This window comes from Streptomyces sp. CB02923 (genome assembly GCF_001905005.1).
Lineage (GTDB): Bacteria > Actinomycetota > Actinomycetes > Streptomycetales > Streptomycetaceae > Streptomyces.
Genome location: NZ_LWKZ01000023.1, coordinates 55,013 through 170,355, shown reverse-complemented (window position 1 = coordinate 170,355; position 115,343 = coordinate 55,013). Strand labels below are relative to the sequence as shown.

The 115,343-nt window shown below is 72.5% G+C and carries 80 protein-coding genes, 4 pseudogenes and 2 riboswitches (1 of these 86 cut by a window edge); of the genes and pseudogenes, 40 read left to right on the top strand and 44 right to left on the bottom strand.

Annotated features, from left to right (window positions below; genetic code table 11):
* Nucleotides 1–90: 90 nt before the first annotated feature.
* From A6A06_RS19340 to proP, 10 genes are all read left to right on the top strand, one after another.
* Nucleotides 91–1,434: a hemolysin family protein gene (locus A6A06_RS19340; protein ID WP_073762548.1), complete on the top strand. Its 1,344-nt coding sequence runs from the start codon at nucleotides 91–93 to the stop codon at nucleotides 1,432–1,434.
* Nucleotides 1,431–2,483: a hemolysin family protein gene (locus A6A06_RS19335; protein ID WP_073762547.1), complete on the top strand. Its 1,053-nt coding sequence runs from the start codon at nucleotides 1,431–1,433 to the stop codon at nucleotides 2,481–2,483. Before A6A06_RS19340 ends, A6A06_RS19335 begins: the two co-directional genes overlap by 4 nt.
* Before the next feature lie 13 nt (nucleotides 2,484–2,496).
* Nucleotides 2,497–3,267: an SGNH/GDSL hydrolase family protein gene (locus tag A6A06_RS19330; protein WP_073762546.1), complete on the top strand. Its 771-nt coding sequence runs from the start codon at nucleotides 2,497–2,499 to the stop codon at nucleotides 3,265–3,267.
* A gap of 2 nt (nucleotides 3,268–3,269) precedes the next feature.
* Nucleotides 3,270–3,575, top strand: coding sequence for a hypothetical protein (locus A6A06_RS19325; RefSeq protein WP_073762545.1), 306 nt, complete (start codon nucleotides 3,270–3,272; stop codon nucleotides 3,573–3,575).
* A gap of 453 nt (nucleotides 3,576–4,028) precedes the next feature.
* Complete coding sequence (locus A6A06_RS19320; protein ID WP_073762544.1) at nucleotides 4,029–5,492, top strand: family 2B encapsulin nanocompartment shell protein; 1,464 nt, start codon at nucleotides 4,029–4,031, stop codon at nucleotides 5,490–5,492.
* Between the two features lie 17 nt (nucleotides 5,493–5,509).
* On the top strand, nucleotides 5,510–6,574 hold the full coding sequence (locus tag A6A06_RS19315) for a family 2 encapsulin nanocompartment cargo protein terpene cyclase (protein WP_073762543.1): 1,065 nt from the start codon (nucleotides 5,510–5,512) through the stop codon (nucleotides 6,572–6,574).
* 69 nt (nucleotides 6,575–6,643) lie between these two features.
* A complete protein-coding gene (locus A6A06_RS19310) occupies nucleotides 6,644–7,483 on the top strand; it encodes a geranyl diphosphate 2-C-methyltransferase (RefSeq protein WP_073763227.1) in 840 nt (279 codons plus the stop codon).
* A gap of 201 nt (nucleotides 7,484–7,684) precedes the next feature.
* Entirely contained in the window at nucleotides 7,685–9,118 is a 1,434-nt protein-coding gene (purB, locus tag A6A06_RS19305) for an adenylosuccinate lyase (RefSeq protein ID WP_073762542.1), read from the top strand.
* Between the two features lie 12 nt (nucleotides 9,119–9,130).
* A complete protein-coding gene (gene mug / locus A6A06_RS19300) occupies nucleotides 9,131–9,706 on the top strand; it encodes a G/U mismatch-specific DNA glycosylase (protein ID WP_073762541.1) in 576 nt (191 codons plus the stop codon).
* Between the two features lie 321 nt (nucleotides 9,707–10,027).
* Nucleotides 10,028–11,560: a glycine betaine/L-proline transporter ProP gene (gene proP, locus A6A06_RS19295; RefSeq protein ID WP_199931086.1), complete on the top strand. Its 1,533-nt coding sequence runs from the start codon at nucleotides 10,028–10,030 to the stop codon at nucleotides 11,558–11,560.
* Nucleotides 11,561–11,721: 161 nt separating this feature from the next.
* Here proP and A6A06_RS19290 read toward each other — a convergent pair whose 3' ends face one another.
* Nucleotides 11,722–12,174, bottom strand: coding sequence for a hypothetical protein (locus A6A06_RS19290; RefSeq protein WP_073762539.1), 453 nt, complete (start codon nucleotides 12,172–12,174; stop codon nucleotides 11,722–11,724).
* 206 nt (nucleotides 12,175–12,380) lie between these two features.
* Between A6A06_RS19290 and A6A06_RS19285 the strand changes: the two genes are divergently transcribed.
* The 4 genes from A6A06_RS19285 to A6A06_RS19270 all read left to right on the top strand — a co-directional run bounded on the left by A6A06_RS19285 (nucleotide 12,381) and on the right by A6A06_RS19270 (nucleotide 16,709).
* Nucleotides 12,381–13,538, top strand: coding sequence for an ROK family transcriptional regulator (locus tag A6A06_RS19285; protein ID WP_073762538.1), 1,158 nt, complete (start codon nucleotides 12,381–12,383; stop codon nucleotides 13,536–13,538).
* Nucleotides 13,539–13,775: 237 nt separating this feature from the next.
* A complete protein-coding gene (locus tag A6A06_RS19280) occupies nucleotides 13,776–15,026 on the top strand; it encodes a sensor histidine kinase (RefSeq protein ID WP_073762537.1) in 1,251 nt (416 codons plus the stop codon).
* Nucleotides 15,011–15,658 (top strand): response regulator transcription factor, encoded by a 648-nt coding sequence (locus A6A06_RS19275; protein ID WP_073762536.1) that lies wholly within the window; start codon nucleotides 15,011–15,013, stop codon nucleotides 15,656–15,658. The genes A6A06_RS19280 and A6A06_RS19275 overlap by 16 nt, the downstream gene beginning before the upstream one ends.
* A 190-nt stretch (nucleotides 15,659–15,848) precedes the next feature.
* The gene (locus A6A06_RS19270) at nucleotides 15,849–16,709 is read left to right on the top strand and encodes an alpha/beta fold hydrolase (RefSeq protein WP_073762535.1); all 861 of its coding nucleotides are present in this window, start codon (nucleotides 15,849–15,851) and stop codon (nucleotides 16,707–16,709) included.
* Between the two features lie 266 nt (nucleotides 16,710–16,975).
* Here the strand turns inward: A6A06_RS19270 and A6A06_RS19265 are convergent, their stop codons facing one another.
* From A6A06_RS19265 to A6A06_RS19255, 3 genes are all read right to left on the bottom strand, one after another.
* Complete coding sequence (locus tag A6A06_RS19265) at nucleotides 16,976–17,344, bottom strand: VOC family protein (RefSeq protein WP_073762534.1); 369 nt, start codon at nucleotides 17,342–17,344, stop codon at nucleotides 16,976–16,978.
* Nucleotides 17,345–17,381: 37 nt separating this feature from the next.
* A complete protein-coding gene (locus A6A06_RS19260) occupies nucleotides 17,382–18,137 on the bottom strand; it encodes a GntR family transcriptional regulator (RefSeq protein WP_073763226.1) in 756 nt (251 codons plus the stop codon).
* 418 nt (nucleotides 18,138–18,555) lie between these two features.
* On the bottom strand, nucleotides 18,556–19,449 hold the full coding sequence (locus A6A06_RS19255; RefSeq protein ID WP_073762533.1) for an RNA polymerase sigma-70 factor: 894 nt from the start codon (nucleotides 19,447–19,449) through the stop codon (nucleotides 18,556–18,558).
* 249 nt (nucleotides 19,450–19,698) lie between these two features.
* Here A6A06_RS19255 and A6A06_RS19250 point away from each other — a divergent pair, with 249 nt between their 5' ends.
* From A6A06_RS19250 to A6A06_RS19230, 5 genes are all read left to right on the top strand, one after another.
* Nucleotides 19,699–20,529 (top strand): alpha/beta fold hydrolase, encoded by an 831-nt coding sequence (locus A6A06_RS19250; RefSeq protein ID WP_073762532.1) that lies wholly within the window; start codon nucleotides 19,699–19,701, stop codon nucleotides 20,527–20,529.
* Nucleotides 20,530–20,706: 177 nt separating this feature from the next.
* On the top strand, nucleotides 20,707–22,338 hold the full coding sequence (locus A6A06_RS19245; RefSeq protein ID WP_073762531.1) for an alkaline phosphatase D family protein: 1,632 nt from the start codon (nucleotides 20,707–20,709) through the stop codon (nucleotides 22,336–22,338).
* Between the two features lie 292 nt (nucleotides 22,339–22,630).
* A complete protein-coding gene (locus A6A06_RS19240; protein WP_073762530.1) occupies nucleotides 22,631–23,914 on the top strand; it encodes a KAP family P-loop NTPase fold protein in 1,284 nt (427 codons plus the stop codon).
* On the top strand, nucleotides 23,911–25,692 hold the full coding sequence (locus tag A6A06_RS19235; RefSeq protein ID WP_073762529.1) for an Hsp70 family protein: 1,782 nt from the start codon (nucleotides 23,911–23,913) through the stop codon (nucleotides 25,690–25,692). The genes A6A06_RS19240 and A6A06_RS19235 overlap by 4 nt, the downstream gene beginning before the upstream one ends.
* Before the next feature lie 108 nt (nucleotides 25,693–25,800).
* The gene (locus A6A06_RS19230) at nucleotides 25,801–27,207 is read left to right on the top strand and encodes a GNAT family N-acetyltransferase (protein WP_073762528.1); all 1,407 of its coding nucleotides are present in this window, start codon (nucleotides 25,801–25,803) and stop codon (nucleotides 27,205–27,207) included.
* A gap of 233 nt (nucleotides 27,208–27,440) precedes the next feature.
* Here A6A06_RS19230 and A6A06_RS19225 read toward each other — a convergent pair whose 3' ends face one another.
* Nucleotides 27,441–28,823 (bottom strand): carbohydrate-binding protein, encoded by a 1,383-nt coding sequence (locus A6A06_RS19225; protein ID WP_073762527.1) that lies wholly within the window; start codon nucleotides 28,821–28,823, stop codon nucleotides 27,441–27,443.
* A 119-nt stretch (nucleotides 28,824–28,942) separates the two neighbouring features.
* Entirely contained in the window at nucleotides 28,943–29,947 is a 1,005-nt protein-coding gene (locus A6A06_RS19220) for a LysR family transcriptional regulator (RefSeq protein ID WP_073762526.1), read from the bottom strand.
* 196 nt (nucleotides 29,948–30,143) lie between these two features.
* Between A6A06_RS19220 and A6A06_RS19215 the strand changes: the two genes are divergently transcribed.
* Together A6A06_RS19215 and A6A06_RS43735 are read left to right on the top strand one after the other, a co-directional pair.
* Complete coding sequence (locus A6A06_RS19215; RefSeq protein WP_073762525.1) at nucleotides 30,144–31,838, top strand: DUF885 domain-containing protein; 1,695 nt, start codon at nucleotides 30,144–30,146, stop codon at nucleotides 31,836–31,838.
* Between the two features lie 12 nt (nucleotides 31,839–31,850).
* Nucleotides 31,851–33,026: a GNAT family N-acetyltransferase gene (locus tag A6A06_RS43735; RefSeq protein WP_079194144.1), complete on the top strand. Its 1,176-nt coding sequence runs from the start codon at nucleotides 31,851–31,853 to the stop codon at nucleotides 33,024–33,026.
* Between the two features lie 74 nt (nucleotides 33,027–33,100).
* Here A6A06_RS43735 and A6A06_RS19205 read toward each other — a convergent pair whose 3' ends face one another.
* The gene (locus A6A06_RS19205; protein ID WP_073763224.1) at nucleotides 33,101–33,967 is read right to left on the bottom strand and encodes a class I SAM-dependent methyltransferase; all 867 of its coding nucleotides are present in this window, start codon (nucleotides 33,965–33,967) and stop codon (nucleotides 33,101–33,103) included.
* A gap of 275 nt (nucleotides 33,968–34,242) precedes the next feature.
* Here A6A06_RS19205 and A6A06_RS19200 point away from each other — a divergent pair, with 275 nt between their 5' ends.
* Nucleotides 34,243–34,692: an Lrp/AsnC family transcriptional regulator gene (locus A6A06_RS19200; protein WP_073762524.1), complete on the top strand. Its 450-nt coding sequence runs from the start codon at nucleotides 34,243–34,245 to the stop codon at nucleotides 34,690–34,692.
* Nucleotides 34,693–34,725: 33 nt separating this feature from the next.
* Here the strand turns inward: A6A06_RS19200 and A6A06_RS19195 are convergent, their stop codons facing one another.
* The 5 genes from A6A06_RS19195 to A6A06_RS19175 all read right to left on the bottom strand — a co-directional run bounded on the left by A6A06_RS19195 (nucleotide 34,726) and on the right by A6A06_RS19175 (nucleotide 43,997).
* Nucleotides 34,726–37,950 (bottom strand): AAA family ATPase, encoded by a 3,225-nt coding sequence (locus A6A06_RS19195; protein WP_073762523.1) that lies wholly within the window; start codon nucleotides 37,948–37,950, stop codon nucleotides 34,726–34,728.
* Nucleotides 37,947–39,113, bottom strand: a complete 1,167-nt coding sequence (locus tag A6A06_RS19190) for an exonuclease SbcCD subunit D (protein WP_073762522.1) — start codon at nucleotides 39,111–39,113, stop codon at nucleotides 37,947–37,949. Before A6A06_RS19190 ends, A6A06_RS19195 begins: the two co-directional genes overlap by 4 nt.
* 297 nt (nucleotides 39,114–39,410) lie before the next feature.
* Nucleotides 39,411–40,490: an alpha/beta hydrolase family protein gene (locus A6A06_RS19185; RefSeq protein ID WP_073763223.1), complete on the bottom strand. Its 1,080-nt coding sequence runs from the start codon at nucleotides 40,488–40,490 to the stop codon at nucleotides 39,411–39,413.
* A gap of 363 nt (nucleotides 40,491–40,853) precedes the next feature.
* On the bottom strand, nucleotides 40,854–41,750 hold the full coding sequence (locus A6A06_RS19180) for an LppX_LprAFG lipoprotein (RefSeq protein ID WP_199930996.1): 897 nt from the start codon (nucleotides 41,748–41,750) through the stop codon (nucleotides 40,854–40,856).
* Between the two features lie 252 nt (nucleotides 41,751–42,002).
* Nucleotides 42,003–43,997 carry an ABC transporter ATP-binding protein gene (locus A6A06_RS19175; protein WP_073762520.1) on the bottom strand — a complete coding sequence of 665 codons (1,995 nt, stop codon included), beginning with the start codon at nucleotides 43,995–43,997 and terminating at the stop codon, nucleotides 42,003–42,005.
* A gap of 368 nt (nucleotides 43,998–44,365) precedes the next feature.
* On the opposite strand from A6A06_RS19175, the gene A6A06_RS19170 reads away from it, so the two are divergent.
* From A6A06_RS19170 to A6A06_RS19150, 5 genes and pseudogenes are all read left to right on the top strand, one after another.
* Complete coding sequence (locus tag A6A06_RS19170) at nucleotides 44,366–45,754, top strand: DUF5685 family protein (RefSeq protein WP_199930995.1); 1,389 nt, start codon at nucleotides 44,366–44,368, stop codon at nucleotides 45,752–45,754.
* Between the two features lie 380 nt (nucleotides 45,755–46,134).
* Nucleotides 46,135–47,561: pseudogene (locus tag A6A06_RS19165) on the top strand (amino acid permease).
* A 70-nt stretch (nucleotides 47,562–47,631) separates the two neighbouring features.
* Nucleotides 47,632–48,651, top strand: coding sequence for an SMP-30/gluconolactonase/LRE family protein (locus A6A06_RS19160; protein ID WP_242440826.1), 1,020 nt, complete (start codon nucleotides 47,632–47,634; stop codon nucleotides 48,649–48,651).
* A gap of 254 nt (nucleotides 48,652–48,905) precedes the next feature.
* Nucleotides 48,906–49,154, top strand: a complete 249-nt coding sequence (locus tag A6A06_RS19155) for a WhiB family transcriptional regulator (protein WP_073762518.1) — start codon at nucleotides 48,906–48,908, stop codon at nucleotides 49,152–49,154.
* A gap of 181 nt (nucleotides 49,155–49,335) precedes the next feature.
* Nucleotides 49,336–50,154, top strand: coding sequence for a hypothetical protein (locus A6A06_RS19150; RefSeq protein WP_079194142.1), 819 nt, complete (start codon nucleotides 49,336–49,338; stop codon nucleotides 50,152–50,154).
* Nucleotides 50,155–50,250: 96 nt separating this feature from the next.
* Here the strand turns inward: A6A06_RS19150 and A6A06_RS19145 are convergent, their stop codons facing one another.
* Nucleotides 50,251–51,252: a phospholipase gene (locus A6A06_RS19145; RefSeq protein WP_242440825.1), complete on the bottom strand. Its 1,002-nt coding sequence runs from the start codon at nucleotides 51,250–51,252 to the stop codon at nucleotides 50,251–50,253.
* 200 nt (nucleotides 51,253–51,452) lie between these two features.
* On the bottom strand, nucleotides 51,453–52,358 hold the full coding sequence (sigJ, locus tag A6A06_RS19140; RefSeq protein ID WP_073762516.1) for an RNA polymerase sigma factor SigJ: 906 nt from the start codon (nucleotides 52,356–52,358) through the stop codon (nucleotides 51,453–51,455).
* Between the two features lie 101 nt (nucleotides 52,359–52,459).
* On the opposite strand from sigJ, the gene A6A06_RS42835 reads away from it, so the two are divergent.
* Nucleotides 52,460–52,834 (top strand): hypothetical protein, encoded by a 375-nt coding sequence (locus A6A06_RS42835; protein WP_073762515.1) that lies wholly within the window; start codon nucleotides 52,460–52,462, stop codon nucleotides 52,832–52,834.
* 24 nt (nucleotides 52,835–52,858) lie between these two features.
* Here the strand turns inward: A6A06_RS42835 and A6A06_RS19130 are convergent.
* Nucleotides 52,859–53,440, bottom strand: a pseudogene (locus tag A6A06_RS19130) (helix-turn-helix domain-containing protein); the annotation flags it as partial.
* An 87-nt stretch (nucleotides 53,441–53,527) separates the two neighbouring features.
* On the opposite strand from A6A06_RS19130, the gene A6A06_RS19125 reads away from it, so the two are divergent.
* Nucleotides 53,528–54,154 (top strand): class I SAM-dependent methyltransferase, encoded by a 627-nt coding sequence (locus A6A06_RS19125; RefSeq protein ID WP_073762514.1) that lies wholly within the window; start codon nucleotides 53,528–53,530, stop codon nucleotides 54,152–54,154.
* Nucleotides 54,155–54,279: 125 nt separating this feature from the next.
* Here the strand turns inward: A6A06_RS19125 and A6A06_RS19120 are convergent, their stop codons facing one another.
* Complete coding sequence (locus tag A6A06_RS19120; RefSeq protein WP_073762513.1) at nucleotides 54,280–54,840, bottom strand: cysteine hydrolase family protein; 561 nt, start codon at nucleotides 54,838–54,840, stop codon at nucleotides 54,280–54,282.
* A gap of 157 nt (nucleotides 54,841–54,997) precedes the next feature.
* A complete protein-coding gene (locus A6A06_RS41815) occupies nucleotides 54,998–55,231 on the bottom strand; it encodes a hypothetical protein (protein ID WP_199930994.1) in 234 nt (77 codons plus the stop codon).
* Between the two features lie 337 nt (nucleotides 55,232–55,568).
* Here A6A06_RS41815 and A6A06_RS19110 point away from each other — a divergent pair, with 337 nt between their 5' ends.
* Nucleotides 55,569–55,838: a DUF5132 domain-containing protein gene (locus tag A6A06_RS19110; protein ID WP_073762511.1), complete on the top strand. Its 270-nt coding sequence runs from the start codon at nucleotides 55,569–55,571 to the stop codon at nucleotides 55,836–55,838.
* 295 nt (nucleotides 55,839–56,133) lie between these two features.
* Nucleotides 56,134–58,383 carry an ABC transporter ATP-binding protein gene (locus A6A06_RS19105; RefSeq protein ID WP_242440824.1) on the top strand — a complete coding sequence of 750 codons (2,250 nt, stop codon included), beginning with the start codon at nucleotides 56,134–56,136 and terminating at the stop codon, nucleotides 58,381–58,383.
* A 99-nt stretch (nucleotides 58,384–58,482) separates the two neighbouring features.
* On the opposite strand, the gene A6A06_RS19100 is transcribed toward A6A06_RS19105, so the two are convergent.
* From A6A06_RS19100 to A6A06_RS19080, 5 genes are all read right to left on the bottom strand, one after another.
* Nucleotides 58,483–60,957 carry a lantibiotic dehydratase gene (locus A6A06_RS19100; protein ID WP_079194139.1) on the bottom strand — a complete coding sequence of 825 codons (2,475 nt, stop codon included), beginning with the start codon at nucleotides 60,955–60,957 and terminating at the stop codon, nucleotides 58,483–58,485.
* The gene (locus A6A06_RS19095) at nucleotides 60,954–62,846 is read right to left on the bottom strand and encodes a non-ribosomal peptide synthetase (RefSeq protein ID WP_073762508.1); all 1,893 of its coding nucleotides are present in this window, start codon (nucleotides 62,844–62,846) and stop codon (nucleotides 60,954–60,956) included. Before A6A06_RS19095 ends, A6A06_RS19100 begins: the two co-directional genes overlap by 4 nt.
* A gap of 191 nt (nucleotides 62,847–63,037) precedes the next feature.
* On the bottom strand, nucleotides 63,038–64,288 hold the full coding sequence (locus A6A06_RS19090) for an acyl-CoA dehydrogenase family protein (RefSeq protein WP_073762507.1): 1,251 nt from the start codon (nucleotides 64,286–64,288) through the stop codon (nucleotides 63,038–63,040).
* 121 nt (nucleotides 64,289–64,409) lie between these two features.
* Nucleotides 64,410–67,697: a non-ribosomal peptide synthetase gene (locus tag A6A06_RS19085; RefSeq protein ID WP_242440823.1), complete on the bottom strand. Its 3,288-nt coding sequence runs from the start codon at nucleotides 67,695–67,697 to the stop codon at nucleotides 64,410–64,412.
* 159 nt (nucleotides 67,698–67,856) lie between these two features.
* Nucleotides 67,857–69,137 (bottom strand): cytochrome P450, encoded by a 1,281-nt coding sequence (locus A6A06_RS19080; RefSeq protein ID WP_079194137.1) that lies wholly within the window; start codon nucleotides 69,135–69,137, stop codon nucleotides 67,857–67,859.
* Between the two features lie 370 nt (nucleotides 69,138–69,507).
* On the opposite strand from A6A06_RS19080, the gene A6A06_RS19075 reads away from it, so the two are divergent.
* Nucleotides 69,508–69,975 carry a hypothetical protein gene (locus A6A06_RS19075; RefSeq protein WP_073762506.1) on the top strand — a complete coding sequence of 156 codons (468 nt, stop codon included), beginning with the start codon at nucleotides 69,508–69,510 and terminating at the stop codon, nucleotides 69,973–69,975.
* Between the two features lie 965 nt (nucleotides 69,976–70,940).
* On the opposite strand, the gene A6A06_RS19070 is transcribed toward A6A06_RS19075, so the two are convergent.
* From A6A06_RS19070 to A6A06_RS18990, 17 genes are all read right to left on the bottom strand, one after another.
* Nucleotides 70,941–71,903 carry a GNAT family N-acetyltransferase gene (locus A6A06_RS19070; protein WP_073762505.1) on the bottom strand — a complete coding sequence of 321 codons (963 nt, stop codon included), beginning with the start codon at nucleotides 71,901–71,903 and terminating at the stop codon, nucleotides 70,941–70,943.
* Nucleotides 71,904–71,987: 84 nt separating this feature from the next.
* Nucleotides 71,988–73,943: a CocE/NonD family hydrolase gene (locus tag A6A06_RS19065; RefSeq protein WP_073762504.1), complete on the bottom strand. Its 1,956-nt coding sequence runs from the start codon at nucleotides 73,941–73,943 to the stop codon at nucleotides 71,988–71,990.
* Nucleotides 73,940–75,136 carry a lactate 2-monooxygenase gene (locus A6A06_RS19060; protein ID WP_073762503.1) on the bottom strand — a complete coding sequence of 399 codons (1,197 nt, stop codon included), beginning with the start codon at nucleotides 75,134–75,136 and terminating at the stop codon, nucleotides 73,940–73,942. Before A6A06_RS19060 ends, A6A06_RS19065 begins: the two co-directional genes overlap by 4 nt.
* On the bottom strand, nucleotides 75,133–75,537 hold the full coding sequence (locus tag A6A06_RS19055; protein WP_242440822.1) for a hypothetical protein: 405 nt from the start codon (nucleotides 75,535–75,537) through the stop codon (nucleotides 75,133–75,135). The genes A6A06_RS19060 and A6A06_RS19055 overlap by 4 nt, the downstream gene beginning before the upstream one ends.
* Nucleotides 75,534–78,782 (bottom strand): non-ribosomal peptide synthetase, encoded by a 3,249-nt coding sequence (locus A6A06_RS19050; RefSeq protein WP_073762502.1) that lies wholly within the window; start codon nucleotides 78,780–78,782, stop codon nucleotides 75,534–75,536. The genes A6A06_RS19055 and A6A06_RS19050 overlap by 4 nt, the downstream gene beginning before the upstream one ends.
* The gene (locus A6A06_RS19045) at nucleotides 78,779–80,173 is read right to left on the bottom strand and encodes an MFS transporter (protein WP_073762501.1); all 1,395 of its coding nucleotides are present in this window, start codon (nucleotides 80,171–80,173) and stop codon (nucleotides 78,779–78,781) included. Before A6A06_RS19045 ends, A6A06_RS19050 begins: the two co-directional genes overlap by 4 nt.
* Nucleotides 80,170–80,430 carry an acyl carrier protein gene (locus A6A06_RS19040; RefSeq protein ID WP_073762500.1) on the bottom strand — a complete coding sequence of 87 codons (261 nt, stop codon included), beginning with the start codon at nucleotides 80,428–80,430 and terminating at the stop codon, nucleotides 80,170–80,172. Before A6A06_RS19040 ends, A6A06_RS19045 begins: the two co-directional genes overlap by 4 nt.
* 5 nt (nucleotides 80,431–80,435) lie before the next feature.
* Nucleotides 80,436–81,359 (bottom strand): hypothetical protein, encoded by a 924-nt coding sequence (locus A6A06_RS19035; RefSeq protein ID WP_079194136.1) that lies wholly within the window; start codon nucleotides 81,357–81,359, stop codon nucleotides 80,436–80,438.
* Nucleotides 81,356–82,342 (bottom strand): acyl carrier protein, encoded by a 987-nt coding sequence (locus tag A6A06_RS19030; protein ID WP_073762499.1) that lies wholly within the window; start codon nucleotides 82,340–82,342, stop codon nucleotides 81,356–81,358. Before A6A06_RS19030 ends, A6A06_RS19035 begins: the two co-directional genes overlap by 4 nt.
* A complete protein-coding gene (locus A6A06_RS19025) occupies nucleotides 82,339–83,700 on the bottom strand; it encodes a condensation domain-containing protein (RefSeq protein WP_073762498.1) in 1,362 nt (453 codons plus the stop codon). Before A6A06_RS19025 ends, A6A06_RS19030 begins: the two co-directional genes overlap by 4 nt.
* Nucleotides 83,697–84,728 (bottom strand): MupA/Atu3671 family FMN-dependent luciferase-like monooxygenase, encoded by a 1,032-nt coding sequence (locus A6A06_RS19020; RefSeq protein ID WP_073762497.1) that lies wholly within the window; start codon nucleotides 84,726–84,728, stop codon nucleotides 83,697–83,699. Before A6A06_RS19020 ends, A6A06_RS19025 begins: the two co-directional genes overlap by 4 nt.
* 2 nt (nucleotides 84,729–84,730) lie before the next feature.
* Nucleotides 84,731–89,530 carry a type I polyketide synthase gene (locus A6A06_RS19015; RefSeq protein ID WP_073762496.1) on the bottom strand — a complete coding sequence of 1,600 codons (4,800 nt, stop codon included), beginning with the start codon at nucleotides 89,528–89,530 and terminating at the stop codon, nucleotides 84,731–84,733.
* Nucleotides 89,523–91,448, bottom strand: coding sequence for a non-ribosomal peptide synthetase (locus A6A06_RS19010; protein WP_073762495.1), 1,926 nt, complete (start codon nucleotides 91,446–91,448; stop codon nucleotides 89,523–89,525). The genes A6A06_RS19015 and A6A06_RS19010 overlap by 8 nt, the downstream gene beginning before the upstream one ends.
* Nucleotides 91,445–92,653, bottom strand: coding sequence for a 3-hydroxyacyl-CoA dehydrogenase NAD-binding domain-containing protein (locus tag A6A06_RS19005; RefSeq protein ID WP_199930993.1), 1,209 nt, complete (start codon nucleotides 92,651–92,653; stop codon nucleotides 91,445–91,447). The genes A6A06_RS19010 and A6A06_RS19005 overlap by 4 nt, the downstream gene beginning before the upstream one ends.
* Complete coding sequence (locus tag A6A06_RS19000; protein ID WP_073762493.1) at nucleotides 92,650–93,912, bottom strand: Coenzyme F420 hydrogenase/dehydrogenase, beta subunit C-terminal domain; 1,263 nt, start codon at nucleotides 93,910–93,912, stop codon at nucleotides 92,650–92,652. Before A6A06_RS19000 ends, A6A06_RS19005 begins: the two co-directional genes overlap by 4 nt.
* On the bottom strand, nucleotides 93,909–95,237 hold the full coding sequence (locus A6A06_RS18995; RefSeq protein ID WP_242440821.1) for an aspartate aminotransferase family protein: 1,329 nt from the start codon (nucleotides 95,235–95,237) through the stop codon (nucleotides 93,909–93,911). Before A6A06_RS18995 ends, A6A06_RS19000 begins: the two co-directional genes overlap by 4 nt.
* A 2-nt stretch (nucleotides 95,238–95,239) precedes the next feature.
* The gene (locus tag A6A06_RS18990; protein WP_073762492.1) at nucleotides 95,240–96,685 is read right to left on the bottom strand and encodes a 3-phosphoshikimate 1-carboxyvinyltransferase; all 1,446 of its coding nucleotides are present in this window, start codon (nucleotides 96,683–96,685) and stop codon (nucleotides 95,240–95,242) included.
* A gap of 803 nt (nucleotides 96,686–97,488) precedes the next feature.
* On the opposite strand from A6A06_RS18990, the pseudogene A6A06_RS43950 reads away from it, so the two are divergent.
* Nucleotides 97,489–97,812 (top strand): annotated as a pseudogene (locus A6A06_RS43950) (DUF6973 domain-containing protein); the annotation flags it as partial.
* A gap of 74 nt (nucleotides 97,813–97,886) precedes the next feature.
* Here A6A06_RS43950 and A6A06_RS42830 read toward each other — a convergent pair.
* Nucleotides 97,887–98,069 (bottom strand): annotated as a pseudogene (locus A6A06_RS42830) (cupin domain-containing protein); the annotation flags it as partial.
* A gap of 125 nt (nucleotides 98,070–98,194) precedes the next feature.
* On the opposite strand from A6A06_RS42830, the gene thiI reads away from it, so the two are divergent.
* The 6 genes from thiI (at nucleotide 98,195) to aceB (ending at nucleotide 108,432) form a co-directional block, all read left to right on the top strand.
* On the top strand, nucleotides 98,195–99,520 hold the full coding sequence (gene thiI / locus A6A06_RS18980) for a tRNA uracil 4-sulfurtransferase ThiI (protein WP_079194134.1): 1,326 nt from the start codon (nucleotides 98,195–98,197) through the stop codon (nucleotides 99,518–99,520).
* A gap of 32 nt (nucleotides 99,521–99,552) precedes the next feature.
* A riboswitch (cobalamin riboswitch) is annotated at nucleotides 99,553–99,781 on the top strand.
* Between the two features lie 164 nt (nucleotides 99,782–99,945).
* Entirely contained in the window at nucleotides 99,946–102,264 is a 2,319-nt protein-coding gene (gene metE, locus A6A06_RS18975) for a 5-methyltetrahydropteroyltriglutamate--homocysteine S-methyltransferase (RefSeq protein WP_073762491.1), read from the top strand.
* A gap of 172 nt (nucleotides 102,265–102,436) precedes the next feature.
* A riboswitch (cobalamin riboswitch) is annotated at nucleotides 102,437–102,663 on the top strand.
* Nucleotides 102,664–102,834: 171 nt separating this feature from the next.
* The gene (gene nrdI / locus A6A06_RS18970) at nucleotides 102,835–103,251 is read left to right on the top strand and encodes a class Ib ribonucleoside-diphosphate reductase assembly flavoprotein NrdI (protein WP_073762490.1); all 417 of its coding nucleotides are present in this window, start codon (nucleotides 102,835–102,837) and stop codon (nucleotides 103,249–103,251) included.
* Nucleotides 103,248–105,446, top strand: a complete 2,199-nt coding sequence (gene nrdE / locus A6A06_RS18965) for a class 1b ribonucleoside-diphosphate reductase subunit alpha (RefSeq protein ID WP_443333760.1) — start codon at nucleotides 103,248–103,250, stop codon at nucleotides 105,444–105,446. Before nrdI ends, nrdE begins: the two co-directional genes overlap by 4 nt.
* 59 nt (nucleotides 105,447–105,505) lie before the next feature.
* Nucleotides 105,506–106,531 (top strand): class 1b ribonucleoside-diphosphate reductase subunit beta, encoded by a 1,026-nt coding sequence (gene nrdF / locus A6A06_RS18960; RefSeq protein ID WP_073763216.1) that lies wholly within the window; start codon nucleotides 105,506–105,508, stop codon nucleotides 106,529–106,531.
* A 290-nt stretch (nucleotides 106,532–106,821) separates the two neighbouring features.
* The gene (gene aceB, locus A6A06_RS18955) at nucleotides 106,822–108,432 is read left to right on the top strand and encodes a malate synthase A (RefSeq protein ID WP_073762489.1); all 1,611 of its coding nucleotides are present in this window, start codon (nucleotides 106,822–106,824) and stop codon (nucleotides 108,430–108,432) included.
* 108 nt (nucleotides 108,433–108,540) lie between these two features.
* On the opposite strand, the gene A6A06_RS18950 is transcribed toward aceB, so the two are convergent.
* From A6A06_RS18950 to fdh, 4 genes are read right to left on the bottom strand one after another with little or no spacing between them, the layout of a single operon-like run.
* The gene (locus A6A06_RS18950; protein ID WP_073762488.1) at nucleotides 108,541–108,927 is read right to left on the bottom strand and encodes a hypothetical protein; all 387 of its coding nucleotides are present in this window, start codon (nucleotides 108,925–108,927) and stop codon (nucleotides 108,541–108,543) included.
* Entirely contained in the window at nucleotides 108,924–109,940 is a 1,017-nt protein-coding gene (gene nrfD, locus A6A06_RS18945; RefSeq protein WP_079194131.1) for an NrfD/PsrC family molybdoenzyme membrane anchor subunit, read from the bottom strand. Before nrfD ends, A6A06_RS18950 begins: the two co-directional genes overlap by 4 nt.
* Nucleotides 109,937–110,860, bottom strand: a complete 924-nt coding sequence (locus A6A06_RS18940) for a 4Fe-4S dicluster domain-containing protein (protein ID WP_073762487.1) — start codon at nucleotides 110,858–110,860, stop codon at nucleotides 109,937–109,939. Before A6A06_RS18940 ends, nrfD begins: the two co-directional genes overlap by 4 nt.
* Nucleotides 110,857–114,105, bottom strand: a complete 3,249-nt coding sequence (gene fdh / locus A6A06_RS18935) for a formate dehydrogenase (RefSeq protein WP_073762486.1) — start codon at nucleotides 114,103–114,105, stop codon at nucleotides 110,857–110,859. Before fdh ends, A6A06_RS18940 begins: the two co-directional genes overlap by 4 nt.
* Nucleotides 114,106–114,371: 266 nt before the next feature.
* Here fdh and A6A06_RS18930 point away from each other — a divergent pair, with 266 nt between their 5' ends.
* Nucleotides 114,372–115,343: the 5' portion of an aminotransferase class I/II-fold pyridoxal phosphate-dependent enzyme gene (locus A6A06_RS18930; RefSeq protein ID WP_073762485.1), read on the top strand. Its footprint extends 507 nt past the window's final position; only the first 972 of its 1,479 coding nucleotides appear in the window; the start codon lies at nucleotides 114,372–114,374; its stop codon lies off the right edge, out of view.

Below are 115,343 nucleotides of genomic sequence, written 5' to 3'. Positions count from 1 at the left end.
AGCCATGGGCGAGCCTCCCAGTTGTCATCCCGTCCGCGCCCGGAGCGCGAACCTCCCGGTCCTGTTCGATCATGGGACGGAGGTGACCCGATGACCGAGCTGCTCCTCCTGGCCGTGGCCCTGCTCCTGACCCTGGCCTGCGGTGTCTTCGTCGCGGCCGAGTTCTCGCTGACGACCGTCGAGCGCAGCGACCTGGAACGGGCCGTGGAGCACGGCGAGCGCGGCGCGGACAGCGCGCTCGCAGCCGTCCGCAGCCTGACGTTCCAGCTGTCCGGCGCGCAGCTCGGCATCACGGTGACCGGCCTGGTCATCGGCATGCTCGCCAAACCGTCGATCGCCGCCCTGCTGACGGGGCCGCTCGACGCCCTCGGCCTGCCGCCCTCCGCGGGGAACTCCGTGGCCCTGGTCCTCGGCACCGCGCTCTCCACGGTCGTCCTGATGGTGATCGGCGAGCTGGTCCCCAAGAACTGGGCCATCTCCAGCCCGCTGCCCGTCGCCCGCCGGGTCGCCACCGCGCAGCGCGGTTTCAGCGCCGCCTTCAGGCCGCTCATCGGGCACCTGAACAACACCGCGAACCGGATGATCCGCCGGATGGGCATGGAGCCCGCCGAGGAACTGGCCTCCGCCCGCGGCCCGCAGGAACTGGTCGCGCTGGCCCGGCACTCCGCCAAGGAAGGCGCCCTGGAAGCGGACACCGCCGAGCTGTTCGTCCGTACCCTCGCCCTCGCCGACCTGACCGCGGAGAACGTGATGACCCCGCGGGTCCAGGTCACCGCCCTGGACGTGCAGTCCACCGCGGAGGACGTGGCCGCCGCGACGCGCGCCACCGGCCTGTCCCGCTTCCCCGTCTACCGCGGGAGCCTGGACACCGTGGTGGGCGTCGCCCACATCAAGGACGTCCTGGCCGTCCCCGCCGAGCGCCGCTTCCGCCACCCGGTCTCCGAGCTGCTGCGCGAGCCGCTGCTCGTACCGGAGACGCTGACCGTCGACAAGCTGCTGGACCGGCTGTCCGGCAGGCAGACGATGGCGGTGGTCATCGACGAGTACGGCGGTACGGCCGGCGTCGCGACCCTGGAGGACATCGTCGAGGAGGTCGTCGGCGAGGTACGCGACGAGCACGACCCGATGGAGACCCCGGACCTGGCCCCGGCGGGCGAGGACGCGGACGGCCGGGCCCGCTACGAGGCGGACGGCGCCGTACGCACCGACCAGCTGGAGCAGATCGGCCTGAAGCTGCCGGAGGGCCCGTACGAGACCCTGGCGGGCCTGATCGCCACCGAGCTGGGCCGGATTCCGGCCGCCGGTGACCGCCTTGAGGCCGTCGGCTGGCGGATGGACGTCCTGGACGCCTCCGGTCACCGCGCGGCGCGGGTGCTGCTGCACACTCCGCTGCCGGGCAGCGGCGACGACGAGACCGGGGAGGAGACCCGATGACCGCGCTCCAGTTGTTCATCGGCCTGCTCACGCTGGTCGTCAACGCGTTCTTCGTGGGCGCCGAGTTCGCGATGATCTCGGTGCGCCGCAGCCAGATCGAACCGCACGCCGAGGACGGCGACCGCCGGGCGGACCGGGTCCTGTGGGGGCTCCAGCACGTCTCCGCCGTGATGGCGGCCGCGCAGCTGGGCATCACCCTGTGCACCCTGGTGCTCGGCGCCGTCGCCGAACCCGCCATCGCCCACCTCGTGGAACCGCTCTTCGACGCGGCCGGTATGCCGGACGCCCTGGTCCACCCCGTCTCCTTCGTCCTCGCGCTGGCGGTGGCGACGTATCTGCACATGCTCTTCGGCGAGATGGTGCCGAAGAACGTGGCACTGGCCGAGCCGGTGCGTACGGCCCTGCTGCTGGGGCCGCCGCTGGTCGCGCTGACCCGCGCGCTGCGGCCGGTGATCTTCGCGATCAACGCGTTCGCCAACATGCTGCTGCGGCTGCTGCGCGTGGAGGCCAAGGACGAGGTGGCCGCGACGTTCTCGGACGACCAGCTCGCGAAGATGGTCGAGGACTCGCAGGCCGCCGGGCTGCTGGACGACCGGGCGAAGGAGCGCCTGCGGGACGCCCTGGAGCTGGGCCGCCGTCCGGTCGCCGATGTGGTGGTGCCGGTGGAGAAGGTCGTCACGGCCCGGCTGGGCAGCACGCCGGAAGGCGTGGAGGAGCTGGCCGCCACCTCCGGGTTCTCGCGCTTCCCGGTCGTCGACGGCACCCAGCGCATCCTGGGGTACCTGCACGTCAAGGACGCTCTGGACGCCTCGCCGCGGAATCTGCCGTTCCCGCTGTCCGCGCTGCGGCCGATCGCCCGCGTACGGGCCGAGACGCCGCTCGACGACGTCCTGTCGGCGATGCGTGCCTCCCGCACGCACCTGGCGGCGGTCATCGGCAAGGACGGCCGTCTGGCGGGCCTGGTCACGATGGAGGACGTACTGCGGGAGCTGGTGCTGCAGCAGCAGCCCCGGAAGGCCGCTCCGGCGGGGGGCGCGGTCCGGCGGTAGGATTCCTCCCGCCATGGAGATCAATGCCACCTACACCAGTTTCGTCGCGGTGGGCGACAGCTTCACCGAAGGCATGTCCGACGCCCTGCCGGACGGCTCGTACCGGGGCTGGGCGGACCTGCTGGCCGCCCGGCTGGCGGCCCGCACCCCCGGCTTCCGCTACGCCAACCTCGCGGTGCGCGGCAAGCTGATCGCGCAGATCGTCGACGAGCAGTCCGGCCCGGCGTCCGCGATGGGCGCCGACCTGGTCACGCTGGTGGGCGGGCTGAACGACGTACTGCGCCCCAAGTGCGACGTCAACCGGGTCTGCGCCCTCCTGGAGGAGGCCGCGGGACGGCTGGCCAAGGACTGCGGACAGCTCGTCCTGATGCGCAGCCCCGGGCGACAGGGGCCGGTCCTGGAGCGGTTCCGGCCCCGCATGGAACAGCTCTTCGCGCACATCGACGCGCTGGCCGCACAGCACGACGCCATCGTCGTGGACCTCTTCTCGTCCCGCGCGCTGGCCGATCCCCGGATGTGGGCGGAAGACCGGCTCCACCTGAACAGGGCGGGACACGAGCGGGTGGCCGAGGCCGTCTGGCAGGCGCTCGGCTTCCCCGCCGAGTCCGACTGGGACGCGCCGCTGCCCACCTTCGTGCCCCCTGGGTGGGCCGCCCGGCGCACCTCGGACGTGCGCTTCGCGCGACAGCACCTAGCGCCGTGGATCGGCCGACGCCTGACCGGCCGCTCCAGCGGGGACGGCCGCGCGCCGAAGCGGCCTGACCTGCTGCCGTACGAGGGCTAGGGGTGTTTGTTCCGGGGGACGCGGCTGGCTGGTGTGTCGAGGCCCCGGAGGCCGCCGCCGACGCCATCGGCGCCGACCGCGTCGGCATCCGGCTCTTCCCCGGCGGCACCGTCCGGGACATGGCCGAGGAGGACGTTCCGGGACTGTACGGCGCCCTGTTCGACGCCCTGGCTCCGCTCGGCCTCGCTTACGTGCCCGTACTGGCCACGGCGGAGGAAGAGCTGCTCGTCTCCCTGCGCAAGGCGTGGCCGAACGCCTTCATCCTCAACCCGGGCGGGCGGATCGCACCGCGACCGGGAGCTCGGTGAGCGCCGGCTCGGTCTCGGAGCGGACCTCATCAGCCACGGACGCTCCTGCATCGCCAACCCCGACCTGGTCGAACGTCTCCGAGCCGGACTGCCGCTGCGCGACACCGGCCCGGCGACGGGGCACACGGGCGGCGCCACCGGATACCTCGACTTCCCGAGTCACCAGTACTGACCCGCTGCCGGAACAACCGGCGTGCGCGGCACCGGACTTCGATTCCGGGGCCGCTGATCAGTGCGACGCCCGGTAGCCGCCCTCAGCCCTCCGGGGGGCGCACGCCAGCGCCTCTGCGCCCCTTTTGCCAACCATCAGATGTTTATGCCTCCCGAACGCAAAGGCGCCCCCTTTCACGCCGTACCGGCGGCGCACTTCCACCTGTTTCGCTTATTGCCGCACACGGCCCTCTTGTTCACCAACGGCCGTTCGCCTCACTCCTGTTCACCTCCGGAGGAAATGTGCCCGTACCGGACCGCGTCCCCGACCGTGTCCCCGGTTCCGCAGTCGAAGAGAGCGCCCTCGATCCGTCCGATCCGTCCGCGGGGGGCGTGCTCACCAGTCTCAGCACCCAGGCCGCGCGCCAACTGGCGACCACCACCAAGACCCCACCCCAGATGCAGGCCATCACTTCCCGATGGCTGCTGAAGATGCTGCCGTGGGTGGACGTCAGAGGCGGCACCTACCGGGTCAACCGGCGCCTGCAACTCCGTACCGGCCGTGGCCGCGTCCAGTTCGAGCACAATGGCGCGGACGACATCAAGGTGATCCCGCAGACCCTCACCGAGCTGCCCGCCCTGCGCGGCTACTCCGACGCCGAGGTGCTCACGGATCTCGCCGGACGCTTCCGGGTCCGGGAGGTCCGGCCCGGCCAGGTCCTCTTCGAGGCGGGGCAGCCCGCCACCGAGGCGTACCTCGTCGTCCACGGGCGGTTCGCCCGCTACGCGCCCGGCAAGTACGGCGAGGAGGAGATCGTCGGTGTCGTCACGGACGGCGACCAGATCGGGGACGAGGCGATCGGCCGCCCCGACCCGCGGTGGCCGACGTCGGTACGGGCCGAGACCGCGGGCGTCCTGCTGGCGCTTCCCTGGGACACGATCCGGGAGTTCACCGACCGCGCGCCCTCCCTGGCCGCGCACCTGGCCGCGTACGCGGAACGGCAGCGGCTGCCGATGAACCGCCGGGGCGAGGCGGACGTACCGGTGCAGGCGGGACACGTCGGCGAACCGGCACTGCTCGGCGGATTCGCCGACTACGACCTCACCCCTCGGGAGTACGCACTCTCGCTGACCCAGAGCGTGCTGCGCGTGCACTCCCGGGTCGCCGATCTCTACAACGAGCCGATGGACCAGACGCAGCAGCAACTCCGGCTCACCGTCGAGGAGATCCGCGAGCGCCAGGAGTGGGAGCTGGTGAACAACCGGGAGTTCGGGCTGCTGCACAACGCCGACTACGGGCAGCGCATCAGTACCCACACCGGCCCGCCCACCCCCGACGACATGGACGAGCTGCTGTCCATGCGCCGTAAGACCCGGTTGTTCCTGGCCCATCCGAAGGCGATTGCCGCCTTCTTCCGGCAGTGCAACAAGCGCGGCCTCGTACCGGGCTCGGCGGACGTCAACGGGCATCAGGTCCCGGCCTGGCGCGGGGTCCCGATCTTCCCGTGCGGCAAGATCCCCGTCAGCGAGACGCACACCAGCAGCATCATCGCGCTGCGGACCGGCGAGGACGACCAGGGCGTCGTCGGCCTGTACCGGACGGGGCTCCCCGAGGAGCACCAGCCCGGCCTGAACGTCCGCTTCATGGGCATCGACCAGGCCGCCGTCATCAACTACCTCGTCACCGCCTACTACTCGCTGGCCATCCTCGTGCCGGACGCGGCCGGTGTCCTGGAGAACGTCCAGCTCGGCCGGACCGCCGACTGACCTGTGGAGTACGGACCATGAGCACATCCAGTACGACCACCACCACCTCCGCGTTCAGGATGCCCGGCCCGCCGAGCCTCGCCCCTGCCCGGCCGACCCGGCGCGGCGGCGCCGTCCCCGGGCTGCGGTACCGGCCGGCCGCCCCGGCCGACCCGGAGAAGGCCGCGGAGATCGACCGCAGGCTGGAGGACTGGGCCCGCGGGCTGGACCTGTTCCCCGCGCAGTGGTCCGGTGAGTTCACCGGCTTCCGGTTCGGCCGGGCCGTCGTCCTGCAGCATCCCGAAGCGGCCGACCTCGAACGCCTCACCGCCGCGGGCAAACTGCTGCTGGCCGAGAACATCGTCGACAACTGCTATTGCGAGGAGGACGAGGGCAAGGGCGGCGCGCGCCGCGGACTGGGCGGCCGGCTGATCATCGCCCAGTCGGCCCTGGACCCGTTCCACGGCACCCCGGAGACGGATGAGGAGTGGCGCCAGGGCGTGCAGGCCGACGGGCCCCTGCGCTCGTACTACTGGGCTGTGAAGGACTACGCGGCCCTGGCGACCCCCAGCCAGACCGCCCGGTTCCTCCACGACATGGCCCGGCTGCACCTCGGCTATCTCGCCGAAGCGTCCTGGGCGGAGGCACGGCACATGCCGCGTGTCTGGGAGTACCTGGTCATGCGGCAGTTCAACAACTTCCGCCCCTGCCTGTCGATCGTCGACGCCGTGGACGGCTACGAGCTGCCCGAGGCCGTGTACGCCCGCCCGGAGATCCAGCGGATCACCGCCCTGGCCTGCAACGCCACCACCATCGTCAACGACCTCTACTCCTTCACCAAGGAGCTGGCGAGCGACCCGGACCATCTCAACCTGCCCCAGGTGGTGGCCGCCAACGACCGGCGCGGCCTGAAGGCCGCCTACCTGAAGAGTGTCGACATCCACAACCAGATCATGGAGGCGTACGAGACGGAGGCGGCCGAGCTGGCCGGGACCTCCCCGCTCGTGGAGCGCTACACCCGGAGCCTGTCCGACTGGGTGGCCGGCAACCACGAATGGCACGCCACCAACAGCGACCGCTACCACCTGCCCAACTACTGGTAGACCGATCCAGCGCACCACGGCAAGGAGTCACCGTTGACCACTGCGCACGTCCCCGCCGCACGCCCGCTCATGCCGGCCTGCTCCACGTACCAGGCCCGCGTCGCGGACTACTGGAACACCGAGGAGAACCCGGTCAACCTGGAGCTCGGCAAGATCGACGACCTGTACCACCACCACTACGGCATCGGGGAGGCCGACCGGTCCGTACTGGACGAGCCGGACCCCGTCCGGCGCCGCGAACGCCTCACCGGCGAACTGCACCGCCTCGAACACGCCCAGGCCGAGCTGCTCGCCTCCCACCTCGGTGCGCTGACACCCGGCGACCGCGTCTTCGACGCCGGGTGCGGACGCGGCGGCGGCAGCGTGGTCGCGCACCTGCGCCACGGCTGCCACAGCGACGGGGCCACCATCTCCGCCAAGCAGGCCGACTTCGCCAATGAGCAGGCCCGCAAGCGCGGTATCGCCGACAAGGTGCGCTACCACCACCGCAACATGCTCGACACCGGCTTCGCCACCGGCGCGTACGCCGCGTCCTGGAACAACGAGTCGACCATGTACGTCGAGCTGGACCTGCTGTTCGCCGAGCACGCGCGGCTGCTGCGGCGCGGCGGGCGCTATGTGACGATCACCGGCTGTTACAACGACGCCTACGGGCGCGCCTCCCGCGAGGTGTCCCTCATCAACGCCCACTACATCTGCGACATCCATCCGCGGTCGGCGTACTTCCGCGCGATGGCCCGCCACCGGCTGGTCCCCGTACACGTCCAGGACCTCACCGAGGTCACGCTGCCGTACTGGGAACTGCGCAGCCAGGCCGATCACCTGGTCACGGGCATTGAGGAAACCTTTCTGACCGCGTACCGCAACGGCAGCTTCCAGTACCTGCTGATCGCCGCCGACCGGATCTGAGGAGCGTCCCGGCGGCCCCGCCGGCCCGGCCACGAGCCGCCCGGCGGGGCCGCCGCGCTTCCCGGGGCCGGGCCGCGGGGGGCCTCTGGCGGCTGCCTCCGCTTCCCGCCCACCAGCCCAGTCAATCCAGAAAATGAACAGTTCTCCCAGGTCAGAGGGCTGGCATTCGGGGCTGTCGGGTGACCAGTAGAATCTCGTCACGTGACTGCCAAGCCCCGCATTCCGAATGTCCTGGCCGGCCGCTACGCCTCTGCGGAGCTCGCCGTCCTGTGGTCCCCCGAGTACAAGGTCAAGCTGGAGCGCAAGCTGTGGCTCGCGGTGCTCCGCGCGCAGAAGGACCTCGGAGTGGAGGTGCCCGAGGGGGCCCTCGCCGACTACGAGCGGGTGCTGGAGAACGTCGACCTGGCGTCGATCGCCGAGCGGGAGAAGGTCACCCGGCACGACGTCAAGGCCCGTATCGAGGAGTTCAACGCGCTCGCCGGGCACGAGCAGGTCCACAAGGGCATGACCTCGCGCGACCTGACCGAGAACGTCGAGCAGCTGCAGATCCGGCTGTCGCTGGAGCTGATGCGCGACCGTACGGTCGCCGTCCTGGCGCGGCTGGGCCGGCTCGCCGGTGAGCACGCCGAGCTGGTCATGGCGGGGCGTTCGCACAACGTCGCGGCCCAGGCGACCACGCTGGGCAAGCGCTTCGCGAGCGCCGCCGACGAGCTGCTGGTGGCGCACGGGCGCCTCACCGACCTGCTGACCCGCTACCCGCTGCGCGGCATCAAGGGCCCGGTCGGCACGGCGCAGGACATGCTGGACCTGCTGGGCGGCGACGCCGCGAAGCTGGCCGACCTGGAGCAGCGGATCGCCGGCCACCTCGGCTTCGGCCAGGCGTTCACCTCCGTCGGCCAGGTCTATCCGCGCTCGCTGGACTACGACGTGGTCACCGCGCTGGTGCAGCTGGCCGCGGCGCCGTCCTCGCTCGCCAAGACCATCCGCCTGATGGCCGGCCACGAGCTGGTGACCGAGGGCTTCAAGCCCGGCCAGGTGGGCTCGTCCGCGATGCCGCACAAGATGAACACCCGCTCCTGCGAGCGCGTCAACGGCCTGATGGTCATCCTGCGCGGCTATGCCTCGATGGCCGGCGAGCTGTCCGGCGACCAGTGGAACGAGGGCGACGTGTCCTGCTCGGTGGTGCGCCGGGTCGCGCTGCCGGACTCCTTCTTCGCCCTGGACGGGCTGCTGGAGACGTTCCTGACCGTGCTGGACGAGTTCGGCGCCTTCCCCGCCGTCGTCGCGCGGGAGCTGGACCGCTATCTGCCGTTCCTCGCCACGACCAAGGTGCTCATGGGCGCCGTACGGGCCGGGGTGGGCCGCGAGGTGGCGCACGAGGCGATCAAGGAGAACGCGGTCGCCGCGGCGCTCGCCATGCGCGAACAGGGCGCGGAGCGCAACGAGCTGCTGGACAAGCTGGCGGCGGACGAGCGGATCCCGCTGGACAAGGCGCAGTTGGACGCGCTGATGGCCGACAAGCTGTCCTTCACGGGCGCCGCCGCCGACCAGGTGGCCGCCGTCGTGTCCCGCGTCGAGGAGATCACCAAGCAGTACCCGGAAGCCGCGGCGTACACGCCGGGCTCCATCCTGTGAGGCTCCGCTGAGATGGGATTCACTCCCGAGGAACTGCAGGCCGCGCGCGGCCGCCTCGTCCCCGACGTGGCGGCGCCCGGCCTGCGGGTGCTTTTCTGCGGTATCAACCCCGGGCTGATGTCGGCCGCCGCTGGCCATCACTTCGCCCGGCCCGGCAACCGCTTCTGGCCGGTCCTGCACGCGTCCGGGTTCACGCCGCGGGTGCTGCGGCCCGCCGAGCAGGAGGAGATGCTCGCGTACGGCATCGGCATCACCAATGTCGTGGAGCGGGCGAGCGCCAGGGCCGACGAGCTGACCGCCGAGGAGTTCCGCGAGGGCGGGCGGCAGCTGGCCGAGAAGGTGCGGCGGCTGCGGCCGGAGTGGCTCGCGGTGGCCGGGGTGACGGCCTACCGGGTGGCTTTCGACGACAAGCACGCCCGGGTCGGGCCGCAGGACCGCACGATCGGTGGTACCCGCATCTGGGTGCTGCCCAATCCGAGCGGGCTCAATGCCCACTGGTCGCCGGCCGCCCTGGCGGAGGAGTACGGGCGGCTGCGCGCGGCGGCTTTCGCCGAAGAGGCCGAGGAAGGTGACACGCGGGACGTGTGAGTCGCGCGTTACGGGTAAGGCGTGCGTTGTGTGTAGGACGCACAGAGTAGTGGGGCGGTGCGGAGCGTTTAGGCCGTTCGGGAGTGTTACGCCGGACGGATACGGCCAGTGAGCCGATAAGCCGCCAGGCGTTCCGTTGGCCCCATTCGTGTCGTTCCTATGCTGGTTATGCCGATTTCGACCATTGCGTTGATACTCGGAGGTACCCATGTGCCGCTCAGCCCCTAGCGACAGGACGAGATGACTACCGGTCAGCCTCAGCCGCCGCGCGTCCGGCGGAACAAGCGGTCGGACGGAGGAAGAAACTCCGACACCGACCGGCTGCTGCGCACCCTGCTGCGCCGACGCAAAAACCAGCTCAGTGTCGAGGAAGTCACCGTCACCCCCGGACCGCAGGTTCGCCGCGCGGTCACGGCGGCCGCCCTCGGCAACACGATGGAGTGGTTCGACTTCGGGGTCTACGCCTATCTGGCGGCCACGATGGGCAAGGTCTTCTTCCCGTCCAGCTCCCCCGGCGCCCAGCTCGTCTCCACCTTCGCCACCTTCGCCGCCGCCTTCCTTGTGCGGCCGCTCGGCGGTCTGGTCTTCGGACCGCTGGGCGACCGCATCGGACGGCAGCGGGTCCTGGCCGCCACCATGATCATGATGGCGATCAGCACCTTCGCGGTCGGCTTCCTGCCCGGCTACGACTCCATCGGCTTCGCGGCGCCCCTGCTGCTGCTCCTGTGCCGACTGGTGCAGGGCTTCTCCACCGGTGGTGAGTACGCCGGTGCCACGACCTATATCGCCGAGTACGCCCCGGACAAGCGCCGCGGCTTCCTCGGCAGCTGGCTCGACTTCGGCACCTTCGTCGGCTACGCCCTCGGCTCGGGCCTGGTCACCGTGCTCACCGCCGTACTGGGTACGGACGGCCTGGAGAGCTGGGGATGGCGCATCCCCTTCATGGTGGCCGGGCCGCTCGGCCTGATCGGCCTCTACATGCGCATGAAGCTGGAGGAGACCCCGGCCTTCAAGCAGGAGGCGGAGGCCGCGCGGCAGGAGGCCGAGAACGCGGCCGCCGGCGACACCCCCATCGAGGAGGCCCGGCAGTCGGGCAAGGGCCGGCTGAAGGAGATCTTCACCGGGCACTGGGAAGCCGTGCTGATCTGCATGGGGTTGGTGCTGCTGTACAACGTCACCAACTACATGGTGACGTCCTACCTTCCCACCTTCATGACCGAGACGCTCGGCGAGGACGCCACGACGGCGCAGCTGATGGTCCTGGGGACCATGGTCGTCGTCGCACTGTCGATCACGACCGTGGGCCGCACCTCGGACCGGTGGGGCCGCCGGCCGGTGTTCATGGTGTCCAGCGTCGCGCTCGTGGTGCTGGCCTACCCGGCGTTCCTGCTGATCCGCGAAGGCGGGATCCTGCTGCCCTCCCTCGGGTGCCTCGTCCTGGGCCTGCTGCTGGTGTGCTTCGCGGGCACCTCCGCCTCGACGCTGCCGGCGCTCTTCCCCACCCATCTGCGCTACGGGGCGCTGTCCATCGCGTTCAACATCTCCGTCTCGCTCTTCGGCGGTACCACTCCGCTGGTGGCCTCCGCGCTGGTGGCGTCCACGGGCAGTCATATGATCCCCGCGTACTACCTGATGGTGGCGGGCGTCATCGGCTTCATCGCCGCCTTCTTCCTGCACGAGACGGCGGGCAAGCCGCTGCGGGGGTCCGGCCCGATGGTCGAGACCCCGGAGCAGGCCCGCGAGCTGGTGGCCCACAGCCGGACCGAGGCGGGGCGCCAGGCCCGGGACATCTGGATCCGCCTGCGCCACCCCTGGGCGCACCAACGCGACAAGCAGGGCGAGCAGGACAAGTAGACCGAGCCGGACGAACCGTCCGCACGGAGACACGGGGGCGGCCGCGCCGGTACGGTCCGCGCGCGGCCCCCGCAGCCCACGGGCCCAGGACGGGTGGCGTCGGCGGTGCCACCGGTCCGCGACGGGCCGACGGCACCCCTGCCGCCACCCGTTTCCCGTGCTCAGCCCGCGGTGTCCGCGCGGCCCACCGCCGCCAGCAGCTGGAAGACCGGCATCCCGGGCCCGCCCTCCCCCAGGCCGACCGCGATCCAGCGCCCTTCGGCACGCCAGGCGTGCACGCGCGGGACCTGGCCGCACAGGACACCGAGCGGCGGCCGGACGGGCATCCCCATGGCGACCCGCTCCAGATGGTCCGCCAGGTCGAGCACCTCGGGCTCGCCCCAGCGTAAGCAGAGAGCCGATATGAGTCCCTCCAGCTCGGCCCGGTACTCCTGCGCGGTCTCCTGGACGTCGGCGGGGTCGGCGTCCCAGAGCTGCTCGTCACCGCGCAGCTGGGCGACGTGGAATCCCGGGCCGCTCTCGACCATGGCGGAGCGGACCGGCTCGTCGGGGAAGTCGCGGCCGCGGAGGAGGTCGATGGCGGTGAGGTGCTGTGCCGTGGTCGTGTTCGTCATGCCGTCAGTAAACAGCCAGGGTCTGACAATTGGCCGCGCGTCAGGCTCCCGGCGGCCGCCGCCGGACCCCGGCCACCGGCACGAAGGGCACCGCCCCGCGCTTCCCGCACGGTCCGCCGGCTGTGCCCCGTGCGCCGCCCGGGACTCGCCGCACACCGGCTGACCGGCTACGATCCGCCACACACGCAAAGCGAGGGAGACGGACGGTGGGGCGGCTAACCGGCGGGGACCCCTCTCTGCTGCGACGGATCAACTCCGCGGTGGTGCTGCACGCGCTGCGCGCCGCCGACTCCCCGACCCTGACCCACCTCGTGGAAGTGACCGGCCTGTCGCGGCCCACCGTCGAGGGCGTGGTCGAGGGCCTGATCGAGTCCGGCCTGGTGGTCGAGGTGCCCGCCGACGAGGGCGCCGCCCGCCGTCAGGGCCGCCCGGCCCGCCGCTTCCGCTTCCGTACCGAGGCCGGGCACCTGCTCGGCATCGAGATCGGTCCGCACCGGGTGGCGGCCCTGCTGTCGGACCTCGGCGGGCGGGTGCTCGGCTCCGCCCAGCGCGCGGTCGGGGAGTCGGCGCCCGCGGACGAACGGCTGGAGAAGGTGCGGGCCGCGGTGGCCGAGCTGCTGCGGCGGGCGGGGGTCGCCCGCAGTTCGCTGCGGGCGGTCGGGGTGGGCAGCCCCGGCATCGTGGAGGCGGACGGCACCGTACGGCTGGGCACGGCGCTCCCGGGCTGGACCGGGCTGCCGCTCGGCGAACGGCTGCGCCGCTCCTTCCGGTGCCCCGTCCTGGTCGAGAACGACGCGAACGCCGCCGCCGTGGCCGAGCACTGGAAAGGCGCGGCCACCGGCTCGGACGACATCGTGTTCGTCCTCGCGGGGCTGAGCCCGGGGGCCGGCGCGCTGATCGGCGGGCGGCTGCACCGCGGCTTCGGCGGCGCCGCCGGGGAGATCGGCGCGCTGCACCTGCTGGGGCGCGAGGCCACTCCGGAGAAGCTGCTGTCCACGACCGGGCAGCCGCTGCACCCGCTGGACGAGGCGCAGGTGGCGCGGGTGTTCGCCCTCGCGCGCGACGGTGACACGCGGGCCCGGGACGCGATGGACCGTTTCCTCCAGCGCCTGGTGCACGACGTCGCGGCCCTGGTGCTCGCCCTCGACCCGGAACTGGTGATCGTCGGTGGCTGGGCCGCCGGCCTGGACGACGTACTGGAGCCGCTCCGCGCCGAACTGGCCCGCTACTGCCTGCGGCCGCCCCAGGTGGCCCTGTCCGTGCTCGGCGAAGCGGCGGTGGCCACGGGCGCCCTGCGGCTCGCACTGGACCACGTCGAGGGCGAACTGTTCGCGGTGGACGCGACGGTCACGGCACGGCGCTGAGCACGCCGCAGGCCGGTGCGGGCTTTCGTACGGGGCGGACGGTACGGGGCGGGCGGTACGGGGCCTGGCCCTACAGGTGGGTGGGTCCAGACCCACTCCGGTGCCGATCCGGGACTGCGCGGGCTCCGTGCGGTGCACAGTGGGGTCACCGAGCCGCTCCGGCCAGGTCGGCGCGCGCTGCGGAACCGCGGGTGCCACGGCCGGGGCGCCGCAGCAGAAGAAAGGATTGTGCGACCGATGGTGTCGTGGGTGGGCAGTGCTTGCGTGGGATTCGTGCGGGCGTGTGCCGTGGTGGCCGTCGTCATGCTGGCCCCGGCGGTCTGGGCCGCCGCCGTGGCCCTGGGGATCTGGTGGGGAGCGGGAAACCCGTGGTCGTGGGCAGCGCCGTCCGTCCTGGTGTGCGTGGGGACGCTCGCCCTGTCCCGCCCGGTCTGCCGGATGGTCCGCTTCCTCGTCGCCAAGTGGACGGCCACCGTCGTGCCCGCCGACTACCAGCAGGCGGTGCCGGTGGTGCGCCTGTCCACCGGCTACTGGTGGAACGGCTTCTCCTACGAGCGCACGCGCCGTGACGCCCTCCTCGACCAGCGGTGGCGGCTCCGGTGGAAGGACCCCGCCACGTGGCGGGACCTGCGCTTCACCGTGATCGCACCGGTCGTCGCCGGTGCGCTCCCGGCCGTCCCGCCGGCCGCCGTCGCCGTGGCGGTCCTCGGCTTCAGCCGGGCGGAACTCCCCGCGCTCCTCGTCGGCGTGCTCGCCGCGGTCGTGGCCATCTCCGGCGCCCCGTACGCCTGGCGGTCCGTGGAGCCGGTGGCCGTCCGGTTCCTGCGCCCTTCGCGAGCGATGGTCCTGGCGGACCGGGTGGACGAACTGACGGCCCAGCGGGCGGACACGACCGTCGCGCAGGCCGCCGAGATCCGCCGGATCGAACAGGATCTGCACGACGGGGCGCAGGCCCGCCTGGTCGGGCTCGGGCTGTCCCTGGCGACCGCGGAGAGACTGCTGGCGTCCGACCCCGACCAGGCCAGGGCGCTGATGCGGGAAGCGCGGATCAGCGCGACCGCGTCGCTGACCGAACTCCGCGAACTGGTCAGGGGCATCAACCCGCCGGTGCTGAACGAGCGGGGACTCGTCGACGCCGTACGGGCCTTCGCCCTGGACAGCCCGCTCGAAGCGGCTGTCAGCGCCGACGTCCGGCTCTGTCTGGACCCGCCGGTCGAGTCCGCGGTGTACTTCGGTGTCGCCGAGCTGATGACCAACGCGGTCAAGCACGCCCACGCGACCCGGGCGCGGATCTCCCTCACCCGGGACGCCACCGGCCTCGTCGTCGACGTCGAGGACGACGGCTACGGCGGAGCCTTCGAGGGGGTCGGAGGTGGACTCGCGGGGCTGCGCCGCCGCCTCGCGGTCTTCGACGGCGCCCTGGAGATCACCAGTCCGGCAGGCGGTCCGACCCGGGTGAGGATGATGGTGCCATGCGCATCGTTGTAGCCGAAGACCTCTACCTCCTGCGTGACGGGATGGTCCGCCTCATCGAGGCGTGCGGGCATCAGGTGGTGGCGACGGCGGCCACCGGGCCCGAAACACTCGACGCCCTGCTGACGTGGCGGCCGGACGTCGCCGTCGTCGACGTCCGTATGCCACCGACCCAGTCGGACGAGGGCCTGCGCGCGGCCCTCGCCGCCCGCCGGGAAGCGCCCGGACTGCCGGTCCTCGTCCTGTCCCAGCACGTGGAGCAGCTCTACGCCCGCGAACTCCTGGCCGACGGCACCGGTGGCATCGGCTACTTCCTCAAGGAGAGCGTGTTCGACGCCGACCAGTTCATGGACGCACTGGAACGTGTCGCCGGGGGCGGGACCGCCATGGACCCGGCCGTCATCGCCAAACTGCTGTCCAGCGGCTCCTCGAACCGACGGCTCACCGACCTCACCGAACGCGAGCACTCCGTCCTCGGCCTGATGGCCGAAGGACTGTCCAACCAGGCCATCGGACGGCGGCTCTTCCTCAGCGACAGCACCATCAGCAAGTACACCACCTCCATGTTCGGCAAACTCGGCATCACCGACGACGACAGCAACAACCGCCGCGTCCTCGCCGTCCTCACGTACCTGAACAATCCCTGACCGCGGCTTCGGCGTGAGCGGCCTCCGTGGCACGGCAACCACTGGAAAGCCGCGGTGGGGCCCGGTTCCCGGCGTGACGCGGGGGCGTTGTCAGACCCCCCGGCTAATGTGCTGAGCAGTGGCCCCGCGGCCTGGCCGAGCAGGCATCACGGGGACGGTCAGCTGCGGTTACCGAGCCGGGGAGAGCGCGATGAGCGAGGAACAGCGATCCGCCACATATCCGTCGTCCGCCGGGTATGCGCGGGTCAACGGCCTGAATCTGTACTACGAGATCCACGGCACGGGACAGCCCCTGGTCCTGCTGCACGGCGGGCTGCACACCATCGACCTGAGCTTCGGCGGCATACTGCCCGCGCTCGCCACGACGCGGCAGGTCGTCGCCGTCGAGCTGCAAGGGCACGGGCGCACCGGCGACATCGACCGGGACCCCACGCTGCCGTACCTGGCCGACGACGTGGTGGGGCTGCTGGACCACCTCGGGATCGGCCGGGCGGACTTCTTCGGGTTCAGCCTCGGCGGCCTGACCGCTCTTCAGCTGACGCTCACCCGGCCCGCGCGCGTCAACCGGCTGGTGCTCGCGTCCACGCACTACCGTCCCGACGGCTTCCATCAGGAAATCCTCGACCCGCAGGCCCAGCCGGGCTCCCCGCGGATGCCCACCGAAAGCGACTTCCAGGAGATGTACGAGGCGTATACGAAGGTCGCCCCCGACCCGGGCCGCTTCGAGGCGTTCGCCGAGAAACTGCAACCGACGGTGCACGCGTTCGAGGGCTGGCCCGACCGGGCCCTGGCCGGAATGGAAGCGCCGGTCCTCCTGCTGGTCGGGGACACCGACTTCGTCCGGCTGGAGCACGCCGTCGAGATGCACGAGCTGATCCCCGGCTCCCGGCTCGGCGTGCTCCCGGGGACGACCCACAGCAACCTGCCGCGGCGGGCGGACCTCGTCGTGCCGATGGTGCGGGCGTTCCTGACTCCGTCGGCCGACGCACCGGCGACGGACCCACGGGCCGTCGACGCACCACCGGCCGACGGCATACCGTCCGCCGGGTGACGGGTGAGCGGTGGCCGGTGAGCGGTGACGGGTGAGCGGTGGCCGGTGAGCGGTGACGGGTGAGCGGTGGCCGGTGAGCGGTGGCCGGTGAGCGGTGGCCGGTGAGCGGTGGCCGGTGAGCGGTGGCCGGTGAGCGGTGGCCGGTGAGCGGTGGCCGGTGAGCGGTGGCCGGTGAGCGGTGGCCGGTGAGCGGTGGCCGGTGAGCGGTGGCGGGTGAGCGGTGGCGGGTGAGCGGTGGCGGGTGAGCGGTGGCGAGTGAGCGGTGCTCAGCCGCGGCTGGTGTCGATGACGCAGAAGCGGTTGCCCTCGGGGTCGGCCAGTACGACGAAGTCGGCGTCGTCAGGGTAGAGGTCCCACTCGACCCGCCGGGCGCCCAGGGACACCAGCCGCTCGACCTCGGCGGCCTGGTCGGCGGCGTCACCGGCGTACAGATCCAGGTGGACCCGGGGATGTTCCTGAACGGGTGTCCCGCTCAGGCCGATCGCCACCTGGGCCCCGTCCCCGTCCGCGGGCCTCAGCACCACCCAGTCGTCTGCCATCTCGTCACGCGGTACGTACCCCAGAGCGTCCGCCCAGAAGGCGGCCGCACGCCGCACGTCCGAAGCACCCAGCACGATCGACCCGATCTTCAGCATGGTCCGATTATCACGCAGCGGCGCTCCGGCGGCGTTCCTAGCCCGCGAGGACGGTGACGCCCGCGTCGGCCTCGTTGTCGCCGAAGGTGAGCCGGCAGGTGTCGGCGCGGTACGTGGACAGGGCCACGGCCGCGGTCCGGCCGTCGGCGAAGTAACGGGTGGTGACGACGAGGACGGGAGCGCCGGGCAGCCGGTCCAGTTCCTTGGCGTCGTCCGCGCGGGCCGAGCCGAGTTCCACGGCGCGGTCCTGGCCTTCCAGTTCGAGCTGCTGGAGCTCGCGCAGGACGGTGCGGGCGCGGGCCGGCGCGTCCACGGCGGTGCGGGTGGCGGCTTCCGGTACGGAACGGGCGGGGACGTACAGCTGCTCGGCGGCGACCGGCTGGCCGTGCGTGACCCGGCTGCGGTGCACGACGTGCACCTCCTCGCCGGGCGCCAGCTCCAGTAGGCGCGACACCGCCAGGGGCACGTTCTGCGACTCGACGGCGCCCACCGGCTCCCAGTCGTCCCCGGGCGCGCCCGGCCAGGTGTGGTGCGCCGGGTCGACGGCCACGCCCACGCGGGGCGGCGCGACGGTCGTACCCACTCCGCGGCGGCGTTGCAGACGGCCTTCCAGTTCCAGCTGCTCCAGCGCCTGTCGCAGGGTGGCGCGCGCGACGCCGAACCGCGCCGCCAGCTCACGCTCGTTGGGCAGGATCTCGCCGACCGAGAACTCCGAGTCGAGAGCCTCGCTGAGCACGGTCTTGAGGTGCCAGTACTTCGGCTCCGGCGCCGTTTCGAGCTGCGTGGTCCCCACCCTGTCCTCCGCCATGGCCGTCTTCCCGACGGGGGTGGTCCCCGCCGGAATGCGGGCCCGTCCCTGAGCCCACTCGTGCGCCCGGATATGAGCGCTTCTTTATTAAAGGTTGTTGCAGTATCCCTGTGACGATATGGCTGCCCCCACCCTTGGTCAAGACCAATGGGCCGATCCGTTCACGGCCGGTGACCGGGAGCCTCGGCCGGATACCCCGCTGCGCGACGAGGACGCGCCGGGTACGGCCCTCCGGAGGCGATCCTGAGGCGGCGGGGGCGGCCATCGCGGCAGGGCCGCGTGTCACCGTGCTCGCCACGGTGGGGAGCACCCTGCGGCCGACCACGGAACTGCTCGCCGAGGAGGCCGCCCACGCTCCTCAGCAGACCCGGAGTACCCGGACAAATCGGAAGCCCCGGAAGGCTCAGGAGGCGGCGAGCGACGCCAGCTTGTCCGGGTTGCGGATGATGTAGACGGTCTGGATGCGGCCGTCCACCACATCGATCTGGAAGACCGCGTCCAGCGTGCCCGCGAACCGGACCAGGAGCGCCACGCCGCCGTTGACCTCGCGGTAGGCGAATTCGGCCGCCGCGAGACCGCCCCGGGTGGCACCGATCAGGAAGCGGCCGACCTTGTCGGCGGACTCGATGATCCGCAGCGGCGCCTTGGCCTTGCCGCCGCTGTCGCCGACCAGCCGCACGTCCTCGGCCAGCAGGCTCAGCAGCCCCTTCAGGTCCTCGCCCGCGGCCGCCGCGAGAAAGCGCTCGGTCAGGTCGCGCTGCTGGGCCGGGTCGACGTCGAAGCGCGGGCGGCGCTCCTCGACGTGGCGCCGGGCGCGGCCCGCGAGTTGGCGCACCGCGGCCTCGCCGCGCTCCAGGACGGCGGCGATCTCCGCGTACGGGTAGCCGAACGCCTCGCGCAGCACGAACACCGCGCGCTCCAGCGGCGACAGCGACTCCATCACCACCAGGACGGCGAGGGTGACGGACTCGGCGAGGACGGCGCGCTCGGCGGTGTCGGCGGATTCGGTGGTCACGTCGCCGAAGTCGGTGGCCAGCGGCTCGGGCAGCCACGGCCCCACGTACGCCTCCCGGCGCGCCTGGACCTGCCGCAGCCGGTCGATGGCCAGCCGGGTGGTGACACGCACCAGATAGGCACGCGGTTCGCGGACCTGCTCCCGGCCGGCGGACGACCAGCGCAGCCACGCCTCCTGCACCACGTCTTCGGCGTCGGCCACCCGGCCGAGCATCCGGTAGGCCACGCCCAGCAGCACCGGGCGGTGCTCCTGGAAGACATCGGTCGCGGGGTCGGTCTGCACGCCTTCATCCCAGCGGGCCGACCGGAGGTTGTCCAGCGGAAACGTTCGGAAAGCGGCTTCTGCGGACGTGGTGTGCGGCACAGCCGGAGGGACGCGGCGTACGCAGGGCGTTCGGAGGCGCGGCCCGGCGCCCGCACCTCACTGCCCCAACGCCCTTGCCATCGAAGGCCGGAGCCTACCGCCAGGTAGCCATCGCTGACATGGTGTCTCTGCGCATCTGCCCGCATCCCCGTCCTCTCAGGAGCCACCATGGCCGCACCGGTCTCCTTCGTCCACGTCACCCCGCCCGGCCGCCCGGCCATCCGCGTCGCCTACCAGCGCAAGGGCTCGGGCACGCCGATCGTCCTGTTGCACGGCATCGGCCATCACCTCCAGGCGTGGGAGCCGGTCACCGACATCCTCGCCGCCTCCCACGAGGTCGTCGCCCTGGACCTGCCCGGCTTCGGCGCCTCCCCGGCGCTGCCGCCCGGGGTGCCCTACGACGTCGACTCGGTCGCCTCGCTGCTGGCCGCGACGTTCACCACGCTGGGCCTCGACCGGCCGCACACCGCCGGGAACTCGCTCGGTGGCCTGCTGGCCCTGCACCTGGGCATCGGCAAGCACGTACGGTCGGTGACCGCGCTCTCTCCCGGCGGTTTCTGGACGCCTGCGGAGCGGCGGTACGCCTTCGCGATCCTGCGCGGTATGCGGGCGGGCGCGAAGCTGCTGCCGCGGCCGGCGGTGGGGCTGCTGGCCCGTTCGGCGGCGGGGCGGGCTTCCCTCACGAGCACCATCTACGCCCATCCGGGCCGCCGTTCGGCGTCGGCGGTGGTGGCCGAGACGGAGGCGCTGCGCGGGGCGACCGGTTTCGAACCCACGCTGGCGGCGGGCCGCGCCGTACTGTTCACCGATGACGTACCGGACATTCCCGTGACCATCGCCTGGGGCAGCCGGGACCGGCTGCTGCTGCGCCGTCAGGGCGTACGCGCCAAGTACGCGATACCGGGCGCCCGGCTCGTGCGGCTGCCGGACTGCGGCCATGTGCCGATGAACGACGATCCGGCGCTGGTCGCCCGGGTCATCCTCGACACGGCGCGCTGAGGCGGAAGCCGAACCGAAAGCCGAAACGGAAGCGGAACCCGAAGCGGAAACCAGGGGGCGGGCCGGAACCGGCCCCGGCCGGCCCCCCGGAGTTCACCGTCCGTTCGACGGCGGGGCACCGGGCGACGGTACGAACGGGAGCGTCACCACGATCGGTCGTAGCACGGGAGGTTTCACATGGCGCAGGGATCCGGCAGAGCCGTCAACCGGAGGTCGGTGCTGCACGGGGCGGCGCTCGGTACCGCGGCGCTCACCCTCCCCGCCGTCGCGCACGCCGCGGGAGCGGGCGGCACCGGAGCAGGTGCCGCGCCCCGCGCAGGAGGGGCGCCCGCCCAGGCGCGCGCCGGGCGGCCGAGCGCCCCGTGGGGCGTGCAGACCGGGGACGTGACGACCTCGTCCGGGCTGGTGTGGGTGCGGGCCGACCGGCCGGCCCGGATGCTCGTACAGACGGCGGCGACCGAATCGTTCCGCAACGCCCGCACCTGGCACGGGCCGGTCCTCGGCCCCGGTACGGACTTCACCGGCACCACCGCGCTGCACGGCCTGCCGTCCGGCGAGCAGATCCACTACCGGGTGCTGCTCGCCGACCCGCACGACTACCGGCGTACGGGCGAGCCGGTCACCGGCACGTTCCGTACCGCCTCGGACCGGCGCCGGGACGGCGTGCGCTTCACCTGGTCGGGCGACCTCGCCGGGCAGGGCTGGGGCATCAACCCGGACCACGGCGGCTACCGGATCTACGACGAGATGCGCCGTCGCGACCCGGACTTCTTCCTGTGCAGCGGCGACAACATCTACGCGGACAGCCCGATCGAGGCCAGCGTGCGACTGCCCGACGGCAGGATCTGGCGCAATGTGACCACCGAGGAGAAGTCGAAGGTCGCCGAGACGCTGGCGGAGTACCGCGGCGCGTTCCGCTACAACCTGCTGGACACCAACCTCCGCACGTTCAACGCGCAGGTCCCCACGATCATCCAGTGGGACGACCACGAGGTGCGCAACAACTGGTACCCGGGCCAGATCCTCGACGACGACCGGTACACGGAGAAGGACGTGGACGTGCTCGCGGCGCGTTCGCTGCGCGCGTTCCGGGAGTACTTCCCCATCCGTACGCTCCGGTCCGACCGGGGCGGGCGGGTCTACCGGGTGATCAACCACGGGCCGCTGCTGGACGTGTTCGTGCTGGACATGCGTACGTACCGGAACGCCAACTCCCCGAACCGGCAGACCGACGACCGGCAGGGCATCCTGGGGGCCGAGCAGCTGGCGTGGCTCAAGCGGTCGCTGTCGCGGTCCCGTGCCGTGTGGAAGGTGATCGCCTCCGACCTGCCGCTGGGGCTCGTGGTCGCGGACGGCAAGACGAACTTCGAGGCGGTGGCGCAGGGCGATCCGGGCGCGCCGCTGGGCCGGGAGCTGCAGATCGCGGAACTGCTGCGGCACATCAAGCACCATCGCGTCACCGGCACGGTCTGGCTGACGACCGACGTGCACTACACCTCCGCCCAGCACTACGACCCGTCGCGCGCCGCCTTCAAGGACTTCGCGCCGTTCTGGGAGTTCGTCTCGGGCCCGCTGAACGCGGGCGGCTTCCCGGCCGTGCCGCTGGACGGCACGTTCGGCCCGGCGCAGCCGTTCGTCAAGGCGCCGCAGCGGGCGAACGTCTCCCCCGCCGAGAGCCCGCAGTACTTCGGCGAGGTGGACATCGACGGGGGCAGCGGTGAACTGACGGTACGGCTGCGGCAGGACAGTGGTCAGGTGCTGTTCAGCCAGGTGCTGCAGCCGGGACGGGTGGGGCAGCCGGGCCGGTAGAGGCCCTTGCTCCCGGACGCCCGGCCGCCGAACCTCCCCGGGCGTCCGGCCCACCGCCCTCCGACCACCGATCCGGGCGTCCGGCCCACCGCCCCAGGCGTCCGCCCCACCTCCCCAGCCCCCCCAGTCCTCCATCCCACCGCCCCGCATCCGGACGGCTTCCCTAGCACACCCCCGGTCCGGCCGCGCATCTTCGCTGAAGGTCGGTCTGCCGCACCAGGACGGCGAGAATGCTGGTTCCTTGCGTCCATCCCGGTGACCGTGGTCACCGCGGCGGAAGACTGGGGGGATCATGCTGCTGACCGATATCGCGATTGCGGGAGTGGAGGAAGACCATTTCGGTTTCACTCCACACGCGGAGGTGCTCTGCGAGGCGATCCGGACGACCGAGCATTTGCCGCTGACCATCGGGATCTTCGGCCCGTGGGGCATGGGCAAGTCGAGTTTCATGAACATCTGCCGCGATCTGCTCGTCCGGCGCGGAGTTCCGGCGATCTCGTTCAACCCGTGGAAATACGACCAGAAGGACGAGATCTGGCACGCGCTCATCCAGACGGTGCTCACCGAGATCTCCGTCCGGCTTGCGGAGCGCCGGGCTTCCGGGGAAGAGCGCCAGAAGGCACGTCTGGCACAGGCCGCGAGCACGGCGAAACGGCTGAGCCAGGCAGCCGCCTGGCTGCTGGCCCGCCGGGCGGCCGGGCCGCTCACCGCGGGCGTCCTGACCCCCGAGGACGTCGACCGGGTCCAGACGGCCCTCACCGAGCCGGACGTCGGGACGTATCTGCACATCAACCGTTTCGAGGAGGACTTCAAGGAAGTCGTCCGCGGCTACACCGACGGCGGGCGCCTCGTCCTTTTCGTCGACGACCTCGACCGCTGCTCGCAGGACGCCGCGATCACGGTCCTGGACTCCCTCAAACTCTTCCTGGGAGAGGCTTCCTGCGTCTTCGTGCTCGCCATGGACCAGCAGGTGATCGCCGAAGCCGCGGCCCGCAAGCTGCGCAGCGACTCCCCGGATCCGGTGCGGGGCCGGCAGTATCTCGAAAAGCTCATCCACTTTCCGTACCGGCTCCCCGTGGTGCCTTTCGAAAAACTCTACGGTCATCTGCGGGACAAGGTCTCCGCGCCGGAATTGTCGGACTCACGGGAACTGTGGGAGATGATTCAGGTCGCGTTCGGCTCCAATCCGCGCCGGGTGCGCCGCTTCATCAACGGCCTGAATCTGACGGCGCTCACCCTCGCACGGCATCACCCGCCGTCCAGAGAGCGCCTGCTGCACGCCGGATCGCTGCTCGTCCTGCAGATGAAGCACCCGGACTTCTTCGCGACCCTGGAAACCGATCCGGGAGTCTGGGCGCGGTTCGACGAGGCCGAATTCAAGAAGGTCGAGCTGATGGGCGGTGACGCGCTGGTGGAGAGGGCCAATCCCGGCGTGCGGCGGTTCCTTTCGGCCGTTGCCTCCCGGCGTGAGGCATTCACCTTCCCGCCGCCTCCCACACCGAACGAGATCAGGGTGCTCACCGAAATCCTGGCGATCACCGGCGGCGTGTCCCCGGAAACCGAGGCCCCCTCATGAAGCGCGACCCGGAGCCCGACGTACGGTACGCGGTGGGCCTGGACATCGGCGACGGGGAGAGTGCCCTGTGCTGGCTGCGGACGAACGACCGGGAGACCGCTGACGTCTTCGTGCGGGCGCCGGACGGGCGGAGCGTCGTCACCGCGACGGCGCTCGAACGTGGCACCGGTCCCGGCGGGGCGAACCGGCGCGTCATCGGTGAGGCGGCCGTGCTGGTCAAGGACGGTGTCCAGTTCAGCGTGAACTTCAAGTCGCCGCCCGATCCGCTGGGCCTCGACACGCCGGAAGCCGTGCTGTTCGCCCAGGTCCTGCTGACCGAATTCTTCGCGGCGCACCCGGAGGTCAGGGACGACTGCACGGTCTACGTCGGTCACCCCACCGGCTGGGAGCCGGAGGTCGTCGCCCCCTACGGGGAGCATCTGGCGTCACTCCGCGTTCCCGTACGCCTCATGCCCGAATCGCAGTCGGCCCTGGTGCACGTCCGCGACCGCCGCGCCGAGCGGCGCGGCGGCCAGGGGCTCAGCCAGGTCCTGGTCGTCGATGTGGGCTCTTCCACGACCGATGTCACCTTCGTGGACGACCTGCGGCCGCGGAACCTCGCGGTCGGCAGTGCACTGGGCTGCCGCGAGATCGAGGAGACGCTCGTCGGACGGGCACTGGAAGAGCTGAAGAACGACGGGGCGTTCTGCCGGGCGGTCGCGGAGAGCGGCGGCACGGACATACTGCGCCTCCTGTGCCGCCGTATGAAGGAAGCCCAGTTCACGGGGGAGCCGGAAAAGTTCCTGAACGTGTTCTCCAGCTGCGATCCCCAGTACACGGCGATCGTCAGCACAGGGCTGCCCTGGCTGCGGGGAGTGGAGATTCCCCGGCAGGTGGTCGAGGCGCCCGGCGGCTGGGCCGACCGTTTCCGCGCCCTGCTGGAGGAAGTGCGGGAACACCTCGCCGCGCAGCGGCCGGAGCTGGTCGTACTGACCGGAGGCGGCTCACGGATGCCTGTCGTCCGTGACATCTCCCGCAGCGTGTTTCCGGAAGCCGTCGTGGAGAACGACAACGACCCGGCTCTCACCGTGGCCCGAGGGCTCGCCAGCGTAGGACGGCACCGGGTCGCCATGGACCGGTTCCGGGAGGACATCGCCGCCCTCCAGGACCTCCCCGCGTTCAAGAAGGCGATCCATGGCGCACTGCTGTCGGCCTTCTCCCGCGTCCGGAGCAACCTGCGCGACCGGCTCGTGAAGCAGGATGGCGGGGCAGCGGAGAGCGACCAGGAGATCGATGACCTCATCCACGAGATCGCGCGGATGGACAAGGTGCTCGACGATCTGCACGTCTCCATCGTCGCCGCGCTGACCCCCTTGGTCCTCGGCATCTGCAGCTCGTACGGGATCAGGGACGACCAGTTCCCGATGGTGTTCGAGGTGCCGGACCTCGTCGGCACGTCGATGCAGGACCGGATCCGCGGCATCTGGCAGCAGATCTCCGCTGCCCAAGCCGTGCACAGCACGGTGACGTCCCTGGCGGGCACCGCGGTTCTCGCGGCCAGGGGGCTGCTCCGCAACAGCAGCCACCCGGTCCAGTTCGTCGCCGGTACCGCGGCGGTGGTGGCGGCGGTCGGCGGGGCCAAGGGCGCTCAGCTCCTGGCCCGCCGGCGCCTGGAGAAGACCTTGGAGACCGCGGAACTGGATCACGACGAGACCGTACGTCTGGTCGGTCAGGTGGCCCAGGCGGTGACGGTGCAGATGGACGCCAGAGCGCTTGAGGTGGAGCGCTATCTGTTCTGAACCGCCGCCACCTGTTCCGACCCGCGGTCTTTGCCTCGATTGTGTCCTTTACTTATCGGTCACAGAGCGTTCGCGATCAGGCAACACCCGTCGGTGAGGCTGGTCTGCATGACTGACGCGACATCTGCCAAGAGCTCCCGCCGCCACCACTGGCGGCGGGACCTGGTCGAACTGGCGGCCCTGTTCACTGCCGTGTCCGTGGCGGACGCCATCGCCAACGCCATCGCGCACGGCCCGTCGGGGCCGGTGCTGCTGTGCTGCTCGGCGGTCGTCCTGATCGCCACGGCGGCGTTCCACACCTGGTGGTCACGCCGCCACGAGCACGCACCGCCGCCGACCGATACCGGCGCCGCAGCGCCCGCCGCTCCGGTCGCTCCCGCGGAGGAGCGGAAGGAGACGGCGCTGTGGCGGATGCGCACGACCGTACGGGACGAGCCGGGCAGCCTCGCCGCACTGTGCACCGCGCTGGCCGGACAGCGGGTGGACATCCTGAGCCTGCAGACGCATCCGCTGTCGGACGGGACGGTGGACGAGTTCCTGCTGCGCGCCCCCGCGGCACTGTCCGCCACCGGGCTGACCCGGGCGGTCGCCTCGGCGGGCGGCTCCCGCACCTGGCTGGAGCGCGCGGACGCCCACGACCTGGTGGACGCCCCTACCCGGATGCTGGGGCTGGCCACCCGTACCGCCCTGGACTCCGCCGAACTCCCGCTCGCACTACGCCAGTTGCTGGGCCGCTGCACCATCCGTTCGGTACCCGCGAAGGCCCTGAACGGGCAGCCGCCGGCCGAACGGGTGCCGGACGAGGGCATCCTCGAAGAGCACACCATGAAGTTCCGTGGCCCGTCCGGGGGATCCGTCACCATCGAACGCCCGCACCTTCCCTTCACGCCCACCGAGTTCGCCCGGGTACGGGCGCTCGTCGAGCTGGACGCGCGGCTCGGCCAGCGGGTGCCGCCGCGCCGCGACGTGCTCACCCTGCCCGAGGGCAACGCCATCACCGTCCGCCGCACCGACACCTCGGACCTGGCGGCGGCCCTGGAGATGCACGGCCGCTGCTCGGCCGGGACGCTGGCGAAGCGCTACCACGGCCCGGTCGCCGACGCCGAACGCTATCTGGACCACCTGCTCAGCCCCCGTTTCGGCCGCACCCTCGCGGTGGAGACCGCGTCCGGGCGGCTGGTGGCACTCGGCCACCTGCTGTGGGACGGCGAGGAGACCGAGGTGGCGCTGCTGGTCGAGGACGCGTGGCAGTGGCGCGGTATCGGCTCGGAGCTGCTGCGCCGGCTGGTCGGCATGGCCGCCGAGGCGGGCTGCGCGAGCGTGTACGCGATCACCCAGGCGTCGAACACGGGCATGGTGGCGGCGATGCGCGGTCTGGGGCTGCCGCTGGACTACCAGATCGAGGAAGGGACGCTGGTGATCAGCGCCCGCCCGGAGGGGGCACCCGTCCGGCGGGAGCCCGTACGGCCGGAAGCGGCCCGCAGCGTGCCGGGGGCCGGGCCGCAGGCGACGTGAGGGGCCGAGCGCTCCGGCACGGCCGCACGCGAAAACGGGGCCGGCCGGTACGCGAGCGCTCGTACCAGCCGGCCCCCGGGCGGTACGGAGACCGGTGCGGATCGGTGCCGTACCTCAGTGGTCCTCGGCGGTTGTGCCGGAACTCGTGCCGTTCAGCTGTTCCCGAGGGCCTCAGTGGTTCTCAGTGGCCCTCAGATGGTCCTCAGGGGTTTTTCGAGGCCCCGGAGTGCTGCTCAGACCTGCTCCCACAGGGACGGCGTGTTCGCGGGCTCCCAGCCCTCCTGCGCCTGGTGGCCCTGGAGGCAGCGGTACGTGGTGCCGCCGTACGTGACCTGGGCACCCGCCTCGTATACCGTGCCCGCCGACCAGGTGCCGCCCGGCTCGCTGGGGCCGGGGTCCTCGGAGCCGCTCGTGTTGGTCTTCAGTGTGAGGCCGTAGCCCTGGAGCAGCGGGTTGATCGGCTGGTAGAAGGTCGTGCCGCCGGAGCTGCAGTTGCCGGACCCGCCGGAGGTGACGCCCTGCGCCTGGCTGCCGGAGATGAAGGAGCCGCCGGAGTCGCCCGGCTCGGCGCACACCGAGGTCCTGGTGACGCCGCTGACGGTGCCCTGCGGGTAGGTGACGCTGGTGTTGTGCTGCTGGATGGTGCCGCAGTGCCAGCCGGTGGTGGAGCCGGAGCGGCAGATCGAGGCGCCGACCGCCGCCTGGGTGGAGCCGGCGACCCGTACGTTCTGGCCGCCCTGTCCCTTGACGTAGGGGGTCGAGGTCCAGCTGCTGTTGGCGGCGACCCAGGCCGTGTCCCGGCCGGGGAAGGTGGAGGCCTGGAAGCTGCCCTGAGCGGCCTGGTTGTAGCCGGTGGTGGAGGTGCCGGCGCGGCCGCAGTGGCCGGCGGTGGCGAAGCCCTGCTGGGTGCCGCGGGTGATCGCGAAGCCGACGGAGCAGCGTCCGCCGCCCATGTAGTACGCGTCGCCGCCGCGGATGTCGTAGAGCGGGCGCGGGCGTTCGGCGGTGGCTCCGACGCTGACGAGGCCGCGGTCGGCTCCGCTGGCGGCGACGAACGACCGGGCCGCTGCCGGGTCGGCGGCGCGCAGCTGCACCGTGTTCGTGCGGACGTCGACGGCCCACGAGGACGCTTGGGGGGCGGCCCGGCGCGCCGACGCGCGGTCCAGCTTGTCCTTGGCGGCGTCGAGTTGGGCGAGCGTGTGCGGTACGTGCACGGCGCGCGCGCCCGCCGCCCGTACGGCCGCGAGGCGCGTGGTGTCGGTGGTGGCCACGGTGAGGGTGGTGGATTCGGTGCCGCTGACCCAGGCACCGGCGAAGGAGCCGCCCAGCGCGTGGTGCAGGCGTCCGGCGACGGCGCCCGCTTCGGCCTCGTTGGCCAGCCGGCGTTCGGCCTGTGCCCGGTTGAGGCCGAGGTCACGCTGCATCGCCTGGAACACGGCGTCGGACGTGGCGCCGACGGCCAGTGTCTCGGCGGCCGTCCGGTGGGAGGTCTGCGGGTTCGTCGAGTCCGCCCGTACGGACTGGGCCGCCGCGGAGCCGGGCAGCGCGGTCAGGACGAGTGCGCCGACGGCGGCGAGGACGGCACACGCGCTGGTTCGGGCGTGTCTGTGGCGCATGGGGGTGGTCTCCTCGGTCTCGGGGGGGGTGGAGGTGCCGCACAACGTAGGTGTGATGCGCCGGTCGGCAGAAGATGTCAGTTGTCCTTCTGCCAGGTGGTATGGATGACGGGCGGGGCTCACGGGTATTCGGGGTCCGCCGTCCGGCCGCCGGTGCCTCCCGGCGGGCCGGGGTCGGCCGCGTCGCGGTGGTCGGCCAGCCACTGCGTATAGCTCTCGCTGCGCGCCGCGGCGTCGGCGTGGGCGGCACGTGCCTGGGCGACGACCTCGGGGGCGGAGCCCGCCGCGGGGGTGCCCGGGTGCCAGCCCAGCAGGTGGCGCCAGGTCAGCGGCGTACCGGCGAGCGGTCTGGTCACCACTCCGGGGGTGGGGGGCAGGGTCGCGCGGCACAGTCCCGCGGCGCGGCCGACCTGGACGAGGTGGATGCAGGAGGCGGTGTCGGTCTCGTAGACGCGGGTGGGGGTGAAGCCGGCGCGGGCGCAGGCGAGGGTGAAACAGTCCGCGAAGCAGCCGTCGCCCGGTACGTCCGCCCAGGCCTCCGCCGCCAGTTCCGCGAGTCCGATCTCCCGCTGCGCGGCCAGGGGGTGGCTGTCGGCGAGCATGACGAAGACCGGGTCCACCGCGATCTCCCGCCAGCTGAGCCGTTCGGATTCGGGCGCCGGGCTCTCCCCGCAGGCCCCGATGAGGGCGAAGTCCAGGCGTCCCGCGGTGACGGACGCGGCGATCTCGCGTTCGGACCAGGTGGTGAACGTGGTCACCGGCACGCCCGGACGGACGGTCGCGAGCCGGTCCACCAGGCCGCCGAGCAGCGGGCCGTGGGTGCCGCCGAGCCGGAAGCCCGCCACCGTGCCGCCCGCGCTGTGGAACCGTACGGCTTCCTGCTGGAGCTCGCTGATCGCGGGCAGCACGACGCGGGCGCGGTCGAGCACGAACTCGCCCAGTGCGGTGGGCCGCACGCCGAAGCGCCCGCGGTCGAAGAGCCTGCCGCCCAGCGTCCGTTCTATCCGTTTGAGCTGGGCGCTCAGGGCGGGCTGGGCGAGGCCCAGCTGGGCGGCGGCCTTGGTCAGGCTGCCCGCGTCGGCAATAGTCCGGATCGTCTTCAAATGCCGCAATTCCAGGTCCATTCTGTGAGCTTGGTGCTCCGCTCCGGGCGGGAGCAATAGTCCGGTCCGGACCAATGACGGACGCGGTCACCGGGCCGGGCGGCCGGCACCGCGCGGCTCCGGCACCGTTCGCCCTCCGCGGACGCGGCGTTCCCGGCGGGATCGCGCGGCGCGCTGCTGATGACGCGGCGGGGGCTTCCGTACGAGGATGGGGCGCATGTCCCACACCACTGCTTCCGACAACGCGCCCCTCCCCCGCCAGGTCGCCGACGCCTACGTCGACGCCCTGGTCGACCTGGACCCCATCACCGGTACCTTCCTCGGCGTCCCGGAGAGTTCGAGCCGACTGCCCGACTTCTCGCCCACCGGCCAGGAAGCGGTGGCCCAGCTGGCCCGTACGACGCTGGACCGGCTCGCCGAGGCCGAGCAGCGGCCGGGCGGGGACAGCGAGGGCGAGCGGCGCTGTGCCCGGCTGCTGCGCGAGCGGCTGACCGCGGAACTGGCGGTGCACGAGGCGGGCGAAGGGCTGCGCACGGTGAGCAACCTGCACTCGCCGCTGCACGCGGTGCGCGAGGTTCTGACGATCACGCCGGTCGAGACGGACGACGACTGGGCGGCGCTCACCCGGCGGCTGCGGGCGGTGCCCGCCGCGCTGGAGGGCTACCGCGCCTCGCTGGAGGCGGGCCTGAAGCAGAACCTGCCCGCCGGGCCGCGGCAAGTCGCGACGGTCACCGGCCAGTTGAGCACCTGGATCGGTACGGACCGCAGCTGGTTCGCCGAGCTGACCGAGCCGGGCCCCGAGGCGCTGCGTGCCGAGCTGGACGCGGCGGCGTCGGTGGCGACCGGCGCGCTGGTGGAGCTGCGCGACTGGTTCCGCGACCGTTACGCGCCGGCGGTCGAGGGCGCGCCGGACGTGGTGGGCCGCGAGCGCTACGCCCTCCTCGCCCGCTACTTCAACGGCACCGACCTGGACCTGAACGAGGCGTACACGTACGGCTGGTCGGAGTTCCACCGGCTGCACGCCGAGATGGTCACGGAGGCGGAGAAGGTCCTGCCCGGGGCGCGGACCCCGTGGGAGGCGCTGTCCTGGCTGAACGAGAACGGCGAGGCCGTGGTGGGTGTAGAGGAGACCCGCCAGTGGCTCCAGGCACTGATGGACCAGGCCATCGAGGCCCTGGACGGCACGCACTTCGACCTGGCGGAGCGGGTCAAGCACGTGGAGTCGCGGATCGCGCCGCCCGGCGGCGCCGCCGCTCCGTACTACACGAGCCCCTCACTGGACTTCTCCCGCCCCGGCCGCACCTGGCTGCCGACGATGGGCCAGACCCGCTTCCCCACGTACGACCTGGTCTCGACCTGGTACCACGAGGGCGTGCCGGGCCACCACCTCCAGCTGGCGCAGTGGGCGCACGTCGCCGAGGACCTCTCGCGCTACCAGACGACGGTGGGCATGGTCAGCGCCAACGCCGAGGGCTGGGCGCTGTACGCCGAGCGGCTCATGGACGAGCTGGGCTTTCTGACCAGCGCCGAACGTCGGCTCGGTTACCTGGACGCGCAGATGATGCGGGCGGTCCGCGTGATCATCGACATCGGTATGCACCTGGAGCTGGCCATTCCGGCGGACTCGCCGTTCCACCCGGGCGAGCGCTGGACGCCGGAGCTGGCGCAGGAGTTCTTCGGCCGCCACTCCAGCCGTCCGGCGGACTTCGTCGAGAGCGAGATCATCCGCTATCAGGGGATGCCGGGTCAGGCCATCGGCTACAAGCTGGGCGAGCGCACCTGGCTCGACGGCCGTGCGGCGGCGCGGCAGCGGCACGGCGCGGACTTCGACCTCAAGGCCTGGCACATGGCGGCGCTGTCGCAGGGCTCGCTGGGCCTGGACGACCTGCTGGCCGAGCTGTCGCGGCTCTGAGGCAGCGGCGGCGTGTTCGTCTTCTCCGGCGATCCGCTCCGGCCCGGCCACGTCGGTCCGGAGTTCGCCGGGGAGCCCGGCGCGGTACGGACCGCCGGGGCGGGCCACGCGGTCGTCGACCATGCGGCACTGCTCGCCGGGGACGCGGCGGGCGCGGTGGCGCGGGTGCCGCGCGGGTCCGGGGCGGCGTGGTACCGCGGCCGGGCGCTGCCGTCCGAGCGGTACGCCGCGCTCGCCGCGGCCCTCGGCGAGCGCGGCGTACCGCTGCTGACCTCACCGGAGAGCTATCGCGCGGCCCATGAGAGCCCCGGCCGGTACGGCACGTTCGCCGGCCTCCGCCTGGACCGCCGCCGGGCCTCGCGCGCGCCCGGCGCGGTGGCACCGGCGGGGGTGCGGGTGTGGTGGGTGGACGGCGAGCCGGTGCTCGTCGGCGCCCGCCCGGACGCGCCGGGGCGGTGCCCGCAGCCGGACCTGTCGGCGGTCGCCCCCGTCGTACGGAAGGCGCTGCGCACGCTGGGCTGCCGGTTCGTCACCACGGACCTGGCGCTGCGCACGGACGGGATGTGGCGGGTGGTCGAGGTGGGTGACGGGCAGGTCGGCGGCCTGCCCGCGGGGGCGGGCACCGGCGAGCTGATCGAAATGCTGGCCACGGTGGCCGCGGGTTTCCCGCCGGTCCTGAGGGCGGGCCGGGTCGTCCTGCGGCCGGTCGTGCCGACGGCGGCGGCGCGGCTCGCGGACGGCACGGGTGACGGCGGCGCCCGCCCCGGCGAAGCGGTGTGGGCGGGCGGCGGTCCGCCGGAGTCCGCCGCCACCTGCGCCGGGGCCGTCGCGCAGGCCGCCGCGTCGGGGCTCTACCGGCCGGGCTGGGGCCTGTTCACGATCGTCCGGGCCGACGACGGTACGGCCGTGGGGTCCATCTGCTTCCACGGGCCGCCGGACGACGAGGGCACGGTGGAGATCGGGTACGCGCTCTGCCCGCCGGCGCGGGGCGCGGGCTGGGCCACGGAGGCCACGCGCCTGCTGGCCGACTGGGCGGCCGGGCGGCCCGAGGTCCGTACGGTGCTGGCGCTCACCGAACCGGCGAACGTGCCGTCCCGGCGGGTGCTGGAGCGGGCCGGGTTCGTGCCGTCCGGCGACCGGTACGGGCTGCGGGCGCACGTCTTCGCGGGGACCGGGTCCTTTCTCTGAACGCCCGTCCGTGGCGCCGCGGCCTCACGCCGGTGTCCGCCGCCTTTCTCACGGGTGCTTTCCGCTCTCCCGGATCATTTGTCGGCGGTATGGATCTCGTACCGCCAGAATGCGCGGTGCCGCCAGAATTCGACGGCCGACATGGTGTTCACGAACTGCCGCTGCAGTCCCGCCGCCCGGAATCCCGCGTAGGGCAGCGCTCCGATCACGGCGAAACACCGGAGCATCGGCCACATGCTGCGGGATACGTCCTCGACGTGCCGCACACGGAATCCGGTTTCGGCGGTCAGGCGTTCCAGCGTGCCGTAGGTGAAACGCTGGAACGACGGCATCGCGGCCCAGTCGTTCAGCTGCCGGAAGGCCTCGGCCGCCGGAGTGGGCATCCGCGCCGCGGTCTCCCGGCCGTACTCGAACATGACGAGCCGGCCGCCCGGCTTGAGTACCCGGTGGAACTGCCGGAGCACCGCCTCGGCATCCGCCGCGTGCACCAGGGTTTCCATGGTGTAGACGGCGTCGAAGCTCTCGTCGGGGAAGTCGAGGGCCGCGTAGTCGCTGTGCGAGAAGGTGAGCAGGTGGTCGAGGCCGCGGCGGCGGGCCCGCCGCCGGGCCTGTGCGACATGGGCTTCGAGCAGGTCCACCCCGTCGATCCGCAGGCCGAACCGGCCCGCCAGCCGGCCGGCCACGTCGCCCACACCGCACCCGGCGTCGAGAACACGCGCGCCGGGCGGCTGCGCGAGCGTCTCCCCCATTCTGTCTTCCATGCGGCGCAGCGCTTTCGACCAGGCCCACGGGGAGTCTTTCTCGTGATAGAAGCCGAAATGCTTGGTGCCGTTCAGAAAAAGGCGGTATCCCAGCCGAGAACCCGGCTGACGGTAATATCGGATGACTTCGCGTACGTTGCTCACGTCCGCACCTTGCCAGCCCGGACGGTACCGGCACATCGCTTCGGCGCCGGAACCCCTCTTCCGGGTCGACGACTTCACCCGTCATCCATTCCGCCCCGTTCGTCACGAGCCGGGGGCACGAGCCGGGAACGGATCGTGCGGGCCGTCCGCCCGGCCCGGTGACCTGAAACCATGCGGCTTCCGAAGGCCGGGCAACAGGGTGATGTGAGAGGTCATGTCGGTGCATGCGGGGATTGCGGCCCGGAATCACACAGTGCCGATCACCGGCGAAACCCTTGATACGCCGGGGATTCCACTGCTAGACACCTCCCATGACCGGCTATTCCCCCGACGCCACCGACTGGCGCATCCTCGACGTCCTGCAGCGCAACGGCCGCGCGGGGTACGCCGAACTGGCCCGCGCCGTGAACATGTCCGCGAGCGCGGTGACCGAACGGGTACGGCGCCTGGAGGAGGCCGGGGTGATATCCGGGTACGCCGCGGTGGTCGAGCCGGCGGGCGTCGGGCTGTCGGTGCTGGCCTTCGTCCGGTTGCGCTATCCGGACGGCGGCAACTACGGGCCGCTCCACGACCTGCTGGACACCACGCCCGAGATCCTGGAGGCGCACCACGTCACGGGCGACGACTGCTTCCTCCTGAAGATCGCCGCCCGCTCGATGAAGCATCTGGAGGAGGTGTCGGGCCGGGTGGGGGCGCTGGGCCCCGTGACGACCAGCATCGTGTACTCCTCACCGCTGCCCCGGCGTCCGATCGGTTCCTGAGCCGCCCGGCGCCGCGGCGGTCCCGCTGCCGCGTCAGTCCGGCAGCCGGTGGCGTACGGACGACCCCGCGCGGTCCTTGACGACCTCCAGCTGGGCCGGGATGCGCTGCCGGAGGTCCGCGACGTGGCTGACGATGCCGACGCTGCGGTCCCGTTCGCGCAGCGAGTCCAGGACGTCCAGCACCTCGTCCAGCGTCTGTTCGTCCAGGCTGCCGAAGCCCTCGTCGATGAAGAGCGTGTCCAGGCGGGTGCCGCCCGCCTCGTCGGTGACGACGTCGGCGAGTCCGAGGGCCAGCGCCAGCGACGCGAAGAACGTCTCGCCGCCGGAGAGGCTGGCGGTGTCCCGTTCGTGGCCGGTCCAGGCGTCGATGACGTGCAGGCCGAGGCCGGAGCGGCGCGCGCCGCCGGCCCGTTCGTCGGAGTGCACGAGGGTGTAGCGGCCGGAGGACATGCGGTGCAGGCGCGCGCTGGCGGCGGCCGCGACCTGTTCGAGCCGGGCGGCGAGGACGTAGGACTCCAGGCGCATCCGCCGCTCGTTCTCCGCCGAGGTCCCGGCGGCGAGTGCGGCGAGGCGGGCGATGCGCTCGTACTCGGTGCGCAGCGGTGCCAGGTGGCGGGCGTCGGAGTGGGCCCGCGCGCCGAGCCGGTCCAGTTCGGCGCAGCGTTCCGCGGCGGCTGCGTACGCCGTGCCGGTGGTGCGCAGTCTGCGGGCCGCGCGCTCCAGTGCGGCGCGCGCCTGTTCCGGGTCGGCGGGCGGCAGGTCCGCCGCGGCGGCCGCCTCCGGGTCGGCCAGCTCTGCTTCCACGGCGGCCGATTCCGCCTGGTGGCGGTCCAGGCGCTGTTGCAGCGCGCGCCAGTCGGCGTCGTCCAGGAGCGCGGCCGACGCGTCCTGCGGGGTGTCGAATCCGGCGCGGTAGGTGGCGTCGGACAGGTGGGCGTCGGCCTCCTTTAGCCGTTCGGCGCACACCTCCGCCGTACGGGCGGCGGCCGCCGCCTCGGCCAGCAGCGCGACCTGCCGCTCCAGGCGCCGGGAACGCTCATCGACACTCGCGAAGCCACCGCGCGCTTCCGCCAGGTCGGCTTCCAGCGCGGCGAGTTCCCGGTCGAGGGCCTCGCGGTGGGAGGTGCGTGCGGCAGCGCGGCGCTCGGCGTCCTGCTGCTCGGTGCGGCGTCGCTCGTACTCGCGCTCGGCGCGGGAGGACGCTTCCCTGGCGGCGTGGAGGCCGCCGCCCGCGGCCCGCTCGCGCGCGTAGGTGCCGCGCAACTCTTCTTCGGCGCGCGCGAGTTCGGCGACGGAGGTGTCACCGGCGGTCGCGGAGGCGGCGGCCAGTTCCTCCTTCAGGGCCTGCTGGGCACGCTCGGCGTCCTGACGCACGGACTCGGTCTGCCGGTAGGCGTCCAGCGCCGCTTCCTCGGCCGTACGGTCCACGTGTCCAGAGCCGGTACGGGCCGGGGCGGGGTGCTCGGTGGCGCCGCACACCGCGCACGCGGCACCGTCCTCCAGCCCGGCGGCGAGTTCGGCGGCGATGCCGCGCAGGCGGCGGTCCTTCAGGTCGAGCCAGTGCTCATGGGCCGCCGCCGAACGCTCCCGGGCGCGCAGCGCGTCCTCGTCCGCGGCCCGCAGGCCGTCCGCGAGCCGGTCGCGCCGCCGTGCGGCTTCCAGCCGCTGCCGGGCCGGGTCGAGCTGTGCGTGGAGCTGTTCGGCGCGGGCCGCGGCTTCCTGGGCGGCCTCGATGCGCCGCTGGTGCTCCTGGTGGGCGGGCTCCCAGTCCGCGAGCCAGGCGGCGGCGTCCACCAGCGTCTGTTCGTCGGCGCGGGCGTCCCGCTCGATCCCCGCGCGCTCCTCGGCGATCCGGGCGGCGCGGCTCTCGGCCCGGCGGGCCGCCGTCAGCGATCCGAGGTCCTGCCGCCGCTCGTGTTCCAGCGCGGCGAGCCGCTCGCCGTCCGCCCCGGCGAGTTCGGGCGGCAGCTGGGACCGTCCGTGCCGCTCGGCGGCCTGCGCCGTCCCGTGTTCGCGCCAGGCCGCGTCCCGCAGCGCCAGCGCCGGGGCGACCTCGGAGGCCGCGCGGGCCCGCGCCAGCCGGTCCCTGGCCCGGTCCCGCTCGCCGGACTGCGCCGCCAGTCCGGCCGCCCGCCGCCGCGCTTCGGCGTACCGGCGCTGGAGGCGGTCCCGCTCGCGCTCCTCGTCCGCCCGGACGCGGGCCGCGGCCTCGGCCGCCTCGGCGGAGCGTACGGCGAGCCGGGCGATCTCGTGGCGTTCGCGCGCGTCGGCCCGCGCCACGGCGGCCCGTACCAGGACGGCTTCGGCGAAGCCCGGCTCACCGGGGCTCGGCGTCTCGCCCCCCTGTACGGCGGCGGCCGTGCCGGGTTCCGGTCCGTACTGCCCCGGTACGAGTGCGGTGGCGGTCGCCGTGCCCCCGGGAGCGCCCGTAGCGGCGGACCGCGCCGCCCGGCCCGTACCGCCGCGGCGGCCCGGTGCCGCAGCCCGCGCTTCGGGTGCGCGGCCCGGCGCGGGGACCGAGGGATCGGCCAGACCGGCCGACTCCCCCGCCGCCTGGTCCATTCGGTGGGCCAGCGCCAGCAGCCGGTCGTCACCGGCGGACACCCGGTCGGCCGCGGCCTTGCGGCGGGTGGCGAGCCGCTCTTCGAGCGCCGCGAAGCGGCGGGTGTCGAAGAGCCGTCCCAGCAGCCGGGCGCGGGCCTCGGCGTCGGCGCGCAGGAAGCGCGCGAATTCCCCCTGGGGCAGCAGGACGACCTGGCAGAACTGCTCCTTGCTCATGCCGAGCAGCTGGCCGATCTCCTCGCCGATCTCCTGGTGGGACCGGCTCAGCGCCTTCCAGCGCCCGCGCCCTCCGGCGCCGTCGTGCGGTGCGTCGTCCGGCCCGCCGTCACCGGTCACGTACTCGCGCATCCGGCTCTGTGCCTTCTCGCGGGTCGTGCCGGTCCCGCGCTTCTTGGGGCGGTGCTGTTCCGGCAGCCGGGTGATCTCCAGTCGGCGTCCGCCCACGGTCAGTTCGAGGACGACCTCGGTGGGCGTCAGCGGGTCGGCGAGGTCGCTGCGCAGCGCCTGGCCGCTCTGCCGCGTCCCCGGCACGGTCCCGTACAGGGCGAAGCAGACGGCGTCCAGGATGGAGGTCTTGCCCGCGCCGGTCGGCCCGTGGAGGAGGAAGAGACCGGCCTGCGACAGCCGGTCGAAGTCGATGGTCTGGGTCCGCCCGAACGGCCCGAAGGCCGTCACCGACAGCCGGTGCAGCCTCACCGCGCCACCTCCCGCAGCGTGTCGTCGGTCCGCACCTCGTCGAGGGCGGAGCGCAGCACGGCCCGCTCCTCGTCGTCCACGGTGCGCCCGGTCCGTACGTGGGCGACGAAGTCCTCGGCGATCTCCTGGTCACTGCGGCCGCGCAGCCGCTGCGCGTACGAGGCGAGGGTGCGGGCGGCGGCTTCCTCCGGCTCGAAGGCGAGGCTGAGGATGTGCGGGAAGCGTCCGGCGAGCCGGGCCATCGGTTCGTGCGGGCGGGCGGTGTCGGTCAGGGTCGCCTCCACCCACGCCCCCTCGTGGGCGGCCAGCGCCGGGTCCGCCAGCAGGTTCTCCAGCTTGCCGCGGACCCGGGCCAGCGGCCGGGGCACCGGGCAGTCCAGGCGCTCCGCGCTCACCGTGCCCGCGGCGTCCAGGTCGACGAGCCACAGGGACTTGCGGTGCCGCTCCTCGGAGAAGGAGTAGGCGAGGGGCGAGCCGGAGTAGCGGACCCGGTCGGTGATCGTCTGGCAGCCGTGCAGATGCCCGAGGGCGGCGTAATCGACTCCGTCGAAGACCGACGCGGGGACCGACTCCACGCCGCCGACCGTGATGTCGCGCTCGCTGTCGCTGGGCGCGCCGCCGGTGACGAAGGCGTGCGCGAGCACCACCGACCGGGTGCCGGCGGGCCGTCCGGCGAGATCGTCGCGCACCCGGTCCATGGCGGCGCCCAGTACGTGCGCGTGGTCGGCCCGCTCGGCGCCGAACTCCTCCTTGACCAGGGCCGGTTCCAGGTACGGGAGGCCGTACAGGGCGACCTCGCCGTGCTCGTCGCGCAGCACGACCGGGGTGGCGCAGGCCGCCGGGTCGGTCCGCAGGTGGATACCGGCCTGCCGCATCAGGCCGGAGCCGACGCCGAGCCGCCGGGCGGAGTCGTGGTTCCCGGAGATCATGACGGTGGGCACGCCCAGGGCGGCGAGGCGGTGCAGGGCGTCGTCGAAGAGCTCCACGGCGGCCAGCGGCGGTACGGCACGGTCGTAGACGTCCCCCGCGACGAGGACCGCGTCGACCCGCTGCGCACGGACCGTCTCGACGAGGTGGTCGAGGAAGGTGCGCTGCGCGGCGAGCAGGTTCACCCGGTGAAACGAGCGGCCGAGGTGCCAGTCGGAGGTGTGCAGAAATCTCACGAGACCGCCTCGACCTGCACTTTTACCGCTCCTCGCTCCCGTCGCCCGCAGCGGGCCCGTACGGCCGCCCTTGAGGGTCGCTCCGGGCGCCGGCCACGTCGGTGCCGCCTGGCACCGTGTTTCCCACCGGCCTCAGTCTGCCATCCGCGCCCGGCCGGCTCCGGAGCCCGTCACGAACCGGCCGGATCATGTGACGCGCCTCACGTCACACCTCGCGTCACACCCCACTTCGCGCTTCGCTCCGTGCCTCGCTCCGCGACAAGGGGACTCGGTCCGGTCGGCCGGGGGCGTTTCCCCCTACGGCCGGTGGAATTCCACCTCCGGGTAGCGGGCCGAGGGGCCGTCCAGCAAGGCGCTTTCCTTCCCCCGCAGATGCTTGTCGACGAAGGCGGTGACATAAGCGCGCGTGATGGCGTCGCAGCGGTCACCGTCGAGGGCCTGGAGGGGAATGCCGAGTTCTTTGGCCAGGGCCGCCAGGTCGGTGAAGGAGAGGTGTTCGGTTCCTCCGACGCTCAGCCAGCGTTTCCATCCGGTCAGCTCTTTCCAGGTCTCGTCCCACGTTCCGTCGGGGCCGCCGGGTACGTGGCTGGGTTTGCCGAGCATCAGCACCGGCCGGTTCAGCGGGACGTCGTTCGGGTACCGGAAATTCCCGTCCATGTTGATGCCCGCCTTGATGCGCGGGTCCCGCAGCATGGCGGGAATGACGCTGAAACCGCCGGCCGAATGTCCGGCCATGGCGATACGGCCGGCGTCGACGAGTTTCCCGCCCCTCCAGGCCGGGCTGTTCCCGGTCAGCGCGTCCAGGTTTCCGGTCAGCGCGTCCAGTACGAAGGAGACGTCCCGGGCCCGGACGGCGCCGACCCGGGGGTGGTCCGGGTCCTTGCACGCCACGCAGGGCGTCGTGTGCCCGTCGGGGAAGGTGGTGCCGTTGGCCTCGTAGTTGTGCCCGACGGCGGCCACGGCGTAGCCACGCCCGGCCAGCTCCTCCGCGAGCCCGGTCAGGGTGGCGCGCGGCATCCCGAAGCCCGGCGACAGCACGACCAGCGGGAGCCCGCCGCGCCGCCCGGCCGGTTCGGCGTCCACGGTCGCGTGGGTACGCACGGTGCTCAGAATGCGCGGCGGCACGTCGGTACCGCTGTTCTTCAGATACTCCTCGGATTCCGCCGCGGTCATGTACGGAGCGGGAGTTCCCGAAGGCCGTACGGCCGGATACCAGACGGAGACCATCAGTTCCCGATGCTCACCGGGCACCCACGGGTCGGGCCGCCCGCTGTCCTTCAGGTGCAGGGTGGTCAGGCCGATCGGGTGCTTTCCCGAGGGCGCGGGAAGCGTCGGTCCGGATTCAGCCGCTCGTACGGACGGTAAGCCCTGCCGCACGGAAGGTATGTCCGGCCGTACGGACGGTAAGTCCGGCCCTACGGAAGGTACGCCCGCCCGGCTGACCGGTGTGTTTCCGGCGTGGGCGGTGGCGGCGGGAGCACAGACGGCGGCGGCCAGAACCATGACGGCTGCGGCGCGGGGCAGAGATCTGTGGCGCATCGGCTTCTTCCTGTCGATTTCCGGTCGATGTCGTGATTGTCGATGCCGTGAATGACGTGTCGACGGAAATCTACGGACCGGGCGCCGTGGTCGCCATCACTCCCGGGGACGATCTCCGGTAGCTCCGCGGAGCGATTCCGGACGCGCTGAAGGCGCCGGTCCGCCCCACCCGGCGCCTTCGCGGAACGGCAGCGGATCACGTCACGACTTCGACGTCCGCTGTCCCTGTTGCGCGGCCTTGGCCGTGATGTCGACCGTGTCCTCGGCCGGGGGCGCGGTCACGTTCACGTCCGTACCGAAGTCGCTGAACTTCAGCGTCGTGCTGACGGCGGTCCGCGCACCGCTGCTGCCCTGCTTGCCCCCCTTGGGCGCGACCTCGACCTTCTCCTGGCGGACCCGGCCCTGCCCGTCCAGCCAGATGTCGAGCGGCAGCCGGTCGCCGAGCTGCGCCCTGAGCTGCTTCGCCTGCTGTTCGTTGCCCTTGGCCAGCTCCGCCACGTCGACGGACACCTTGTAGTGCGTGGTGGCCGTGCCGTCGACGGTCTCGCTGCCGACCTTGGTGACGTCCTTGTCGCTGATGCCCTTGGTGTAGTTGAACGAGGCCGTCGGGTCCTCATACTGCGCGCTGCTGCCGGACTGTGCCAGGAGCTTCTTCAGGTCCACCTTCAGCCACGATTTGCCCTGCGGCAGCTGCTGCCGCTGCTCCGCGAACGGCTGCTGGTACAGCATGCCGTCCACCAGGCGCTGGCGGACCTGCTGGTTGCCGGTCCGCAGCGTCAGGTCGCTGCTGCCGCTGCCCAGGTCCACGACGCCCGCCCCGCGGGCCTCCGCGCTGTCGCCACCGCTCCTGGCCCGGGTGAGGAGCGTCATCTTGGCGGTCTTGGCGGCGGTGGTCCGGTGGTGTGCGGCCCGCACCGCCTGCGGACCGTCCGCCGCGCCGCCCTGTGAGGCCGACGCGCTGCCCTGCGGGCCGGGGTCCTTGCCCGACGTCGTGCCGTCCGTGCCGTCCGTGCCGTCCGTACCACCGCAGCCGGTGACGGCGGCCAGGGACAGCGTCCCGGCGGCGGCCACGGCTAAGAGACGCGGACGAGTTCGCACTGTTGTCACTGTGACCTCCTGGTCAAAAACCCGTACGGACCGGCGGCACCGTGTATGCCACCGCCGGCTTCGGTACGCGTACGTCACCGGTGCGGCCGGTGGCGGAGCGGGGAACGCCGGTGAGCCTGTCTGTCCTGTCGCGGGCGTTCCGCCGCGCGCCACGGCGTTCCGAGTGCCCCGCGGTGCGGGGATGAATCAACGGTTCCTGCCGAAGGGCACGAGGGCCGGCAGATCACTGCACGCGGGGGCCCGTCATGGGCGCTCTCCCTGTGCGTCGGCCGACGCCTTCGCGCACCGGCCCGCGGAGCATCCGCCGGGTGCGGCGGCCGTGTACTGGGCGGCCTGGATCTCGTACAGGGAGCGGTAGTGGCCGTCGTCGAGGGCCATGAGCTGCGCGTGGGTGCCCTGTTCGATCAGGCGGCCCTCGTCGAGGACGTAGATGAGGTCGGCGGTCGCGGTGGCGGCGAGCCGGTGGGTGATCAGCAGGACGGTGGTGCCCTCGTCGGTGAGGGAACGCAGCGCCTGGAACGCCTCGACCTCGGCCCTGGGGTCGAGCGCGGACGTCGGCTCGTCCACGACCAGCAGCGGGGCCTCGCGGTAGTGGGCGCGGGCGGCGCCGAGGCGCTGCCACTGTCCGCCGGAGAGCTGGGTGCCGCGTTCGAAGCCCTTGACGACCAGGCTGTCCCAGCTGTGCGGCAAGGAGGTGATGACGTCGGTGGCGTCCGCGCCGTCGGCGGCCCGCTCGACGCGCCACTGGTCGAGCCGCTGGTCGCTGCGCCCGATGTGGATGTTGGCGCGGGCGGTCATCGGCCAGTGCGGGAAGTCCTGTGCCAGCAGCGCCACTTGCCCGAAGACGGCCGCGCGGTCGGCGTCGCGGGTGTCGGTGCCGTTCCACAGGAGGCGACCGTCGCTGGGCAGGTACAGGCCCGCGACGAGTTTGGCGAGGGTGGACTTGCCGGAACCGTTCGCCCCGACCAGCGCGACGACCGTGCCGCGGGGAACGCACAGGTCCACCTTGTCCAGGGCGGGCGAGGTGGCGCCCGGGTAGGTGAAGGACACGCTTTCCAGGCACACCTCCTCCAGCGGCCCGGTCAGCTGGGCCCCGCCGCCGGGAATGGCGTGCCGCTTGGCGGTGGCGCAGGCGTCCTCCCAGTCCTTGAGGTACATGGCCTCCTCGTAGAGCCGGTTGAACTGCATGACCAGGGACATCAGGCCGGCGCTGGACGACCGTACGGCGATCACCGCGGTCCCGGCCACGGCCAGCGGCATCCCGCCGCTGGTCAGCAGCAGCCACAGCACGCCGTAGGCGCCCAGCGACGCCAGTCCCGATCCTGCCGAGGCGACGGTCTGGGTGACGGCCTCGGCGCGGGACAGCCGCTGTTGCTCGCGCTCCATCGTCTTGGACATGTCCGCGTACGCGTCCACCAGCAGGCGCCCGGCGCCGTGCACACGGATCTCCGCTGCGCACCCCTGGTCGGTGAGTTTCTGGGTGATGACGGAGATGGCGCGGCGGTGCTCGATCCAGGTGTGCCGGGACTCGTACTGGCGGCGGGCCGAGAGCACCGCCCCCCACCCGTTGGGGGCGGCGACCAGGAACAGCATCAGGACGAGCAGCGGGTGCAGCATGAGCAGCACCCCGGCGGCCGCGATCAGGCCGATCAGCGCGTTGAGGACCAGGATGGAGGAGCTGAGCATCATCCGGATCGAGTCGGTTCCGAACCGGCCGGCGTCCAGGGTGCGGTGGACCTGCTGGTCCTCCAGGGCGGCGAGTTCGACGTGGATCACGCCGTGGTAGAAGCGGGCCGTGCAGACGCGTTCGATCTTGGGTTCCAGTTGCCCGGACGCCGCGGTGGACACGGCCGACAAGAGGGCCGAGAGCACCGCGACGACCGCCACCGCCACCAGGGCGGGCAGCGCCTGGCGCAGCCGCGCGGGCGTGGGCCCGGCCGCGAACAGGGCCATGAGCACCTGGTTGGTGGCCACCAGGGTGAAGGCCCGCATGACGCCCTGGCCGACCTCGGCGCCGAGCAGCGCCGTCAGCGCGATCCGGTCCTCACGCCAGGCCGCCTTGGCGACGGCCCCCATCATGGCGGGGAACTGCCGGGCCATCGACCACAGCCCCATCCGCAGGATCGGCATCTCGTGCCGCGTGAAGGACAGGTCGTAGCGCAGGGCCCCGCCGAACAGCACTCGCTCGCTCTCGGAGACGGGCAGTTCGGTCCGGGGCCTGACGCCGCGGCTCCTCATCGTGCCTCCGGCCATGAGGCGTGCGCGGTGCGGCCGCGGGGCACGCGAGCGGTACGGGCACGGGTACGCGGACGGGTGCGCGCCCGCACGGGGCGGGACGGTGCTGCGGCCGGAACCGGGGCTGCAACTCGACCGGTCGGCACCGTCACGGTGTCCCTCATGGCTTCTCCTCCGTCTTGAGTCGTCGTGCCTCGTGCTATGCCCCGTCCTGCCCGCCCCGGCACACCCGGCGCCCGATCCGGTGGAACCCCGCGGCCCCCGCGGCCACCCCCGTCGCCCGGACCTCCGGTACCTCCTCCGCCACTTCGGGTCATACGATTTCCAGCCACGACTGCTGTCCATCGATGTCCAACGGGGGTTCTCTTCACGTGTTCGGAATCGTCAGGCCCTGCACCCACCGCCTGTCCCAGGGGCTCAAGGCGGAGTGGATGGCCCATCTGTGCGGGCTGTGCCTCGCTCTGCGCGGTGACCACGGGCAGTTCGCCCGGGTGGTGACCAATTACGATGGCTTGATCGTGTCCGTCCTGACGGATGCCCAGTCCGGTCGGGCGGCACAGGGGCGCCGTACCGCCGGGCCCTGCCCGCTGCGCGGCATGCGGACCGCTTCGGTGGCGAACGGCGACGGCGCGCGGCTGGCCGCTTCGGTCTCACTGGTGCTCGCCTCGGCGAAGATACGCGACCATGTCGCCGACCGGAACGGGCTGCTGCGCCGCCGCCCCGTGGCAGCCGCCGCGCGCAAGGTGGCCGCGGGCTGGGACCGGGCCGGGGCGCGTACCGGCGCCGCGCTCGGCTTCGACACGTCCGTACTCGTCGACGCGGTCGACCGGCAGGTGGGCATCGAGGAACTGGCGGTCACCGGCACGCCGCTGACCGCCATCACCGAGCCCACCGAGACGGCGACCGGCGCCGCCTTCGCGCACACCGCGGTCCTCGCCGGCCGCCCCGGCAACGCGGCGCCGCTGGCCGAGGCCGGCCGGCTCTTCGGGCGGCTGGCCCACCTCCTCGACGCCGTGGAGGACCGTGCAGCGGACGCCGCCGAGGGCGCCTGGAACCCGCTGACCGCCACCGGAGCCACCCTGGCGCAGGCCCGCCGGCTGTGCGACGACGCGCTGCACGGCATCCGCCTCGCGCTGCGCGACGTGGAGTTCACCGACTCCGCGCTGGTGCACGCCCTGCTCGTGCACGAGCTGCGGCGGTCGGTCGACCGTGCCTTCGGTACGGGTACGTGTACACACCTGGGACACGGGACGGCCGGGCCGTACGGCGGCCAGGCCGGTGACCCGTACGGACAGCCGCAGCCGTACCCCCCGGCCCCTCAGTACGGCCAGGCCCCGGCGAGCGGTCCGTACGGCAACGGCCCGCAGCACCTGAACGGTCAGCAGAACCCCTACGCGGGCGGGCCCGTACCGCCCGGCGGCCACGGCGGTGCGGGCGGGCCCGGGGGCCATGGGGGATCTGGGGGATCTGGGGGCTCCGGCGGATCGGGCGGCTCCGGGGACTGGGGCGGCTCGGGCGGCGGGCCCGGGAACGGCGGGATGATGCCCGGCCTCTCCCCCCAGCCGCCGAAGAAACCCCGCGGCTTCCTGGCCGGCTGCGCGGTCGCCATCGGGCTCTGCTGCACGTGCCGGCTCTGCTGCGCCAAGGAGTACGAGGGTCCGTGGTCGCGCAAGAAGCGCGAGGGCTGCTGCCGCGACTGTGACTGTTGCGACTGCTGCCCGGACTCCTGCTGCTGCGACGGGTGCTGCTGCGACTGCTGACCCCCTCCCGAGGGCCGCGCCGTACGGGCGCATCCTCGCGCCGTACGGGCAGCCCCACGCCGTACGGGCAGCCCCGCGACCCGCGGACGATGCCCGCGCGCCGCGGCCTTCGGGACCGCCACCGCTCCCTCACCGCTCCCCCGGCCACTCCCACCTCGCCCTTTCCGACCTCAAACCACCCGGCATCTGGCCGAGTTGTGCTCGACACCCCCCCACTCCAGTCCTTTCCTTGCGCTGACGGCTCACCCACCCCGTAGCTGGAGGCTGCATCCGTGACGCGCGCAAGGCGATCCGACCGCGCCGGCCGGACCCCGGCCGGCTCCCCGGCCGACCAGGACTTCCTGCGCAAGCTGGGCTACGCCCCGGTACTGAAACGGCGGATGGGCCCCTTCGCGAACTTCGCCATCTCCTTCTCCGTGATCTCCGTCCTGTCCGGCTGCCTGACGCTGTACGGATTCGGGCTGGTCACGGGCGGGCCCGCGGTGATGATGTGGGGCTGGATCATCGTCGGCATCATGGTCATGTTCGTCGGCGCCGGACTGGCCGAGGTCACCAGCGCCTACCCGCCTCCGGCGCCCTGTACTTCATGGCCGACCGGCTCGGCGGCAGACGCTGGGGCTGGTACACCGGCTGGCTGAACCTCCTCGGCCTGCTGGGCGCGATTGCCGGTATCGACTACGGGTGCGCCCTCTTCGCGGGCGCGTTCGCCGGCCTGCAATGGGGCTTCGAGCCCACCCCCGGCTCCCTCATGGTCATCTACGTCTGCGTCCTCGCCCTGCACGCGACGCTGAACCTCTTCGGCGTACGCCTGGTCGGCATCCTCAGCTCCGTGTCCGTGTGGTGGCACCTGGCCGGGGTCGCCCTGATCGTCGGAGTGCTGTGGCTGGTGCCCGCCCACCACCGGTCCGTCTCCTTCGTCTTCACCACCTTCGTCGACGGCACCGGCTGGGACAGCACGCTGTACGTGGCACTGATCGGCCTGCTGCTCGCCCAGTACACCTTCAGCGGCTACGACGCGTCGGCGCACCTCAGCGAGGAGACCACCGGAGCGCAGGTCAACGCGGCCCGCGGGATCGTACGGGCCATCCGCTGGTCCTGGGTCGCCGGCTTCTTCCTGCTGGCCGGACTCACCTTCGCCATCCAGGACTACGCCGGCGTGCAGAACACCCCGACCGGGGTGCCGCCCGCGCAGATCTTCCTCGACGCGCTCGGCGTCAGCGGGGCGAAGGCGCTGCTGCTGGTGGTGATCGTCGCGCAGCTGTTCTGCGGCAACGCGGAGGTGGCGGCCACCTCACGCATGGTGTTCGCGTTCTCCCGCGACGGCGCGCTGCCCGGCTCCGCCCGGTGGCGGCACGTCTCCCCGCGCACGGGCACCCCGACCCGCGCCGTCCTGCTCTCCGTGGCCGTGGCCGGCGTCCTCGCCCTCCCCTCCCTCTACTCCCCCGCGGCGTACACAGCCGTGACCTCCATCAACGTCATCGGCATCACCCCGGCCTACGCGATCCCCATCTACCTGCGGCTGCGCCACCGCCGTACCTTCCGGCCCGGCCCGTGGAACCTCGGCCGCCGGGGCGTCCCGGTCGCCCGCGTCGCCGTACTCTGGGTGGCCTTCGTCACCGTACTGTTCTGCCTCCCCCAGACCCACCCCGTCTCCCTCGCCACCTTCAACTACGCGCCCGTGGCCCTGGTCCTCGTCCTGACCCTGGCCACCGTCTGGTGGGCGGTGTCGGGCCGCCGCTCCTACCGCCTCCCGGAGCCCGACCGGGACTCCCCCGCGCGGCGCATCGGGGACGAGGTCGGCCGGTGACCGCCGACGAGGACCGGCCAGGACCGCCGCGCCCCTGGTAGGAGTCCCCGGCCCCGGGTAGTCAGGGGGCATGACCCACACACACGGGACCAGCCGGATGACGATGCCCCTGCCGCCGCTGCGGCCGGTACCGCTCGACGGGAGGGGGCCGGAGGACGTGGTGGTGGACTCCGCCGGGCGGGTGCTCACCGGGGTGGAGGACGGGCGGGTGCTGCGGCTGGACCTCTCCCCGAAGGGGCCGGAGGACGAGCCGGGCAGCTGGACCGGCGGCATCCCCCGCGCCGAGGTCGTCGCCCGTACCGGCGGGCGGCCGCTGGGCCTGGAGCCGCTGGCCGACGGCGGTGTCCTGGTGTGCGACGCGCGCCGGGGCCTGCTGCGCGTCGAACCGTCCGACGGTACGGTGCGCACCCTCGCCGACACGGTCGACGGCGCCCCGCTGCGCTTCTGCAGCAACGCCGTGGCAGCAGCCGACGGCACGGTCTACTTCAGCGTCTCCAGCCGCCGCTATCCCCTGGAGGACTGGCTCGGCGACATCCTGGAGCACTCCGGCACGGGACAGCTGGTGCGGCTGCGCCCCGGCGGCGACAGTACGCCCGAAGTCGTACTGGACGGGCTCCAGTTCGCCAACGGCGTCGCCCTGGCGCCGGACGAGTCGTTCGTCACGGTGGCGGAGACCGGTTCCCGCCGCCTGACCAGACTGTGGCTGACGGGACCGCGTACCGGACAGCACGACGTGCTCGCCGACGATCTTCCGGGCTACCCCGACAACATGTCGCGCGGGTCCGGCGGCCTGTTCTGGGTGGCACTGGCCGGACCGCGCTCCCCGCGCCTGGACCGCCTGCACCGTACGAAGCCGACGGTGCGCCACGCCGCATGGACCCTGGCCCGGCGCGTCCGGACGCGCCCCGGCCCCCTCGCGGGCGTCCTGGGCATCGACGCCTCGGGCCGAATCGTGCACGACCTGCGGCGCCGCAGCCCGGACTTCCGCATGGTGACCAGCGTCTGCGAGCACGACGGCCGCCTGATACTGGGCAGCATCCACGAACGCGCGCTGGCCGTCTGCAAACTGCCCTCCGCATCACGCGGTTGAATTCCGCCCGCACGGGCACCCGGACATCCAGGTTCCCACGTGCGGTCTCAGACAACAGGGGGCCACAGCAGTCGGCCCCGCGAGCCCGCCGCCCCAGGCGCCGGGCCGGCTGACATGCCGTCTCCTCGCACGGGCAGGGCCACCGGCGCTGCCCGGTACGCGACTCGTGGGACCTGTGAAAACTGATGACTACCGACACGTCCCGATGAGTACGGACAACGATCGCCCGGCGATCCCGGCGAGGGAAGGCAGACATGGAGTGGTGGGAGCAAGCGGCGTGCCTGGACGAGGACCCGGAACTCTTCTTCCCCGTAGGAGTCACGGGCCCCGCCGCACAGCAGCAGGCGGACGCCAAGTCGGTGTGCCGCCGCTGCCCGGTGGCCGGCGAATGCCTCGAATGGGCACTGCAGACCGGCCAGAACTACGGCATCTGGGGCGGCACCGACGAGGAGGAACGCCGCAAACTGAACACCCGCCGCAAGCGGAAACGCTGGGCGGCTTGAAGCGGCGTCGGCGGGCCTTGAATCCGTAAAGCATCCACATCGTTTTCCGGCACGCGGGTGGATTCATCGAACGGGGGTGGCTTCGGAAGGTCTTCCGAAGCTGTCCGCGAAAGCGCTGGGCGGAGGGAAGGTCGTCGGCATACAAATAGGTGCGGGCGGCGGGCGGTCGCTCCATGAGACCGTGTTCAACGGCAGGGTCCACCACGTCGCCGTCTCGGTCGGCGACAGCGGTTTCAGGCAGCGGTTTCAGGCAGCGGTTTCAGGCAGTGGTTTCAGGCAGAGGTTTCATCATGGGGGCGAATCCGGCATGGGCGAGCACAAGGCACCTCGTCATCTCCTGGTGCAGGCGAGAGGAGATGGCTGCCCCCTGTTCACCTCGACCGCGGGATTCCACTCGGTTGCCCCGGACGACTTCACGATCGGCTTGTCGGTGGGCGATCCTGCTCTGGGCCTCCCTGAAGGATTGGCACACGGCCTCGTCTCCTGGAACGCCGCTCCTCCGCCGGAAGGCCCCGACGCCAAAGCCGCACTGCGCAAACACGTCAAGACCGGCCTCGGACTTGCCCAGTCGGTGGCGCGGCACCTGGGGCCGGAGTGGGTTGTGCGCTACTGGGACGCCCGGCACGGTTCGGCGAAGTTCGTGTGCTGGGGGTGTTCACGCCTGCACTGGACCCTGGAGTCGCATGGCACTCCGCCGCATCCCCTGCACATGACCATCATGGCGGAGTACCACTGGGCGCCTTTCCGCGCGGAAGGGTTCGGTGATTTCCTGCCGGATGCCCCTGTGGCTGCTCTCGACCTGCCCGGCGACCTGGTGGACGACCTGTATACCTGGGCCCTCGACTTCGACGCCGCGATGAATCGCTATGTGGCCGAGCGCGACGAAGAGAGAAATGACGCCGAGCGCCTGGCATTGGAGCGCAGGGGCGAGGAGTTGACCCATCGGGTCGCCTGTGTGTTGAAGCCGGGGCGGACGGTGACGTACGCCGGGGTGGCGTGAGCATCCCGCACGCGAGCCGACGGCAAAAGCCGCTGAGCCGAAAAGGCAAAGCAGCGGTTCGGTGGGCGCCCGCTCAGGGCGCCCACCGGCTTTCCGCTACTTGAACAGGCGGTCACCGCTGGTGGCCATGCGGTGGGTGCCGCTGTGCCGGTTCACCCAGTCACGGATGAGATTGATGGCGTTGGCGCACTGCCAGCCGCCGTCGTACTCGTGCTCACCGGTGAAGTTGGCGTAGCCCGCGATGATGCCGTCCACACGCGCGTCGCCCAGCAGCTTGTCGACGTACCACGGGTCGTTGTAGGTGGTCGTCCAGGACAGGGTGGCCGCGAGCTGTCCGGCGGCGCGGTCCGCGGCGCCCTTCTTCAGTTCCGCGCACGTGTTCCAGGTGGCTTCCGTGCAGTTGCCGAACCCGTTGGTGATGTTGTTGTCGCCGTAGTCCATCACCCGGCGGCCGTTCGGGAATCCGGAACCGGACTGGTTGAAGGCGTTCCGGACCTTGTCGCGGCTCCCGGTCGTGGTGATGCCCTCCAGTGGGCCGAGCTTGCCCTCCAGGCTCTTCCAGCCCCGGCCGCCGACATCCGGCGTATTGCCGCCGTGGTACTCGAAGAAGCCGTAGAGCACCTGGATTCCGGCTGCCGTCAGCCTCTGGGCCTTGTCCCGCAGTCCGGCGACGCTGCACGTACGGTTCTCTGCCGCTCCGCAGTAGTTCGGGTCCTTGATGTCCAGCCAGACCAGCGACAATCGGCGCCCTGCGTTGGCGTTGGAGAGAATGCGGTCGAGCATGCTGTCGAGGCTGGGGCCACGCCGGTTGTCACCGGCCGAGGAACAGTCGTGCCACGCGCGCCATTCGTTCGGATTCCACCAGGCACAGACATCGATCTCGATGGCGTTGGCGCCGTGGTTGAGCGCGGCGTCCACGCCGTCCAGGGTGTCGACCCGGTGTGCGATGGCGTAGATCGCGTGGCGTTGGTCGGCTGCTGCTGCGGTCGGGGCCGTACCGAGCACGGTGACACCGATGATCCCGCACAGCGCCGCCAGCAGCGCCAGTGCCCTCCGCGGGCCGGCGTCATGCCGAAGGTGAGTGGTCAAGAAAGGCACTCCTTCATGTCGGTGTCCTGGAGCCGCGCGGTGCTGTCCCGCCTTGCCCGTAACGGCAACAAGCCATCCATCCATCGCGAACATCGCGAAAGTACCGCGCCCGGCGCAGCACGCATGACATGTTCTCGGCCTGCTTTGATCACCAAATGGCCATTCTGCGGACGGAATCAAGCCACCTGCGGGGGGACCGGCCAGCGACTTCACCACGGCCGCAGCTTCTCCGGATTGCGGACCACCCAGATCCGGTTGACGCGCCCGTCGCAGACGTCGAACGAGGCCACGGTCATGACGACGCCGGCCCGCCGGGCCACCAGGCCCGGCGCCCCGTTGACCGACCGCTCCAGGAGTTCGAGCCCCGGCGCCTTGTCGGCGATGGCGGCCATGTACCGGGCGATACGCGCGCCGCCCTCGACCGGACGCAGGACGGTGCCGACCATGCCGCCCCCGTCGGCGGTCATCACGGCGGCCGGGTCGAGGAGACCGACGAGGGCTGCGATGTCCTTGGCCTCCCAGGCCTCTTTGACCTGCCTCACCACGTCGGCCTGACCGGTCGCCGCCACCGGAGCGCGCGCGCCGCCCACCCGCCGCCGGGCGGAGGCCGCCAGCTGCTTGCAGGCCGCAGGGGTCCGTCCGAGTACGCCGGCGATCTCGGCGAACGGATACCGGAAGACGTCGTGCAGGACGAACGCGACCCGCTCGGCGGGCGTCATCGACTCCAGGACGACGAGGAAGGCCATGGCCACCGACTCGTCCAGCACGATCTGGTCGGCGGGGTCCGCACGGCCGAGAGGTCCGGCGCCGCCCGCGTGGTCCCGCGCGTCGCGGCCGGGCAGCGGCTCGGGCAGCCACGCGCCGACATAGCGCTCCCGGCGGGCCCGCGCCGAGCCGAGCGAATCCAGGCAGATGCGGCTGGTCACCGTCGTCAGCCAGGCCGCCGGGGACAGGATCTCCTCCTGCCGGCTCGGCGGCAGCCCGTACCAGCGCGCGTAGGCGTCCTGTACGGCGTCCTCGGCCTCGGTCACCGAACCGAGCAACCGGTACGCGATATTGATCAGTTGGCGCCGCTCGTCGGCTGCCTCACCGGCGTCGGTCCCGACAGATCCCATACTTCCGGCCGCCCCCTCGCCTTACCTTTCGCCGACCCGCGTCGTCGGGCTGGTGAGACCTTATCGACCTGCTGCCCGAGGGCGGAGAAGAGGACTGTGACATGGCCACCCAGGTGACGAAGGCGGCGAACACACCGCGCGGTTCCCTGTTCTTGCAGCTCGCCATTGCCCTTCAGACTTTGACCATTTTCCTTCAGGCGGTTTCCGCCGGCCTCCTGCTGGCCTCCTCCTTCGGCGAGACGCTGCACAGTGCCGGAGCGCGTGTGATGTACGGAGCGTCGATGCTGTACGTCCTCGCGGCGGTGCTGGCGTGGAAGCCGGGCGGCGGCTCGGCCCGGCCGGTGCGGCACGCGTCAGGGTTTCTCGGACTCGCCTCGGTCCAGGTCGTGCTCGGTATCGCGCACGTCCCGTCGGTCCATCTCCCCCTGGGCGTCCTGATGTTCGGCCTGAGTGTGCTGGCGCTGGTCCGGCGCTGAGGTCCGGTACGGGGCGTGCCGGAGCCGGTGAGCTTCGGCGCGTACGTGCGCACGCACCCCTTGCAGGCCGAAGAGGATGAGGAGTTCGACCACGCCGCCGTCGGCGCTGCCCAGCCAGTGGGGCAAAGACGTGTCGAACTCGGCTGCCTCACCGGGCGGCAACGTCAGGTCGCGCTCGCCGAGCACGAGCCGCAGGCGGCCGCTGAGCACGTACAGCCATTCGAAGCCTTCGTGGGTCTGCGGGGCCGGTTCGAGCGGTTCCGGCCGGGCAGGGATGATCATCTTGAACGCGTGCACCCCGCCCGGCCGCCGGGACAGGGGCACGAAGGTCATGCCGAACCGCGTGACCGGCTTGAGGTGGATCCGGGGGTCGCCGGTACGCGGGGCGCCGACGAGATCGTCCAGCGGAACGTCGTACATGCGGGCCAGCGGCAGCAGCAGTTCGAGGGTCGCCCGGCGCTGTCCGCTCTCCAGCCGGGACAGGGTGCTCTCCGATACCCCGGTCGTCGCCGCCAGCGCCGCGAGGGTGATGCCGCGGTCACGGCGCAGCGCGCGAAGCCGTGGCCCCACGGCGTCGAGCACCTCGTCATCCGTCGTGCGTTCCATGGGGCCATCTTGCCGTAACCGCAAGATTCCGTGCCGGATCGTGGTGCGCCTGGCCAGACTGACCGCACACCGACACGAGGAGCCTTGATGAGTACCACCGATGCGGTCGCGTTCTGGGACGGCGTCTACGCGGCCCGCCCGGCAGCCGACAGCCCGCGGCCGAACGTCCGCCTCACCGAGACGGTGACGGGCCTGCCGCCCGGTGACGCGCTGGACCTCGGATGCGGCGGCGGTGGTGACGCGCTGTGGCTCGCCGGGCAGGGGTGGCACGTCACCGCCACCGACATCTCGGCCGTCGCGGTCGAGCGGCTCACCGTCCTCGCCCGCTCACACGGGCTGGGCGACCGCCTCGGCGCCGTACGGCACGACTTGCACGAGTCCTTCCCGTCCGGCGCCTTCGACCTGGTCTGCGCCCACTATCTGCACACCCCCTTCGACCTGGACCGGGCAACCGTCCTGCGCTCGGCCGCGCACGCGCTGCGTCCGGGCGGGCGGCTGCTGGTCGTCGACCACGGCTCGACCGCGCCCTGGTCGTGGAACCAGGATCCCGGGACCCGGTACCCGAGCCCCCTGGAGGTCGCCGAGGGAATCGGCCTGGACCCGGCGGCATGGACGGTCGAGCGGGCCGACGCACCCCGCCGGATCGCGACCGGTCCGGAGGGGCGCACCGCCGAGGTCACCGACCACGTCCTCCTCGTCCGCCGCACCACCTGACCGGGCGGCCGGCACCGCACCGGCATCGAGGAGACGGGCCAGCACGCAGGCTACGGGCCACGCGGACGTCCTGCGGGAGGTGATCTACGGCTCGACCGGCCGCTGACCGCCCCTGAAGTGCGCCTCTAAGCTGGTGCGTTCACCTTGAGCCAGTCGTCGACGGTGACGACGTCCGCCCACTGCGGGAACAGTCGCTCGACGAGGACCCGGTGCAGTTCCGGGTCGGTGTCCAGGCAGGCGTCGGAGAGGACGCTGAGGCCGAAGTCCAGGTCGTTCGCCTGGCACAGGGTGGACAGCACCACAGCGCTGGTGGCGATACCGGTGAGCACGAGGCTGTCGATGCCGCGTGCCCTCAGCACCACGTCGAGATCACTGCCCGAGAACGCGCTCGCCCGCCTCTTGGTGACCACCACGTCGCCCGGCCGGGGCGCGATGTCGGGGTGGATCTCGGTGCCGGGGGCGCCCTCGACGAAGAGGCCGTCGCGTGCGATGGCGGCGAGCGGCCTGTTGCGCGTGCCGACTTCGGGGAAACCGGAACGCAGGGCGATGACCACGTAGATCACCGGGATGTCCGCCGCCCGTGCCCCGTCGATCGCCCTGCGCAGGCGCGGCAGATATCCGGAGCCGTCGTCGGCGATGTCCACGATGGCCCGCTGGACGTCCATCACGAGAAGGGCGCTGTTCATGTCGTCTCCAGGAACGAGTCAGTTCGGCGTCGGAACGGGCCGGTTCTGATGTTCGGATCCTACGCGGCCTCTGTCGCGGTGATGGTGGGCCCGTCGCGCAGGCCGAGCCGGACGGCATCCGCGCAGCCACGGGCCGGGCGGGCTGCCGGTGGGCCGCTCAGCTTCGGGTTCCCTTGAGCATGTCGAGATAGACGGGGAGTTTGTCGACGGCCTTCTTCGATACGGGGGCGACGTGCCGGATTCCGCGGACGCCGTCCATCACCGTCAGCACGTAACGGCCGTCCTTGCAACGGAGTTGGGCGGTGTAGACCAAGGTACCGTCCTCGGCCTCCTCGACCTCCCCGGACTCCCCGGCCTCCTCGGCTCCCTCGTCCTGGGATTCCGCGGACATACGGTCGACTCCTTCGGCCATGTGCTCGTTCTCCTTGTTTTCGGGGCGGGTTCGGGGCGGGTTCGGGGCGGGTTCGGGGCGGGTTGGGTGCCGGCATGGCGTACGGAGGTGGGCGCATCACCTCAAGGCGGAGCGCCGCGCCTCCTCGAACGGGTGAAAACACCTGTTTGGCCTGGTCCGCGATACGGGCTACCACCTAGGCTGATCACGTAACGCTTCAGCATATACACGCTGAGTGATACCCGAGTCGTCCTCGGTGCAGTCCACGGGGGAGCGAGGGCTGGAGACGGACCTCTCGGTCTTGCAGATGCGCTCCGGATGAGAGGACCGAACCGCCATGGCCGTATTTCCTCCCTTTCTCGCTGGACTGCTGGTGATTCCCGTCGCGAAGCGAGTGGTCAAACCACTCGCGCGGGGCGTGATCAAAACGTCGATGAAACTCGCCATGGACGCGAAGAAGGCCGTCCACGAGGCGAGCGAGGAACTGCACGACCTCGCCGCCGAAGTGAGTGCCGAGGCGTTCATCGAGGAAGCCGCCGACACGACGGAAAAGGACGACCGGAAAACCGCCCCGAAGCAGCGCTCCACGACGGCAAAGGCCCATTGACGTACGGGCTGACGTACGGGCTGACGTACGTACGGGCACATGCGCTGGGCAAGGCTTCCTCATTCCGTCCGCCGTCCGTACCGCCGCGCGCTCACCGGGCCCCCGTACAGGGGCTGTACGGGATGAGCCGGGTGCGTACGGACAGTCGGCCCTCCCCACCGGTGGTTCTCTGAACATGCCCTTTCTCTCGGATCTCTCGGACGCGTCACGCATCGGTGCGCCCTCACGAGACCGTGCCCCAGCGGTGCTGCCACTGCGACCACGGTCCATCGTTCCCGGACGTCAACGCTGGGACGTGGCCCCCATCCTGCGCCGCCCCGCCCTCGCCCGGCTCGTGGAGACGACGCTCCGGGCCGTCCCGGGTGTCCACGAGGTGCGGGCCAATCCGGTCACCGGCCGGGTGCTGGTGCTGCACGACCGGGCACTCGGCCCCCGGCAGGCGGAACGGCTGCTGCGCCGCGCCCTGGCCGGTGTGCCCGGGAAAGCCGCCGCACAACCCGCCTCCTCCCCCGGCCCGGCGACGGCCGAGCTCACCGAGGCGAAGGTGTCGCGCCCCTCCGTAGCCCCGACGCGACGGCGGCTTCTCGGAGTCGCCGCGGCCGGACTGGCCCTGGGGTGCGGGACGTTCTGCGCCAAGCTGCTGCTGCGCCCCCTGGTCAGTCTCGGTGTCGTCGCCGTCGCGACGGCGATCGTCATCAGACGGGGGTGGCGACGGCCCGACGACGAGCCGCCCGCCCATGCGACCGGGAGACACCACCCACTGGCCCGCATCATCGCCCCGCACCGGCGGAAGTTCGGCGTGGCCGCGCTGCTCTCGGTGCTCGGTCAGGTCGCCGAGACGTCCCTGTTCATGCTGGTCTCCTTCGGCGTCATGACCCTGGGCCAAGGAGAGAACTCCGTCCTGGCGGCCCTGGGGCTGACGGCCACCGGGAGCCAGGTGCTCTTCCTGGCCGGCGCCGCCGCCCTGGCGTGTGTGGCGGTGGCCGGTCTGTCGTACGGCGCGCACGTCTCCTGGCGGCGCCTGGGGCAGACGGTCGAACACGACTGGCGCACCACCACGTACGCGCATGTGCAGCGCATTGCGCCGACGGACCTGGAGAGCGGGCGGACCAGCCGTACCTCCCAGGTACTAACCGAGGACATCACCCAGATCGGCACCTTCGTCGGGCACACCCTGCACGAGACGATCCAACTGGCCACGTGCTTCGCCGTGATGGTGCCGGCGTTCCTCGTGCTCGCCCCGCAGATCGCCTGGGTCGCCTTCGCGCCCGTACCGCTCGTCGCCTGGCTGTCCCTGCGCTACCACGAGCGGGCCGTCGCGGACCAGACGGCCTCCGGCGAGAACCGGGCCCGGCTGCACGCGCGGCTGGTCGACAACCTCCAGGCCGGTACGACCGTGAAGGCGTCGTGCGCCGAGGACCACGAGGAGGCCCGGATCACCGCGATGAGCGCGGAACACCGCGACACCAACCGCCGTACCGACCGCAGTTCGGTGCGGCAGGCCCAGCTCGTACGGCTGTGTGCGGTGGCCGCTGTGCCGGGGACGCTGTTCGCGGGCGGCCGGGCCGTCATGAAGGGCGAACTGGCGGCGGAGGCGTTCGGCCCGCTGCTCGACCTGCCCGTTTCGGCGCTGTGGCGGCTCAACCGGCTCGGCCCCGTCACCGAGCAGTACCAGCGGACCCTCTCCGCCTTCGACCGGGTGCAGCGCCTGCGCGCCCTGCCCGTCGAGCGGGACGGTAACGTCCCGCGACCGCGCGGCCACCGGGTCGGCGGCGCCATGGCGCTGAAGAAGGTGAGCTTCGCGTACCCGGGCCGCCCGGCGACGCTGTGCGACCTGTCGATGTCCATCGCACCGGGGCAGGTCACCGGAATCGTCGGCGCCACCGGCGCGGGCAAGACCACCGTCGCCAAGCTGCTCATGCGCTTCCGCGAGCCGGACGCGGGGCAGGTGTTGCTGGACGGCGTCGATGTCGCCGACCTGGCCCTGCACGACCTGCGCGGGGCGATCGGGTACGTCGCCCAGGAACCGTACATGTTCGACGGGACGATCGCCGACAACATCCGCTACGGCACGTTCGACGCCGACCACGCACGACTCGCGGCGGCGGCGCGTACGGCCGGGGCGGACACCTTCATCGAGACGCTGCCCGCCGGGTACGACACCGTCGTCGGGGAGCGCGGCGCCGCCCTCTCCGGTGGCCAGAAGCAGCGCATCGCCCTCGCCCGGACGATCCTCAAGAACCCGCCGATCGTCCTGCTGGACGAAGCCACCTCCGCGGTCGACAACGAGACCGAGGCCGCCATCCAGCAGGCCCTCAACACCTTCGCCGAGGACCGGACCCTGGTGGTCATCGCCCACCGGCTGTCCACCATCCGCAACGCCCATCACATCTACGTCCTCGCGCCGGGCGGCATCGTCGCGGAACAGGGGACGCACGTCGAGCTGGTGCGGCGCGGCGGGATCTACGCGGGCCTGTGGCAGCTCCAGGCAGGTGAGGAGCGGCCCGTACCGCCGTTGTCCCTCGCGCGGGAGGCGGGACGCTGAAGGAGGACGCCGGTCCCCGGCGCGCGGAGCGAGTGCCCGCGCGCCGGGGACCGGCTTCGTGTCAGCGGCTTTTGGCCATGGCCCCCTCTCCCCGGCTCCTCATCGCTGCGTACGCAGCGGGTCGACCGCGATGACGCGCAGTTCCGCCGTGTAGCGTTCACCGGCCGCGTCGGTCAGCCAGGTCTGGTCGTCGTCGGGCAGCGTCTCCGTCAGCTTGATCACCGCTTCGGCGTCCTGTTCGGCCGCCCGCCGTACCGCCGTGGCGAACAGGTTGACCAGGGCCAGACTCGTGAAGTCGACACACATCGGCTTGTCTTCCGCCGGCGAGGTGTAGAACAGCCGCTCCGGGAGTGACTGCGCGCCGCGCCAGGCCCGCGCGCCGAGGTAGCGCTCCGGCTCGTCCCGCAGCGCGGTCCAGGGCAGGTCGGCGACCGGGAAGGTCCAGGACTCCCGAGCCATGACGAGACGGTCGACGGTGACGCGCGGCCGGTGCCGGTCCGGCGGGAAGGGGGCGAAGCTGTTGACGCTGACCCCGGAGAGCGGCTCGGACAGCACCTCCAGCAGCGGCGACCGGAACGTGCCGGCGCCGTCGCGGACCACGAGCCGGCCCTCCTCGTCGGCGTGGACGGACAGGTCCGCCAGCGCCAGCACCGGGCCCGGCGGCTCCACGCAGGGGTGGCGCGTCGTCCAGTAGACGGTGTCCCGCGCCATCAGGGCCGACGGCGGTGTCAGCCGGGGCCCGATCGACAGCCACCAGTTGTCCCGGGGAGGGACCATGTAGACGCGCCGTCCGGCGTGGTCCGCGGCGTCCGCCTCCCTCAGGGTGTCGGGGTCCGGGTGCTGCTCCACCGCGGCGCGGTTCTCCAGCGTGTTGAAGGAGACGTGCAGTTCGCCGAGCACCACCTGGTAGTCGCCCGCGCCGACCGCCTCGGCCGAGGCGGCGGCGATCATCAGGTCGGGCGCGTGGTGGACCGCCGCGGACCAGGGGGGCGGCGTGGCCGGGAACTCCCGGCGTACGAGCGCGGCGATCCGGTCCGAGGAGAAGACCCGCCGGGCGGCCGGGGCCGTTCCGTCCGGTGGCTGCGCTTCCTCGTGCCGTTCCTGCGCCTCCGGGGCGTTCAGTACCCGCGCCCACCGCTCCTGGAACTCCTCGACCGCCGCCCGTACGGGAACGGGCGCGGTCCGCAACGAGAAGACGAGGTGGGGTGCGGCGATCTCCAGCAGCTCGGCCAGCGGCATGGCTCCCCGGCCGGTCCGGCCGGCCGACCACTGCCGGTGGATGTCGCGGAACAGCGCCTCGTATTCCCTGGCAATACGGCCGATGAGCCACCGGGCGGCGTCCAGCACCAGCCCGAGGGCGCCCGCCAGGTCGGTGCGCAGCCGCGCGCCGAGCTCCACCCGCACGTCCCGGACGGTGTCCTCGTAGACCAGGGTGCGGCTGGCGTAGGTCTGCCCGTGGAGGCGTACCGCGCCCTCGCCCGTGATGTCCTCGAAAACGTTGTTCAGCCGGTCCATGGCCGACGCCAGCGCGTCCGGGTCACCGCCCGCCTCGCCGACTTCCCGCCGGGCGTCCAGCAGCCGGTCCAGCACCGCCAGCGCCCGTTCCCGCGGTTCCGGGTCGCCGACGGCCGCCAGCCTGTGCCGCAGGGTCCGCTCCGGCCACGCCTCGATGGGTCCTTCCAGGTCGACGGCGGCCAGGCCGTGCTCCTCGAAGCGGGCCAACGCCTCGGCCAGGTCCGCCGCGCACGGGAACGGGCGCCCGGGTCCGGACAGTTCACCGGTCAGCTCCCGCACCGGCCGCCCCGCGTCACATGCCTTGAGCAGCATGGCCTCCGCCACCGTCACGGGAAGCGGCGGCCCGTGCGGACGGCGGACGAGGTCACCGTCGAGCACGACGGCCGGGTCGCGGCGCGGCACCAGCCACGGCTGTATCGCCGGGTCGGCCGCCAGGGCACGGGCGACCGCGTCGATCGTCCAGCTTTCGAAGTACACCGTCCGGCGGGCGAGCAGTCGCGGTCCGGGCTCCAGGCGCAGCGGCATGTCCTGGCCGTCGGTCCAGGCAGCCCAGCCGGTGGGCCCGAAGAAGCCGATGGTGTCGTTCTTCAGCGCGTAGCGTTGCAGATGGCCGACGATGGCTTTCTCGTGGTTCCGTCCGCGGTTGTTGCGTCGCTCTCCGGTTGCCGCCTTGTCCAGGCAGGTGGCCACCAGCGCCCGGTTCTGCCAGGTCACCGCCTCCCGGAAGCGGGCGTCGGCGGCGATGTGGCGGACCGCCGTACGCAGCCGCTCCACCGCTGCGTCGAACGCGGCCTGGAACTCCTGGGCGGATACGGTCCCGTCGTGCAGGGCGTCGGCGGCGACGGCCAGGCGGGGGTCGGTGAAGTCGCGGACGAGCCGGGCGGGGAAGCCCGCGCCGCGCAGCAGGACGTCCTGCCACAGCTGCCAGCCGGACGTGCCCAACGGGACGAGGTGGGGGGCGCCGTGGGGTGTGGCGTGCGGTGAGGCGTGCGGTGTTCCGTGGGATGGTTCGTGCGGTGATTCGTGCGGTGATTCGTGGGATGCGCTCGCCGTGGTCATGTCATTGCTCCGGAGGTACGGGGGCCGCTCAAGGGGCCGGTGCGCTCGGTGACGTCATCCGTGGCCTGTGGGGCCCGGCCGTCGCGCATCAGCTCCTCGACGTGCCGGCACAGCGCGGACAGGTCGGGCTGGCGCAGCAGCCGCGAGACCCGCACCCGCACACCGCAGTGCGACTCGACGGCGTGGATGAGTCTCATCGCGGTCAGGGAGGTGCCTCCGGCGGCCAGGAAGTTGTCGCCCGGCTTCAGGTCGCCGGTTCCCAGGAGGTGCTCGCAGGTACGCAGCACCAGAGCCGTGACGTCGGTCGGGGCGGTGGCCACCGGCGTGCGGTCCGTGCCGTCCGGCCGGGGCGGCGGGCCGGGAGACCGGAAGGTGGCTGCCAGCGCCCGGCGGTCCACCTTGCCGTTGGCCGTACAGGGGTACGTCTCGACGACGGTGACGTGCGCGGGCAGCGCCTGCTCGGGAAGCCACTCCCGGCTGCCGCGCAGCACCTCGGTCACGTCGATCCGCTCGCCGTCGCGTGCGCCCCGGAGGAAGGCGGCGAGCCGGGTCTCCGTGTGTCCGCCGCCGACGGGGACGACGACGGCCTGCCGTACGGCGCCCGCGCCGGCCCGTTCCAGCGCCGCCTCGACCTCCGCCGTCTCGATCCGCACCCCGCTGATCTTGACCTGCTGGTCCAGCCGTCCGACGTACTCCAGCACCCCGTCCCGCCGCATCCGCACCTGATCGCCGGTCCGGTAGACGCGCGTGTACCCGTCACCGAAGCCGGGCGGCGGGGCGGTGAACCGGCGGGCCGTCTCGGCCGGCCGGGCCAGGTAGCCCAGGCTCACCTGCGCTCCGGCGATGACCAGTTCGCCGATGCTGTCGCGCGCCAGCAGCTGCCCGTCCTCGCCGATGACGCCGATCCGTACGCCGCTCACGGGGCGCCCGATGGGCGGCGCGCCCTCGTCCCGGCCGTCGGCGGAGCCCTCCGCGGCCGCCGGTCCCGGCCGTTCGTCGAGCCGGTGGGTGAGGCAGAGGACCGTGGCCTCGGCGGGGCCGTACGCGTTGTGAACCGTGGCGGTGGGGTGCCGCGGGCGGGAGCGCAGCTTGTCGCCGCCCGCGAACAGGTGCCGCAGCGCGAGCCCGTCCGGCCACGGCAGCTCGAAGAGGAGTTCGGCGAGCGGGGTGGGCACGATGGTGTGGGTGACGGCCTGTTCGCGGAACCAGTCCACGAGCGCGCCGACCGACCGCGCCACCTCCTCCGGCGCGCTCGGCACGCACAGGGTGGCGCCGAAGGCCAGGGCCGGCCACATGTCGCCCAGGTGTGCGTCGAAGCCCGGCCGGATGAGCAGGGCGTGCCGGCACCCCGCTCCGGCGCCGTACGCCACGCCGTAGGCGCGCAGGAAGTTGCCCAGGGACGTGGCCGGGACGCCGACGGCCTTCGGGGTACCGGTCGAGCCGGAGGTGAGGACGGCGTAGAAGGACGCCTCGCACATGCTCCGGGTGGCCGAGGGGAGTTCGGGTCTGTCCTGGGGCGGGTGGAGGGTCAGGGCGGTGTGCGGCGCGAGCGGCAGCCGCAGGTCCCGGCCCGGCCCGTACGCCGTGCCGGGGGCGGCCTCTCCCCCGCCGGTGATCAGACAGCCGACGGGCAGTTCGCCCACGAGGGCGGCCACCCGCCCGGCCGGGGGCCGCGGGCCGAGCGGGAGGTAGACGGCGCCGAGCCGGGCCGCGGCCAGCGCGACGGCGACCAGTGCCGGGGAGTTCTCCAGGCAGACGGCCACGATGTCACCGGGGGCGACCGTGGGCGCCAGCCAGGCGGCGACCGCTTCGGCCGCCTCGTCCAGTTCACGGTAGGTCCAGATGCCGCTGCCGAAGTCCACGGCGGGCGCCTGGGGCGTTGCCTCCACCCAGCTCCGGTACCAGTGGTAGGGGGTGCTGCCGGGGGCCGGAGGTGGCGGCAGAGGGGGGCCCGAGGCGAGGCTGAGGAGGTTTTCGTCCTGACCGCCGGGGCGGGCCGTGTCAGCGGGAGGCTGATGATGTGCGTCCGGCGGAGGGGACTCGCTTGCCGGGCGGTGGTCGCCGGCCGGGAGGTGCTCGCTCATACGGCGCCCTCCGGCAGCAGACGCTCTTCCTCGCGCCGGGCGGGAATGCCGGGGGCGGGTCCCTGTGCCAGGCTGCCCAGCCCCAGCGCGTGGGCGATGATCACCTTCTGGATCTCGGTGGTGCCGCCGACGATGGGCATCATGCGGGCGTAGCGGTACAGGTACTCCAAGGGGTGCCCCTTCATCCAGCCGCGGCCGCCGAGCACCTGAAGCGAGTGGTCGACGGCCCGTTTCAGCAGCTCGGTGGCGGTGATCTTGGCCATCGCCGCGTCCTCGGACGTCAGCTCCTTGCGCTCGTCGGCCTGGTGGGTGCAGGCCAGGGTCAGCAGCTTCGACGCCGCCAGCTCCGTCCTGGTGCTGACCAGATGCTCCTGGACGTGCTGGAAGGTACCGATGGGCCGGCCGAACGCCACCCGCCGGCGGGCGTGCTCCAGCCCCAGATTCAGCGCGTACTCGGCCAGGCCGTTGCAGTCCGCGGCGGTCAGCACCCGGCCGCGCGGCAGGCTCAGCATGCCGTGCGCGACGGCCAGATGCGCCTGGTCCGGCCCTCCCAGCACGGCGTCCGCCGGCAGGGTGACGTCGTCGAGCAACAGCTCGTACAGCAGCTCGCCGGCCATGCCCTGGAAGGACTGTCGCACGCTCAGGCCGGGGGTATCGATGTCCACGATGAACACCGCCGTGCTGTTCGGGCCGCCGTGCTCGTCGGTGGCGGCGAAGACCAGGACGAAGTCCACCACCTCCAGATTGCTCAGGAAGATCTTGTGGCCGTTGAGGACCCAGTCGGTTCCGGACCGGCGGGCGCGGGTGGCGAGGTGGTAGGCGTCCGATCCGGCGAGGGGTTCGGTCAGGCCGAGGCTGCGCATCTTCTCGGCCCGTACCAGCGGCACGAGATAGCGCTGCTGCTGTTCGGGGGTGCCGTGGGCCAGGAGGGGCGTGGGGCCCTCCGGCCCGGGGAGGGCCAGCGGGGCGAGCGGGCAGCCACTGCTGCCCGCGAGGTGCCGCAGCACCGCCATCGCCGTCAGCGGCAGGCCGCGCCCGCCCACCGCTTCGGGGAACTCCGCACCGTAGAAGCCGAGTTCGGCGGAGCGGCGGCGTACGTGGCGCTTGACGTCCTGGGGGATGTGCTCGGGCGTGGACTCACCGAACTCCTCCCACAGCGGCTCCAGTTCGCCGGTGACGAAGCGCCGGAACGCCTCGATGGTGGGCTGGTGCCGCGTTTCGAACACGGCGGTGAGGGTGGCGTTCACGGTGTCCTTTCGTGTGCGGGCTCGTGTTCGTGCTGGTGCTGGTGCTTGTGCTTGTTGTGCGTGTACTTGTGCTCGTGGCTGCGCTCGTGTTCGTGCTTTGGGTGGGGGTGGCGGGCGGGCGTCAGGCCGGCTGCGGGTCCCGCTCCCGGGACCAGGCGTCCAGGGCTTCGGCCAGTGCTTCGAAGCCCGGGTTCTCGAAGACGATGCGCAGGGGTGGCCGGGCACCCAGGCGGTCCCCGAGCCAGCTCACGAGGTGGATCACGAGCAGGGAGTGGCCGCCGACACGGAAGAAGTGCGAGGAGCCGGTGAACGCGTCGTGCCCCAGCACCTCCCGCCAGCCCTCGGCGAGCACCTTCCGCACCCCGTGCCCGTACGCCGGTGACGAGCCGGTGCCGTCCTCGCCTTCGCCGCCCTCCCCGTCCTTGCGCGGCTCCGGAGCCGCTTGTCGGGCGAGGCGCTCCAGTTCGGCCCGGTCCGGCTTGCCGCCGGGCAGGCTGGGTACGGTCTCCAGCTGTACCCACAGGGCGGGCAGCAGCGGGCCCGGAAGGTGCTCGGCCAGCAGCTCGGACACCCGGTCCGGCGGCACGGAGCCGCCGCTGAAGAAGCCCACCAGACGCGGCGCCAGGGGGCCCGACGCGTCGTACACGACGGCGCACGGGACGTCCCCGGTCACCCGGCGGGCCGCGGCCTCGATCTCCTCCAGCTCGATGCGGTGCCCGCGCAGCTTGACCTGGTTGTCCAGGCGGCCGAGGAAGCACAGTTCGCCGTCGGGGCCGAGGTAGCCGCGGTCACCGGAGAAGTACGCGGGAAGGTCCTCCCCGCCCGGCCCCGGCAGGGTGGCGAAGCGGGCGGCCTGCGCTTCGGGCGCGTCGAGGTATCCGTCGGCGAGGGTGGGGCCGCACACCGCGATCTCCCCGACCATGCCGGGCGGCAGCGGGCGGCGTTGAGCGTCGACGACGTACACGGCGGTGCCGGGCAGCGGACGTCCCAACGGCACCTCGCCGTGCGGGCGGTTGCTGTCCGGGGCGCCGACCTCGTGCACGGTGGAGGTGACGGTGGCCTCGGTGATCCCGTACGCGTTCAGGACCGTACCGCCCAGCGCCTCGGCCGCCTCGCACGCCGCACCGGCGCGGAGCCGCTCGCCGCCGAGCACCAGCAGCCGCGGCCTCCACCGGCCCTGCCGGAAGCACTCGGTCAGCTCGCCCCGTACCGAAAGGAAGTAACTGGTGGGCAGGTTGAGCACGCTGACGCCGCGGGCGGCGGCGAGCGCGATCAGCTCCCCGGCGGACGGGAGGTCCTTGCGCGGCAGCACCACGGTGCCGCCCGCGTGGAGGGTGGGCAGGATCTCTTCCAGCGAGACGTCGAACCACGGCTGCGCGAAGGCCAGCGCCCGGTCCTCGGCGGTGAGTCCGAACCGCCGCGTGACCGCCGTCAGGTAGTGGGCGAGGGCGGTACGGCTGACGGCCACCGCCTTGGGGCGGCCGGTCGAGCCGGAGGTGTGGATCACGTACGCCGCTCCCGGCAGCCGACGCGCGTCCCCGTCGCATCCCGCGTCCCGGCCCGTCTGTACGCGCAACGGCTTCGGCGCTTGTTCCGGCGGCGACGGGACGAGGGCCGCCGGGCCCCGGGGCGTGGCGTACGGGAGCTGCCTGGGCACTTCGGTGTCCGCGTGGCTCAGCACCACCTGCGGACGCAGACGTCGCAGGGCTTCCGTACGGCGCTGCGTCGGGTCCTTCAGCGACAGCGGGCAGGCCACCGCCCCCATCCGCAGACACGCCAGCAGCGCCACGATCCAGTCGGCGCCCTTGGGCAGCACGCACGCCACCAGAGCGCCCTCGCCGACGCCGTGCGCCCGCAGTTCCTCGGTCAGGGCGACGATGCGCTGTTCGAGGGCGCCGTGGTCGAGCGTATGCAGTCCGGTGATCAGGGCGGGGCGGCGCGGGTCCCGGGCGGCGACCGTGCTGACCAGCTCCGTGAGGATCTGCTCGGGGTGTGCGGCAGGGGGATTCTGGATGGACTCGTCCTGGAGAGATTCGTCCTGGAGGGGCTTCTCCCCGGCGGAGTCACGCGGGGTGGCGTCGAGCAGGGCGAGCGGCGTCTCGGGCCGCTCCATGTAGTCCTGTACGAGTGCCTCGAACCGGGTGTGCAGCATGCTTACGGTGGCGTCGTCGAAGACGTCGGCGTCGTACTCCCACAGCAGGGTCATCCCGCCCTGGCCGGAGCGGGGCCCGACCGTTCGCCGGGCGTCCGGCAGCAGCACGACGTCGATGTCGAACCGGACGGTCCCGAAGTTCAGGCCCTCTTGTACCGTCACCTCCAGGCCGGGCACCTCGCCGTCCGGGAGTACCGCGTCGTGAGCGCTGAACATCGCACGGAACAGCGGGTTCCGCAGATCCGCCGCATATCTGCCCAGGGCCCTGGTGACCTCCTGGATGGGCGCGTCGGCGTGCGCCAGGCCGCGCACCACGTCCTCCGCGACGTCGTCGATCACCTCGCACGCCGGGCGCTCCGGTGCGGCCTCCAGCCGGACGGGGACGGTGTTGACGAACATGCCCACCGATTCCTCGAAGCCCTCCGGCCGGGTGTCCACGGCCGTGCCCAGCACCAGGCCCTGGTCGGGACTGTGCCGCCGCAGCAGCTCCCCGAAGAGCCCCAGCAGCGTCACGAACGGGGTGTGGCCCTGCTTCCGGCTGATCTCGCGCAGCCGGGTGGCCGTCGCCACGTCGAACGTACGGCGCAGCTGGGCGCCGCGCTCGCCGCGGGCCGGGCCGCGGGAGAGGCCGGGCAGCGACAGGCTGGTGTTGGCGCCGTCCAGGGCCGCCGCCCAGTGCTCGACGCTCCGGCGCCGCTGTTCGGCGGGCCGTCGGCATTCGGGCAGTTCCAGGAACTCTTCATACGGCCGGGTCGTCGGCAGTTCCGGGGAGTTGCCCGACAGGTTCGCCGTGTAATAGGCGAACAGGTCGCGCAGCGCTACCGCGAAGGAGCGTCCGTCGTGGATCAGGTGGTGTTCGGTGTGCAGAAGACAGTGGTGCTCGGGGCCGAGCGTCACCAGCGTCCAGCGGAGCAGTGGTGCTTCGTCGAGGCGGAAGGGCGTGGTGGCGTGCCGGTGCAGCACCTCTTCGTAGCGCTCGCCGCCGACTGGTTCACCGGTGAGGTCGACGGTCGCGTACCGGGGCTGACAGGTCGGGGCGGCGACCCTTTGCAGGGCGGGTGTGTGGTCGCCCGGCTCCAGAGCCAGGCGCAAACCGCTGTGACGGGCGAGCAGTTGAGCCAGCGCGGAGCGCAACGCGGCGGTGTCGAGCCGGCCTCGCAGGTCGATGACGGCGGTGAAGTGGTAGGCGTACCCGTTGGGGAACGCCTGCTCGTGGAACCAGATGATTTCCTGTGACGGGGAGAGCGGCAACGACACGGGGCGGGCTCCTTCGGGGACGGCGGAGGACTGTGGTGCGGGACTCTGGTGGGGATTGGAGGGGGCGGAGGGAGGAGGGAGGTGGAGGGGGGACAGCAGGGGGTTGGGGAAGGGGGTTGGGGAGCGGGGTTGAGGGGTGCGGCGGGGAGCGGCCGGGGATCACCACGTGACCGGAACGGTCGCCGGGGCGCGCAGGATCAAGCCGTCACGCCAGGTGAGCTGCTCCGCGGGGACGGCCAGGCGCAGGGCGGGCAGACGCGGAAGCAGCGCGGCCAGCGCGCAGTGGATCTGCAGGCGGGCCAGTGCGGAGCCGGGGCAGAAGTGCTCGCCGTGGCCGAACGCCAGGTGCTCGGCGTCCCGGCGCGTGGCCTCCAGCCGACCGGGATCCGGGAAGGTGCCGGGGTCGTGGTCGGCGGCGTGCAGAGCCACCACCACCAGCTCGCCGGCGGCGACCGTGACATCGCCGACCCGCACGCGCTCGGTGGCGATCCGGGCGACACCCCGGTTCTCGATCAGCACGTACCGCAGGAGTTCCTCCACCGCCGTGGGCAGCAGCCGCACGGGGTCCTGGGCCGTACGGCCGGCCTGCTCCGGATGCCGCAGCAGGGCGACGGCGGCCAGCCCGAGGAAACTGATGAGGGTTTTGTAGCCGACCACCAGCAACCCGGCCGTCGTGTCCAGGAGTTCGTCCTCGGAGAACGACCCGTGGTCGTCGCGGGCGGCGACCAGAGTGGCGAGCATGCCGTCGCCGGGGTCGCGCCGTACGCGGGCCACCTCCCCGGCCAGGTACTCCCGGAGCTCCGCCCAGCTCGCCGCGATCTCCGTGGGGTCGCGGCTGTTCATGCTGAACGCCACGTCGGACCAGTACGCCAGGCGCTCTTCGTCCGCGTACGAGGGCCGCCCGTCCCGGCCCGTCTCCAGCCCCAGCACCCGGCACATCACCGCCAGCGGGAACGGCGCCGCGTAATCGGCCACCAGGTCACCCGGGGCGCCCCGGCGCACCATGGCGTCCAGCAGCTGTTCCGCGAGGCCTTCGATCCATGGGCGGTGTATCGCGATCCGGCGCGGGCGGAGATGCTGCAGCACCGCCCTGGCCTCGCCGGTCCTGCGCAGCATCTCCATGCCGTTGAACGCGTTCGGCGGCACACTTGGAATCTGCTGACGCGGACCGGCGGGAGCCGCAATCGCGCTCCGGCTGAAGCGGGCGTCCCCGAGCACGGCGCGGCATTCCTCGTAGCCGGTGACCAGCCAAGCGGGATCTCCTGTGGGGGTGGTGATGCGGGCGACCGGCCGCGTCCGCAGCAGATGCTTGTATTCGGGCTCCAGTTCGAGCCCGCCTGAGGTGAAGGGATAGCCGACGACAGTCTCGGTACTGATGGCGTGCTCCGCATCGGGTTCGGGGGCGTACGTACGGAAGGCGCGTCGAAGCGTGACCGGCACAAGAGGCGCGCGTCGTACAGAGCTCCCGCTCACCGTGGAAGACCTGGTGTGGTGCGTGTCTTCGCGAGCCGCAAAGCGGACACTGCCCGGCGGAAGGGTCGAAAAACTCGCCTCCCCCCAAACCACCCGCCGGAATGAAGCGGAAACCCGCACGCTCCCTGCACCCACCCCCCCAAGCCCCGGCGCACGCCCCACCTCCCCCAACACCTACGCTCACGCCCGCCCATGCCCCCGCCCGGCCGCAGCCATACCGTTCGTCGCTGCGCGCGCCCGCCGAGGCGTCGATCCCTAAGAGCAGGCCCACAGGCTGGAGTTGCGTTCGCAATATCGAGACGCGGAGGGCTGATTTCGCTCAGGGCATCCTGCGGGCATGAACGCCGTACTCACGAGCCTCGTCGCCGTCTTCGCAACGCTGGCCGGGTCCACCCTCACCTTCGTCTTCCAGCGGCACATCACCCGGCAGACCGAACGATTCGCCCGATCCCAACAGCTCTGGCACGAACGGGTCGCCGCCTACAGCGCCTTCGCGGCCGCCCTCACCGACCTCCGCCGGAGCCAGAACGATCGCTGGCACGTGGAACAGGACGCCCCGGACAGCCCTGGTTTCATCAGCGCCCGCGAAGAGTCCTACCAGCGGCGCGCGGACGCCACAGCGGCGTTGTGCCGGGTCCGTCTCATCTGCGCCGATCCAGACCTGAGCCGGTCGGCCCAAGACGCTCTCGACGCCGCGACCACGGTTCACCTGGCGCAGGACGAACAAGACCGCGCGAGGCGGGGAGAGAAGGCCCGCCTGGCTCTGGATGAATTCCTCTCGACCGCCTCATCGCATGTTCACTGAACAGGCCAAGGGGATGCCGTGAAGCGACGTGAACATGGTGAGCGTTGGCAGCGCCGGCTCGGACTCACAAGATCGGAGCAGCCCTTGGGTGGTCCAAGATGCTCTGGTTCCAATAGAATTGCCGGAATCCCGAGAAGTAAGGAAGAATCGCCGTCCCGCCTGGCGAATCCGCTGGTCGCGGCCTGTGGTCCCCGCGCGGGCGGGGGTGGTTCCGCATGACCACTCTCGCTGAGCGCGCGGCGGCTGTGGTCCCCGCGCGGGCGGGGGTGGTTCCGAGAACGCCGACCTGCTGTACAAAGCGCTCGCGTGGTCCCCGCGCGGGCGGGGGTGGTTCCGTTGGTCAGGTCGGACAGCAGGCCACGGACGCGTGGTCCCCGCGCGGGCGGGGGTGGTTCCGGCCCGACCACTGGTGGATCGCCGGCACAGACGTGGTCCCCGCGCGGGCGGGGGTGGTTCCGTCGCGGTACCCCAGCGCCCGCCGGGGGCCGGGTGGTCCCCGCGCGGGCGGGGGTGGTTCCGCCGCACCGGACGCGCGGGCCATGACGAACCGGTGGTCCCCGCGCGGGCGGGGGTGGTCCCCGGGCGCAGCGCCCGGACGGCCGCTGGTACGCGTGGTCCCCGCGCGGGCGGGGCTGGTCCCGCGCTGCTCGCCGAGGTCAGCGGAGACCCCGAGTGGTCCCCGCGCGGGCGGGGGGGGTGGTCCCAACGCCGACACCGAGCGTGGGCGGATCGAGCGGTGGTCCCCGCGCGGGCGGGGGTGGTCCCGACCTCCGGCCCCTGCCGGACAGCCCGGAGCCGTGGTCCCAGCGCGGGCGGGGATGGTCCCAACGCACGGCAGGTGAAGGAGCGTTACGCCGCGTGGTGCGGGGGTGGTCCCAGGCCCTTGAGCGGGCCGCCGACCAGGTTGTCGTGGTCCCCGCGAGGCCGGGCGCCCACCCCGCGTAGGCGCCCGCCCCGCCCCTGCTTCAGAGTTCGAGCCGGAACGTGACCCGATCCAGCGCAGGTCCGTCATAGTCCGTGATCGGGGTGGACGGGGTGAAGCCGAGGGCTGTGTGGAAGGCGATGGAGCGGGTGTTTTGGGGGGAGGTGATGGCCTTGACCGTGGTGCGGCCGTGCGCGCGGGCCATGTCGAAGAATCGTTCGTACAGGAAGCGGCCCAGGCCGCTGCGCCGCCAGGCGGGGGCGACTCCGGTGAAGTGGATGTACGCCTCCTCCGGGAGGGACGGGGAGAGGAAGCCGATGACGAAGCCGGCCAGTTCGCCGTCGCGTTCGGCGATCAGGCTGGTGTCGTGGAAGTGGTTCACGAAGACCCGGGTCAGGTCGCGGGAGGCGGGCCGGCCCCACCAGTCGTCGACCACCGCGACGACCGTGTCGAAGTCCTGCGGCACCGCCGCGCGCGTCGTGAAGGGCTCCAGGGTGCGGACCTCCGGCGCGCCCAGCTTCCTGCGCAGGGCCACCCGGTCCTGGTCCGGCCCGTCGTAGTCGCCGTGCACCGGCAGGCCGTCCACCTCCCGGTCGCCCGGCTCCGGTTCGAAGCCCATGGCCTGGTGGAAGGCGAGGGATCCGGTGTTCTGCGGCGAGGTGATGGCGCGTACCTCGGTGCGGCCGGCCGCCGCCGCGCGCTCGAAGAAGGCGGTGTAGAGCCGGCGGGCCACTCCCTGTTTGCGCAGCCGGGGGTCCACGCCGACGAAGTGGATGTACGCCTCGTCCGCGTGGTCGGCGGAGTAGAAGCCCACCAGGAAGGCCCGGATTCCCGTCTCGTCCTCCAGTACGAGGCTGGTGTCCGCGAAATGCTGCAGGAACAGCCGGGGCAGCAGCAGCGACAGCTCCCGCGACTGTTCGGGGGTGCGCGAGTCACCCCACCACCGCTGTACGCACTCCACGAGCGTGGGGTGGTCGGCCGTACGGGCCCGGCGTACGTCGTGCATGTCCTGCCTCTCGTCGAAGGTGGTGTGATTGAAGTGGTGTTACTGAAGGTGGTGTGGCTGAAGGTGGTGTAGCTGGCGGTGGTGTCACTTCTGGGGTGGGGTGCTGCTGCCCTTGTTCCGGCCGCCGTCCGGGATCACCGGGAGCGTCACCTTCGAGGGGTGCGCCGCGTCGTGCAGCACCGTCTGCTGCGCGGTGCGCATGGCCGTGGATTCCCCCAGCCAGCTGCCGGTGTTGGGGTTCGGGTCGAACTGCGGGTAGTCGCTGGAGGAGATGTCGAGCCGGATGCGGTGGCCCTTCTTGAACAGGTTGCTGGTCGGCCACACCTTGATGGTGTACTCGTACACCTTGCCGGGGACGATCGGCTTCGGGTCGCTCAGCGACTCGCGGTAGCTGGCCCGTACGATGCCGCTGTTGAGGTTCACCGCGGTGTTGTCGGGGTGGACGTCGACCAGCTTGGCGGTCCAGTCGGTGTCCGGGGCCGAGGACTTGGCGTAGAGCTTGACCGTGATGGGGCCGGTGATTTCGGTGTCCTCGGCCAGCGGGGCACCGGTGTAGACGGCGACGTCGGGGCGCTGTTCGATCTGCTGCTGGTCGTAGGGGCCTTGGGTGCTGATGGCCGCCGTGCAGCAGGAGTGTCCGCCGACGCTGGGCACCGGGTTGCGGGGGTCGTAGGTGTAGTGGTCGGCGGGGGTGTTCTTCGCGGGCGGGCTGGTGGAGAGCGTGCCGTCCTGGGTGTTGCCGGCCGCGTGGCCGGTGCTGGAGAGGTGGTAGTCGGTCCAGCGGGTCTGCGGGAGCGGCCAGGAGGGGGCGGTGCGCCATTTGTCGGCGCCCATGACGAAGTAGTCCACGCCGTTCTTCCTGACGCCGTTGTCCTTGCCCTTGAGATGGTGGTCCCACCAGGCGAGCATCATCTCATTGACGGGACTGTTGCCCGGGGGGCCGATCTGCTGGAGCAGCGGGGCGGCCTTGCTGGTCGGGCGGCCCCAGCCGGTGTGGTCCCAGGGGCCGATGACCAGCCGCTGGTTCGCGCGGGCCGCGGGTGATCCGCCGCGCTGGACCATGCCCTGGTAGTTGCGGATCGAACCGTCCAGGAAGGCGTCGTACCAGCCGGCGTAGTCCAGGACCGGGATGTCGATCTTCTCGTAGTTCTCCTTCGGGGCCCACTTGCGCCAGTAGTCGTCGTACGTACGGTGCTTGATCCAGTCGAAGAAGTACGGGGCGACCTTCGGGTCGCCGGGGTGGAGGGGCCCGAAGCGGTTGTACGGGGCGCTGCCCAGCCACTGCTGGATGTCCAGGTAGTCCCGTTTGACCTGGCGGTAGGTGTCCTGGTCGCCACGGTTGGCCGCGGCGGAAGGGACGATCTTGCGCATGGACCACGGGGTGATGAAGTTCAGCCGGAAGGCGCCGCCTTCGTACGTCCAGCCGTCGTAGTAGTCGTCGGAGGTCTTGTCGGGCACGATCGTCTTCAGGTGCGGTGGGCGTTCCCGGGCGGCCAGCCACTGGGTGGCGCCCACGTAGGAGGAGCCGTACATCCCCACTTTGCCGTTGGAGCCGGGCAGCCGGGCCGCCCACTCCACGCTGTCGTACCCGTCCTCGGCCTCGTGGGCGAACTCGTAGAAGTCGCCGTCCGAGGCGTACTGGCCGCGGACGTCCTGCACCACGACGAGGTAGCAGTGCGAGGCGAACCACTGCGGGGACTGGTAGCTGGAGGGCTGTACCTCGGCGTCCTTCTTGTCGTACTGGGTGCGCATCAGGATGACCGGGACCTTCTTCCCGGTGCGCGGCCGGTAGACGTCCGCGCGCAGGACGGTGCCGTCCCGCATGCGTGCGCCGACATCGGTGGTCTTGCCGACCTCGCAGGGACCCTTGCCGGTGCTGGGCGGCCAGGCGCCGCTGTCCGCCGCCTCGGCGTGGGCGCTGGTGCCGGTCCCGTTGCTGGTGCCGGTGCCGGTGCCCGCCAGGGCCGGGGTCAGCGTCAGGGCGCAGGCTCCGGCGAGCGCTGCGGCGGACCAGACCGCCGTCCGTAAACGCCGGTTCACCGCAGTACCTCCCCGCCGTGGCCCGCGTGCAGGGTGTCCGGGCCGATGTCCGCGATCGTCGTGCAGCCGGACAGTCCCATCGTCAGGTCGAAGTCCGCGAGCAGACCGCGTACGACGTGTTCCACACCGGCGGCGCCGCCGAGGGCCAGCCCGTACACGTAGGGACGTCCCAGCAGTACGGCCCGCGCGCCGAGGGCCAGCGCCTTGAACACGTCGGCGCCGCCGCGGATGCCGGAGTCGAAGAGCACCTCCGTCTCGGTACCGACTTCCGCCACCACGTCGACCAGCGCGTCCAGGGCGGCCACCGCGCCGTCGACCTGGCGGCCGCCGTGGTTGGACACCAGGACGCCGTCCATCCCGGCCTGCACCGCCCGGCGTGCGTCCTGGGGGTGCACGATGCCCTTCAGTACGATCGGCCCGTCCCAGTGCTCCCGCAGGAAGCCCAGCTCGTCCCAGGTGTGCGCCTTGCCGCTGAAGATCGGCAGCCATCGCATGGCCGCGCCCTGCGGGTCCTCCTCCACCGGCCGGTCCAGCCGGGAGCGGAAGACCGGGTCGGACAGCGGGATCGCCACTCCCCCGCCGCGCAGGAACGGCAGGTAGGCCTGGTCGAGGTCGTGCGGCCGCCAGGCGAGCTGCCAGGTGTCCAGCGTGACGACCAGGGTCTTGTAGCCGGACGTGCGGGCCCGCTTGAGGATGCTGGCGGTCACCTCGTCGTCGTGCGGCCAGTACAGCTGGAACCAGCGCTGCCCGTCGGCCCCGTTGGCCTCCGCGACCTCCTCGATCGTGTGCGAGGCCGCGGTGCTCAGCACCATCGGCACGCCGGCCGACGCGGCGGCGCGGGCGGTGGCCAGCTCGCCCTCCGGGTGGACCAGGGACTGCACGCCGATCGGGGCGAGCACGACGGGAGCGGCCAGTTCGCTGCCGAGCACGGTGGTGCGCTGGTCGCGGGCGGTGGCGTCGCGCAGCATCCGCGGGACGATGCGGTGCCGGTCGAAGGCGGCACGGTTGGCGCGCGCGGTGGCGCCGGTACCGGCCGCGCCGGCTATGTACCAGTACGGTTTGGGTCCGAGGCGTTCACGGGCCACGTCCTCCAGGGCGGAGAAGTCGGTGGTGAACGGCGGGATCTCGTCCTGGAGACCGTTCATGTAGATCTGGAACTGGTAGTCCGCGAAGCCGCGTTCGGGCGCTGTCATCTGCTGGTGTGCTCCTTCGTCCGTTCTGCCGTCCGTTCTTCCGTCCGTTGTCTTGTCCGCCCTCCCGTCCGTTGTCTTGTCCGCTCTTCCGTCCCTTCTTCCTGTTCCGCTGCCGCTCCCGGGGGCGTCCTTCGGGCCAGCCCGAGGAGGAGCAGGGCCAGTTGGGCGCCGTCCGGGCCCAGCGCCTCCAGGTAGCCGCGCAGTACGGAGTTCTCCCAGGCCAGGTCGGTACGCGGGTGTCCGGCAGCGCGGCGCGCGTCCTGCAGGCGGCGGTCCTCGTCGGTGCGCAGGCGGATGAGCCGGGCGATGTCGCGGTCCAGTTCATGGATGCGGGACCGGTGGCGGGCCGTGCCGTTCACGTCGTTCACGCCGCCGTTCACCGCCCCGGTCCCCTCGTTCACGGCCGGTCCGGCTGCCGCAGGAGACGGTGGTACGTGGCCGCCACCCGTTCCACGAACGCGGCGGGCACCTGGCCCGGCTGGTGTCCGAGGATCACCTCGGCGCCGCCCGCGCCGTCCGGCCACACCTCCGCCTCCAGCTCGTGCACCGCCCGCAGGTGCGGCTCCGGGACGGTCCCGGTCCGGCAGCCGTCCAGGTCCAAGCGCCGCGGCGGGCCTTCCTGGAGCGCGAACATCGTCTGGAAGAGCGGATGCCGGGACCGGTCCCGCGCCGGGTCGGCGGCCAGCCGTACCACCTCCTCGAACGGCACGTCCTGCGCGGCCAGACCGGCGCGGACGCCTTCCAGGAGGCGGGGCAGTGCGTCCGTTGTGCCGTCCCCGGACGGACGCAACCGGAAGCAGACGACATCGATCAGGCAGCCGACCGCGTCGGCGGTGTCCGGGTGGTAGCGCTTGGCGACGGGAGCGCCCACCGCGAGGTCGCGCTGCCCGGTGACGGCGCCGAGGGCTTCGGCGTATGTGGCCAGCAGCACGGCGAAGCGGGTGCTGCCGTGGCGCCGGGCCCGCTCTCCCAGGGCGGCGTACTCGGCGGCGGAAAGGCGGAAACGGAAGCGGGCCGGGGAAGGTGAGGGAGCGGCCGGGGGCGTCTCAGGGCGCGGCAGGGTCAGCGGGGGCACGCCGGTCAGTTCGGTGCGCCAGTACGTGCGCTGTTCCTCGCCCGCGTCCTCGTTCACCTGCGCGCGGTGGCCCGCCAGGACGGCCGCCAGCGGGGCGGGGCGCGTGGTCCGGGGTGCCTCGCCGCGGAGCCGGGCCGTGTAGGCGGCTGACAGGTCCTCGGTCAGCGGCCGTTCGGAGCCGCCGTCGAAGGCGATGTGGTGCACCACGATGCCCAGCACCCAGCAGGCGCCGGCTCCCGTATCGGTACCGGTACCGGCCGTGCCTCCGCTTCCCGTTCCCCACCCCGCCATGACGCACCGCCAGTTGCCCCCTGCCCCGATGTCCAGCGGCTGGAGGAGCGCGGCGTGTACGGCAGCGAGTGCGGCCGTCTCGTCCTCGGCCGGGTCCAGGATGTGTACGTCCACGGGCGCGGCCGGTCCGTCCAGGACCGCCACCGGGCGGCGGTCGAAGACGTAGCGGGCGTGCAGCGACTGGTGCCGCCGGTGTACGTCGTCCGCTGCGGCCCGGAAGACCTCCGGGTCGAAGTCGCCGGTCACCCGCCACAGCAGCACGCAGTGGGCGGAGGTACCGGCGGGGTCGAGCTGCTGCTCGTACAGGAAGCCGGTCTGGACCGGGAGCAGCGGCAGCGGTCCCGTGGGCGCGGAGCCCGCGGGCCTCCCGGGCGCCCCGGGCTCCCCCGTTCCCCCGGCCCCCGGCGGCTGTACCGGCTCCGTGCGCCGCTTCTCGATCCACTGCGCCAGGTCGCGTACGGTCGGGCCTGCGATCAGTACGGAGGCCGGTACGGGGATGCCGGTACGCCCGCCGATGCGGACGCACAGCCGGGCGCCGTCCAGCGAGGTGCCGCCCAGCTCGAAGAACGAGACGTCGGCGGGAACGTCGTGCGGGTCCGTACGCAGGATCTCCGCGAAGGCCGCGGTCACGTGGCCTTCCGCCGAGCCGTCCCCGGGGCCGGGAAGCGGGTGCGAGCGCGGCGTGCGGGCCCCGGGCCGGGCCGCTCGCGTACGCGCCTCGATCCGGTCCAGCAGCGCGACGGTGTCCAGCTTCCCGTTGTCGGTCAGCGGGAAGCCGTCCACGGCGGCCAGCACCCGCGGCACCAGGTACTCCGGCAGCCGTTCGGCCAGCGCGCGGCGAATCGTCTCCTCGCGCACCGGCTCCGCGCCGTCCCGCACCGTGTACGCGGCGGCCAGCCCCACACAGCTCCCCTCCGCCATCATCGGGACGACGGCGCACCGCAGCACTCCGGGCACCCGGGCCACCCCGGCCTCCACCTCGCCCGGCTCGATGCGGTGTCCGCTCACCTTGACCTGGCGGTCGCCGCGGCCCGCGTAGTGCAGCGTGCCGTCGGCGGTGCGGAAACCCAGGTCGCCGGTGCGGTAGACGCGGCGTACGGTGCCGTCGTCCATCGGGATGCCGATGAAGCTGCGCTCGGTCTGCTCCGGGTCCGCGAGATAGCCGCGGGCCAGTCCGGCGCCCGCGACGCAGATCTCGCCGGTGCTGCCCGGCGGGACCGGCCGCAGGTCCTCGTCCAGGACGAACACTTCGGTACGTCCGACCGGGCGGCCCACCGGTATGGGTGCGACGGGCGCCCCGGAGGCCCCGTCATCCGCGACATCGGCGGCCGTGATCCGGTGGGTGGTGGTGAAGACCGTGGTCTCGGCCGGGCCGTAACCGTTCACCAGGGTGATGTGCGGATGCGCCCGTACGAAGCGGCGGACGTGGGCGGGCGAGAGCCGTTCGCCGCCCACCATGAGCTGCCGCAGCCCGTGGAAGCAGTCCGGGTCCTCCTCCACGAACAGGTTGAACAGCGAGGCGGTGAGCCACAGCGTGTTCACGCCCGCCCGGCGTACGAGGTCGCGCAGCCCGTCCACCGTCAGGTAGGGCTCGTCCACCAGCACGGCGGTGCCCCCGTTCAGCAGCGCTCCCCACAGTTCCAGGGACGCGGCGTCCCAGGGCAGTGGGGCGGCCTGCGGCCACACCGTGTCCGGGCCGAGGTCGGCGAAGCGGGCCGGCGGCTCCGTGGGGGTGAACAGCCGTACCGTTCCGGCGTGCGGGGAGAGCACGCCCTTGGGGCGGCCGGTGCTGCCGGAGGTGAAGAAGACACAGCAGAGGTCCGTCTCCCGTACGGGAACGGGTACAGGAACAGGTACGGGTACGGGCGCCGGAGGCGGGGTGCTGCCGGTGGCGGCCTCCTCGACGTCCGTGCCGGGTACCCACACCGGAGGCCCGCCCGGGTCCCCTGGCGCGTGTCCGGGGGCCGCGGCGATCAGCGGGGCGTCCGCCCGCCGCGTCAGTTCCGCGATCCGGGGCGCGGGCCAGCGGGGGTCCATGGCCGCGTAGGCGGCGCCCAGTTTGAGGATCGCCAGGACGGTCGCCACGTACCGCGGGGAGCGCGGCATCAGGACCGGCACGATGTCCCCGGCGCGTACGCCTGCCGCGGCGAGTTCGGCCGCGTAGGCGTCCGAGGCGCGGTCCAGCGTCCGGTAGCTCACGGCCCGCTCCCGGTGGAGCAGCGCGGTGGCGTCCGGGCGCTCCGCCGCCCGCCGCCGGAAGATCTCGTGCACCACCGTCATCGTCCACCTCCGGACGTCAGCCGCTGCGGGCCGTCGTCGTCCATGTACGGATCACTGATGTGCCCGGCATCCGCGGTCCCGCCTCCGTCCCCGTCCCCGTACGGAACACCCGTCTGCCGCACGTCCAGATCCTCCGGCGCCACCTTCGGTGCGCCCGCCGCCCGGCCGCGAGGCCGGCCGAGCCGCAGCGCCGCGCCGACGCACGCCACGCAGCCCGTTCCCAGGACCACGGCCAGCAGCCAGGGCCGTCCCCCGGTGAGCAGCCAGCCGCCCAGCAGCGGCCCGACGACCAGGCCCGCCGACATGGCCGCGGAGTAGGCGCCGTTGTACCGGCCGCGCACCCGGTCGTCGGCCAGGGTGTTGACCAGAGTGGGCAGCGCCACGGCCAGCAGCGCCTCCCCCACGGCGAACACCGCCAGCGCGGCGATCACCAGGGGGGCCTGGACCGCCGTACCGCTGCTCACGGTGGCCAGCAGGAGCAGCAGCCAGCTGACCGCCCAGCTCCCGGCGGTGCCCGCGAGCAGGACGGCGGGCCGGGACCGCGAGATCCGGGTCACCGCGGCGAACTGGATGAGCACGATGCAGCAGGTGTTGGCGACGAAGCCCCACGCCATGATCCGCGCGTCCATGCCGCGCACCGCGACCAGCCCGGGAATGCTGGACTCCAGTTGCCCGTACCCCACCACCATCAGGGCGACGGTGAAGGCGAGCACCTTGAGCAGCGTGCGGTCCCGGAGGACGACGGCGTAGCCGCGCGGCCCGGCGGCGGGCTCCGCGACGTCCTCGGGCGGCCGGGCTTCCGTCCGCCGTCCCACCGCGAGGAAGAGGACGGCACCGGCCGCCAGGAACGACAGGCCGTCGCAGACGTACAGCAGTTGGAAGCGGGCGGGGTCGGCCGTCGTGGCGAAGATCCCGCCGAGCAGGCCGCCGAGCCCGACGCCCGCGTTGAGCCCGACGAACTGGAGCCCGAACGCCGTGGAGCGGGCTTCTCCGGTCACGCTCCGGGCGATGGCGGTGTTCCACACGGAGACCATCGCGCCGTACGCCAGTCCGTAGGCCGACCCGGCGAGCACCGCGCCTCCCACCCCGGTGACCAGGGCGAAGGAGGCCGTGCCGAGGGCCGCGACGGCCATCGCGGCGGCGGCCGTGCCGCGCAGTGAGCGGCCGTCGGCCAGCCGTCCGGCCAGTGGGCCGCCCAGCAGCGACGCCACCGCGATCACCGAGATGACGGCGGTGGCCGTGCCGACCGGCAGGCCGCGTACCCGGGTCAGGTAGAGGACCAGGAAGGGCTGCACCAGTCCGGTGCCCACGGAACTGACCAGGTTGGCGCCCATCACCGCCCGGGTGCGCGGCGGAAGGTGCCGCAGGGCGGCCACTGACTCGATCTTCACGGCCGGGCGGTCTCCTCGTGCCCGGCTCCGGCGGCCGTCACCGCGGCGCCGACGGCCCGCAGTGAGGCGTCCGCCAGCAGCGCGCTCAGCGCCACCGGCGCCCCGAACTCCTCGCGCAGCTTCTGGACCAGGGCCATGGCCTGGAGGGACGTACCGCCCAGGACGAAGAAGTCGTCCTCCGGACCGAGGGGTGCCCCGGGGTCCAGGTCCAGGATCTCCCGCCAGATTCCGGCGGTCCTCTCCTCTACCGTCGGCATGTGCTTCATTCCTCCACGGGGTGCAGTAGAACCGCGGCGACGTGCGCCGCACTTGAGCCGGCCAGGACGACTGCGGACGGCTCGCCGCCCTCGGCCGTACGGTCGGCGAGATTGATCAGCGGATCGCTGCCCAGACAGTGCGCGATGCGCGGGACGTTGTCCAGATACAGCTGGCCGTCGGCGAATCCGGCCTCGCCGAGGAACATCCGCAGGGTGTCCTGCGCGAGGTTGCTGGGGAGTACGGCGCCGGTTCCCAGGTCCCGCGCCGTCAGTCCCGTGGCGTCCCACAGGTCGGTGAACACGCCCTGATACAGCGCCAGTTGTGCGCTCAGCCGACGGGCGGGCGGGCCTGGTTCGAAGCCCTCGTGGGCGATCCGGCGGGCCCCGCCGAGTACTTCCCAGCCGTGCCGCCGCCCCGACACCACGGCCGCGGCGGCACCGTCACCGGCGACCGCCGTGCCGCCCAGTACCACCCTGCCGCCCGGCAGCACCGTACGCACCAGGTCCCCGGAAACCACCAGCACCGTACGGGACGCGCCCGACCGCACCATGGACGCCGCCATGCCGAGGGCGGTGACGGCGGTGGAGCAGTCGGCCAGGCCCAGCATCACCGGGTAGGCGCGGCGCATGCCGAGATCGCTCAGCAGCCCCATGGCGGCGTGCCGGTCCGGGCCGTCGGCGGGCAGCGACTCGGTCGCGAGCAGCACGGTGTCCACCGCCGCCGGGTCGGTCCCGGAGGTGTCCAGGGCCCTTCGCATGGCTGGGCCGAGGAGTCCGAGGATGCCGTCCTCGGCCTCGCGGTATTCGGCGAATCCGGTGCCCGGTCCCGGTGGCGCGGCCGCGTAGTCGGGCAGTTCGGCGATCTTTCCGCGGATCGCCCCCAACTCCGCGGCGCAGCCGTTCAGATAGGCCGCTTCCCCGGCGCTCACCCGGCGCCCTCCCCGGTACGGTCCGCCTCCGGCAGCGGGCACGCGCCCAGCAGTACGGCCGCCAGGTGGGAGATGCCCGCGCCGAGGAGCACCAGCCGGTCCTCCGCGCCGTCCGCCTGTTCCTCTCCGGCGGCCTTCGCCTCCGCGAGCCGGTCCGCGAGGTTGATCAGCGGGTCGCTGCCCAGGCAGTGCCCGATCCGGCCGATGTTGCCCAGGGCGAGCTTGGCGCCGCCGTAGCCGACATCGGAGAGGTAGATCTCCAGGACGTTGCGCGCGAAGTTGCTGGGCAGGACGGCCCGTACCTCGGCGGGCCGGACGGGGTGGCGCTCCGCGAGGCGGGTGAAGAGTTCGCGGTGCGCGGCGACCCGGGCCGCCAGCTGCCGCCTCGGCGGCTCGCCCTGGGCGGCCTCCGGTGCGGCGTGGTGGGCCATGCCCAGCACCGGGAGTCCGGCGGCGGTGGCCGACACCAGGGCGGTGGCCGCGGCGTCGCTGGCGATGGCCGCGCCGCCCGCGACGACGCGTTCGCCGCCGGTGGCGTGGTCGGCCAGGTCGCCGGAGACGACCAGGACGTGGCGGGCGCTGCCGTCCCTGACCAGGGAGGCGGCGGTGCCCACGGCGGCCATGGCGGTGGCGCAGTCCATCAGGCCGAGTGTGCTCGCGGTGGCGCGGGTCAGTCCGGTCTCCTGGAGCAGTTCGGCGACATCCCGGTGGGCCGAGCGGTCGCGCGGCAGCGAGTCGGTGGCCAGCAGCACCAGGTCGACCTCGTCGCCCGGCACCCCGGCCTCGCCCAGGGTGCGCTGCGCTGCCGCGGTCATCAGCTCGACCACCTGGCCGTCCGACCAGCGGTAGGTGTCGAATCCGGCGGCGGGTGCGGTCAGTCGGTCCGCGGTTTCGGGGTCGGCCTGTAGCTCCGGCAGTTCGGTGACGGGGTCGGCGTACTCGCCCAGCTCGTAGGCCGGGGCGCAGAGCCGCGGGGTGATCACGTCCGGCCTCCGTCTTCGCCTGCGGCCGCCGTGGCGAGGGCCGTGAACCGCTCGGCGAGGCGGCTCACGGTGGCCTCGTCGTACAGCTCGCGGTCGTACTCGAACCAGCCCTCGGTGCCGTCCGGTCCGGGGTAGACGGCCAGGGTCAGGTCGTAGCGGGCGGTGCCCTTGTCCAGGTCGGCGGTGGCCGCGTGGGCGCCCTGGATCTCCCGGCCGCCTTCCCCGAGGTTGTCGAAGACGAAGACGGCGTCCAGGAGCGAGTCGGCGCCCGGTACCCGTACGGGCGACACTTCCGCCGCGATCAGTTCGCCCGGGTAGGCGGCGTGCCGGAGGCCGGCCCGGGTCGCCGTGCGGGCGGCGCGGGTACGGGCGGCGTGCGTGCCGTCGCCCGCGTCCCGCAGCCGTACCGGCAGCACGTTGAGCAGATAGCCGGCCACCTCCGCGGTGCCGGGCCGGTCCCGGCCCGCGGTGAACGTGCCGAGCAGGACGTCCGGACGGCCGCCGAACCCGTCCAGCGCGGCCCAGGCCACGGCCAGCCACCCGGTGTACGCGGTGGCCGCCTCCCGCTGCGCCGCCGCGGTGATCCCCTCGGTGACGGCACGGGACACCGTGAAGTCCACCCGGCCGCCCCTGCGCGAGGTGCCGTCGGCGGTGCGCGGCCGGTCGGTGGGCAGCGGTGGCGGCGCGTCGGCCACTTCACCGGCCCAGTACGCGGCCGCTTCCTGCCCCGCCGGGCTGCCGAGCCACTGCCGCAGGCCCCGGGCGTAGTCGCTGAAGGCGGGCGCGGAGGCCGGGGCGGCGTCCGCGGGGCGGGCCAGTTCGTCCAGCAGCAGCTCGAAGGACCACGCGTCGAAGACCAGGTTGTGCACCACGACGAGCAGCCATGCCTCGTCGGGTGCGGGCCCCTCGGCGAGGGTGACCCTCAGCAGCGGTCCGGCCGCCAGGTCGAACGGCTCGGCGGCCAGCTCCCCGGCCATCCGGTGTGCCTCGTCGGCGCCGGTGCAGCGGGTCCGGGCCAGCCGGGGCGGCAGTTCCTCGTGCACCACCGGACGGATGCCCGCGCCGCCGTCCTCGAAGGTGGTGCGCAGCGCCTCGTGCCGGGCCGCGAAGCCGCGTACGCGCTCGGCGAGCAGGCCGAGGTCCACGGGGGCGCCGGTGAGGTGCACGGCCTGGCACACGACGTCCACCGGGCGGCCGGGCAGCCGCTGCTGGGTCAGCCACAGCCGATGCTGCCCCGGGGTCAGCCGGCGCTGTTGCTTCAGCGCTTGGGGCAGTCGGCCGCGCAGGCGGGCGCGCTGGTCGGGGGTGAGGCCGGCGAGCCGGGCGACGAGGTCGGCCCGGGAGGGGGCGGCGGTCATGCGTAGCGCCTCCGGAGTTCGTTGAGGTGGCTCAGGCTCTGCACGACGAGGTCCTCGTCGACCCCGAAGTCGATCAGGCAGGCGATCTCCTTGACCCCCATGCCCTGGAAGCGGTCGACCACCGCGGCGCAGGAGTCGGGGGTGCCGAGCAGTGCGCCCTTCTCGAAGTACTTGTCGAAGGCGAACTTGATCAGCTGGTCCTGGTCGTCGGACGAGATGTCGCGGACACCGGCGCCCGGCGCGAGGTTCTTCTTCTGCGAGTCGATGACGGTGAAGAAGGAGCGCAGGTAGTCGCTGAAGGGCGGCCAGACGGTTTCCCGTACCTCTTCCAGGTCGGTGCCGATGAAGGTGTGCAGCATCAGCGTGACCGTGGTGCTTTCCGGGTCGTGCCCGTACTCCTCCAGGGTCTTGTAGTAGAGGGCGAGCTTCTCCTCCAGTTCCTCGTTGGTCATGTCGATCAGCGCGGTCAGCACGTTGCAGCCGAGCCGTCCGGCCGTCTCGAACGTCTCCGGGCTCTTGGTGCAGGTGAGCCAGATGGGGAGTTCGGGCTGGACGGGCTGCGGGTGCAGCTCCACCTCGACGTGGTTGCCCAGGCCGTCCTGGACGTAGACCGGCGCGCCCTCCCACAGTTCGCGGATGGTGCCCACCGCGTCGAAGGTGCGCTGCCTGCGGTCGGACCAGCCCTCCGGCCGGATGGCGAAGTCCAGCGGGCTGAAGCCGGTGGCCAGGGCGATGCCGGCCCGCCCGCGGGAGAGGTTGTCGACCACCGCCCACTCCTCGGCGACCCGGATCGGGCTGTGCAGCGGCAGGATGACGCTGCCGGCCCGGATCTGGAGGCGCTGGGTGTGCATCGCCAGGCCCGCGCCGAGCACCGAGGGGTTGGGGTAGAGGCCGCCGAAACGGTGGAAGTGCCGCTCCGGGGTCCAGATCGCGGTGAAGCCGTTCTCGTCGGCGTAGCGGGCCGCGTCGAGCACGAAGCGGTATTTGTTCTTCTCGTCCCCGGAGAAGAAGATCAGGCTGAAGTCCACGGTCAGCGCTCCTGTTCCTGCTGGTCCTGGCCGTTCTGGCTGTTCTGGCCGTCCTGCTGCACCTCGGCCAGCAGGCGTTCGATGTCGTCCGGGTCGAGCCCGGCCAGCTGCGCCGCCAGTGCCTCGATGTCGTCGTCTTGGCCGCCGTCCGCGCTGTCCCCGCCGGGTGCGTCGGCTGCCCTCGTGCCGGTCTCCGTCCGGGCGTCCAGCCGTTGCTGTACGAGTGCGGCCAGCGCCACGGGCGTCGGCTCGCCGAGCACCTCCGCCAGCGGCACCTCCACCGAGAACTGGTCCCGCAGGTCGGACAGCAGCCGCACGATCAGCAGGGAGTCGCCGCCGAACTCGAAGATGTCCCCGTCCAGCGGCATCTCCTCGGCGCCGAGCGCGCCGCGCACCAGCCGCGCCACCTGCCCGACGAGGTCGTCCGCCGCCTCCGGGCCGCCGTCGTCGGCCGCTGCCGCGGCGGCGCCCGCCGTCGGCCGGGCGATCCGCTCGTCCCGCACCCACTGGTCCAGCCGGTGCCCGATGTCCCAGGTGGACACGGCGACGTGGGAGACGTCGCGCAGCGTCAGCAGGCGGCGGATCGTCTCCAGGCCCTCCTCGGGCTGGATCGCCTTGTCGTCCATGCTGCGGCCGATCGCGGAGATCGCCCGCTTCTCGTCCTGGTGGTGCTGCCACACGTCCCAGGCCGCGCTGATCCACACCGTACGGTCCAGGCCGCGGTTGGCCCGCTCGGCGGCGGCGTCCATGAAGTGGTTGGCGGCGCCGTAACCGAGCAGCCGCAGTCCGCCGAGCACACCGGCCAGCGAGGAGAGCAGCAGGACGAAGTCCACGTCGTGGCCGGCCAGGACCTTCTCCAGGGCGATCTGGCCGTGCGCCTTCGGGGCGAAGTGCCACTGGCACTGCTCGGCGCTCGCCGCGGTGATCGCCCGGTCCCACTGCTCGCTGGGCAGCCCGGCCGCGTGCACGACACCGTGCAGCGCGCCGAAGTGCGCGGTCACGCGGGCCACCACGGCACCCAGCGCGTCCTCGTCGGCGACGTCGGCGTGGACGAGGAAGGGCTCGCCGCCCCCGTCCTCCAGGGCCCGCAGCCGCTTGATGCGCAGCGCCGTCCCGTCGTCCTCGTCGTGGGTGTCCAGCCAGGTGTCCCACTCCGCGCGGTCCGGGAGCGGGTCGCGGGTGAGCAGTGCCAGGCGGACGCCGGGGCATTCGCGGCGCAGCCAGTGCGCGATCGTGGAGCCGATCTCGCCGAGGCCGCCGGTGATCAGGTAGACGCCGTCCTCGCGCAGCCGGGAGGCGGCCTTGGCGGTCCAGTCGGCGCGTACCGGCTCCAGGTCGGCGGTCCAGCGGGTGGCGCCGCGCAGCGTGGTGGCCACCTCGGGGCGGCGCTGCCCGGCCAGTTCGGCGGCGAGCGTGCGCAGCGAGCGCTCGTCCACGGCGGCCGGCAGGTCGAAGTGGCGGGCGCCGATGTTGCCGTGCTCCTGGCCGATGACCCGGGCGGCGACGGCGAGCGGCACCAGTTCGGAGGCCGGTTCCGGCTCGGCCGGGCTGACGGTGTAGGCACCCGCGCTGATCAGGTCGAGCTGGAGCGGCTTGGTGACGCCGTGTTCGCTGAGCGCCTTGACGAGGGCGATCAGGCTGTAGAGGCCGTGCCGTTGGGCGGTCTCGAAGCGTTCCCTGCCGCGTGCGGCGGGCAGGGGGGCGGTGGACCAGGCGTGCAGGATCCGGTCCGGCAGCCGTTCCCCGGCCACCAGGTCGGCGACGAGGCGGGCGTGGTCCTCCTCGGAGTCCGGCCGCAGCGTCCAGGTGTCGCCGTCCCGCCCGTACGCGGTGCCCGCCCGTACCGTGAGGACCTCCCCCGCGCAGGCGTGCGCGGCGATCCGGGTGGCGGTGCCCGGTTCGTCGGCGAAGAGCAGGACGGGGTCGGCGACCGGCTCGGCGGGCGCGTCGAGGGTGCCCACGGCCTGGCGCCACACCGGGGCGGACAGCCACTGGTCCAGGGGGAGTTTGCGCACCCCGGTGCCGGTGCCGCCGCCGGTGCCGGTCAGCGTCCCGGTGCCGGGCTCGACCCAGTAGCGGGTGCCTTCGAAGGGGTACGTCGGCAGCGGCACCCGGCGGTGTCCGCGGCCGGCGTGGTAGCTCTGCCAGTCCACCGGCAGTCCGGCCGCCCACAGTCGGCCGAGCGCGGCGGTCACCGCGGTCAGGTCGGCTCCGGCGTCGCGTCCGCGGGCCGCGGAGGTGAGGACGGGTACGCCGGTCTCGCGGTCCGGGTGGCGCCGGGTGAAGGTGGCGAGCGTCTGGCCCGGCCCGGCCTCCAGGAAGACCGGGGCCTCGCCGTCCAGCACGGTGGCCACGTTGTCCGCGAACCGTACGGTCTCGCGCAGGTGCCGTCCCCAGTACGCGGGGTCGGTGGCCTCCTCGTCGGTGATCCAGGTGCCGGTGCGGTTGGACAGGAACGGGATCTCGGGGCGGCGCAGCGGGACGTCCCGGAGCAGTGCGGTGAGCGGGCCGACGGCCGGGTCCATCATGGCCGAGTGGAAAGCGTGCGAGGTCACGACCTTGCGGTGCGCCACGCCGTCGGCGGTGAGCCGGGTGGTGAGGGCGCGGACGGCGTCCTTGGGCCCGGCGACGGTGCACACCGCGGGTTCGTTCACCGCGGCGAGCGCGACCTCGCCGTCTTCTTCGAGGTACGGGGCCAGTTCGGCGGGCGGCAGCATGACCGCCGCCATCACCCCGCCGGGCAGCTCGTCCACCAGGCGGCCGCGCTCGGCGATCACCCGCAGTACGTCGGGCAGCCGGAAGACCCCGGCGAGGGTGGCGGCCACGTACTCGCCGACGCTGTGCCCGACGAGCGCGGCCGGGCGCACGCCCCAGGCCGTCCACTGCCGGGCCAGCGCGTACTCCACCGCGAACAGCGCGGGCTGGGTCAGCCGGGTGCGGTTGAGGTCGTGCGGGGTGCCGGTGTACTCCCGCAGCCGCGGGTAGAGGGCGTCCCTCAGGTCCAGGCCCAGGTGCGGCTCCAGCAGTTCCGCGCACTCGTCGAGCACCTCGCGGAACACCGGGAGGTGCGCGTACCAGCCCTGGCCCATGCCGGGGTGCTGGGCTCCCTGGCCGGGGAAGAGGAGCACGACAGGGCGGTCGGCGGGCTGCCCGGAGTCCTGGTGAGTGAAGCGCGGGTCGCCGCTGCGCAGCGCGCGCACGGCCGTCTCCCGGTCCGGGACGGTGAGCACGGCGCGGTAGTTGAAGGTACGGCGGGCGGTGGCCAGGGTGTAGGCGGCGTCCTCCAGAGCGGTGTCACCGGGCGCGTCGGCCGTGTCCTCCCCGGGCGCTGTGGACTCCAGATGGTCCGCCAGTTCCAGGCGCGCGCGCTCCAGCGCGGCCGGGGACTTGGCCGAGACGGGCAGCAGCACGACGGGGGCGGCGGGCCGTGCAGCCGGGGCGGGCTCCGGGGCCTCCTCCAGGACGACGTGCGCGGTGGTACCGCCCATGCCGGTGGAGGTGACCGCGCAGCGCAGCGGGCCGCCGTCCGTCCCCGGCTGCCACGGCTCGGTCTGCGTTCCGATACGGAAGCGGGTGCCCTCGACGTCGCACTGCGGGTTCCACTCGGTGAAGTGCGGGGTGGGCACCAGCGTGCGGTGCCGCAGCATCAGCACGCACTTGATGAGCGAGGTGACGCCGGCCGCGGTGCTCAGGTGGCCCAGGTTGGCCTTCACCGATCCGATCGTCAGCGGCGGCGCGCCGTCCACCTGGTAGGACTGCGCGGCGGCGGCCAGCTCTACGGGATCGCCCATCCTGGTGCCGGTGCCGTGCGCCTCCAGGTAGCTGACGGTCGCCGGGTCGACGTCCGCCACCGCCAGCGCCTCGGCGAGGACGGCGGCCTGGCCGGTGACGCCGGGGGCGGTGTAACCGACCCGGTCGGCGCCGTCGTTGCCGATGGCGGAGCCGCGCAGCACCGCCCAGACGGTGTCGCCCTCGGCGAGGGCGTCCGCCAGCCGCTTGAGCACGACCACGCCGACGCCGTTGCCGAAGACGGTGCCGTCCGCGCCCGCGTCGAAGGGCCGTACCGTGCCGGACGCCGAGGTGATCCCGTCGGTCTCGTGAACGTATCCGGCCTCCTGCGGGAAGCGCAGTGCCACCCCGCCGGCCAGTGCGACGTCGCACTCCTGTGCCAGCAGGCTCTGGGCCGCCTGGTGGACCGCGACGAGCGAGGTGGAGCAGGCGGTCTGTACGGAGAGGCTGGGTCCGGTGAGGTTGAGGTGGTACGAGACCCTGGTGGCGAGGTAGTTGGGGTCGTTGCCCATCAGGGTGGCCAGGTCCTGGCGCAGTTTGGGCAGCGAGCCGGCGAAGCCCTGCTGCCCGGTCAGTACGTTGTTCAGCAGGTACGTGCTGTTCAGCGCGCCCGCGAAGACGCCGACGCGGCCCTCGTACTGCTCGGAGTCGTGGCCGCTGTGCTCCAGCGCCTTCCAGGAGGACTGGAGGAACAGCCGCAGCTGCGGGTCCATCCGCTCGGCCTCGCGGGCGCTGAGGTAGAAGAAGGAGGCGTCGAAGAGGTCCGCGTCCTCGACCGTCGCGGCCCGGCGCACGTACCGGGTGTCGGCCAGCGCCTTGGCCTCCACCCCGGCGGCGGTGAGCTGCTCTTCGTCCACGTCGCGGATCTGGTCGGTGCCCGCCAGCAGGTTGCGCCAGAACGCGTGGTGGTCGCGGGCGCCCGGCAGCCGGCAGTCCAGGCCGACGACGGCGATGCGTCCGTCGAGGTCGGCGCCGTCCGCCGCGGCGGCGTCGGCGTAAGGACGGTCAGTCACTGGTTCCTCCTGGTTGCTGGGAGTGCGGCGGACCGGCGGGGCGCGTACGGGCCGCGGCCCGGCGGGTGCCGCCGCGGGCGGCGGCGCGCCTGCGGGCGCCCCGGGCGACGCCCGCCGTGGAGTCCTCCTGGCCGCTGCCGATGAGCCGCACCAGGCTCCGGATGGTCGGTGCCCGGTACAGGTCGGTCATCCGCAGTCCGGGCGCGACGGTGCGGGTGAGCCGTTCGTGGACGGCGGCCACCCGCAGGGACGTCCCGCCCAGGTCGAAGAAGTTGTCGTCGAGGGCGACCGTGCCGGTGCCGAGCACCTCGCGCCATGCCTCGGCCACGGCCCGCTCCAGCGGCCCGGCTCCGCGCGCGCCGGCGGCCGGTCCGGTGTCGCGGGCCGCGAGCGGATCGGGCAGCGCCGCCCGGTCGATCTTGTGGTTGGGGGTCAGCGGCAACGCGTCGAGCAGCACGTACGCGGTGGGCACCGCGTGGTCGGGCAGCACTCCGCGCAACGCCGCCCGCAGCGCGGCCGGTTCGGCGCGCGCCCCGTCGGCCGCCACCAGGTACGCCGCCAGCTGCCGCTCCCCCAGCCGGTCGGCGAACGGCATCACCACCGCCTCGCGCACTCCGGGCAGCTCCTTCAGCGCGCTCTCCACCTCCCCGGTCTCCACCCGGATTCCGGAGATCTTCACCTGGAAGTCGCGGCGCCCGATCAGCAGCAGGGTGCCGTCCGGCAGCCGCCGGGCGAGGTCGCCGGTACGGTACGTCCGCCCGTCCGCGACCGCGCCGGGCGCCAGGTAGTCGCTCTGCACGACGAGTTCGCCTTCGCCCGCCCCGTCGACCGGCCGCCCGTGTGCGTCCCGGAGCCACACCTGCGTGGCGGTCACCGGGAAGCCCAGCGGGAAGACGCCGGTCGGCGGCCGGTAGTCCCGGTCGGCGACCCGCAGCAGCGCGCAGGAGCACTCAGTCGAGCCGTACGCCCCGGCCACCCGGCAGTGCGCCGCGAAGGCCCGCCGGACGGCGTCGAGATCGGCCAGGTGCAGGGTGTCGCCGCCGAGGGCGAGCATCCGCATCGCGGGCAGCGCGGTGCCCCGCGCCTCCATGGCCCGTACCAGGGCACGGAACACCGGAAGCGTGGAGTGGTAGACCGTGATGTCCTCGTCCGCCATCCACTGGAGCAGGCCGCTGACGCCGAGCGTCTTGAGGTCGACGGGGTACAGGGCCGCGCCGTTGAGCAGCGCGGCGAAGGTGTCCTGCACCGCCGAGTCCCAGCTGTAGGCGGACTGGAGGGTGAGCCGGTCCAGTGGGCCGATGCCCAGTCCGTCGGTCCACACCCGTGCGTGGTGCAGCACGTTGCGGTGCAGCTGCGCGACCGGCTTGGGCTGCCCGGTGGAACCGGAGGTGTACAGGACGTACGCCTCTCCGTCGGGCCGGGCCCGCACGGCCTCCGCCCCGCCTTCGTCCGCTTCCCTCCCCACCAGCTCCTCGTACGCCAGTACCGGCCGCTCCCGCACGAGTTGCCGCGCGAGGGGCAGGTGCTGCCCGGTGGCGACCAGGGCCCGTACGCCCGCGTCCTGCGCCATGAAGGCGAGGCGCTGCTCGGGGTAGGCGGCGTCCAGCGGTACGTAGGACAGTCCGGCCCGCAGCACGCCGAGCAGCGCCGCGATCATCTCCGCGCCGTGCGCGAAGAGCAGCCCGACCCGGTCACCGGGCCGCAGTCCGGCCGCGGCCAGCGAGGCGGCGACCCGGGCCGCACGCGCGGCGGTCTCCTGGTAGGTCCAGCGCGCCTCGGGGGTCACCACGGCCTCCCGGCCGGGGTGGGCGGCAGCCTGTTCCAGGAAGCGGTGCACCAGGGTCCCGGCCTGCTCGGCGGGCGGGAACGGCCGGTGCCCGGTGAACGCTCCGGCAGCGGGTGCCGTCGTCGCGGTCATGGCGCGGCACCCCCTTCCGGCCCGGCGGCGGCCGGTCCGTGGGAGAAGAGGACGGCGGGGTGCGCGGGCCGCTCGCGCAGCTGCGCGTAGGCCTCGGCGGCCCGCTCCAGCGGAAGGCGCGGCAGCCCCATCAGGGCCGGCCGGATCGCGTCGGCGCCGATCAGGTCCAGCGCCCGTTGCAGGTTCTCGGTGACCGTGCCCTCGCCGTCCGGCGCCACAACCTCGGTCAGCCCGCGGGCGTAGGAGGCGTCGCGGTATCCGGCTCCGCAGCGGGCCGCGTACCGGATGTCGAGGTTGCCCAGTTCCACGCTGAAGTCGATGTGCGCCGCGAACCGGCCCACGCCGACCAGCCGGGGACGCCCCGGAGCCCGGCCCGCCCAGCGGGCCGCCGCCGCGACGGTGGCCCCGGCGTCGCCGGTGCCGCACAGGAAGACACACCGGCCGCCGCGCGCGGCGGTCTGCCCGGCGCCGACGTCCTGCCCCGCGCCGACGTCCTGCCCCGCGCCGACGTCCTGCCCCGCCAGGAAGCGCTCCCCGTCGGCCGCGGCCAGGCCGAGCGCCGGAGCCGTGCGCAGCCGTTCCGGTCGCAGGTCCAGCAGGGTGGTCCGGACGCCCCGGGCCGCCGCGATCTGCGCGACCAGCTGGCCGACCATCCCCGCGCCCACCACGGCCACCTCGTCCGCGGGCTCCAGCACCGCCCGGTCCACCGCGTGCACCGCGGTCGCCGCCAGCCCCGCCACCACCGCGTCCGCCAGGTCCAGTCCGGCCGGTACCAGGCGGCACAGCCGGTACGGCACGGTGACCGCCGCGCTGTGCACGGCCTCGCCCCAGCCCATGGCGATCACCCGGTCGCCGGGCGCGAACCCCTGCACGTGCGGGCCGACCGCGTCCACCTCCCCGGCCGAGCAGTATCCGAGGACGAAGCGTTCGCCGGTGCGTGCCGAGCGGTCCAGGTAGTGCAGTTCGGTACCCGGGCTGACCAGGCTCCACGCGGCCCGCAGCCGTATCTCGCCGCGTCCCGGTGGCTGCCGCAGCACTTCTTCGACGACCGGGTCCGGGCTGCCGTCCGCCACCAACTGCCGTACGCGTAAGGGGGTCGCGGGTAATGGGGCCGCGGGTGACGGGGCCGCGGCACCGCGCGGCGCCGCCTCCGGACCGGCCGCCGGGGCCCCCGGCACCCGTGGGAAAGACGCCTGTCCGGTCATCGCCGCGCTCCCTCGTGTCCCCGTCCCGCATGTCCCCGTCCCGCACGGCCGTCCTCCGGCGCGGGTGCGGCGATCCACCGCTCGTCCGGCACGATCTCCAGTTCCTCGCGGTGCCCCGGTATCGGCCCCAGCGGCACCGGCCGGCCCGAGCGTTCGTACGTGGCGCGCCGGTTGCGCTTGCGCTCCAGGCCGAGGTTGAGGCCCGCCAGGTCCACGGGCTCGTGGGTGAGCAGCCCGCGCTCCCGCCCGGCGGCCACCGCCTCGGCACCGGCCTCGGTACGGATGAACACCCGGCCGTGCTTGGCCTGCCCTTCGCCGCTCACGCTCGCGGCGAAGATGTTCGGGTCGCCGTCGCTGACGCTCACGTCGGCCAGCCCCGACATCCAGTCCCCGCAGGACAGGCAGCGGTGTGTCTTGTTCCCCGCGAAGTCCCGGACCGCCTGCCAGAACTCCACCTGGTGGTCCGCTCCGTCCTGCGTACGGATGCCGATGTTCCCCGGGTACTCGCCCTCGCGGTACCGCAGCCGCACCACCGACTCCAGGGGGACGTGGGCGCGTTCACGGATCACCGAGGCGGTGCCCTCGGGGCGCGTACTGGAGGAGCAGGCGGGCTCGACCAGGAGCACGACCTGGTCGCGTGCCCACCGCCCGGCCTCGGTGTCCATGGCCTGGAGCTTGCGCATCGCCTGTATGTGGCAGGCCACTCCGGACATGGCGACCCGGGCGCCGGGTTCCTCCGTCATCAGCTGTCGCAGCGCTCCGAGGTACGGCGCGAGCTGGTAGGTGGACTGGGCGGTCTCCACCAGCTCGCCGGGCTCGCGGACCAGCGCGGGAGCCGCCCGCCAGGGTTCCTCGGCGTCCCGCCCCATGGAGAGCACCGCCGTCACGTCCAGCACCCGCATGGCCGTCTGCAGCAGCGCGGTGAGGCTGCCGCCGCTGGCGGACGCCTCGTACACCACGGGGTCCAGCGCGTGTCCGGCGACCACTTCCCCGAAGACCCCGGTCCAGCGCTCCTCCGGGGTGCGGGTGCGGCCGAAGAGGCGCTCCTCGGTGGCCGGGGTGCCGGGATCGGCTCCCGGGCAGACGTCCAGGCAGTCGGTGCACTCCCCGCAGTCGGCGGCGGTCCAGGAGGCCACGGTGAGCACCGGGTCCAGCTGGTCGAAGCCGATCACTCCGGCCGGGCAGGCCAGCTCGCAGGCCCCGCACACGGTGCACAGCTGCGGTGCCAGCACGTCCTTTTCGAGCTGCTGGAATGTCACAGGAGACCGCCGTTCCCGGCGGGGACGCCCGGCCCGGCGGCGTGCGGCGCGGCCCCGGCCGGTGCTCCTGCGGGGGCCGCGGCGGCCACCGCCGCCCCGAGCTTCCCGATCAGGAAGCGGTAGCCGTCCTCGTCCAGCAGCGCCGGCGGCACGATCTTGACGGTGGCGCCCTCGGGACCGCCGCCGAACAGCAGCAGCCGGCCGCGCAGGGCAGCGCCCGTGACGGCCCGCGCCAGTTCCGGGTCCGGCTGTCCGTCCCGTACGCAGTCGAAGGCGGCCAGCGCGCCGGTCGCCCGCACCGCCCGCATCCAGGGATGCCGGGCGGCCAGCGCCTCCAGATCGGCGCGCAACCGCTTCTCCAGCTCCCGCGCCCGGCCCGCCACGTCCTCCCGTACGACGACGTCCAGGACGGCCCCCGCGGCAGCGCAGGAGACCGGATGCCCGGAGAAGGTCGAGGTCTGCACGCTCGGCGGCAGCGCGTCGACCACCGCGCGCTCCCCCACCACCGCGCCGACCGGGAAGCCGTTGCCCAGGGTCTTGCCGAGCAGCGTCAGGTCCGGCTTCTCGGTCATCAGCTCGGCGGTGAACAGCCGCCCGGCCCGGCCGAGTCCGGTGTAGATCTCGTCGAGGATCAGCAGCGCGCCCCGGGAGTGCGCCTGCCGGGCGATCTCGTCCAGCAGCGCCGGGGCCACGTCCAGCACGCCCTCGGTCACCTGAACCGGTTCCAGGACCACGGCCGCGGTGCCGCCGCGCCGGTCGGCGGCGTCCAGCGCCGCCGACAGCCCGGCCGCGAATCCGGCCGCGTCGCCGGGCTCCGGCTCCCGGGGGTCGGGTAACTCCGCGATGACGGCCGGCGCGCGTCCGCCGTCGTCCTCGAACCCGCTGTACGTCTTGAACTCCGCCCGCCACGTGAGCGCCAGGGCCCCGGCCGTCTTGCCGTGGAAGCCGTAGCGGAAGCCGACCACGGCGCGGTGCCCGGTGGCCGCGCGGGCGATCTTCAGCGCGGACTCCACCGCCTCCGCGCCGGTCGCGGTGGGCAGCACCGCGGGGTCCGCGTACGGGGACAGCGCGCCGATCCGTTCGACCATCCGCCTGCGGGCGTCCGAAGCCAGCTTGCAGCCGGTGTGCGCCAGGCGGCCGACCTGGGCCGTCGCGGCGGCGGTGACGTCCGGGTGCTGGTGCCCCAGGGTCGCCGCGCCGCTGCCCGCGGTCCCGTCGAACCAGGCGGCGCCGTCCTCGGCGTACAGCCAGGGGCCGCTGCCGCCGCTGAACTCCGGGCCCAGGGTGCTGCCCGTGGACCGCGCCTCGGTACTCGCCTCACTCATCATCACACGGGGTCCTTTGCGATCCGGGCGCCGACGGCCCGTTGCACATCGGCGAAGTCGGGAAATGACGTGCGGTGGCAGGCGCCGCCGCGCACCGTGGTGCGCCCCGGCAGGCATCCCGCGAGCGTCGCGGCGGCCATGGCGATCCGGTGGTCCTCGAAACCCGGCACCACACCGGCCCGCAGCGGTGCGCCGCCGCGCACCGTCAGCCCGTCGGCGGCCACCTCGACACGGGCGCCGAACGCCCCGGCCATCCGCGCCGTGGTCGTCAGCCGGTCCGTCTCCTTGAAGCGCAGCTCCTGCGCGCAGCCGAGCCACGACGTCCCCGGCAGCCGGGCGGCGACCACGGCCAGCAGCGGCACCTCGTCGATCAGCGCGTGCAGCAGGGCGGGTTCGTCCACCCGGACGGACTCGACCCCGTCCAGCCCGCCGCGGACGACCACGGTCCCCACCGGCTCACCGCCCCGCGGCCCCCTCCCGGCCTCGTACTCGTACGCGATGTCGGCCCCGCCGCGTCGCAGCACCTCGAAGAACCCGGTCCGGGTCGGGTTCAGGCAGACGCCCGGCACCCGCAGCGTGCCGCCGTCGCCCCACAGCAGGTGTGCGGCCACCGGGTACGCCGCCAGCGACGGGTCGGCCGGCACCTCGATGACCTCCGGCACCTCGAACGCCGTGCCTCCCCAGACGAGTTCGCCGTCCCCCTCTTCCAGCACACCGCCGAACGCGGCGAGCATCCGCTCGGTGTGGTCCCGCGAACGCACCGGGTGCCGTACGGTCGCGGGCAGCCCAGCAGCGGCCACCGCCAGCAGCACCCCGGACCGCGCCTGTGCGCTCCCCACGCGCAGCTCCACCGTCCTGCCGGGCCGGCATACCGGCCCCTTCACCCATACGGGAAGGCAGCCGTCGTCCCCGAGATACGCGATGTCCGCGCCCAGTTCGGCCAGCGGATCGATCAGCCAGTCCATCGGCCGGTGCCGCAGCACCTCGTCCCCGTCGACCACCGCGGCGGTGCCGCTGCCCGCGAGCACGCCGATCAGCAGCCGGGCCGCGGCACTCGACCCGCCGGTCTCCACATACGGCACGCCCGCGGGCCACGCGGTCACGTCCGGATGCTCACGCGCCTGCTGCGGTACGGGTAACGCGCCACGGCGCACGGTCAGCGTGCCGCCGTCCGCCGCGACGTCCACGCCCAGCGCCCGCATCGCCGGAAGCAACGCCCGTACGGCGCCGCCCGGGTTGGCGTGACGCACCGTCAGCACCGCGGGTGCGCCGGGCAGCAGAGCCGCCAGCAGCGCCCGGTGGCTGACCGATTTGTCCCCCGGCACCCCGACGCTCAACGCCCCGGCGCCGACGGCCTCCTCGGCCCGCCCGCCGTCCACCACCAGATCCGCCGAGTCGGTACCCGGCTTGTCGAATTCCTTCCGGGCCCCTCTTCGGGCGTCAAGCACACCTTGCTCCTGTTCCTGGACACCGGGAGCTGCCTGGAAGCCTCTGCCTTACGGCCGGCACCACCACTACGGCACGGAAATGCACCGGATATGGCCGCGTGAACGCCAGAGCGGCACCGGCACAAGAAATGGGAAAGCCCCTGGGAAAGCCCCTGGGGAAACCAGGGTCACCCCGGGCGGACATGAATGAGTGTGGGGGGTACGGACTCGATCGACAAGGCTCCATTGACAGGACTCGATTGACAGTCGCCCTCACCCGCGGCCCGACAAACCGTGGACAAGTCCCCCTTGGCGAACTCGACTCAACCACCCACACGGAGCAACTGTCAATAATTAATTGACTACTTCACGAAGTCCCGCACAACCATCAGAACCCCGAAATGCACCAGCCTTCCCCTGTGGAAGCCACCGCAATCCCCTCGCCCCGCAAAGAATCCGAATGCCCACGCCCGGCACGCCGTTCCAGCGGTACGCTGCCCCACCCGCATCACGCGCGAGGGTGCTCACACCACCAGGGGGACGCATGGCGGGGCCAGGCGGAGTCGCACAGGGCTACGAAGCCGATCCGGACGCGATCGGGAAGGCCGGCCGCCCTGTGGGAGCGGCAGAACTCCGCCCTGGCCGAACGGATAGGACGTACAGGGCGAACCTTCAGTACAACGCCACCAACCACCAGGCGGCGGAGACGGTCAACGCCACGGGAATGAAGCCGGGGGACAGCCCGTGGGGATAACCGTGAAACAGCTCGAACAGGCCGATCCGGACCTGATACTGAAGGTCGCCGAGGCGTGGGAGAGTCGGGCATGCTCTCCGATCTCAGCCTCTTCGAGAAAAGCGACTTCAAGGAAATCCGGGGCCGGGCCTTCGAAAAATGCAAGGTGAGATTTCCCGAGGACAACAACGACGGGCACATGGACGCCTTCCGGCACGCCTACTGGAACGCTCTGATGGCTCAGCCCTTCGGTATGGACTGGGTGGCACGCTACGGAACGGCCCACGAGCGGCTGCCCGGGAACCCGCCGGACCGCGAAGCCATGGATCTCCACAACCACGAGATCGGGCGCCGCATCACGCTGAACAACCCGACAGCCGGTCCTGCCGAACCGGCGGCGAAAATCCAGGAGGCGGTGCAGGGCGGGAAGACCGTGGTGATCGATCGCGACGGGAAACTCGTACCCAGCGACAAGGTGGAAAAGGGCTGCCGGGGCGCGCGCAGGTGTGCGCGTTGTTTCAGTTCGTCGTCGTCGACCAGGACGAGCATGGGCTGCCCCGGCACGCAGAGCATGGTGACGACGAAGCGCAGGCGCGTATCGGTGCGGTTGTTGCCGTCCTGGTAGTGGATGACGTCCCCGCCGGGCTCCCAGAACGTCTCCCCGGCTCGGACGGTCCACGCCTCCGAGCACGGCTGCTCGTGGCTGCCGGGCATGCCCGGTCCTCCATCCGGGCGTCCCCCGGACCGCTGTCTACCCTGGAACCGCCCGTCGCCCACGGCTCACGAAGGAGAGTTGCGTGTCCAGCACATCGAGCGTCCCCGCTCCCCGTCCGGCTTCGGACGGTTCCTGTGTTCTGCTCAAGCACGGGGAGGTCTTCCTCAGGGGACGTAACCGCCATCTCTTCGTCCGGCGCCTGCACGACAACCTCCGGATCGCGCTGCGGGACATCGGCGGATCGACGTGGATCAAGGACTCCCGCCATGTCACCGTCCTGGGCGGGGAGGTGCCTCAGGACGCCTTGGTGGAGCGGGCCCGCCGGGTGATCGGGTTCCATTCCGTCGAGCCCGCGGTCCGGGTTCCGAGCACCCTGGACGACATCACGGCGGCAGCCGTGCGGGCGCTGGAGGCGGTCCGTGCCGAGCGTCCGGTGGGCAGCTTCGCCGTGCGGGCGAAGCGCCGGGACAAGAGCTTCACGATGAATTCGTCCGGTCTTGAGGCGTATGTGGGCGCGCGGGTGCTGGAGGCCTGCGGAGGGCTGCGGGTGGACCTGTCGCGCCCCGATGTGCGGGTGAGCATCGAGGTCGAGCACGCGCAGACGTACGTGTCGGTGACGCGGTACCAGGGGCGGGGCGGGCTGCCGGTCGGCTCCAGCGGGCGCGCCCTGGTGCTGCTCTCCGGAGGGTACGACTCGCCGGTGGCCGCCTACCGTGCCATGCGCCGGGGTCTGGCCTGCGACTTCGTGCACTTCACCGGCGCCCCGTACACGAACGCCTCCTCGGTCTACAAGGCGTACGCCCTCGCCCGCGAGCTCAACCGCTGCCAGCCGCCGGGCCGTCTCCATGTCGTCGCTCTCGGGCAGGCGCAGAAGCAGCTCGCGGTGGCCGGTGCCGGGAGGCTTCAGGTCGTCGCGCAGCGGCGGCTGATGTTCCGTACCGCTTCGGCGCTGGCCGCACGGACGCGGGCCGAGGCACTGGTGACGGGTGACAGTCTGGGGCAGGTGGCCAGTCAGACGCTGGCGAACCTGGCCGCCGTGGACGAGGCCGCGGCGCTCCCGGTCCTGCGTCCGCTGGTCGGCTGGGAGAAGCAGGAGATCATCGACGAGGCCCGCGCCCTCGGTACGGCGCAGATATCCGTACTGCCCGACGAGGACTGCTGCAAGCTGCTCGCCCCGCCCCGCGTCGCCACCCGGGCCGCATTGCCGGACCTGCGGGCCGTGGAGAAGCGGCTCGAACTGGACGAGGTGGTGGACGGGCTGCTGGGCGGGGTGCAGACGATGGTTCCGGGAGAGGACGTGGCCGAGGGAGACGGGAGCGGGGACGGTCTCGACGGCGACAGCGGTGGCGACGACGGCGCCCGTGCCGCCACGGACCGTTCGTGTCTCATTTCACGTTCCGTCATGTGAACAGGGGTGTCCGTACGGCGGTTGGCCGATCTAGTGTGTCCGGTGCAGCTGGTTCGCCCTGCCCGCCAGGCAGACGCGTCGTAAGAGGGAACCCGGTGGGAATCCGGGACTGCCCCGCAGCGGTGAGCGGGAACGACCGCCGTCATACGCACTGGATCCGGGCCGCGGATCCGGGAAGCGACGGCCAGTAGGTGTCCGCCGGACAATGATCCGGCAGGCGTGCCCGCGAGTCCGAAGACCTGCCCGTTGCCCGCGTGCGTCCATACGTGCGCGGACATCTCGGTGACCTCGTGGGCGGGTCGGCGGACACAGCAGGCGGGCATGAGCGTCCTCGGGCGCCGCACGGCTCGTCCGGTGCGTCATTCCTTCGCGTTCTCGTCCCGTCACCGGGTTCGGAGAAGATCACGCTCGCGAAGGAGAGTTCCGTGACAGCGAAGCCCGCAGCCGCGGCAGCACGGGCCACCGTGTACGGCTACCCCCGCCAGGGTCAGAACCGGGAACTGAAGAAGGCCGTCGAGGGTTACTGGAAGGGCCGCGTCACCGCGGACGCCCTGCTGGAGACCGCGAAGGACCTGCGCCGTTCGAACTGGCAGCAGCTGGCCGACGCCGGCATCCACGAGGTACCGACCGGTGACTTCTCGTACTACGACCACGTGCTGGACACCAGCGTCATGGTCGGCGCTGTCCCGGAACGGCACCGCGCCGCCGTCGAGGCCGACGCCCTGGACGGCTACTTCGCGATGGCGCGCGGCACGCAGGACGTCGCGCCGCTGGAGATGACCAAGTGGTTCGACACCAACTACCACTACCTGGTGCCGGAGCTGGGGCCGGACACGGTGTTCGCCACCCACTCCGCCAAGCAGGCCGGCGAGGTGCGGGAGGCGCTCGCGCTCGGCCACACCCCGCGTCCGGTGCTCGTCGGCCCGGTCACCTACCTCCTGCTGTCCAAGCCCGCGCCCGGTGTCGCCGCCGACTTCGATCCGCTGACCCTGCTCGACCGGCTGCTGCCCGTCTACTCGGAGGTCCTGGCCGATCTCCGCGCGGCCGGCGCCTCGTGGGTGCAGCTGGACGAGCCGGCCCTGGTGCAGGACCGCACCCCGGCCGACCTCAACGCCGCCGAGCGCGCCTACCGCGTCCTCGGCGGCCTCACCGACCGCCCGAAGCTGCTGGTCGCCTCGTACTTCGACCAGCTCGGCGAGGCCCTGCCGGTCCTCGCCAAGGCTCCGGTCGACGGCCTGGCGCTGGACTTCACCGAGGCGGCCGCGGGCAACCTGGACGCCCTCGCCGCCGTGGGCGGCCTGCCCGGCAAGCGCCTGGTCGCCGGTGTCGTCAACGGCCGCAACATCTGGATCAACGACTTCGAGAAGTCGCTCGGCACGCTCGGTACGCTGCTGGGCCTGGCCGACCGGGTCGACGTGGCGGCCTCCTGCTCCCTGCTGCACGTCCCGCTGGACGCCACCGCCGAACGGGACATCGACCCGCAGGTCCTGCGCTGGCTGGCGTTCGCCCGGCAGAAGAGCACCGAGATCGCCACGCTGGCCCGCGGTCTCGCGCAGGGCACCGACACAATCGCCGCCGAGCTGGCCGCCAACCGCGCGAACCTGGCGTCCCGCGCCGGTTCCGCGATCACTCACGACCCCGCCGTACGGGACCGCGCCGCCGCCGTCACCGATGCCGACGGCCGCCGCTCGGCGCCGTACGCGGAGCGGACCACCGCCCAGCGGGCCCATCTGGGCCTGCCCCTGCTGCCGACCACCACCATCGGCTCCTTCCCGCAGACCGCCGAACTGCGCACCGCGCGGGCCGATCTGCGCGCGGGGCGCATCGACACGGCCGGGTACGAGGAGCGCATCCGGCACGAGATCGGCGAGGTCCTCTCCTTCCAGGAGAAGGCGGGCATCGACGTCCTCGTGCACGGCGAGCCCGAACGCAACGACATGGTGCAGTACTTCGCCGAGCAGCTGACGGGGTACCTCGCCACGCAGCACGGCTGGGTCCAGTCGTACGGCACGCGGTACGTCCGTCCGCCGGTCCTCGCGGGTGACATCTCGCGGCCCGCGCCGATGACCGTGCGGTGGACGCGGTACGCGCAGTCGCTCACCGACCGGCCGGTCAAGGGCATGCTGACGGGCCCGGTCACCATGCTCGCCTGGTCGTTCGTCCGCGACGACCAGCCGCTGGGCGACACCGCCCGCCAGGTGGCGCTGGCCCTGCGCGACGAGGTCGGCGACCTGGAGGCGGCCGGCACCTCGGTGATCCAGGTGGACGAGCCGGCGCTGCGCGAGACGCTGCCGCTGCGCGCCGCCGGACGGCCCGGCTACCTCGCCTGGGCCACCGAGTCGTTCCGCCTCACCACCGGCGGGGTGCGGGACCGTACGCAGATCCACACGCACATGTGCTACGCCGAGTTCGGTGACATCGTCCGGGCCATCGACGATCTCGACGCCGACGTCATCAGCCTGGAGGCGGCCCGCTCGCACATGCAGGTGGCCCGCGAGCTGGCCGAGCACGGCTATCCGCGGGAGGCCGGTCCCGGCGTGTACGACATCCACTCCCCCCGCGTGCCGAGTGCCGGGGAAGCGGCGAGTCTGCTGCGCGAGGGGCTGGGCGCCATTCCGGCCGAGCGTCTGTGGGTCAATCCGGACTGCGGTCTGAAGACGCGCGGCTGGCCCGAGACCCGGGCGTCGCTGGAGAACCTCGTCACCGCCGCGCGGACGGTCCGGGCGGAGCTGCCGTCGGCCTGATCCGGTGACGGCTGGGAGGGTGCGCCCGCGCGCTCTCCCAGCCGTTTTTCTTTTGGCTTGCACGGCGCGCGGAGCAGGTCGACGGCGACCGCTCCGCCTCCAACTTAGGGTCACCTTACCACTAGTCCGAACACAAGATATGGGGCGACATCGCGCATCCGTATCGACATGTAGTGTTGCCGGTGCTGGTGGTTCGCCGGGCGCAGTCGCGCTCGGCGAGGCAAGAGGGAACCCGGTGCGAGTCCGGGACTGCCCCGCAGCGGTGAGCGGGAACGACCGCCGTCACACGCACTGGATCCGGTCAGCGGATCCGGGAAGCGACGGCCGGTAGGTGTCCGCCGGACGTATCCGGCAGGCGTGCCCGCGAGTCCGAAGACCTGCCACCGGTGCGCACGCCGTGCCGCCATGGCGTGCGCGCTCCGAGGCCCCGCGGGAGGGCCGCGTGGCCGTCGTACGGACCGACCGGGCTTTCGGCACTGCCGACTTCCGGTGACCGTTCCGTGCACACCGCCGCTCCTCCTCCCCGGTCCTCGGACGGACGTGGGTACGAGCGAGAGGAGGCGGCGGAACGTGAGCGGTCTTGTGTACTTCTCCAGCGTCTCGGAGAACACCAGGCGCTTCGTGGACCGGCTCGGGCTGCCGGCGCAGCGCATCCCCCTGCACCCCCACCGGGACGGGATGCCCCGGATCACGGGCCCGTACGTGCTGATCGTGCCGACCTACGGCGGTGATCAGGGCGGCGCGGTGCCCAAGCAGGTGATCCGCTTTCTCAACGACCCGGTCAGCCGGTCGTTGCTGCGCGGGGTGATCGCCTCGGGAAACACCAACTTCGGCGCGGCGTACTGCCGGGCCGGGCGGGTGATCTCGGCGAAGTGCGGGGTGCCGGAGCTGTACAGATTCGAATTGCTGGGCACGGAGCGCGATGTCCGTGCCGTCAGGGAAGGGCTGGAGACGTTTTGGACACGACACTCGGCGGAGGCGGCGTGAGCACGGTGACCACGGCGGACGCGACGGACGCGCCCGGAGGGCCCGCGGTGGCCGGGCCGCGGGCGCAGCGCGAATCGGTCGGGGCGCGCAAGGACTACCACGCGCTCAACGCGATGCTGAACATCTACGACTGCGACGGCCGCATCCAGTTCGACCGGGACCGGGAAGCCGTCCGCCAGTACTTCGTCCAGCACGTGAACCCGAACACGGTGGTCTTCCCGACGCTGGACGAGAAGATCGCCTACCTCGTCGAGAACGCGTACTACGAGGAAGCCACGGTCCGCAGCTACCCGTGGGCCTTCGTGAAGGACCTGTACCGGCAGGCGTACGCGCACCGGCACCGGTTCGCGACGTTCCTCGGCGCGTTCAAGTTCGCCACCTCCTACGCGCTCAAGACGTTCGACGGCACGCGCTACCTGGAACGCTTCGAGGACCGGGTCGCCGCCACCGCCCTCTGCCTCGGCGACGGCGACGAGCAGCTCGCCTCCCGGCTGGTCGACGAGATCATGACGGGCCGCTTCCAGCCGGCCACGCCGACGTTCCTCAACGCCGGAAAGGCCCAGCGCGGCGAGCTGGTCTCCTGCTTCCTGCTGCGCATGGAGGACAACCTGGAGTCCATCGGACGCGGCATCAACTCCGCCCTCCAGCTCTCCAAGCGCGGCGGCGGCGTCGCCCTGCTGCTGACCAACCTGCGCGAGCAGGGCGCCCCGATCAAGAAGATCGAGAACCAGTCGTCCGGTGTCGTGCCGGTGATGAAGCTGCTGGAGGACTCCTTCTCGTACGCCAACCAGCTCGGCGCCCGCCAGGGCGCGGGCGCGGTGTACCTGCACGCCCACCACCCGGACATCATGCGGTTCCTGGACACCAAGCGGGAGAACGCGGACGAGAAGATCCGGATCAAGACCCTCTCCCTGGGCGTGGTGGTCCCGGACATCACCTTCGAACTGGCCAAGCAGAACCGGGACATGCACCTGTTCTCCCCGTACGACGTCGAGCGGGAGTACGGCCGCCCGCTGTCGGACCTGTCCGTCACCGAGCACTACGACGAACTGGTGGCGCACCCGCGGATCCGCTCCACGACGATCAGCGCCCGGGAACTCTTCAAGACCATCGCGGAGCTCCAGTTCGAGTCCGGCTACCCGTACCTGCTGTTCGAGGACACCGTCAACCGGGCCAACCCCGTCGAGGGCTGGATCAACATGTCCAACCTCTGCTCGGAGATCCTCCAGGTCAACGCGCCCAGTACGTACGACGACGCCCTCGGCTACGAGACGGTGGGCAAGGACATCTCCTGCAACCTCGGCTCGCTCAACATCGCGGCCGCCATGGCCGCCCCCGACCTCGGCGCCACCGTCGAGACCGCAGTACGGGGCCTGACCTCGGTCTCGGACCGGTCCGACATCGGCGCGGTGCCGTCGGTCGCGCACGGCAACGACCTCTCGCACGCCATCGGGCTCGGCCAGATGAACCTGCACGGCTATCTCGCCTCGCAGCGCATCGCGTACGGCAGCGAGGAGGGCGTGGACTTCACCAACATCTACTTCTACGCCGTCACCTACCACGCCCTGCGCGCCTCCAACCGGCTGGCGGCCGAACGCGGTACGGCCTTCGACGGCTTCGCCCGCTCCCGCTACGCCGACGGCTCGTACTTCGACAAGTACACCGAGCAGGACTGGGAGCCCGCCACCGCGCGCGTCCGTACGCTCTTCGCCGACGCCGGCGTGCGCATCCCCACCCGTGCCGACTGGCGGGACCTCAAGGCGTCGGTGGCCGCGCACGGCATCTACAACGCGTACCTCCAGGCCGTGCCGCCCACCGGGTCGATCAGCTACATCAACCACGCGACCGCGTCCCTGCACCCCGTCGCCGCCAAGGTCGAGATCCGCAAGGAAGGCAAGCTGGGCCGGGTGTACTTCCCCGCACCCCACATGGACAACGACAACCTGGAGTACTTCGAGGACGCGTACGAGATCGGCCACGAAAAGATCATCGACACCTACGCGGCCGCGACCCAGCACGTCGACCAGGGGCTGAGCTGCACGCTCTTCTTCCGCGACGCCGCCACCACCCGCGACCTCAACAAGGCCCAGATCCACGCCTGGCGCAAGGGCATCAAAACGCTCTACTACATCCGCCTCCGGCAGGAGGCACTGTCCGGCACGGAGATCGAGAACTGCCTGTCCTGCGCCCTGTGAAGCCGTACGCGCCCGGAACCCCGCCCCCGAACCTCCTGCCGCACGTCGAAAGTCCCACGATGACCACCACACCCGCCGCCCCGCGGCCGGACCTCTCCCGCACGCCGCCGGCCTACCGGCACGACCCGTCCGCCCGGCTCCGCCCCGTCAACTGGAACCGCGTCACCGACGAGAAGGACCTGGAGGTCTGGAACCGGCTCACCGCCAACTTCTGGCTTCCCGAGAAGGTCCCGCTCTCCAACGACATCGGCGCCTGGCAGCAGCGGCTGACCGCCGAAGAACGCACCCTGACCATGCGGGTGTTCACCGGCCTGACCCTCCTGGACACCGTCCAGGCCACCGTCGGCGAGATCGCGCAGATCCAGGACGCCCGCACCGAGCACGAGGAGGCCGTCTACACCAACATCGCCTTCATGCAGGCGGTGCACGCCCGCAGCTACTCCTCGGTGTTCTCCACCCTCTCGAACACCCCGGAGATCGACGACTCCTACCGCTGGGCCGTCGAGAACGACCTGCTGCAACAGCGCGCCAAGCGGGTCCTGGAGCACTACTACGGCGACGACCCGCTCAAGCGCAAGGTCGCCTCCACCCTGCTCTCCTCCCTCCTCCTGTACGCCGGCTTCTACCTCCCCCTGCACTTCTCCTGCCACGCCCTGCTCACCAACACGGCCGACATGATCCGCCTGATCCTGCGGGACAAGGCCGTCCACGGCTACTACTCCGGCTACAAGTACCAACGCGGCCTGGAGGCGCAGCCGGCCGCGCGGCAGGAGGAGATGCGGGAGTTCACCCACGCCCTGCTGGACGAGCTGTACGAGCTGGAGCTGGCCTATTCGGGAGAGCTGTACGAGCCGCTCGGCCTCATGGACGACGTCGCCACCTTCGTCCGCTACAACGCGAACAAGGCGCTGATGAACCTGGGTTACCCCGCCCGCTTCGCCCCCGAAGAGACCGAGGTCAACCCGGAGATCCTCGCCGCCCTCTCCCCCGGCGCCGACGAGAACCACGACTTCTTCTCCGGCTCCGGCTCCTCGTACGTCATGGGCACGGCGGAGGACACCGCGGACGACGACTGGGACTTCTGACGGGTCCGGCGCGTACTGACGTCGCGCACCGCCCGCCGGACCTCTTCGGCGGGCGGGCGGTGCGCGGTGCGTCGTGAGCCCTGGACGGTCCCGGCAGCCTCGGCAGCCTTGGCAGCCTTGGCAGTCTTGGCAATGGACCGGGCGAAGATTCGCAGAAGTTGGCACCACTCCACACTTGATGGCACTCAGTGCCACTGCAAGAGTCTTCCTACGGCTGGAACGGCACCACGTGCCATGCCGTTCGCACCCTTCGCACGCACCACGCGCCGCACGCGATCCGGGAGATGCCCATGTCCACCACCGAACTGACCGGCCACGTCCAGGTGCTCGGCACACCGGGCCACCGCTTCGGCGAGATCCTCACCCCCGCCGCACTGGACTTCGTCGGGCGCCTCGCCACGGCCTTCGCCGACCGCTACCACGAGATGCTCACCGAACGGCGCCGCCGCTCGCTGCGCCTCTCCTCCGGGTCGCCCCTCGACTTCTCACGGGCCACCGCCGCCGTCCGCGCCGACCCGCACTGGCGGGTCGCACCGCCCGCGCCGGGCCTCACCGACCGCCGCGTGGAGATCACCGGCCCGCCGGACCGGCGCACGACGGTCGAGGCGCTCAACTCCGGGGCCCAGGTGTGGCTGGCCGACTTCGAGGACGCCACCTCCCCCACCTGGGACAACATCATCGGCGGGCAGCTGAACCTGCTGGACGCCATCGAACGGCGCATCGACTTCGTCACGCCCGACGGCAGGGAGTACCGGCTGGGCGACCACCTCGCGACCATCGTCGTCCGCCCCCGGGGCTGGCACCTGACCGAGCACCATCTCCGGGTCGACGGCCGCCCCGTGCCCGCCTCGCTCGTCGACTTCGGCCTCTACTTCTTCCACTGCGCGAGGCGGCAGACCGCCGCCGGATCCGGCCCGTACTTCTACCTTCCCAAGCTGGAGAACGCCTGCGACGCCCGGCTGTGGAACGACGTCTTCCTGCTCGCCCAGGACCTGCTCGGCATCCCCCGGGGCACCGTCCGCGCCACCGTCCTGATCGAGACGGTCACCGCGGCCTTCGAGATGGAGGAGATCCTCTACGAGCTGCGCGAACACAGCGCCGGGCTCAACGCGGGCCGCTGGGACTACCTCTTCAGCCTCATCAAGACGTTCGCGCACCGGCCCGACTTCTCCCTCCCGGACCGTACGAAGGTCACCATGACCGCGCCGTTCCTGCGGGCCTACACCGATCTGCTGGTGCGCACCTGCCACCGGCGCGGCGCACACGCCATAGGCGGCATGACCGCGCACGTCCCCGGACCCGATGCCGCGGCCGACGGGGCGGCGCTCGCCGGGGTGCGGCTCGACAAGGAGCGCGAGGCGGAGGACGGCTTCGACGGGACGTGGGTCGCCCACCCCGGGCTCGTCCCCTTCTGCCGCGGCATCTTCGACGGCGTGCTGAACGGGCGGCCGCACCAGATGGACCGCATGCGCGACGACGTCGAAGTCACGGCCGACCAGCTCCTGGCCGTCCGGCGCACCGCGGGGCCGCCGACCGAGCAGGGCGTGCGCGCCAACCTCGGCCTCGCGCTGCGCTACTTCGAGGCCTGGCTGCGCGGCACCGGCGCCGTGGCTCTCGACGGCCTGATGGAGGACGCGGCAGCCGCCGAGATCGCCCGCAGCCAGATCTGGCAGTGGCTGCGCCACGGCGCCATCGACCGCGAAACACTGTCCCGGCTCCTCGACGAGGAGTGCGCCGCGTGGGCGAAGGAGGACCCGCGGGCCCTGGCCGCCGAGGCCCGCGAGATCCTCGGACGCACGGCTCTGGAGCGCGAACTTCCGGCCTTCTTCACCGCGGACGCCTATGCCCGGTACCTGGTCCGGGACGCGGAGGCGGGGGGCCGCACGGACGACCGGGGCTGAGGGGCCCCGGTATGCCGCCGGGGTGAGGGTCCCGGTCGCAGGCCGGGCGGGCGCGGAGCAGAACTGAGGCTGCTCCGCGCCCGCCCGTTGGCGGTCAGCCGTCGGCGGTCAGCCGTTGTCCGGGCTCTCCAGGACGAGTTGCAGTTCGACTTCCTGGTCGCCCGACACCGTCCCTTCGGTACGGACGGAGAACGCGCGCGTCAGGACGTCCCGCAGCCGGTCCACCGCCAGGTGGCTGCCCTGGAGGTCGACGGTGACGGCGGCGGACAGTCCCGCGTTCTTCTTGACGTCGCCGCGTACTTCCGAGGTCTCGAAAGTCTCGGTCCAGACCGTCGGGTGGCCGGGCTGCTTCGGCTGCTCGTGCGGGGTGTCGCCGTCGGCGCGGTCGGAGGCGAAGCAGCTGCGCAGCGTGCCGAAGACGGCCTCGGCGTCGGCCGGGGACTGTGCGCTGAGCACGGCTTGCGCCGGCTCGTCGGTGTGGGGTGTGCGGGTCATGTGGGCTGTGTCCTCTCCGCGCTGTGCGTTGTGGTGGTACGGCGGGCTTCCTTGGCCGCCCGTTGGGGTACGACGGTGTATTTCGGGTCCTCGGCGGAGGCGATGCCGGCCGCGAAGATCCCGAAGCGGGTGCACGCGGAACCGGCGAGCAGGGCCAGACCACCGACGGCGGCCAGCGGGCGGGAGCGGCCCCCGCACACGGCGCCCACGGCGGCTCCGGCCGCGGTGAGCGCGCTCGCCGTACGCAGCAGCGTGCCCGCCCGCCCCTGGCGGTAGGTCTCCGCGACCATGCCGAGACGCCGTTCGGCGGCCTTGGTCACCGCTGCGTCGGCGACCGCGGCCAGCACCGCGGCGCAGCGGGCGGGCGCGGTCTCCCGTGCGGGGCCGACGACGAGCGCCATCCCGGAGGCGGCGGCCGTCGCCGACGCGGCGAACAGGTACGGGAGTTCGCGGTGCGCGCCGTGCCAGGCGGGGACGGCGGTGTCCGCCGCGAGGACCGCGGTGTACGTGGCGACGGCCGGTCCGAGGAGCGCGGCGGCGCCGGTGGCCGCCGCGCCCGCCCGGGGCAGCTTTCCGGTGACCGCGGAGGCCGCAGCGGCGCCCGCCGCGGGCCCGTAGGCGGCCAGCAGCCAGGAGCCGACGCTCATCGGTGAGGTCGGCTTGACGACCCGCAGCATGTTGGCGAACCGGTCCGGTCTGCCGAGGTCGTTGACGAGGGCGGCGGTGGACAGGGTGACCGCCACGACGGAGGAGACCTTCATCGCGGTCGCGGTGGTGGTGCGGCCCGTCGCGTGGGCTCCGGCGGCCAGTACCGATCCGGCGCCGGCCAGGCCGCCGAGGAAGAAGTACCCGGCGATGTCCCGGGCGCGCCAGGCGGGCGCCTTGATGACCGGCCTGCCGTAGTACGACGCGAACTCGGCCGGCGGCGCCATGAGCTGCTCGCCCCGGCCGCCCCGGCCACTCCGGCCGCGCTTGCCGCCGGGACCCTCGCGGGTGGCATCGGACCCGGTCATCGCCTTCCCCTCCGTCCGGTGACGCCGTCGAGGCGCTTCAGCGCGGGCACGGCGAACGACAGCGCGAGGCCGCCGGCCAGCGAGAGCGCCGCGGCGCCCGCGTGCTTCCACATGGCGGGCAGGTCACGGGTGGTGACGACGGGGTCCGGTGGCAGCCCGTAGACCTCGGGTTCGTCGAGGAGCAGGAAGAACGCGCCGTCCCCGCCGACGCCGTCGTCCGGTTCGTGCCCGTACAGCCGCGCGTCGGTGACGCCCGCCGCGTGCAGTTGGTCGACGCGGAGCGCGGCCCGCTCGCGGAGTTCGTCCAGCGGCCCGTACCGGATGGACTCGGTCGGGCACGCCTTGGCGCAGGCGGGTTCCTGTCCGGCGCCGAGCCGGTCGTAGCACATGGTGCATTTGAAGGCGCGGCCGTCGGCGGGGCGCTGCTCGATGACGCCGTACGGGCAGGCGGGTACGCAGTAGCCGCAGCCGTTGCAGATGTCCTCCTGGACGACGACCGTGCCGAATTCGGTGCGGAAGAGGGAGCCGGTGGGGCAGACGTCCAGGCACGCGGCGTGGGTGCAGTGTTTGCAGACGTCGGAGGACATCAGCCAGCGCAGGTCGCTGCCGGAACCGGGCGGGTCGCCCGGCCCGTCGGCCAGTGGCAGTTGCGCACGCCCTCCGGCGGTGACCGGCTGTTCGATGAACGCCACGTGCCGCCATGTCGAGGCGCCGAGCCCCTGGGTGTTGTCGTAGCTCATTCCGGTGAGGGTCAGGCCGTCCTCGGGCAGGGCGTTCCACTCCTTGCAGGCGACCTCGCACGCCTTGCAGCCGATGCACACCGACGTGTCGGTGAAGAAGCCCGTGCGTGGCGGTGCGCCGGAGTGGCCCGCGTCCCCGGCCGGGTCCGGTTCGACGCCGCCGAGCAGGTGATCGGTCACGGGCGGGGCTCCGTTCCGGTGGTCGCGTCGATGCCGGCGCGTGCGCGGTAGGCCGCGACCAGTTCCGGCAGGCCGGGGCCGCGCGGCCGGCGTCCCGGCCGGATGTCGGCGGTGAGCGCCTTGTCCTCCTGGATGTGGGCGTTGGGGTCGAGGGCGATGGCCACCAGTTCGTTGGCGGCGTCGCCGGTGACCACGCCGTTGGGTCCCCAGTGGAAGGGCAGGCCGATCTGGTGGACCGTACGGCCGTGCACGGTAAGGGGCGCGATCCGCCGGGTCACCATGACGCGGGCCTCGATGGCGTTGCGCGCGGTGATGATGGTGGCCCAGCCCATGTGCTCCAGGCCCCGTTCGGCGGCGAGCTGCGGGGAGACCTCGCAGAACAGCTCCGGCTGGAGTTCGGCGAGGTAGGGCGACCAGCGGCTCATGCCGCCCGCGGTGAAGTGCTCGGTGAGCCGGTGGGTGGTGACGATGTACGGGTAGACGTCTGCGCCCGGTTCGTCGCCGCTGGGGTGGTAGCGGTTGCCTTCGCGGGGGTGCAGGCGGCGGACCGGTGAGCGGGGCGTGGACGGGTACAGGGCGTTGCCGAACGGCGAGTCCTGGGGCTCGTAGTGGGTGGGCAGCGGCCCGTCCACCAGGCCGGCGGGCACGTACAGCCAGCCCTTGCCGTCCGCCTGCATGATGAACGGGTCGTCGCCGCGCAGCGCGTCGGGGCCGGTCGCGCCGTCCGGCGGTTCGTAGCCGGGCGCCCGGTCGGGGATGAAGTCCGGGACGTCGTGGCCGGTCCACTGCCCGTCCGCCTCGTCCCACCACACGTACGCCTTGCGTTCGCTCCACGGCGTGCCGTCCGGGGCGGCCGACGCGCGGTTGTAGAGGATGCGGCGGTTGGCGGGCCAGGCCCAGGCCCATTCCCTGGCGACCCAGTCCTGTTCGGTGTGCGGTTTCCTGCGGGCCGCCTGGTTGACGCCGTCCGCGTACACCCCGCAGTAGATCCAGCAGCCGCACCTCGTCGAGCCGTCGTCCTTCAGCTCCGTGTACGCGCTCAGCGGGGCGCCGTCCGGGCCGTGCCCGTTGATCTCGGCGAGGACGGCGGCGGCGACCGGCTCCTCCAGCGGCCCGTCCACCGGGTAGTCCCAGGTCAGGTCCTGTACGGGCCGGTCCATGGGGTCGGTGGAGGCGGCCAGCTTCGCCTTGATGCGCCGGCCGAGGTGGTACATGAACCACAGGTCGCTGCGGGCGTCGCCCCCGGGTTCGACGGCGGCGTGGTGCCACTGCACCCAGCGGTTGGTGTTGGTGAAGGAGCCGGACTTCTCGGTGTGCGCGGCGGCGGGGAAGAAGAACACCTCGGTGCCGATGTCCTCGGTGCGCAGCTCGCCGGTCTCGGTCTCCGGGCCGTCCTGCCACCAGGTCGCCGACTCGATGAGCGAGAAGTCCCGGACGACCAGCCACTCCAGGTTGGCCATGCCCAGGCGCTGCAGGCGGGTGTTGGCGGAACCGACGGCGGGGTTCTCGCCCATCAGGAAGTAGCCCTTGCAGACGCCGTCGAGCTGCGCCATGACGGTTTCGTACGTGGCGTGCGCGCCGGTCAGGCGCGGCAGGTGGTTGAAGCAGTAGTCGTTGCCGGCGGTGGCCGCGTCGCCGTAGTACGCCTTGAGCAGGCTGACGAAGTAGGCGCGCATGTCGCCCCAGAAGCCCTTTTCGGTGCGGCTCGACCGGACGAAGGTGTCCAGGTCCTCGTGCGCGTGGGCGTGCGGCATCGGCAGGTAGCCGGGCAGCAGGTTGAAGAGGGTGGGGATGTCGCTGGAGCCCTGGATGGAGGCGTGGCCGCGCAGGGCCTGGATGCCGCCGCCGGGGCGGCCGATGTTGCCGAGGAGCAGTTGCAGGATGCTGGCGGCCCGGATGTACTGCGCGCCGACCGAGTGCTGGGTCCAGCCGACCGCGTAGGCGAAGGCGCTGGTGCGGTCGCGGCCCGAATTCACGGTCAGGTCCTCGCACACCCGCAGGAACGTCTCCTGCGGCACTCCGCAGATCCGCTCGACCATCGCGGGGGTGTAGCGGGCGTAGTGGCGCTTGAGGACCTGGTAGACACAGCGCGGGTGCCGCAGCGTCTCGTCGCCGGGAGCGCGCTGCCCGGTGCGGGGGCCGCCGGAGCCGTACGACTCCGGGCCGCCGGCCTCCTGGACGCGGGCCTCGTACAGCGCGTCCACCTCGCCCGCCGGAGCCTGGACCTCGACGCCCTCGTACTGCCAGCTCAGCGTGTCGTAGTGGGTTCCGTCCTCGTCCAGGCCGGAGAAGACGCCGTCCAGGTCCTCGGTGTCCCGGAAGTCCTCGCCGACCAGGGTGGCGGCGTTGGTGTAGTTCAGGACGTACTCGCGGAAGTCCTTCTCCTCGGTCAGGACGTGGTTGATGATGCCGCCGAGGAAGGCGATGTCGCTGCCCGCCCGGATGGGGACGTGCAGGTCGGCCAGGGCGCTGGTCCGGGTGTAGCGCGGGTCGACGTGGATGACGCGGGCGCCGCGGGCCTTGGCCTCCATCACCCACTGGAAGCCGACGGGGTGCGCCTCGGCGAAGTTGGAGCCCTGGATGACGATGCAGTCGGCGTGCTGGAGGTCCTGCATGAACGTGGTCGCGCCGCCGCGCCCGAAGGAGGTGCCGAGACCGGCGACGGTGGAGCTGTGGCAGACCCGGGCCTGGTTCTCCACCTGGACCACGCCGAGGCCGGTCAGCAGCTTCTTGATGAGGTAGTTCTCCTCGTTGTCGAGGGTGGCGCCGCCCAGGCTCGCGATGCCCAGGGTGCGCGCCGTGTAGAGGCCCTCGTCGGACTCCCACTCCCAGGTGCGGCGGCGGGTCTCGACGACCCGGTCGGCGACCATGTCCATGGCCGTCTCCAGGTCCAGCGGCTCCCAGTCCGTGCCGTACGGGCGCCGGTAGAGCACCTGGTGGCGGCGGGACGAGCCGGTGGTGAGCTGGAGTGTCGCCGCTCCTTTCGGGCAGAGCCGGCCGCGGCTGACGGGCGAGTCCGGGTCCCCCTCGATCTGGACGACCTGCTCGTCCTTGACGTACACCTGCTGGCCGCAGCCGACCGCGCAGTACGGGCAGACGGAGCGCACCATCCGGTCGGCGGAGTCCGTGCGCGGGCGCAGCCGCTCCGTGTACGGCGACATCGCGGCGCGGCCCCGGCCCAGCGGGTCGCCACCGGTCAGCTGCCGGTACACGGGCCAGTCGCGAACCCGTTTGCGCACGCCCATCGCTTCTCCTCCAGCGTGTCTGCGGTCTGCCGCGGCGGATGCCCCTGGCTGCGGGTGCCCCTCAAAGGCTCGCCCGCCGGAGCCCTGGCTGCGAGCGGGGGCGCCCGACCGGCGGCGCGAGGGCGGGTTCCCCGCGCCGGGCCGGGAAAACCCGTCCGTACGGGGAAAGATCCACCAGCACCGGGGGCGCGCCCGGGTGACCGGTACCGCGGGCGGAATCGGCCGGTGCGGTGATTGACCCGTCCGGGCCGGGGAACCCCTGGCGCATGGCTGTCGATCACACGCAGGCTCCGGTTCTGGAGGCACTGGCCCGCTACCGGCAGGCCGGGCAGGTCTCCTTCACCCCGCCGGGGCACAAGCAGGCCCGGGGCGCCGATCCGCTGGTGCGGGAGGTGCTGGGGGACGCGGTCTTCCACAGCGATCTGCTGGCCTCCGGCGGTCTGGACGACCGGCTCGGCCGGGGCCGGGTGCTGGACCGGGCCGAAGCGCTCATGGCGGACGCGGTGCGCGCCTCGCACACGTTCTTCTCCACCTGCGGCAGTTCCCTGTCCGTCAAGGCCGCGATGCTGTCCGTCGCGGGCCCGCACGAGAAACTGCTGGTCGGCCGGGACGCGCACAAGTCCGTGGTGTCGGGTCTGATCCTGTCGGGCATGCGGCCGGTCTGGGTGGACCCGCAGTGGGACGGGGAGCGCGGCATCGCCCATCCCCCGTCGGTCGAGGCGTTCGAGCGGGCCTTCGACGAGCACCCCGACGCCCGCGGGGCGCTGGTGACCAGCCCGACGCCGTACGGCGCCTGCGCGGACCTGGACGCGCTGGCGGAGGTGTGCCACCGGCGGGGGCGTCCGCTGATCGTGGACGAGGCGTGGGGAGCGCATCTGCCCTTCCACCCGGACCTGCCGTCCTGGGCGATGGACGCCGGCGCGGACGTCTGCGTGACGAGCATCCACAAGATGGGCAGCGGCCTGGAACAGGGGTCGGTGTTCCATCTGCGCGGCGATCTGGTCCGGCCGACCGTACTGAAGTCACGGGCGGACCTGTTCGGCACGACCAGCCCTTCGGTGATCCTGTACGCGGGCCTGGACGGCTGGCGGCGGCAGATGGCCCTGCGGGGCCGGGACCTCCTCGGCCGGGCCCTGGACCTGGCCACGCGGGTACGGGCGGCCATCGGGGACATCGACGGACTGCACGTCGACGGCCGGGCCGACTACTGCGGCCCGGGGCTGGCCGCCGACTTCGAC

Bases quoted from the DNA above. Each gene is read 5' to 3' on its own strand.
- A6A06_RS19270 (WP_073762535.1), top strand. From the start codon at position 15,849: ATGAGCGAGGAACAGCGATCCGCCACATATCCGTCGTCCGCCGGGTAT.
- A6A06_RS19160 (WP_242440826.1), top strand. From the start codon at position 47,632: ATGACCCACACACACGGGACCAGCCGGATGACGATGCCCCTGCCGCCG.
- A6A06_RS19335 (WP_073762547.1), top strand. From the start codon at position 1,431: ATGACCGCGCTCCAGTTGTTCATCGGCCTGCTCACGCTGGTCGTCAAC.
- A6A06_RS19200 (WP_073762524.1), top strand. From the start codon at position 34,243: ATGACCGGCTATTCCCCCGACGCCACCGACTGGCGCATCCTCGACGTC.
- A6A06_RS19005 (WP_199930993.1), bottom strand. From the start codon at position 92,653: ATGACCGGACAGGCGTCTTTCCCACGGGTGCCGGGGGCCCCGGCGGCC.
- A6A06_RS19250 (WP_073762532.1), top strand. From the start codon at position 19,699: ATGGCCGCACCGGTCTCCTTCGTCCACGTCACCCCGCCCGGCCGCCCG.
- A6A06_RS19225 (WP_073762527.1), bottom strand. From the start codon at position 28,823: ATGCGCCACAGACACGCCCGAACCAGCGCGTGTGCCGTCCTCGCCGCC.
- A6A06_RS19040 (WP_073762500.1), bottom strand. From the start codon at position 80,430: ATGCCGACGGTAGAGGAGAGGACCGCCGGAATCTGGCGGGAGATCCTG.
- A6A06_RS19215 (WP_073762525.1), top strand. From the start codon at position 30,144: ATGTCCCACACCACTGCTTCCGACAACGCGCCCCTCCCCCGCCAGGTC.
- sigJ (WP_073762516.1), bottom strand. From the start codon at position 52,358: ATGGGATCTGTCGGGACCGACGCCGGTGAGGCAGCCGACGAGCGGCGC.
- A6A06_RS19010 (WP_073762495.1), bottom strand. From the start codon at position 91,448: ATGACCGCGACGACGGCACCCGCTGCCGGAGCGTTCACCGGGCACCGG.
- A6A06_RS19220 (WP_073762526.1), bottom strand. From the start codon at position 29,947: ATGGACCTGGAATTGCGGCATTTGAAGACGATCCGGACTATTGCCGAC.
- A6A06_RS19050 (WP_073762502.1), bottom strand. From the start codon at position 78,782: ATGACGGTGGTGCACGAGATCTTCCGGCGGCGGGCGGCGGAGCGCCCG.
- nrdF (WP_073763216.1), top strand. From the start codon at position 105,506: ATGACCACCACACCCGCCGCCCCGCGGCCGGACCTCTCCCGCACGCCG.
- A6A06_RS19230 (WP_073762528.1), top strand. From the start codon at position 25,801: ATGACTGACGCGACATCTGCCAAGAGCTCCCGCCGCCACCACTGGCGG.
- A6A06_RS19070 (WP_073762505.1), bottom strand. From the start codon at position 71,903: ATGCACGACGTACGCCGGGCCCGTACGGCCGACCACCCCACGCTCGTG.
- nrfD (WP_079194131.1), bottom strand. From the start codon at position 109,940: ATGACCGGGTCCGATGCCACCCGCGAGGGTCCCGGCGGCAAGCGCGGC.
- A6A06_RS19290 (WP_073762539.1), bottom strand. From the start codon at position 12,174: ATGACGAACACGACCACGGCACAGCACCTCACCGCCATCGACCTCCTC.
- A6A06_RS19120 (WP_073762513.1), bottom strand. From the start codon at position 54,840: ATGAACAGCGCCCTTCTCGTGATGGACGTCCAGCGGGCCATCGTGGAC.
- A6A06_RS19315 (WP_073762543.1), top strand. From the start codon at position 5,510: ATGAGCACATCCAGTACGACCACCACCACCTCCGCGTTCAGGATGCCC.
- A6A06_RS19240 (WP_073762530.1), top strand. From the start codon at position 22,631: ATGCTGCTGACCGATATCGCGATTGCGGGAGTGGAGGAAGACCATTTC.
- A6A06_RS19205 (WP_073763224.1), bottom strand. From the start codon at position 33,967: ATGTGCCGGTACCGTCCGGGCTGGCAAGGTGCGGACGTGAGCAACGTA.
- A6A06_RS19275 (WP_073762536.1), top strand. From the start codon at position 15,011: ATGCGCATCGTTGTAGCCGAAGACCTCTACCTCCTGCGTGACGGGATG.
- A6A06_RS19235 (WP_073762529.1), top strand. From the start codon at position 23,911: ATGAAGCGCGACCCGGAGCCCGACGTACGGTACGCGGTGGGCCTGGAC.
- A6A06_RS19265 (WP_073762534.1), bottom strand. From the start codon at position 17,344: ATGCTGAAGATCGGGTCGATCGTGCTGGGTGCTTCGGACGTGCGGCGT.
- A6A06_RS18950 (WP_073762488.1), bottom strand. From the start codon at position 108,927: ATGACCCGCACACCCCACACCGACGAGCCGGCGCAAGCCGTGCTCAGC.
- A6A06_RS41815 (WP_199930994.1), bottom strand. From the start codon at position 55,231: ATGTCCGCGGAATCCCAGGACGAGGGAGCCGAGGAGGCCGGGGAGTCC.
- A6A06_RS42835 (WP_073762515.1), top strand. From the start codon at position 52,460: ATGGCCACCCAGGTGACGAAGGCGGCGAACACACCGCGCGGTTCCCTG.
- A6A06_RS19280 (WP_073762537.1), top strand. From the start codon at position 13,776: ATGGTGTCGTGGGTGGGCAGTGCTTGCGTGGGATTCGTGCGGGCGTGT.
- A6A06_RS19100 (WP_079194139.1), bottom strand. From the start codon at position 60,957: ATGACCACGGCGAGCGCATCCCACGAATCACCGCACGAATCACCGCAC.
- mug (WP_073762541.1), top strand. From the start codon at position 9,131: ATGGGATTCACTCCCGAGGAACTGCAGGCCGCGCGCGGCCGCCTCGTC.
- A6A06_RS19245 (WP_073762531.1), top strand. From the start codon at position 20,707: ATGGCGCAGGGATCCGGCAGAGCCGTCAACCGGAGGTCGGTGCTGCAC.
- A6A06_RS19125 (WP_073762514.1), top strand. From the start codon at position 53,528: ATGAGTACCACCGATGCGGTCGCGTTCTGGGACGGCGTCTACGCGGCC.
- A6A06_RS19110 (WP_073762511.1), top strand. From the start codon at position 55,569: ATGGCCGTATTTCCTCCCTTTCTCGCTGGACTGCTGGTGATTCCCGTC.
- A6A06_RS18995 (WP_242440821.1), bottom strand. From the start codon at position 95,237: ATGAGTGAGGCGAGTACCGAGGCGCGGTCCACGGGCAGCACCCTGGGC.
- A6A06_RS19075 (WP_073762506.1), top strand. From the start codon at position 69,508: ATGAACGCCGTACTCACGAGCCTCGTCGCCGTCTTCGCAACGCTGGCC.
- A6A06_RS19155 (WP_073762518.1), top strand. From the start codon at position 48,906: ATGGAGTGGTGGGAGCAAGCGGCGTGCCTGGACGAGGACCCGGAACTC.
- A6A06_RS19175 (WP_073762520.1), bottom strand. From the start codon at position 43,997: ATGAGGAGCCGCGGCGTCAGGCCCCGGACCGAACTGCCCGTCTCCGAG.
- fdh (WP_073762486.1), bottom strand. From the start codon at position 114,105: ATGGGCGTGCGCAAACGGGTTCGCGACTGGCCCGTGTACCGGCAGCTG.
- A6A06_RS19060 (WP_073762503.1), bottom strand. From the start codon at position 75,136: ATGACAGCGCCCGAACGCGGCTTCGCGGACTACCAGTTCCAGATCTAC.
- aceB (WP_073762489.1), top strand. From the start codon at position 106,822: ATGTCCACCACCGAACTGACCGGCCACGTCCAGGTGCTCGGCACACCG.
- A6A06_RS19340 (WP_073762548.1), top strand. From the start codon at position 91: ATGACCGAGCTGCTCCTCCTGGCCGTGGCCCTGCTCCTGACCCTGGCC.
- A6A06_RS19330 (WP_073762546.1), top strand. From the start codon at position 2,497: ATGGAGATCAATGCCACCTACACCAGTTTCGTCGCGGTGGGCGACAGC.
- A6A06_RS19310 (WP_073763227.1), top strand. From the start codon at position 6,644: ATGCCGGCCTGCTCCACGTACCAGGCCCGCGTCGCGGACTACTGGAAC.
- A6A06_RS19025 (WP_073762498.1), bottom strand. From the start codon at position 83,700: ATGACCGCCGCCCCCTCCCGGGCCGACCTCGTCGCCCGGCTCGCCGGC.